The sequence below is a fragment of the Enterococcus sp. DIV1328a genome (assembly GCF_050536905.1).
GTDB classification, from domain to species: domain Bacteria; phylum Bacillota; class Bacilli; order Lactobacillales; family Enterococcaceae; genus Enterococcus; species Enterococcus faecalis.
Window position 1 is genome coordinate 2,382,672 of record NZ_CP172912.1, and the last position, 115,343, is coordinate 2,498,014.

The window sequence follows — 115,343 nt, forward strand, 5'->3', positions numbered from 1 at the left end:
ATGATTGAGTTAGAGCTTACATTTGCACGTTGAAAAAAATCTGCTCTAACTGTTTGTGGAACTTGTCCGCCTTCTTGCCCTTGAACCATCATTGGCATTGCCATGACTGCTAAAATGATTGTTGTTGCTAATCCTTGAATAATCGTTGTTTTCTTCAAAATATTTCCTCTTTTCATTATTATTTTTTTGTATAAAAAATAGCCACAGAATAATTTCTATCGCTTCATCACAGATTCATTCAATTAAATATATTAAGGTGCACGTTCTGTTTTCAACAAAACACCTAGCATTTGAAAAATTTAAAGCATCTCTTTTACTTTACCTTCCACAATTTCTCCTTCAAACCATTCTGCAAAGTCTTGTTTAAATCCATCTACACTATACACTTCTTGTAATCCAACTTCTTCTCCATCCGTTGGATCTAAATAAGTTGGTTTATCCTTTGGTCTAGCGTAAACCCCAATCCATCTTTCAAAATCACCTTCAAATGGACTGTCAACAATATACCCTTTCTTTTCTAACAATACTCGAGCTTGTTGTTTTAATTCTTCACTGTTTTTAGGTTCAAAATATTTATATTTCTCTTTAAAACTAGAAAATTCTGAAAGCTCTTTATCATATATTTTTTTTACACTAAAAAATTCTTCCCAAATTGCTTTCTCTTTAACCGTCATTAATTCTTCATAAGCTACATAAGTATAACTATATCTTGAAATTTCTTTTAAAAGCTCTTCATTAGATTCTAAAAGCTTTTCAAAGACTGTTTTTAAATAAGGAATAATCAATTCTCCTTGTTTATCTAATTGAATTATTTTTTCTTTTGTTTTTTGTATGTCATTTCTAGTTTGTTTCATTTTCCCAGTAATAGTAATTGCTACTTTAGTGTTTTGTTTAATACATTCTCTGCCCATATACATAAACTCCTTTCAACTACAATATTATCTATTAATAAAGAATCAGCATCAGAACGTTTTCTAAATTCTTCATCAACATTATTTAGCTTTTTTCTCTTTCTCATCGAATAGAGTGAAAAAATAAATATCTCAAAATTAAGTACTACTAAAACAAAAGTAATTAGCAATAAATCAATTGTATCCATATATCCCCCCTTAATCTTTAAAATGGATATGCTTCTTCTAAATCAAATTCTTGTTCCATATAAGACCGAACACTATTATTTTGATTAGTATTAAACAATAAATCTTTCGCATCAACACACACCATTTCAATAATTTCCTCGTGTTTCTCCTTTAGTTCTGCTAAATCGATACGTTCCATCAGCTCATTTGTTCCTAACAGATTATCAATCTCTTTAATCATCTTTAATGAAGGGGCTAAATAATTTGATAACCACCGAAGTGTTTTTTCAATAGACGGTTTTTCACCTTGAATAGATAATTTTAAGCCTTCCAATTTATCAACAACATCATACCAAGATTTACAATAGACCTTCATATCATCTTCAATGTCATATACAGTCAAAGATTGATTAATAATTTCTTTCACTAACCAGTCTAACGACTCACCGCTTGATAGAAAATATTCTACAAACAAAAACGCCTTTTCATCTGAAAGGCGAATTTCATATCGATTTTTAATTTCATATTTTTCTCTTGCTTCCTCAACACTTACACTTTCTTTTCTTGCTAACTCGTAATCTTTTTGGTAAAAGTTAAAATATAATGGCGATTGACGACTGCCAAAATAAAGAGACAAACCTTTATTTACCATTTTTTTATTTTCATAAGCAAAGCCCCCACTAAAATCAAAATTCTTAAATGTAGTATCTACAAGCCCTTGCTCCATTTTTTCTTTCAAAACATATAAATCAAAATTTTCTTGTCCTTTCACAATCAATTCATCAAGAGCAATATCAATTCGTGTAATTTTTGTATCTACCAAAATACCTTGACCGAAAATATCGTCATCATAAAGAGAGCGAAAAAATTCTGTCCACGATCTATTGTTATCCTCTTCAAAAATTTCTTCTAGTTGCCGACAACCTTCACCAGACAAGTCCAACATAATTCCCATATTAACGTTTTCTGGATTCCGAAAAATCCGAATAGAGCTATATGAAAATGTTTCTGTATAATGATAAAACCCTCTAGGTTCATAAGTAAACCAGTTCATATCCATGTGCAACAACTTCTCAATAACTGTCCGAACATCTAATGTTTTAAATCGTATTCTTAAAAAGTCAATTTTTGCTTCTACCGAAGCGTGCCCACCATCTAAGTTCAACACATCAATAATCTTTTGTTCTAACTCTTTAGAAATAACACGTTTTCCAGATTCTATTTTTGAAATTAACGAACGCTCAATTCCTAATTTACTTGCCAATTCTTGCTGTTTTAATTTTAGCTCTTTTCTATACCGCTTTAAATCAACACCTCTCACTGCTTTAAACCTACTTCCAAAAAATGTGACAACTTTAGTCGAAAAATGTGACAAAATTATAATCGCTCAATCCCTTGTGGGACATAGCGTTTAAGTAACTTTTTTATATGGTATATTAAATTCTACCCCCATGTTATAAAACGGGGGTAGAAAATTTCGAAGTGGGTCAAGCCCACCTCACGACTAGAAGTATTTGGGATATACGTTGCTACTTTTGTTAACGATAGAATAGGGCCGGGCGCCTTGGGGCGCCACCCCTATTCTATCTACAAAGCACGCAACAATCCCTAGCAACTTCTAGTCTACTCTCCTACCATTCCTTACTTCATTTCTAAAACTTTCAAGCGTTTTTTTATCTCTGCATTATCTGATAGTACGTCCTTTACTAAATCGATTAGCTCTTTCACTGTTGCTTGATTTTCTCGAAACTCTGCTTTTGTTATTGAAATAGTTTCCTTCTTCTTTTTCTCTTCTTCTGACATAAAAACATCCGAAATAGCTATATCCAAAGGAATATTTTTACTTCTTAGATCAATTAATTTAAAAAAGGATTCAACATCATTAGAACTGAAAACTTTAAACGAATAGGTATAACCTTTAGAATTTTTCGCATATTTCCTTTCAAATTTTTTATCTGTTAATCTCTCTATTTTATTCGCCCAGTTTTTTAATGTTTTTAGTGCAATTTTATTTTCAAGTTGTAAAATCACTTCCTCAAACGAAAACATACTTAACACCTACTTACCAAACATTTCTTTCCAAGCAGAATCCATATGCTCCTTAAATATTGTTTCTAAATACTTATCAACTTCTTGTGATGTTGAGAATTTCTTTTCCTCAACTGGTCTATCTTCATCATAAAAAGCTTCTGCATCTAAAATAGAAGTCACTAAAGACTTATAATCAAGCAATCTATTATTATCTAAAACTCCTTCTTTTTCTGCTCTTCGGTCAATTTCTTTAATTATTTTTTGTTCCTTCTCTTTTACATAACTTAGCATTTGTCCTTGCGATTTAAATTTCACTTTCTTTTTCCTCCTTTTTATTCAAAGCAAAGATTACTTCTTCAACAATTTTAGTTCCCTTATTTTCTATAAATTTTTCAAACTCAACAGGATCAGTTAATTTTTTTATTCGCTTTCCATTAGAAAATCGAACTAATTTTGCATAGCTTTCTGATTGTTCATAGAGAATGTCACGAATACGTGTATCTAAATCAGGTTTTTTATATCGTTTCTTGACTTCAACATATACTCGTTCTCTAACGTGTTTTATTATTTCATTAGAATCCAATAAAAAGCTCCTTTCTTATTATCCAAATTTTTCACTTAACTTAGCTAACTTTGCTTGCCCTGCTTCTAACTCTTCATCAATTTCAGCAAGGGCTTCTTTATCCACATGTTTTGATATTTTTTGAGATACTTCTTCTTGAACTTCTTTTGAAATTTCTTCATATCCTAGTTCTTTAGAAATCTTGATAAATTCCTGAATGAAGTCAAAATCTTGTGGTACTTGCGGGCTATAAAATTCTCTTGCTACTGAACCTCCTTGTGCAACATAACCACGACCATAGACTTTTTGACCGTCAACTTTTTCAACATATTTAAAGTTTTTATTTTTATTTTCATCACCAAAAATCATCAAAATACCTGTTTCTGAAAGACGGCCAACTGACATTCGAAACATAAAATTATCACGTAAAGCCGTTTTGATAAATTCACCATCTGGACGTTGCATTGCAACGATAAAGAAAATCCCTGCTTGACGAGCTTTTAAAATAAGTTGGGTTAAATATTCATCTACATCGCCATCAATCGCATAGTCATTCGCTAATTCTGCTTTAAATGCTGCAAATTCATCAATCACAATAAACTTAGGCTTTAAACCATAGTACGCATAATTTTTACCCATTTTGTAATCAGGGCTATTATTCATCATTTCAAAACGTGCATTCATTAATTCAACTGCATTTTTCAAGCAATTAACAATATCTATTTTTCCTGTATGCACTTTTCCTGCAAACATTGGTAACTTACCTAGTGCCATCAAGTCAGAATTTTTTGGATCACAAATTTCCATTTCACCCACACGGCAAAGTGCATAAATTAGAGATAAAATGGTAAAAGTTTTACCTCCGCCAGTTCCACCACCTAATAATAAATGTGGGTCTTTATCAAAGTACCAATACAACCCTTTCATTAATTGAACCTTTCCTTTATCAGCTTGCATATCCTTTATCCAAATACGCTTATTGTAAACATCAGAAGCTAGTTCATAGGTAATAAAGCCTTTTTCATCAATTTTATTTAAATTGTCCGCATGAAACGCTGTTTCCAAAAAGCCACCAATGGTTTCAAATTTTTCCTGAAATTTATTACCTGCTGTTTCAAATGAAACGAAAATACTATTTTTTGCAGACTTATAATAAATTTTTGGGAACTTTATTTTTTCTTTTGTTTTACCATCACTACCTTTAACTCGCTTCTTCGTATAATAGCCATTGTCGATAATCATACGAGCTAACACTTGACGTTGTTCTACTTTAGAAAAATAGCCCGAATTGATAATTGAAGCCTTAACAAGCAATGTAATTAGCACGATTGAGCCTATCGAGACACCTATAATGATTAACGCTGGTACAATATATATTTTCCAATCAGTTGGATTTGAAAGATATAAAGGATACATCCATTTATAGCCCACAAAATAGCCTAAACAAGCAAAAACTGGCATAAAAAATAACACTCTATAGAGTGCCAACAAATTTCTTGAAGAATAACGAATTCTTCTACCTCTATATCTAAATAATTTTTTTACCATTTACCTACCTTCTTTTTTTAACCGTGCTAATTCTTGTCTACAAAATTCTTTATACACTGGAATATATTCTGTAGCCATTCGAAAAATCTGACGTTCATTCATTGTGCTATACGAATGTGCAAACATATTCCTCATATTCCTAAGTCTTTTCCAATCAACTTTACCACTATTTTTCTCTTTAAATTCTTCTGAAAAGCCACTGTTCCCAACAGTATATTCACCAATTTGCATTAAACACATACTGATTGTATTAAAAAACACTCTATCATGATAGAAGGTTTCATAATCCCTTCCAAAACGATTGAGTGTCTGTTCTATATCTTCAATGTAGATCAGCGTTCCTCTTAACAAACGTAAATCCTTTGCTGTACTATCTCTCAAATACCTTTACACCTTCCTTTAAAATGGTAGCTAACAATTCTCTTCTTTCAGGTTTATCTTGTGTATCAACAAGAGTTTCTAGCTCCACTAAATCAATATCATGCGCTACAGCTTCTTTTAATTCTTCAAAGAAATCTCCATATAAATTCCAATAGGCTTCTTCTGATTGTCCTGTAATATCTACAGCAAAATCAATATCACTGGTTTCTTTCGCTTCATTACGTGCATAAGAACCAAAGACATAAACGACTGGTACATTGTGTTTTTCTGCTACAGGTTTCACACGCTCTTTAATTTCATTCATTGTCATCACCATTTTTCTCACCTCTTCTAACGTCTATTCTAAAGCCATTATAAAGCATTCAAATTTCACAATCAATTCACTTTACTTGTGTATTCCTCAAAGAAAACACCCTTATCAAAATCTTCATGCAGTTTATTATTATATGCTTTAACTAATTGTTCTAAAAAATTATCTAACAAGTTTAAAATAGCTTCATCACATTCAAAAAATAAATCATCTAACAATAAAAACTGGATAAGATACTCACTAGTTTCGTTATAAAGTTTTAAATACAATGTACTATAATAACTAAAACTTTGCCACATACGATAGACTCTAATTTTTCTCTCTAAAAACCTCCTATATTTTTCTTGTTTTACACCCATTCTTTCCGCCAAGTCTAACACTACTTCTCCGCCACCCCTTTCAATAATAAATTTCCTTCAAATTACCACTTTCTTTATGAAGAAAAATCACACTACTCTTCAACCGTCTTTCTACTAACCAATTTGTTGGATTCAATCGGCAACTTTTCAACAACTCTTTTTCTTTCCTAACTAGGCGTTTCCCTTGTTTCATTTAACCTCTCCTTTTCTTTATTATTAATGTCTATTAACAAATCTTGTTAACACAAATTAATAGTAAAAAGGGCACTCGTTAGAATGCCCTTTTTAGCTGTTAAACGGTGCTACCGATTCGTCTGAATATGATATTTACTTTCGTTTCAATTCCCACATCCAATTAATTTTTTCAGAAATTTCTGGTTCAGTGGTAAAATATTAACAAAAGGAGGTGTCCTATAATAATGCTAAAAACAATTGAAAAAGCATGTGAAATAGACATGCAATCCGTAACAATTATTCTTACCAACAATCAAAAACTCAAAATTGAAAAATTCCAATCAATTATTGATGATAAAATTTTAGAGTTTATCAGTTCTAATATTCAATACTACATCCCTGAAAAAAGTATTCTCTATTTTACAACGTCTTAAGAGATACCATTGTTCGTTTCATTTCATAATCTATTTTAATTGAAAGATAATCTAGCGTTACTTTTGCTTGTTCAAAGGTAACGTTTTTTTGTGCCAAAACTTCATACAATTCATCACCTATTTTTTTTAATTCTTCTCTTTTGCTCATTTAATCTACCTCAATCTAATATTTATTTTTGCTCATTTGCTTGATTCTTATTTTCTTTTTGTAGTGTAGGTTGAGCTGGTTTAACAGCTCCTACTTTTTTTATACCCACTGCACGGACTTTAAACGCTTGTTCTGTTTGTACATTGTCATTAAAACCTTTGTAAGCATTAAGCCATCCACGAGCTGTTACATTTCCAGTCAACTCGATTTCATCATCATAATTGATATCACTAACGTCATAGCCTGGATCAATCGCAATTTCTACTTGGTCATTTAATTTGCTAGAATAAACCGTTACTCGTTGTTCACGAACATCGTCAGTCACATTTCCTTCACCATCACGTTCATTAATTGCAACTACTTCTAAGAAATTCATCGTACCAAATGTTCCTACTACATCAAAATTTTCAATCGTGTTATTTTCAAATGATAATCCCATTATTTATTACCTCCAACTACTTCTAAACGTTTTGCATAAACTACCATGTCAATTGAGCGACTATTTCCAATGTTATTCCGTTTTACATTGATTCGTGCTACTGGATCAATTAATTTTACTTCTTCACGGCCATTCAACATTTGTGAATTTCGTAAATGAGGAACAAAAATCTCAAAATCACGTTGCTTTTCGCTTGAAGCGGTGAACACACGACCACGAACAGGTGCTCCATTTACATAAATATCACGTTCTGTTTTATAAACAGCTTTAATTTTACTTCCTAAATTTTTATCACTTAATGCAATTTCTTGAATTCTATTTGCCAAAATAATTTCCTTCTTTCACTAATTTTTATACAAAAATAAACAGTCAACCATTGACTGCCTTTCTCTCTTTATGCAATTCTTCTTATTAACTAAAAAACACAACTTGACAAGGTTTATGATAACCTGTCATTTTATATGTTCGTTGTAAAATCTGATTTTTTAATAATCGACTTTCAATTGTTAAGCGTTCCATGTTTGTTAACTTAACCGCACTCTTACCTAACTTCTTACGTTCTAAGTTATAGCTCTTTTCTATATCCGAAATAGAAAAAGTTTTTTTCTGTCGTTTCATACGTTCAACAAACTTCTCAACAAAAAGTAATAGCTCTTCTTTCATTTTTATCCTCCTTATTCACTTAATAACAAATTCTGTTCTTTCATTTAAAATAAAAAAGTACAACTAAAATAATACAGTTGTGCTTACTAAAGTTAAGATTGAATTTTTTTTAGAAAAAATCTTTTTCACGATTAAAAATAAAAACTTAAATTGTATTTCAATTTTAGATTCTTACGTTCATCACAATACATAGAATCATCTTCAATGGCTAGTGACTCTTACATCACATAACGGCACATTAGATAGTATTGTAATATACGGTGTACAGCTCTCCTCCTTTTATTGAGCTTGCATAGATTTTTTTATTCAATCTAGTTCAGCAACTATTTCCAACGTGTCTCACGACATGGTTATTGAAAATAATCTGACAGCTCTGCATTAATCTGTCATCAATATGGCTCTAATTAAAGATACTACTGCCACCTTGCGTCCCATTCAACGGCTGGTATGCACCACCTCAACAAGACTTACAACCTCGAACAAAAATTTCATTCTTGTATTATTTCGTCAAATCGCTTAAAATAAATGTGTCTAGTATTTATATAAGTGTTTGCGAAACAGAAATTCATTTTCTCCTCGTGAACGCTTTTTGTTTATTTAATTATGATTCGTAAAAGAACCAATAGATTCTATTTCGAATCTTTATGAACATAGTGTAATATTCTATAAAAGAAATGTCAAGATTTATTTCAGATTTTTTTAAAGATTTATTTTAAATCCATGTTAAACTGTATTAAATCAATAGATTGAAGGTGACTATTATTAAAACAAATGAACGTTTGAAACAACTACGTGAAAATAAAGAATTAACTCAAAAAGAATTAGCTGATTTACTGCACATGGATAGAAGTGTTTATAATAAAATTGAATCAGGTGCTCGTCCCATTCGTGATAACGAACTAATTCAATTTGCGGATTTCTATAATGTATCAACAGACTACCTTACAAATAGAACTAACAATCCCATTCCCCCTGAAGAAAAAACAAATGTGGGACAAAATATCATCTCACATTTTCGTCTTAATACTTCTGATATGGACATAGAAGATATAGAAGAATTAGAAGAAGAATTAATCGACTTTCAAGATTTTCTTATAAAAAAAGCAAAAGAAAAAAAGGAACGTAACAAAAAAAATTGATTGGACTGTTGTTGGTGGATTTTATTAGTAAAGAACTCTATTTTGAAGCATTTAATTTTTCGAACGAATTAATAAAAGAAGTATCTTACTACTCTTCCAAAAATATTGAACAAGTTAAATGCTTTGATATTGAAAAATATGTAAAAGAAGTTGAAGATGTTGAATTTGTTGAATACACGTTTCAAAAACAACTTAAAAGACGGATGCTTGGTTCAATCTCTAAAGTAGACGATGAAGTCATTATAACAACAAACAAAGAATTAATGTTAGAACGAAAAAATTTCACTAAAATGCATGAGGTTATGCATTACTACATAGATATACCTAAAATTAATAATGCAACTCATACTTTTTCTGATATTCTTTTGAAAAATGGTTACTTGATGGAAGATTTTCCAAAAGAATATCGTGCTAATGTCGGTGCTAGTATGTTAATGGCAAATGATCAAGCATTGTTTTACGCATTAAAAAAATTTTATTCATTCGAAGAAATTGCACAATACTTTTTTATGAGCAAATCTGCATTAAGAAATAGACTCATCGAGCATCTTATGTATGTAAATAATTGTACTTTTGCACACGCTAATACACTTTTTAACAATTATTACTTTCATAAAGAAACTGATATCTACAGATTTATTTTCAATTAGTTTTTATTTTTAATGAATCATAAAAGGAGTGTTATATAATGGATAAAAACGTGGAAAAAAAATGCCCTGTAGAGGCTTTATCTAATATACTTGGAAAAAAGTGGGTTCCCCAAATAATAGAATCCCTAAACGGAGGATCTATGCGCTTTGGAGAAGTTTGCCGATTGCTTCCGAATAGTTCTCCAAAAATGATCAAACAACAACTAAAACTTTTGGAAGACAATGAGATTGTTAAGAATGAAAAAGAAGTTTTCAATAATACTACTTCGTCTACTTATTATTTGTCTGAAAAGGGAAAAGATTTAGCAACTATTGTTTTACAAATGAAACTATGGGGTCAAAGAGAATTAAATTGTACAAATCTAAAAAATTGAAGTTCATTTCTATGGTTATGAAATGAACTTCAATTTTTTATTTTAGTAAATCATTTAAAGATTCCGACATAGTAGGATGGGTATACACTCTATCACGTAATACTTTATAGTCCATATTAAAATCCATTGCCAACGAAATAAGATTTATTAATTCATGAGATTCTGCACCATATAAAGAAGCTCCCAAAATCTTTTCAGTTTCTGCATCTATTATTACTTTAAAAATTCCTACTGTCTGATCAATAATATGGGCTTTAGGTATAGCTTTTACAGGTAAACTAAAAACTTTATAGTTTACTTTGCTTTTTTCTAGCTCTTTTTCTTTTATTCCAACACTTGAAAAAGGTGGTGTTATAAATACACTGTACGGTATATTACCTCTATTCATAGTATTTCTCTTTTTGTCACCATAAAGATAATCCACTATTATTCTATAATCATCTAAAGAAATATAGGTAAATTGTAGGCCCCCTTTTACATCGCCTATTGCCCAAATATTTTCCACAGATGTTTTTAAAAATTCATCTACAACAATAGCCCCATGACTATCCGTTTTTATATTTGTGTTTTCTAATCCTAAGGCATCTGTATTAGGTTTTCTACCTGTAGCTACAAGCAATTTAGACACTTCTACTTTCTTTATTTTACCAGCTTGAGTATATATTACTTCAGTATAATTATCCTTATCTATGATATGGTTTATAGATACGCCTAACTGAATATCAATTCCCTTATCTAAAAAATCTTTATATATTAATGTTGAGATATCTTCATCTTCTCTAGGTAAAAATTCAGAGCTAGCATCTAAAATACTAACTTTGCTTCCATAAGAATTAAACATTGATGCAAATTCTAACCCAATGTAACCAGCACCTATAATAACTATTTTTTCTGGTGCTATTACTTGTTCCATAGCAGTTGTAGAATCTAAAACATTCTTACTTTTATTTAACCCATCTATAGGTAATTTGATAGCTTTTGAGCCCGTATTAATAAAAATACGTTCACCTTTAACTTGTATTTTCGTATTATCTGTCTTAGTGATTTGTATGATTTTATCTGATAAAAATTTAGCTTTTCCATTTAAAATAGTTATATTCTCTTCCTCAAAAAGGTTATTGTAATTTTTTTCTCTCAGCTTACTTGTCAAACTATTTTTTATTGAATGTGCCGTTGACATATCTACATGTTTTTCTCCATTAATTATTAAAGATTTTGATGGTATACATCCTACATTAATGCATGTCCCTCCATACATTAGTTCAGATTCTTCAATCATCAATACCTCTTCACCACGCATAGCAATTTCTTTTGCTAGTGTTTTCCCTCCCTTTCCAAAACCGATAATTATATTTTTATATTTGTTCATAACAATCACTTCCTTTCTAAAATAATTTTATAAGGTTTTATTAAAGCTAGCAATTAGTTACTTTAAAGTAACCATATGGACCTATCTTTTTAACTCCTTTAATCCACATTAATTTCAGTGTCTAGCATTCTATTCATAAACCATTCCACTTGCTGTGGTGCGTCATGATCAAAGAAAGCAGATTCTTTCATGTCTAAATTCGCTATCTTTTCAATGTCTCCTTTTGAAAGCTCAAAATCAAAAATATCAATGTTTTCAGCCATTCGTTCAGGATGGACTGATTTTGCTAAAGCTACAATCCCTCTTTGCATTAGCCAGCGAAGCACAACTTGACCAATTGACTTGCCATATTGCTCACCGATTTCTTCTAATACTGGATTTTTGAATAGTTCATGGCGGCCTTCTGCAAATGGTGCCCAAGCTTCTATTTGTACTTCATATTTTTCGTGCCATTCCTGATCTTCAATTCGCTGATTCCATGGATTCACTTCAATTTGATTAATTTGAGGTTTTACTTCATTCAATCCAACAAACTCAATCATTTTAGCTGACTTGAAATTTGAAATTCCTATTGCACGCAATCTCCCTGCTTTTTGAGTAGCAACCATTGACCGCCATGCACCATAAATATCTCCATATGGTTGATGAATAAGATAAAGATCAAGATAATCCAATACCATTACTTTAAGAGAATGTTCAATCGTTTCCTTAGCTTTGCCCTCTGATGCTTGAAGAATAAACAATTTAGAGGTAATAAAAAGTTCATCTCTAGTGACCAGATCTTCATTGATGGCACGTTTGATTCCCTCACCTGTTTCTTTTTCATTTCCGTAAATAGAAGCTGTATCGATCAAACGGTATCCTGCTTTAATGGCTTGATAGACTGCTTCAGCTGTTTCTTCTAATGGAATTTGATACACACCAAATCCCAATTGAGGCATTTCTACACCATTATTCAAAGTAATTGTTTGCATATTGTTTTCCTCCTCTAATTTCTTTACATGTTCTATCCTAAATCTTAGAGTTAAATACATAAAAAGAAAAAAATTTATTTTTTTCGTTCCCATAGTTTTTCGACTTTATCAGGATCCAATTCACCAGCTTTAAATTTTGCAATATGATCCTCATATGTTTCTATCTTGTACACAAGTAATTCTCTTGTTTGTTGCATTTCCTCTAGCTTTTTATCTAATTCTACTAACTGTTCTTTTAAAATATGCTTCTGCGCATCTTCTACATTTTGTTTATCTCTAAGTTGTGCTAAAGTTGAAAATTCAATCAAAGATTCTATAGATAAGCCTGCATTACGAAGATTTTTTACTAAATAAACCCAATTTAAATCTTTAGTTTTATAGTCTCTATATCCACTACTGTTTCTTGATACAGGAGGTATTATTCCCACTCGTTCATAATATCTTAACGTATCTACTGTTAAATTAAACATTTCTGCTGCCTGTTTTATATTCATTATTGTCTTTACCTCCTTACTCTAAATGTGAAAAATCATGATTAATAATCTCTTCTAAGTAAAACTGATCATTCTCAAAACAAAATTTCATAATACTACAGTTACCAATAGGAGCTTGCGGTGTAATATCACTTAAATGCGCCCACTCTCTTATAAATTGCCTACAAGCTGCTCCATGTGAGACTACTAAAATAGTTTTACCTTGTTCTTTCTGCATAATATTTACTAAGCATTTTGTTACTCTTTTTCTAAACTCTATTTCTTCTTCACCACCATATTGTACAAAAAAATCTCTATAAGGTAATGGTGGATTTAAATATTCATGCTCCGCTTCTAATCTGCCAAAATTCCATTCTTTTAAGCCTTTATGCCTCTCATAGTTTATTTCTGTAATTAATTCTAATGTATCTGAAGCTCGTTCAAGAGTAGAAGTGTGTGCACCATCAAATACAATACCGTTTTTTTCAAAAAATTCTTTAGCTATCTTAGCTTGTTCAATTCCTTGTTTTGTTAAAGGAGAATCGCACCATCCTTGAATTTTTTTTTGTTGATTGAACAATGTTTGACCATGTCTCATTAAATAAAGTGTCTTTTTCATCTATCTAACTCCCTACTATCTATTTTTCATCATTATAAACCTTGAAGTTAACTTCAAGGCAACTGATTATGTTTTAAAATATATATCTATAATTTTTCACACAATATTAGCTAAAATAGAAAGTCTATTAATAAAATTTTATTAGATATTTCCGTTGAAATTATCTATAAATTTAATTTATACTATAGATAAATTAAAAATTCTATTCGGAGAACAAAATTATGAAAAAAAATCCACAATTACCTATTTGTGATGTAGAAACAACAGTTAAACTAGTTAATAGTAAATGGAAGGTCTTGATTATCCGGGATTTAATAACTGGTTCCAAAAGAAATAGTGAGTTAAAAAGATCATTGAGTGGAATTTCACAAAAAGTTTTGACAGCTAGTTTAAAGTCAATGATTAAAGATGGCCTTGTTGAACGTATTGATTTTAAAAAAAATCCACCCCATGTCGAATATAAATTAACTAAACTAGGAAATACATTATTACCTGTAATTGAATCTATGAGAGAGTGGGGAGAATTTTACAAAACACAAGTTAACATATAGTTACATTTTTGTACCTACTTCTCATTCTAAAAAAAATAAGCTATCCTTATATTATAGAAAATTAGGGAGCGTGAAAACATGGATATAGAAATGTTTGATTTTGAGCAAGTAAATGTAAATGCCAAACTTACTACTTTAAAAAAAGATATTGTTTTAAGAGTTGTAAAATCAAATAAAATAATGGAATTTGATGAAAATACCTACGCTAAAGTAACTAATTTTTCTTTTCATAATGGTATAATTGAAGTAAAAATGTTAAGTAGGTTATTGTCGAATGCTCCAAACTTTGCTCGAGGTTTTATCGGTATTGCATTCAGGATAAATGATGATGATTCTAAATTTGAATCTTTTTATATACGCCCTACCAATGGTCATAGCGAAGATCCTATAAGAAAGAATAGAGCAGTACAATATTTTTCATACCCCAACTATACCTTTGAATATTTTAGAAATCTTAATATAGCGGATTATGAAGGTTCAGCTGATATTAAGCTTAACGAATGGATTACTTTAAAAGCCATAATTCAAGAATCTAGAGGTGAATTTTATATAAACAATAATGAAACTCCTTCTTTGGTTGTAGAGAACATGAAACTTGGGGAGGCTGCTTCTGGTAGTATAGGATTGTTCGTTGATATCGGTACAGAAGCGTTTTTTAAAGATTTAAAAATTATAAAATTCGATTAAATAATAACAATTGCATGCAAAAAAAAGTCTGAAAAGCATTAACAATAATGTTCTCAGACTTTTTTTATAAACAGTTCAAAATATTCATTACATTGATTATTAACATTTAAATTACTTTAATGTTCTTACATTTTATGCTCTCTTTCAGGATTTTTTACTAAGTTAGCTCCTAATAATCCAAATAGGGAAGTAATAATTAAGCCAACGACCATTGCAACAAATCCCCAAATAGATGCTTTAGCTGTCGTGTTTGATGCATCCTCTGCCGCTTGTCTTGCTTCATCGATTGATTCTTTCAAATCATCTTTAGCTTTATCTAAATTAGTACGTGCAGTGTCAATTTGTTTTTGCGCTTCATCACTAGCTGTTTTTAATTCATTGTAAATATTATCTGTTGCTTGTTGAGCTTCTTCTTGAGATAAGTCGCTATTTTTCGCTACAGCATTCGCAATCGCGTTTTTATCTACGGAATCGCCAATTTTTTTCGCTTGGTCTTGTAAAGAATCCGCTGTAGAATCAAAAACCTTATCTGCATTTTCAGGATTTTTTATAATTTCTTTACCAGCATCTTTGATTTTATCAGTCGCTTCACTCATTTGATCTTTTAAATAATCTGGTTGAAGTTCTGGAACATCCGTATCTTTTAAATATTTATTTACATTATTTTGTAGTTCTTGTGTATTGACCGTGCCAATTTCATCAGTTACTTTATCAAAACCTTTTGAGATCGCATCGCCAGTAGTAGAAGCAACTGCCCCAACACTATCCCCTACACCAGAAGCAACATTTCCTAAAAGGGAACCGATTGCTGAAAATGTACTAACAGCTGTATAACTCACTAAAAGCATTACTACAATCATACTTGTTGCCCATGTTAAGAAACCGTGCAATAAACCAATTCTTTTAGCCGCTACACCAGATACAAATCCTGCAGCCATCAGAGATAACACAATAGTAATAATCGACCAAATAATGAGTCCAGTCCCAACTCCATCTAAAGGGTTACTTGATGTCGGTTTTAAAGTACCGAACCCAATCGCTGATCCAATAAGTCCAAGAGTCATAAAAATAGATAGAAATGTAATTACTCCAGCAAAAACTGATCCCCAAGAAATGTTTGTCCCCGCTTCATCGTCTGTAAAATAAGTTCTGAATCTTGTATTGCTTTTTTTCATTTTATATATCCTCCTAATTTTTATTTACAATAAAATTTTATAGGATGTTATTTATTTATACAAATATTTTGATTTTCTATAATTATAAAGAGTTATTAAAAACAATCTATAAAGAAATCTTTACAATTATTCAGCAAAAGAGATCAATAAATTAAAAGATGTGTCTCTATTAATATTCTATAAAAATTTTTCTATAGCAACTTTTTAATTTTACTTAAAAATGTTAAACGTATAATGAATTTGAACACTGTATAATAATATTTTGTATATTTTTTATCCTTAATTTAATATTTATTTAGAACTCGTACTAACAATGATATTGCTGGAACTATCATTGCTAATTTAACAATATATAAAAAATTCACTAAACTATTTTCCCAGCTAATTGGAATGACAATACCTAGAATATTCAAAAAAATGATTACTAAAAAATCACCTGCTAACGCAATAAAAATTTCAATCACATCTGATGTTCCTTTATAATCAAAAATTCTTTTCCAATAGTTAAGATATAGTTTAAACATATCATCATCTCCAATTTTAATTCCATAATAATTAGTACAAAAAAAAGTATGAACTTTTATTCCTATTTATTGTGTATATAAATTATGCCTAGAATAATCTCAAGCTTATCTCCTTCACTAAACATACAATTGTGAACTCGCTTTATTAATTATATAGATAGATGTAATTCTCAGATAAATTTATTTATATAAAAATCATTTTATTAAATCATTTTTTGTAAAATTAGAATAGGTACTCAAATACTATGTTAATGCATCTTCTTTAATGAAAGTATTGTAGAAGGTACTATCAATATTATAGGTATAAGGATTTCAATCATAGAACTATCTTGTTTGACCAAAGAAATATTGCATGTAAAAACTTGAGAAAATGAGCCAAAAAAATTGAAGCTAGCGTGTAATAATATAATTGTAAAAATATTGTTTCTCTTAGAATAAATTGTTCCTAAAATCATACCTAAACAAAACGTATAAAAAACTTGAGTTAGCGTTCCTTTAATTAACCATGGTTGATCTATCAAATTTAATAGATGTACTATACCAAAAAAAATAGACGATATTGTTACACTTACTCTAGGAGAATAAATACTAGATAGACGTGTTAAAACAATTCCTCTAAATAGTAATTCTTCAAAAACACCTGTAAAAAAGCATGTTAAAAGAAAAAAGAAAACATTTCTAATTTGAAAACCATCTAATTTATCACTAGAAATAGAACCTAAATTTATTAGAAAAAAAATTACCATTATCAAAATTAAGTAGCGTCCATCCCTAAAAAAAGATTTTAGAGTATTTTTTAAATTTTTATAACCAATTTTTACACTCAAAATACGAATACTAAAAAAAATAATAATTAATGGTAACGTATAAGTTAGTGCACCTTTAATTGTTAGTTCATTATTTTTTCCAAATAAAAAAGCACTTAATTGCAAACTTAATAAATTGATAACTATAACAGTCAATAACTCTATATTTAATTTAATTTTTTTATATTTATACACATAATACACCTTCTTATTAAAGTTTAATTTTCTCCATCTACACTTATACGTAAATTTCTTTATCGAACTTTAAGATATATATAATTGATATCGCTAATTAAGAATCCCAACTATTTACTTTTACCTTCAGATTTTAATATAAGGGAGGGTAATTTATATTGTATTAAATCTCACAAATCTTCTAAAATTCAATCACTAAATAGAGAAATGTAAAACTATGCTAATTTAACACATACATCTTTCAATATACTTCTGTCTAGAAATTAGCTATTTGTCAAACACTATTTTTAACTTATAATTTTATATCGATGCCTAATATATAATAATTAGGAACTTCTTTAATTTAAGAATTATAAAAATGTTATTCTTTTTGTGTAAATGTTATTTTTCCAGCATTATTGTTCTGAGAGCCCCATTTATTTACCATATCTTTTATATAAAAATTTCTCCCTAATATTTATAAAATAAAAATTATTGATTTTTTTAGCTAATGCGTATCTACGTCTATATGAATTTATTCATATTTTAAATTAATCAAACCTCCCTATTTCAAGAAAGGTTTGATTAACTTTGAATATAAATTAATATTTATCTATTCTAACTATTCACTTCTAAAAACAAACTGTTAAACCCATTAAAAATCCTATTAATTTCATGTTTTTGTACAACACTAATATTTTTTTATCAGTAATGAAATTTTTTTTATTGATCCACCATTTCTAACAACTCATTAGCAGCAAGAATCCCCAAATTATTAGCAGCAAGTGGACTATCTCCTGTTAATAGATTACGATCTTTATGAACTTGTCCTGTAATATCTTCATTGAGAACTTTTACTCCATTTTCTTCCAGTGTTTCTTGTAAACGCCATTTCAATAGTCCTGGCATATATCCAATTTCTTGATTAGCACCTTCATCCAAACTATCTGGAAAGACAGTCATTTCGTAACCATCAAAAAGAAAATCTCCGTCATTAAGAGTTGCAGCTAGCAATGCAGCAGGTCCATGACAAAGAGTCACTACTTTCTTATCATTGGTCATAGCCCAATTGAGAATGTCTTTGACTTCTTCACTTTCAGGAAGATTTAGCAACGCTCCATGACCACCAGGGAAGAAAACTGCCACATAAGGAGAATTATCGGCCATTACTTGAGGTAAAATTTCACTTAGCTTCAAAGGGTTCTCAAACTTAGGAAGGTAATCATGGTAAAAGTCCATCACAGCCTCGTCTTCTTCTGGCATAGCCCACATTTCTAACTTGATGGAGTTACCAGAAAGAGTAGCAACATCAATGTCGAACCCCGCTGCAGCCATGTGCATCATAGGTAGCAAAGTCTCTACAGGATGATTACCTGTAGAAAACAATTTCCCGTTTTGCACTTGGACATAGCGCTCATCTGATCCAATCATTAAAATCTTTAATTCTCCTCCAGAATAAGCCTTATTAAACTTATAGCCATCAAAAGGTGTAACTGGACTTGTATAAACACTCAATGAGTACTCTGATGGGAAATAAGCATTATGTTCTGCATAATCACGTACGGGCTTTTTACTTAATTCTGTCATTACTTTTCCTCTTTCCTATAAATAATCTAGCGAAAGTTTTATTTTTGTTAACTTAAAAATTTCTATAAATTTTTAATATACTCAGCATCTTACAAAAACGACTTTCACCATATACTATATTCCCAAAATCTCTTATTCGATTTTAGGTGGAAATATTTTACCATCTATTTTTTATCTATGACAACCATAATGCTCAATATGGTTTTAAAATAGAAAATCTAGAAATCAGCTTAAAATTATTGTAATATTTAAAACTATTTTTATTGTTCAATTCACTATTTTAAAAATTTTATAAAATTCCATAGTTTATTTTTTATAAATATAAACTATTAGCACACTCATATTTAACGAATTCATGGCGTTAAAATCTTTAACTATTTTAACCATCAGGAGAAACAGATATTGAAGTTATGATTTTTTTACTTGATTTATGGTTATTTATTTACTGGGTTGTTGATAATAAATAGAATATATTTATTATTCCTTAAAATAAACTAAAAAAAGTGTACAAAAAACAGTTCTTCTGTACACTTTCAAATACATTCGATAAAAAAATTTCTTTTATTTCTATAATTTGATAAGTAATAGATCTTAATAAATCGCAACCGCAAAGTTTCTTTCATTATATACACTTTCAAATGTATTCTTATCGATCCAATATTTACCAGAAATCGGATCCGATACGTGAAGTTTTTCTTTTTTTGAATCATAACCATCTAAAGTTACTGCATGATTATTATTTACTGCTCTACCAAAATTCCATATTCCCCATCGTGCCGGTTGAAATTTTATCGTTACCCAAGCAACAATTGGATTATTATTTTTCACTTCATTTAGTAATTCATCTAAAGAATGACCTGACATATCTTTTACATCACCATATGCTTGCCCCCATTTTACTAAAGGAATAGGATAGATAGCGGAATAAGTCCATGAGTTTTCAACAAAAGGACTACCTACAAATCCATCATAAGGATTTCCACTAGAAGAGATAGGGATTGTCTTCAAAAACTTGATTAAGTCCCAATCTGGAATTTTCCCTTTATACTGTAATCCTTGTAATAGTGAAGCTCCCTCACACCCACTAGGTGCTCCTAATGCATACTGATCATAATTTTTTACTCCAAGTAAATTATAATCTTCAGAAGCAAAAGCATTGGTACTCAGCATAAAGAATACTCCAACAACAGGCAAAATAAATGTTTTTTTCAGTATATTGACTATATCTTTATTTATACTCATTCACCTCTTTAAAATTTATTAAATGCGTAATCGTGCTGTTATTTTTTAAATTTAAAATGGATTAGACTGTGAAATACCAATTTGCAAGCGATCTAACGGTTCTCCAAAAATTCCTGCATAACTATCTAATCCCGGAATAGAACCATTATCTGCACTTACTTTTAACCATCCTGATCGTTTCGTAGTTTGTGAGCGATAGTATGCTTGTGATAATTTTTCTCCCTTAGAAGTTATATAGTTTAACTGAACACCATCAATTGCTTGTCCTTGAATACCTGCTACACCATTCACTGTATCATTTTTATTTCCTTTATTTACCCAAGCTAACCAGCCACTTTGAGCTGTATGAACACGATACTTCAATTCCCCTTTATCTACCTTAATATAAAGCATATCATGTTGCCGATTAGGATAACCTGCAAAACCATCATTAGTATTGTTAAAGTTTGTTACTTCCCCCAACCAAGATCCCCCAAGGACGTGTAAACCATAATGTACATTTGTTGTGAAATTTGTTGGTCCTGGATTTGGAGGTGTAGGCGTAGACCCTCCTTGAAGTATAGGAATTGGGTTAAACCAAGTGCCATCATCTTTATTCCAAGAAGAATGAGCAGCGCGCCATTCTTTCTTTGTCATTCCTAAATGTAAATGACTAGAAGTAAAGTTCCCTATAAGCTGTCCTTTTTTAACAGTTTGTCCCGTGCTAACTTTAATGTCCCCAACATTTCGGCTAAATTCTTGATAGATCACATTTGTATCTCCTGCTTGTAATACAATAAATGCGCCTAATGAACCTCCACCTACAGGATCCCAACCAGCATATAAAATTTTACCATCATGCACAGCATACACACTACCATTTCCATAGATAGCAGAGCCGAAGTCAAACCCATCATGGAAATAAGTGCCTCCTCGATCAAATGCGGTATTCCCAAATTGTTGTCCTTCTTCATATCTTCCCGCATATGGTTTGCCTAGTGGCCAAGACCAATCATTAGAAGCTGCATTGACAGAATAAGAAGAAAATGCCATAGAAACAACGATAGATAAAACCCCTAGAACAGAAATTAAAGTTTTTTTCACAGAAAACCCTCCTAATTAATATTAGTTACAAAACTAATGTACTGCTAGGTACGATATATTTCAAATAATTATACTAACACGATAACATTTTACAGAGCTCTAGAAGATATATCAAAACCAATATGCTGTTATTTATAAAAAAAGAAAAATATTTAAAATTCAAAAAGCATACATAAAAAGTAAACAGGTCAAAAGTTTTTTTAACTTCCGATCTGTTTACTTTTTTTAACTAAATTAGAAAAATCATGATTTATCGCTTGTAGAAATACAAAACTATTATTTTTATACCCAAACTCTAAAATACAACAATTTGAAAAGTTTATCTTTGAAACTTTTTCATACGCTAGCCATTTTTGTATAAATAGATACATAGCCCCCCCATGACTAACTGCCAAAACGTTCTGGTTATTTTCTTGTTCCATAATTTTAGTAAGTCCTTTGTTTATTCTTTCCTGCACCACTTTTGAAGACTCCCCGCCATAAGGCACAAAAGAATCACCATATGAAGTTTCCCCAATAGGTCTTTTAGGGTTTAAATATTCTCTTTCTCCTTCAAATATACCAAAATTCCATTCTTTTAGTTCCCTTATACGCTTATATTTTTTATTTCCTATAATTATTTCTAGTGTATCTGATGCACGCTCTTGTGTAGAGGAATAATAAGCATCTAATTTAATATTATGATTTTGGAAGTACTCTTTTGCAATTCTTGCTTGTTTTATTCCTACTTCAGTCAAAGGTGAGTCACTTGCTCCTTGAATTTTCCCTAATTTATTAAATAGCGTTTCACCATGTCGCATAAGATAAAGTTTCTTCATATTATCAGTCTCATCTGCTTTTGAATTTGTTGATTTATCAATCATCTACCATTCTCTTCCTTATCTATTGATTTTAGCACACGAGCGGGAACGCCACCTACTACAGTGTAGGGTGGAACATCTTTTGTGACGACCGCACCTGCTGCAACTACTGACCACTCACCAATCGTTACACCTGAAGTAATCGTAGCATTTGAACCAATCCATACGTTATTTTTTAACACAATTGGCGCATAATGATTTTTACGTTTATTCTTTGGAAATAGGTCGTGATTAATTGTAGCAAGTACTACATTATGTCCTATAAATACACCATCACCAATCACAATCCCACCTTGGTCTTGGAAATGTGTCCCTGAGTTTATAAAGACATTTTTGCCAAGTGTAATGTTTTTACCAAAGTCCGTATAAAAAGGTGGAAATATACGAAAAGTTTCATCTACTTTTTTTCCAATCAAGTAACTCATAATTTCTCGTAATTCCTCTTCTGAATGATACTTGGTATTCATTTCTATTCCAATTTTTATCGCTTCTTGATAAAGCTCCTCAGCATACGCATCTCGCTCTAAATCAACAGGAGCATCACTTCTGTACCCATTAATAACATCTTCAATACTTACTTTCATTATTAACACTCCTTTAGACTATCATAAAATTCATTTTTAACAGGCTCTAGCCATTCGTTTGATGTTTCTACCCCAGGCACTTCAATCGCTAAGTGGCTAAACCACCGATCTTTCTTTGCACCGTGCCAATGCTTTACATTGGCAGGTATTGTAATGGTATCCCCTGGCTTCAGGCTTTGTGCTTCTTTTCCTTCTTCTTGATACCAACCTTCACCATCTACGCATATCAAGATTTGGCCTCCTCCTGATTTCGCATGATGAATATGCCAATTATTACGGCAAGCTGGTTCAAACGTGACATTGGCAATAAACACTGTTTCTTTTGGATCAGTCAATGGTTTCAAATAACTTTGACCAATAAAGTATTCTGAATAAGCTGTGTTTAATTCCCCTTGACCAAACAATCCCCCATATTCTTCTTTGTTATGGTCCTCCACATACACTTCTTTCGCCAATCGAAACGCTGCCCAAGCATTCGGCCATCCTGCATAAAATGAAAGATGTGTTAATAATTCAGCCATTTCTGTCTTAGTTACACCATTTTTCCGAGCAGTTTCCAGATGATAGTTCAAAGATGAATCGATAACTCCCTTTGAAATGAGCGCCGTTATTGTCACAATAGAACGCATTTTCAAAGAAAGTTTATCTTCTCTTGCCCATACTTGACCAAACAACACATCATCATTCAGCTCAGCAAATTTGGGTGCAAATTCACCTAAAAAATCTCTTCCAGCAGTTTGTTTCTCAATCATTTACAAATTCCTCCTATCTTACTTCCAAATTTTGATAAAAAAATTCGGTCATTTTATCAAATGGAATGATGTCTATTTTGTCGTAGAGATCAGTGTGTGTTGCTTTAGGAATAATTAGCAACTCCTTGTTATCTCCTTGCAACTTCTTAAAAGCGTCTTCTGCGAAATATCGAGAATGAGCTTTTTCACCATGAATAATTAACACCGCACTAAAAATCTCATCACTATAAGACAGAAATTTAGTATTTAACAATGAAAGAGCAGACGTCATATTCCAACCTTCATTTGAGTTCAACGATCGCTTATGATAGCCGCGGTCTGTTTTGTAATAATCGAAATAATCTTTAATATAATAAGGCGCACTTTCTGACAAACTATCTAGAACACCACCCGAACGAGCATAATCCCCATTTTTGAAATCTTCAATACGTTGTGCATTGAGTTGTTGACGCATTTCATATCGACCATCCACATCAATAGAATCAAAATAACCATTAGCTGTTACACGAGACATATCATACATAGTCGAAACAACGGTTGCTTTTACTCTTGTATCAATTGCAGCTGCATTTAGTGCCATGCCGCCCCAACCGCAAATACCAATAATTCCAATTTTATCCTGAGCAACATTTTTTTGGACCGACAAGAAATCAACAGCCGCTTGGAAATCCTCAGTGTTAATATCGCCAGAAGCAACATTACGTGGGATCCCTCCACTTTCTCCAGTAAATGACGGATCAAAAGCTATCGTCAAAAAGCCCCGTTCTGCCATTGTTTGAGCATAAAGTCCTGATGATTGTTCTTTAACTGCCCCGAACGGACCGCACACAGCAATTGCAGAAAACTCTTCCGCTTGTCTTTTTGGTTCATATAAATCAGCAACTAGAGCTATTCCAAATCGATTAGTAAAAGTCACATTACGATGATTAACCTTATCGCTTTTTTGGAATACCTTATCCCATTTTTGAATCATTGTAGTATCTTCTAGCATCCTTGCTTTCCCTCCTATAGTTGACATTTAATTTTTTTAATAATACAATCTTACTACCTAAACTTAACTTTAGGTCAAGTCTGATTATAAAAATTTTTCAGGAGGAGCTATGACAGCATATTCAATCGGCGAAATATCAAAAATGTTTAACATTCCAGTTTCAACTCTCCGCTATTATGATAAAGAAGGATTATTTCCTGAAATAACGCGTGTTTCCGGTATTCGAAAATTTTCTAATAACGAAATTGAAGCTTTAAGAGTGATTGAGTGTTTGAAGAAATCTGGATTAGAAATTAAAGATATTAAACAATTTATGAAATGGACAAAATTAGGGTCAGAAACTTTCAAAATTCGAAAAGAACTATTTGAACGACAAAAAGTAAGCGTAGAAAAAGAATTGCGACAAATGGAAAAAGTTCTTGATATGATTAAATTTAAATGCTGGTACTACGATGAAGTCCTTAAGCAAGGGAACGAGGTGGCTGTTAAATCAAAAATTCCAAATAACTTACCAAAAGAAATAAAACTTTATTACGAAAACTCTCATTAATTTGAAACGATTGTACATTTAATGAGTTAATCTAAACAAAAAACAAACGTTATTTAAATTAGTAGAGTAGATTTGTCACCAGCACTTTAATTTTCATAGACTACACTATTTAACTAAGTTCAAAAAGCAACAACTGCTAGCAGCAGAGCTAACAATCGTTGCTTTTTGAACTTATTTACTATACAAACAAAAACATTAAAAACCAGTATTATCTATACTTTCCAAAAAAACTACTATACAAAAACATAATTATTTTATATTTACTATAATTTAAACTACAGTCTGTAGCTTATTATAATTCATTCTTTTATCGTACAACATTAAATATTCTAAAATGATGACACTACTTCTTACAGTTATATTTCAAAAACCTTGCTAACTGATTTTAATACTACTTCATCTTCTTCATGAGTAGTTAAAATAATACCCTTATCTTCTGATATCTTAATATCTATAATCTTATATAACATTTTTTTTCTTTTCTTATCTACAAAAGCAAACGGTTCATCTAAAATATACCATTCTCTTTCTAAAGACATCAAAATAAGAGCATAAAGGAACTTTTTTTCCCCTCCTGAAAGCATTCCCCATTGTTTTTTAAGCAACTTATCAATATCTTCACGCTTAAGAATTTTATCGCTTAATTGATAAAAAGATTGAATACTTTTTTTTCCGTCCAAACCATAACTAAATTTCAGAAAGTCCATTCCTGATAAACGATCAGAAAAATATATGTTTTGATTAATATATATGATACTTTCATTTCCTTTAATTACAGTTCTTTTTGCCTTTTTTACTCCTGAAATGTAATCTAATAGTAAGGTTTTTCCGTTACCATTATCACCAGTAAATAAATTATACTCTTTTAAAATATTCATACTTATTTTTTTATCTACATAAGGAATATTTAAATCCTTTATTTCGATCATAGCTTTACCTTCTTTCATTTGAAATCGGTTCAAATTTAACTATAGAATACATACTAATAAAAACTAAAAATATTGAAAAAGTAACATATTTGAAGACATCCATATTTTTATGTTCAATTAAAACATTAGATAAAATTGACAGAGGGTTATATTTATTTAACTCTATATTCGTATTTAACAATATAAATAAACCAAAAATTAGCATTGTAAATATTGAATTTATAGTATTAGCATGCACTTTTTTTATTAGAGTTAAATTGTAACTAAAAAATGCAACTGGTAAACACGCTATAATAGTAATAAAGCTATATAAAAAAAGACGGAGAAACGATAATGGTAGTAAAATAACCACAATTAAATTAAGTAAGTTTACACTGATAAAGCTAAACATAATTTGCGTCAATAGATTGCCTAAAAAAAATGCCCAAGGTGAATTATTTATTGAAAAAATTGTTTTTAAGCTTCCATATTCCTTTAATTGTAATGCGTAAACTCCTACTCCATAAACATAGGAACAAACAACAATATATACCCACCAATATGCCAATTCCCATTCATTTGTTACACTTCTATAATTCATAAAAAAAGTAATTACAGGTAAGGCTATTGACCACAATAAAGGAATTTTATCTTTCAGTAACATTTTAATATTAAACAATGCATATGATTTAACTGAGATAAACATTTTCACTCCTCCTTACGGAAATGGTAACAGTTCTGAAAAATTTTTTCTTTTTAATTTTAATATATTCTCTACATTTAATATTATTTCTTTCGAAAAATTTCTTGGTGCCATGTTGGGGAACCACTTTGGGTCAAATACCTTCACTACTTTCACATTCTTAGCATGATTATTTTCAAACATTGTAATATACGGATACATATTAAGAGAATTACTTATATTTTTGATAGTAAATGTATGACTAACTTTTTCTATTTTCTCTTCATTATTCAGAATAATAAATTCACTACCTTCAAGATATGCATATAAATCTTTAACTTCTTTCGAGCTCAATCTATCAAAATAGTCATGATAAATGTCCTTATTGTCAATTACTAATCCAGAGCCTTGACTAACTTTTCCTTCTTTATATTTTGAATGCGATGTAGCAAAATATTGTAATATTTCTTTTTGTGATTTTATTACTGCTTTTCTTGCTGATTGACTAGTTCCCAAACCCACTGCTTTGTATTTTTCACCATACCCAACGGCAAGTACCACGTAAAGGTTCTTACTTAAAGATATATTATAATATTTGACATTGTCTAAATAATTAGTCAAATATCTGTCTATTTTTTTTATTTCTTCTATCTTATCTATATTTAATTGCTGAGCCTTAGTATGAAACAAGAAGTTAGTAATATAGCTCTGTCTTTCAAAGAATTCTTTATACGCTGTCCATATTAATGGCTTTGATTTTTTATGCGAGGCCATACCAGAAGAATCAACAAAACTATTCTTAAACAAAATCATATCAAGATTAACTTGTTTAATGCTTCCATCAATTAAATTCGTAGCAATAACCGTATGCTCTTTTGGTGAATTTTCGTTGATGAGTGTTTCTCGCTCCAAATACTCTCCTAAAGTTGAAAGAATATGCTGCCTTTTATTCTTTAAATCAACCTCATAGGCTTTGATAGGTCTTTTAGAATATTTTTCTATATATACGTTATAGTGATGTGACATAAATAAATCCTCATTTAAAACAAAATTCACCTTATTTCTTAAAAAACCTTTCAAAAGTATTCTCCTTTCTATCATTGGATAGGACAATCAATAGAATAATCAATTAAATATCTCTTAATAATCTCTTTATCTTTTTGTCTTTCAATGTTTATCTTAATTGGTACAGAATTTAGTAACTGTTTGGATATACATTTTATTGTTTTAACTCCTCTATTTATGTCATCTCCAATTACGGATATCTCAACATGGTTAATCCAATCAGCAGTTTCAATGTATTTCGTAGCTTGTATAGAATCTTTTGTAATAACTTTGTATGTTTCATCCATAAACTTTACTTTTTTTAAAATTTGTTTATGCAATTTATCAGAAAATTTATTTGCTTTTGCTAAGGGATTATTAAAAGTTTGCCACTCTATTCCCTTAGCTTCTTTCAAGGCCAAAATTAGAGATTGTTCCATAGTAATACTACAACATACACCTGAGGTTAGTAATTTCCCTTCTAAAAACCCCATCACGATCACTGTTGAATAATTACTAAGTTCACGAACTACATAAATTTTAAACATATTTGAAATAAAATTATAATCATTAATTAAGTCATGAATTTCTTTATCTTGTTTTAACTTTTCCCCTTTCAAACCATACCAAAAACAAAATACTTCATTTTTCTCAATCAATTCTGTTAGTGCCTTTTGGATTATTACTTCTGAAAGTTTTCCAGATGAAGTTCCTGTCGTATCATTAAATCCAAACTCATGATTTCCATATCCAAATTCTGAATATTTTCTGCTACTTACAATATTTTTTTCTAAATTTACAGAAGAAATAGTTTTATTTGTACTTAATGGTATCCCTAAGAAAAGTCTTTCTAAATATTCATTATAACTTTTAATAAGTGATAACTGTTTATTTTCGTCAACTGAGAAAGCACTACCTGCTGTCGTTCCTTGCTTAATCTTGACACGTGAAAAATTCACATATCCAATATTTATATTTGATAAAAACATATCACTTTTCACACCGTAGGAACTTTTATTCGTGAATATCATTAGTTAACACCTCTAAAATTAAAGCTTCCATTAACAAACATTTTCTCAAGTTTATACCTAATCCATTTGTCAGTTGTTGCTCTGGTACTAGCATTTCGTTTATTATTATGTTTTTTTCTTTACTAATCGCTAATTGACTGCTTTTAGAAACATAACCAATTTCTTTTATACCATTTGTGTACGCCTTTTTTTTATATAAACAAATTGCATCCTCTATGTTTAAAAAAAAAGCTAATACCAGTTTATCATTTACTATTTCTCTAATCTTAGTTACATCAGTTTCATATAGAATCAAAAAATTATTTTTAAAATCAAAAGAATAACAACCAGTATTTACATTCCCTATTTTTTTTGTTATGGCTAGTATTGGCATACTAACTTTATATATAAAGGAAGCATAATTTTTTTGTAAATCACTAACTAACGTTTTTATAAAGACAGGTAACTCATCAAAAGGATATACCGCTAACCTAATATCCGAGTATTTCACATTATAAAGACCTAAAACATCGCTCAATTCATCTAAATTATTCTCTTCTACTTGTTTATTCACTACCCTTTGTTGATATTTTAACGTATCAATTAAATATGCTTCATCTAATAGTACATTCTTATATTCATTCCAATAATAATCACTCATAGCAATCACAATACCCCCAATGATAAGCAATATCTTTTGTAACTAAATGATTATTTAAATCAATAGATAAAACTTCATCTAAGTCACATTTCATTAAATCGCTATCCAAATTCCTCATTATGGTATAAACTATCGTAAAATAATCATCCTTTTGCAACGGGTATTCTATAGCAAAATTTTGTGATTTTGTATAAAGTAAATCTATAATTGTCTGAAAATTAGCTGTATCAGAAGTTATTTCTCCTCTTAATTGGCTTTCTAGTTCAGAAAAAAAACATATTGGACATGGATTGTACCATTCCCTTTTATAGAAATTCGAAAAATAAATATGATGATTATAGCTAAAAATTATTTTAATGACTACATTCTTTTCCTTGGCTATATTTACAATATTTTCATATTCTTTAAAATTGAAAGCCTTTAAAAATACTATAAGCAATTTACCATCCATATTTTTAGATTCTAAGTGGGAAATACTGCTCTGATGACTAATTGTAAATTTTTCGGAAAACACGTAATCGAATAATTCAGAAAATTCAGAATCATCGGTATATACCAAAACCTCATTAACCTTATTATTTTCTATATCTAGCTTTTTAATTAATTTATTTTCTTCTAAAAAGACCAGTACATTATTAATCATGTTGCTCCTAAAATAATTGGATAATAGAGATTCCTCAAAATTTATTACTTCATTTTTTTCTAAATCTTTTAACATTCTAACTAAATTTTTATTAGTAATAATTATCGAAGATAGTTTTGTTTGAAAGAATGTTTCTTTTTCACTAAGATCATGCCATATAAAAGGGTTTACTTTATACATTTTTTCACTCCTTTTTACTTGAGTATGTAAAGAGGTAAGTGCGTCCACTTACCTTATGAAGTTTCTATTCTTCTAATCCTGTGGCACCCCCACAACAACAGCAGCAACAACAACAACAGCCACCGCCACCGCCGCCTCCACCACCGCCTCCACCTTTAGAGACAGTAATGTTCTCAACGACAGAACCATACCCAAACCCATATAATTCAGTCTCTTCATTAATTGCATTTGGGGTTTTTTGCGACACTAAAACTTCTTCAATATTCATTTTAATACACCTCCGTTATAATTTTATCAATATTGATGAAATTATTTTACCACTATCCAATCAATTTTCAAGCAAAAACTCATCTTATTCTAATTAAAAAACGTATTTTTATACTGAAAAATCTAAAAATCTTTGATTAGACAACAAAAACAAAAAAATTAATAACAAAACAACTATCATTAATTTTTCTATTTTTATATCAATGAAAATTCTAACAAAAATAATTTTTAAAATATTTATTTTATCACATTAAAATTATAATATACAATGCATATTCGCATATTTTCGGATTTTACCTCTTTAATAACAATTGTGAATACCTAGTTTTATGAATTGATACTTACTATAAGGAAAGCATATTGTTTAATAACAAAACATATTTAAGTATTTAAAAAGCAACAACCGCTAACACAAGAGCTAACAATCATTGCTTTTTGAACTTATTTACTGTACGAAAAAAGACATTAAAAACCAGTATTCTCAATACATTTCAGCAGAAACTACTACCTGAAATCATAATTTCTGTATATTTCACTCAATTAATTCCTCTCTGTTCCTGTATCTTCACAGGTCAATGTCTTTGCAAATTATACATCAAATAAGGGGCGTTTTTCTAGTGCTTAGTCGAAAAAAATAGTTGATTCATAAGTTCATTGTCTTATGAATCAACTATTTGATAACTTTCTCTCTTGCTTATTGCGCATTCAGGATCCACATGAATCCGACAAAAACAAAGAACAAGCCATACATAATTGGCGAAACTTCTTTCCCGCGTTTTGCCGCAATCATTGTAATTGGATAGAAGATAAAGCCTAAGGCAATCCCATCTGAAATGCTGTATGTCAATGGCATTCCTAACAAGATTAAGAAGGAAGGAATCGCAATTTCCATCTCGTTCCATTTAATTTTGCTTAAGGATTGTGCCATCAAAACACCAACAATAATCAACGCTGGTGCTGTAACTTGCGAAGTGACAACTGCTAACAAAGGAGAAAATAGCAAGCTGAAAATAAATAAAATCCCGGTTGTAATAGCTGTGATTCCTGAACGACCACCCACAGCAATCCCCGCAGATGATTCAACATATGCACCAACTGGCGATGTCCCTAGTAGAGAACCAGCTAACATCGCTGTTGAATCAGCGGCTAAAGCTTTCCCCACACGCGGCATTTTATTGTCCTTCATAAAACCTGCTTGATTGGCTAAGCCCACCAACGTACCAGCCGTATCAAAGAATGTTACTAATAGGAACGTTAAAACCACGACCCACATTTGAATCGTATTGATATCTTTCACATGTCCTAATGCCACTAAAAATGTTGGTTCTAAACTTGGCGCGCTTGAAATAATCTTATCAGGCATTGGAATAACCCCTGTCGCTAAACCAACAATCGTTGAAATCGCCATTCCAATAAAAATACCACCTGGTACTCGACGAACTAACAAAATTGCAGTTACGACTAAGCCGACAATGGTGACCCACGTTGAACCAACATTCAAAGGTCCTAAGCCAACAAGTGTCGCATCATTAGCCACAATTAAGCCACCTTGGCTTAAACCAAGAAAAGCAATAAACAACCCGATTCCACCTGAAATAGCAAATTTCAAGTCTGCAGGAATTGCATCAATAATTAGCTCGCGTAATTTAAAAATTGTAATTAAAATAAATATCAATGAAGCCACAAAAACGCCTGCTAATGTCGTTTGCCAAGGAATCCCCATACCAACAGAGACTGAATAAGCAAAGAATGCATTAATTCCTAAAGCTGGTGCTGTCGCAATCGGATATTTCGCCAACACACCCATTAAAATACAACCTAAGGCACTCGCTAAAGCGGTGGCAGTAAAAACAGCGCCTTCGTCCATGCCAGAAGCACCAAGTACGGTTGGATTAACGAACAAAATATACGCCATTGAGATAAATGTGGTGAAACCAGCTAACATTTCTCGTTTCATATTCGTATTCAATTGTTCAAGTTCAAAATATGAACTTATTTTTTCTTTCATGTTCCGTCCTCCTAAAATCTAAATATTTTACAATGTTCGTAAAATATTCAATTTATTAATGAAACAACGTGTTTAATCATATAATAAACCAACAAATAAGTAAATATCAAATTCTAAATTCTGTAAAAAACGAACAATCACGATTAAAAAAAGTATTCCTTTCTAGGAATACTTTTTAAATTAAATCGTTTGTGTGGTCGGGCGAACAACCATTTCACTGATTGACATACGATCTGGCGTGTCTATGGCAAAGACCACTGCTTGCGCAATGTCTTCCGCCTTTAAGCCCCAACTTAACTGTTCTAGATGTAACGTTTCAGCTACTACTCGATTAGAAATTGTTTGATAAAGTTCTGTTTGTACAGCACCTGGTGAAATAATCGTTGATTTAATGTTATTCTCTCTTTGTTCTTGTCGCAATCCTTCCATAATTGCTCGAACAGCAAACTTTGTTCCACAGTAGACAGCCGAATCTGGATAAACGACATGTCCTGCCACAGAATCAGTAGCAATAATCTGCCCTGATTTTTGTTCAACCATAATTGGAAGAACTGCCGCAATGCCATTTAAAACACCCATAATATTAATATCTAGCATTTGACGCCATTCTCCTTTTGGTGCTTCAATAAGAGGCGCCGTTGGCATAACTCCTGCATTGTTAAAAAGAACATCAATTCGTCCATATTTTTCCATTGTAAGCTTGATTACACGCTGAACTTCCTCTTCTTTCGTTACATCTGCTTGTTGCACGAGAATCGTTGCTTCAGGAAGTTCTTTTTTTATAGCAATTAAACGTTCTTGTCGACGTGCTGCAATGACTAACTTCGCTCCTTTTCTGGCAAGTAAACGGGCTGTTGCCTCACCGATGCCACTGGAAGCGCCCATGATAACAATAACTTTTTCTGATAATGATTTCATTATATTTCCTCCTTATCTTCCTGAATCCAACGAATAATTTTAGCTGGTGTTCCTGCAACAATAGCGTTAGCTGGCACATCTTTAGTTACAGTCGCATTAGCTGCTACGATAGCATTTTCACCAATCGTAATACCTGGTAAAACAGTGACACCCGCGCCTAACCACGCAAATTTTTTAATGGTAATTGGTGCTAGCAATACGCCTCGCCGTTTCATTGGCATTTCCGGATGATTGACACTTAAGAGATTAACGCGCGGACCAATTAAAACATTGTCTTCAATTATAATGCCCCCTAAATCAACAAACATAGCTGCCCGATTAATAAAAATATTTTTACCAAAATGTATATTGCGTCCAAAATCTGTATAAAAAGGCAATAAAATCGTAACGGTTTCGTCAATTTTGTCTTGGATAATCGTGGCAAGAAGATTCCTTACTTCATTATGTGTATAGGCTTGTTGATTTAATTCTATTAAATAGCGACTATTTTCCTCTTGAATCTGATGAATAAGTTGAAATAGTGGTTCATCTTTATCAATGCTACCTGTTGCAATTAGTTCTTGGAGATTTTTTGTAAGCATTCCTAATCGCCTCCTTTTGCTAAATTTATCGTAATACGTGACAACTCCTCTGTCTAATACTTATAATAAATAGATAAGTATGCGTTTTAGTTATAGGAGGGAAAGTAATGGAATTACGAGTGATTCACTATTTCTTAGCAGTGGTCCAAGAAAAAACGATTAGTGGCGCAGCCAAACAATTGCATGTATCACAACCAACATTATCTAAGCAATTAAAAGAATTAGAGGAAGAATTAGGCGTGACATTATTTATACGAGGAAATCGACAAATACAATTAACACCTGAAGGAGAATATTTAGCTAAACAAGGGCAAGATATTTTAAGCTTAGCGAATAAAACAGTCACCAACTTGTCGCAAAATGAATTCATTAATGGCGAAATCACGATTGGTGGCGGCGAAACAAAAGCTATGTCTTTTTTAGCGAATGCACTACAACAAATAACAAGCCATCACTCAGCTGATATTCACCTTCATTTATACAGTGGGAATGCAGATGATGTAATAGAACGGCTAGACAAAGGATTATTAGATTTTGGTTTAATTATTGAGCCTGCACCTAAACAAAAATATAGCTATTTAACATTACCAATTGTAGATACATGGGGCTTAATTACTGTAAAGGACCATCCCTTAGCCACTAAAAATGTTATTACTGCAGCCGATTTAAAAGAAGAACCTTTATTTATTTCTCGACAAGCACAAGTTCCGAGCCAACTCTCTGATTGGCTCGAAGCAAGTCTAGATCAGTTCCGAATCGTTGGGACCTACAACTTACTTTACAACGCTTCACTGATGGTAGAAGCTGGGCTAGGTAGCGCCCTAAGCATTGATGGTATTCTAGAAACAAAGCAAACAAATTTACGTTTTATCCCGCTATATCCTGCTTTAACAGCCAAAATTAGTTTAATTTGGCGCAAAAATACGGTTCTTTCCACAGCTGCTGCATTATTTTTAGAACAAATAAAAAAAAGTATTCAACGCCCTGAATAATAGGTCGTTGAATACTTTTTTAAATCATCACTGTGATCGTAGCTGCTGCCAAAATCAAAACTAAGCCGATAATCGTTACGGTCATTTCCTTGGCTGTTTTCTTTTGACCTAAGAACCAAATACCTGTCAACGTTGCAAGCACAACTGATGTTTGGGATAGAATAAAGCCCGTTGCCAAGCCGTTCATATCTGGCTGCGCTGAAATTAAATAAGTTAACGCTGCAAAGGCGAAGAAAAAGCCTGAAAAAATTTGTTTGTAAGAAACAGCTTCTATAAATGGCGATATTTCCCCACCCTTAATAGTGACAACTGCTGAGTAAATAACTGCGACAATTACCATGCCTATTGCTTGTGGTAAAAAGGCATGCATGCCATCAATTGCCGTCGCTTGGGGTGCTGCAGAGTACGCCCAATAGCCGATTTCACCAACGGCTAATAGAAGAACTGCTTTTTTCATAATCCCAGCACTCTCAGCGGACTCCGTTTCCGACCAGACCGTCATTTTGGCACCAATCATGATTAACACTAAGGCAAATGCGCCTAACAATTTGGCTGTCGCACCTGGCCAGTTTCCTAAGAAAAAGACACCCCAGAGAGAAGCACCTAAAAGTTGGAACGCGGTCGTTACTGGCATAGCACGTGATGACCCAATCATCGTGAAGCATTTAAACGTAATGATTTGCGCACAGGCCCAACCGACACCAGATAAAATTGAAAAGAATAAATCCATGCCCGTTGGAAAAGCTAAACCATTAATCATTGAAAAAATAGCGGCAAAAATTAATGTTCCTAAACTGGTCCCGAGAATTTGATTCACTGGACGACCACCAATTTTGGAAGCGATTGTTGGGAAAAGCCCCCAACCTAGAAGCGGTCCTAAACCGATTAATAATGCAGTCGCATTCATCTCTATTTCCCCTCTCTCGTTTAAAAGACAACGTTACTTTCTAATAAAATATTTGCGTAAGGGGTCATTTCCCCTGTCCGAATAAATGCATGGCAGTTGTTTAATTCTTGTTTCATTTCTGTATGAGGAATAAAACTGATGGGAGTTTCTGGTAAACGAGTTTTAATTGCTGTCAACATATCAGGATTTTCTGTTTTAATTTCTTCTGCTAAATAAATTCGTTGAACTGCCAATTCCTCAAGAACATTGTTTAAAACTTCCATAAAACTAGGGACACCATTGGTAACTGCTAAATCAATTTTTTCTGTAGTTCGAGGCACTGGCATGCCCGCATCACCAATACTTAATTTATCAAAATGACCCATTTGTGCGATAACGCGGGAAATATCTGAATTAATAACTTTTGTTTTTTTCATGTCGCTCGCTCCTTTTTATTTGTCTGCCAATTCGTGTTGATAAGGAATCGAAGGTTGGGCTCCAAAACGTTGAACAGTCAGTGAGGATGCCTTGTTTCCATAACGAATAGCTTCTTCCAAATTGCTAAAGTCTTTCTCTAATATACTACTTAATGCGCCAATAAAAGTATCGCCAGCAGCCGTTGTATCAACCGCTTTCACTTTAAAAGCAGGCACAATACCACTTCGTTCATTGACGTCATAAAAGGCTCCTTTACTACCTACTGTAATAATTACTGCTTCAATCCCTAATTGATGAAGTGCTTCTGCGGCTTTACGCATACTCGCTTCATCTGTGATTTTAATACCTGTTAAAATTTCGGTTTCTGTTTCATTTGGTACAATCATATCTGTCACGTTTAGTAATTCTTCAGGAACTTGTTCTAACGCAGGTGCGGGATTTAAAATCGTTTTGACGCCTGCTTTTTTAGCAATTTTAAACGCTGCAATCGTACTATCAATCGCACTTTCAAATTGGGCAATCACAAAATCACTTTTTTCAATAATTTCTTGATGTTCCTGTACTTGTTTTGGCGTAAAGGCGTTATTGGCTCCTGCGTAAATCATAATGCTATTTTCACCAGCGTTATCTACCATAATAAAGGCTTGGCCAGTAGCTGTTTTCTCTAAAGTGGTGACCCCAGTTAAATTAATTTCATCTTGACTCATTAAATCAGTCATCATAGCTCCAGCGCCATCATTTCCCACAGCACCAATAAAATATGTTTCTGCGCCTGAACGTTTCGCTGCAACTGCTTGGTTTGCTCCTTTACCACCACCCGCTGTAAAATGTTCAATGGCGTGAATTGTTTCGCCTGGTTTTGGCATTTCTTTGACTCTTAATGTTGTGTCTAAATTGATACTTCCGATAATTGTAACCGCGTTCATTTTCATCCACCTCAATAAAATTTATTTTTTCATTCTAATTAAAACGTTTTAGTAAAACGTTTTAATTCCACAACAAAAATATAGCACACCTTGAAAGCTATTTCAAGGGTGCTGTCGAAAATCGTTCAATCAGTTGGACAGGCAAGGTTTGCTCCTCCCAATCTTTTGCAGGCTGATGGATTCTTTCCAATAATAGAGTCGCCGTAGTTTGCCCCAATTGAAAAACAGGTTGAGCAATTGTTGTTAGCGGCGGCGAAACATACTCGCACATATCAACATTGTCATAACCAATAATACTATAATCCTCAGGAATTTTTTTGCCCGCTTCTGCTAATCCTCGATATAAACCAAAAGCAATTTCATCATTGATAGCAAAAATTCCGGTGCTCTCTGTTTTTAAAATTTCGGGGACAGCTTGGTAGCCGCCAGTTTTTGATAATTCTGTTTCGATTAACTGGACCTTTTCCGTATAAACAGAACAAAAACCTTTTAACCGTTGCTGAATATTGACTGGCGCATGTGGTGGCATTACCACGACGACCTGTTTATGTCGTTGCTCTTGTAAATGCTTTGCTGCTAGTTGCCCACCTCTATAATCGTCTGTCAAAACAGCATCGCTAAAGCCTTCTGCTTTTTTTTGGTCAAGTACAATAAACGGAATCTTTTTCGCACGTAGCGTTTCATTAATCGTTTGATTGGAAATTTCAGAACTTGCAATCACAAAACCATCGACACTGCGACGAATCAACTCTGTTAAATATTCATGTTCTCTTGTAACATCTTGGTCCGCATTGCATAACATCAGTATAAAATTTTCTTTGTATAAAACACTTTCAATTCCTCGAATCAATTGCGCAAAAAATGGGTTGGTAATATCAGGTACGATTACGCCAATCGTCTTACTTTTTTTCATCACCATACGCTGCGCAAAATAGTCGGGTTGATAGTTTAATCGCTCTTTTGCAGCTAATACTTTTTCGACCGTTTTCCCACTAAACCGTGCCCCATTCCCGTTTAAAATTTGTGAAACGGTAGTAATAGAGACACCTGAGTCATTGGCAACATCTTTAATTGTAACCTTTTTATTTGTCATCCTACTTCTCTCCTTGCCGTGAACGCGCCCATTCACCGGACCTCTTAATCTCATTTAATTTACTACAATCATTTACTTTACGCAACCACAAATAAATACGTACATTCGTTTAAACCGTCCTTTCATCCCTTCAACAAATTTCGTTGTTCTACTTTTAAAATGTTATACTGTAGAAAAAATGATTTACTTTTTGCTGAATGGAGGGCCTTAATTGAAAAAGAAATCGATTGGTTTGTTGTTAGCTAGCGCATATTTGTTCCACGCACGTTCTCGTCAAAAATCCTTAAAAGCCTGTCTTTTTGAAGATTCTTTACGTCTTTCCCAAATTGCTCGCCTTGAACGAAATCCGAAAGTCACCAAGGCTTTTTATCATTGGCAACGATCATTAAATGAACAAGTAACTTTGCCAAAACATTTACGTCATCTTTTTCCTCTTCAAGAAATGACTCAATTTCCTACGATGTATCGCATGTCAAACTCCGTTATTGCACCTACCAAGAAAGCTGTACTGTACCTGCATGGTGGGGGCTTTACATTGAATCTCGCCTATAGCCAATTAGACTTTAGTTATAAACTAATTGAAGATCTCTCTTTTGCAACAGATTATTTTATCCCTGTATATCCATTAGCACCAAATAAGTCTTTTGCTGATATTTATAATCATTGCTATGCTGCTTACCAAGAAATTTTACAGCATTATGATCCCGAAGATGTTATTTTATTAGGTGATTCTGCTGGTGGCACATTGGTTTTAAACGTATTGCAGAATTTAGCCACCGATTTCCCTGAACGCTTACCCAAAGCTGCTGTTTTAATTTCTCCTTGGTTAGATGGACATTTAGACATTCCTGTTGCCAAAAGTTATCAAAAAAAGGACAAAATGATTGGCATGAACTATTTACAATTAATTGCCCAAGAGATTGATGACACGGCTAATCACTCCACGCTTTCTTTAAATTGCTTGTCCTTTGATTATCAAAAATTTCCGCCACTTTTTTTCGTGGGCGGCACACATGAAGTTTTTTGCCCTTCCTATCACCAATTTTTAAAACAATTAGGGCCACGACCACAAGATACTTGCCGATTGGTGCCTGGCATGCAACACGTTTTCGCAATGAAACAATACTTGCCAGAAGGACGACAAGCGCGGAAACAAATTGCACAATTTATCCAAGAACAATGGTAAAAGGCAAATGGGACAGAAGTCAAAACGACTTCTGTCCCACTTGCCTTTTTAGAACAAAACACTTAGTTTTCTTCGGCGACTTTTTTCTCCCGCATAGTCAAAACAGCGCTAGCCAAAAGGACAACCACTACAAAAGCAATGATTCCTCCTACTAAAAGACTCGGACCTGCCTCACCTAATTTGCCTAAAAATAGGCCTGGGATTAAATAATCCGTATCCGCGAACGTTGAGGATGCTAACTGTAGATCACCCAAGACTGGTAAAATGAATAACGGTAACCAACTAATTAATAAGCCATTAAACGCAGCCCCTAAAATCGCTCCCCGACGTCCCCCTGTGGAATTTCCAAAAACGCCTGCCGCGGCACCACAGAAAAAGTGCCCGACAACGCCTGGTATAATCACGGTGGTATTCAGACCAACCATCGCTAACATTGAAATAGTTCCCACAATAAAGCTCACAAAGAACCCAATCAAGACAGCATTTGGCGCATAAGGAAAGATAATGGGAACATCAAGTGCTGGTTTAGAATTAGGCACTAATTTTTTAGCAATTCCTTGGAAAGCTGGCACAATTTCTCCTAAAACCATCCGCACACCCTGTAAAACCACTACGAAACCAGCCGTAAAGGTTCCTGCTTGAATTAATGAAAAGATGATCGCATTTTCGCCATTGCTTAACTCATGCTCGACATAGCCTGTCCCAGCCAGCAAAGCCAAAATCACATAGACAATCGACATCAAAATCATAATTGAGATGGTTGAGTCTCTTAAAAAACCAAAACTTTTAGGAATTTTAATATCTTCCGTTGACTTTTCTTTATTCCCAAAGACTTTTCCAATAAAGCCACTTGCCGCATAGCCGATATTCCCTGTATGACCCATTGCCACTTTATCATTTCCAGTAATTTGTTTCATAAAGGGCTGACAAAGAGCAGGTGTCACTGTTAATAAAGTTCCTTCAAATAAACCACCTAAAAGAATCATTGGCAAACTAACGCTAAAACCGGCCCCCACTAAAATAACGGCTGTCAAACACGAAACGTACATCATCGCTTGACCTGTCAAAAAGATATATTTAAAACGTGTAAAACGCGCCAACAGAATATTAACAACCATGCCTACCAACATAATCAGAGCAGTTGGTGTCCCATATTGTTGCAAGGCAATCGCTACAACTGCTTCATTACTAGGCACCACGCCTTGTGTATTTAACGCGGTTTGGAACATCTCCGCAAAGGGCGTTAACGAGTTCGCTAATAGCCCTGCGCCACCAATTAAAACTAAGAAGCCGACGAATGTTTTCAACGTTCCTTGAACAACATCAGAAAATTTCTTTTTCTGTAAAACTAATCCCAACAAAGCAATTAATGAAACCAGAATCGCTGGCTGGCTAACAATTGAAACAAATAAATTCAATAAAGTTTCCATGTTTTTCCTCCTTTTTATTGATGTGCAATGCCATTGTCATCTAAAACTTTCAAGACTTTCTCCTTCGTTTCATCGTAATCAATAATCGCATTTAAAGGAATGATTTTTTCATCAGGAATTGACCCTAAAGCATCTTGCAATGTTTTTTCGACAAAGAAGTAATCAGCCATATCGCCACTGGCACTCCCGACATCTGTGTGATCAATTTGAAAATTATCTGTATCAACACCGACTTCCTCTAAAATTTGTTGGATATTCATTTGCACCATAAAACTTGTTCCTAAACCACTTTGACAAACTGTAAAAATCTTCATCTTATTTCTCTCCTTCTTGGATAATTGATAGTATTTCTGGGACGGTTTCAGCCGCCACTAAGCGATGTAATGATTCTTTTTTTGATAGAATTTTTGTCAGACTAGATAAGGCCCGTAAATGTGTTTCGTTATCTGAAGCAGCTAAACAAATAAAAAGGTGAATTTCATGCTTAGGATCTTCTAATAAATCGACACTTTTTTGGATTTTTAGTAATGACATGCCTAACTGATTAACGCCATCTTCTGGTCGCGCATGAGGCAATGCTACGTCTGGACAGATATGGATAAATGGCCCAAACGATTCGACTTTTTGAATCATTGCATCAATGTACTTTTCCGTAATACTGCCATTTTTTAATAACGGCTTGGCAGCTTCTGTGATTCCCGCTCGCCAGTCTGCAACTTCAGGCAGGACTTGGACTGTTTCTGTTGTTAATAATTCCGATAACATTGGACGCAGATCCTCCTCTTTTTCTAAAATTTTGTTCATTTTACGATGTAAAACACGATATAACTGCGCTTCTGTGACTCCTTTTTTTAAGGAAATGTAAGGTTTTAACGCATCTAAAATATCTTTAACATCTGGCATGGAAATACCTGGCAATAGCCAATCTGATTGAACTTGGTGCATCAATTGATTTTTCTCCAAAGAGCTCATAATGGGCTTGGTAAGATAAACCTTTTTGGCTGTTTCAATAGGGACCGTTGAGAAAATGATGTCATAACTTTTTTCAGATACATTCTCTATTTCCCTCACCGCATTCGTTTCTTTAAATTCAATCATTGGAAATAGCCGACGCAATTCCGATTGCAAAATCAACGAAGAACTGATACCACTGGGACAAACAATTAGCGCTTTTAGCTTTTCTTGCCGCTGTTCATTTTTTTGCCCGAAAATTTCTCCACCAAATAATATGGTGAAAAAACCGATTTCCTCTGGCGGGATTGAACGTTTCGTTAATTTTTCTAAAGGAGCTAACGCTTGTTCACAAAGATGATAAAGCGACCGATACGATTGTCGAATATCCTTGATTAAAACATTCGGCAAGTAAAAGCCATAGTTAATCCGAAAATAAGCAGGAACCAGATGATAATACACATTCATGAGCAATTCACGAGGCTGTTCAAATTGAACAACGGCCAACAATTCCATTTTCCGAATAATTTCACCAGAAATATCTAATAAAAACTCTAACTTCGTATCTCGCAATTCTCCTTGCAAGGCTGTCATTAAACAAATCGTGAAAAAAAGACTCTCAGTTTCTGCATTCGCCACTGGCCCAACTAAATCACTTAAAATACGACGACTGACGGGATAAGCGCGTAAGGACTGAATTAACTGGTTCTCAGGCCAGACGACTGTTTCATATTTGCCTAATCTTTTTTGAGAAAAAGCAAGAAAGTAACTAATTTCATCCAATCTGCTGGGTACCAGTTGAAGCTGCGCTTCCTGGACGGCTAATTGAATGCCGTCACGCATTTTTGCGTATTGGCTCATTTGATGCTGACTGAGCCAGCAAAATAAAGCAAAGGTGCCCGACTTTTGTTGTAAGAGGCGGGCAAGCCAATTTTTCCCGAAACGACGAATCCGAAATTCATCTCCTTCTAGGTAAAACCCTCGTTTTCGTTCGTAGGATAAAGCAATATTTTCAGTTGCTAGTTGGTGTCGTACTTTTTTGATGTCAGCTAAAATAGTACCTTTCGAAACATCTAAAAAATTTTGGTAATGATACACCGATAGTTCTTCGATTTCTGAATAAGTGAGCAAAAAAATAAGTGCTTGTCTTTCTGTTTCGCTATAAATCACTTGACGTTGTTGAAAAAGTTGTTTTCCCCATTCATTTGCGGAAAGGTTTGGAATACTGACGGTATTCTGTTGAACTTCTCCGCCTATTGTCGAAAGTTGCGTCACTAATTCTCGTTGCGAAAGATCGGTTATTTGTTGAGCCAAAGAGAGCGCAATTTTTTGCCCTGCATACTCGTCAAGGAGATAACTTATTTTATAATTCACAGCTGTGTCCTCCTCCTGTAATTATCATATAATGATAGCGCTTTATTTTCTATCTAAGTTGGGTACAAATGTCTACTGTACTTTTTTGATAAATTGTACCGTTCTTTATTTTAAAGTTAACAAAAACCCGTTGCAAGTTTCTCAAAAACTTACAACGGGTTGTCTTTATGTTAATTGTGTTTGTAATGCGATATTCAGCAAGATAGCTATTGCTACCCAGCTACCACACATCACCAGAAGCAGCCAACTAAACATTGATTGTTTTACTAAAGACTGCTTAGGCTTTGCTTGATGAACAAAATTCATGCTATTTACTAAGAACAGTAAAAATAAAGCAAAACAAAGGACGGCCAAGCCAGCACAAATCCAAATCCACATCGTAATCTCCATCTATATTCCTCCTTCTACAATTGACTCTGTTTATAAAAACAGCACATTATTTTTCCTTTTTCCTTTTTTTATTCAAATAATAGAAACTTATTAGTACTACGAGTAAACATGCAATACCAAGGCTGTAAAGCCACGTGCTATTTCGTTCACCTGTCCTTGGTAAGGACGTCTGTGCAGCTGTGGGATTCGTCTTAGCAGTGGTTTTTCTGCTCACTTTGTCTTGTTGTTGTGACGTTTTTTTACCTTTATTAGTGACTGGTTGTTCTGTTGACTTAGTGCCACCTTTCGTTTTTAGAGGTGCCTTCCCTCCATAAAACGTCACACCGATATTCGTTTGTCCCGCTTCTTCTGCAAAGCTCTCAGAAGAAGCGGTCAGAATCGCAATGCTGACGGTTAAAAGTATTCCCAATGTCACCAGAAGTGATCCTTTACTTTTCGCTGTCATCATCGCGCACTCCTTGTCTATTTTTCAAGGCTGCCTGTTTTTCTTGTTGTAAATAGGCTTGTTGTTTTAGTATCGCTTTCTGTTGTGTAAAACGCCAAATAGCTAGAATTAGACTCACAATTGTTGCAGCTAACAATCCATAAAAAGCTTGATTCCACCAAGTCGGTAGGACCAATTTCACTACTGCTTCTTTGTTTAATTTCTTGGCTTCTTGACTACTGATGGTAAATTCTTGCTTAAACGGCCACACTTGTTGTTCATCTTCTTTCAAGACCGCTTCTCCTTCAAAAATATAGGTTCCTGGACGTACATCTTCTTTTCCAAAATCTAAGTGGAAGTTCATCGTTGAATTCGGTGCAAAACGAACACTTGGTAAAATCCGTTTGGCATATTCTTTCGTTTCGCCTTTTTTCGTTACTTTTCCTTCTAAACGTACTTCAGGAAAAATAGCGGATGTCGGATTCTGAATAACCGCTTGGACCGATTTATTTCCTAAAGCAATGGTCGGAACTAATTTAACTAATTGAAGAGTCTCTGCTAGATACATCGGTGTATCTTCTGACATTCGTAAAGCAATTGCTACATTAAATCCATATCGACTGGTTAAACCCGTTGATTTTCCTTTTTCTTCCTTTTCATCTTCTGCAAGCGAAGCATAAACACCACCCAAAACTAATCCTTGGAAACCATTCGCTGGAATTTCGACAGTCATTTTGGCTGTTACGGTTTTCTTAGCGGGAACTTTTACATGTTCCTCAGGTAATTTAATTAATGTTGTCAAGGGTACTTTTAAACTTGAATCTGGTTTTTTCTCAAAATCATTGTACACAATTAAACCATTGTCATTCGTCACAGCATTCGCCAAATTTAAATCAATCGTTAATTCTTCATTTGTTTTATTAATTAATGACAGTTCTACTTCTTGTTTCTGTCCTGGTTTCACAATGAGATCGTAGTAGGATTGCGTATTTTTCGCTTGATTCTCTGGAATATTGGGTTTAACTGTAAATTTTGTATTCATGTTGTCATCCGCTTCTTCTGCTTGTACAGCAGAAGGGATGCTTAATGCCATCACACAAATAAAAACTGTGACGATTAGCCAGCGCATTGTCTTCATTATTTGTTCCTCCTATGTATCGAAAAGGAGCCGTGCACCAGTGCGCAGCTCCTTTTCTAGTAATGCAGTATTCTCGTTAGTAACTGTTTATGGCGCAGCCACTAATGTCCAAGTTACGTTACCTGTATACGCACCATTTGTAATTTTTGAACTAGGTGTTGTAATGTTTAATTTTACATTTGATAATTCAGAATCCCATGTACCTTGACCTTTACCAACTGCTGCTGTAGCAATTGATACAGCTGCTCCACCTACTGGAATAGTTGTTCCAGCAAATTCAGGGCTTCCTGGGTCTGCTGCAAAGGCAGCCACATCACGTGAGTATGTTTTTGCTGTTTCATCGTATTTAGCTACCGCACCTGTTTGCGCAAAGGTAATTGAACCTTCTAAAGTAGCAGTACCATTTTTCATTTCAGCAACGCCTGCAGTAACTGACCAACCAGCTTGTGTTCCACGAACATCCCCGACCGCATAACGTTTTGTTTGTGTACCATTTGCATCTAATGAAATCGCTGATAAATCAGAACTAACTTCTGTCGAAGCAAATTTGAACTCTGTTGGAACATATAACAAATCAAAATTTGTATTCGAGCCTGGTTCTGGTTCTTGTGTGCTTCCGTCATCTCCATCACCATTACCACCTGGCAATGAACCACTTGTCATCTCTACGTTTGCTGGTGTTGTACCAGTCGTTGTTGCATGTGCTGCTGCAGGAGCGATGCTTGCCCCTAAAATTGCCGTTCCTGCAAATAAAGTTACCAATGTTTTTTTCTTCATTTTACTCTCTCCTTTATTATCTTGGTTGATTAATGAATAAAAAAGTGAAAAACTTTTCTATCTCAGTAGAACGTAAACTAAGTATAGCGAAAAAAAGACTACTTGTGATTTCAAATTTTAAACACCTCATGCAAAAAAAATGAATTTACTATAACATCACGGTTCCAACGACTTTTCGTGTCTTTGAAAACGTAATTTTCAAAAGAGATATTGTTTTTCCCCATTTATAAAGTGGTAATTTTATAAAAAAACAGCGAGAAAACGTCAAAACATTAGTAACAAACACTAACATTTTGACGTTTTCTCGCATTTATTAAATCAAAATTTCCTCAATATTTTTTAAAAAAAATAGTGAAAACTAAAATTATATCGTTTTCATAGACAAAACGTACATTTTTTCTTACGAAAATTGATAATCACTCGCTGACTATTCTCTAATCAACGCTTGTGTTGTACAGCGGAAGGAACCACCTAACATTCTAGAAACGTGGTAATCAATTGCCTCAACTTTGATACCTTTTGCTTCTATTTGAGGAATTAAGGTTGTAAACGATTGGTCCGTTATATACGTTTCTTCGTTAAGCGGTAGACCATTTGTCACTAAATACGCTGCTTCTTGCAAAGTAACGTGCATTTTTTCCCAGTTTGCTAATTGCGCAGGAAGTCCATCCAAAAAGGCCTCTTCACAAACAATCATCAAGCCTTCTCTCAACAAGCTTAACGCACAATCTAAGTGGAGAATATGCGGATGTAACCGAACCGGCACCACTTCATAACCAAAATGACCAATCATATTGGCTAACCACTGAATTCCTGCTAGGTTACTTGCCAAGCCGGAGTAGCCCACAAAAATTGTTTTTCCTAGAACTAAAACATCGCCGCCTTCAATAAAGGGACCTGCTTCACTTAAAATGCCTTCAGAAGTGTCAGGTTGTGGCGCAGCAAAATAATAGCCTTCTGCTTCTTGTGTCCACTGCTGAATAATCGGACGAATTGGTAAAATTTCTTGTCGACGGTGTTGAAATCTTAAGTTTCCTTCTATTAAGAGATTGCCAATTGTAAAAAAAGGGTCTCGTGAAAAGAAGTTACTATATCCCACGCCTAATTCCTTGCCATGTTCTTTTTCATAAGGTGTCAATAAACGTGGACGAAATACTTCTACGCCATAAGATTCTAATACTCCTTGCATGACTTCTTTTTCTTTTTCCCAACGAACTTGTTGTTCTGGTGCAAAGTCTGCTAAATCACGCCCTTCATTATTCTGTGTTAAACGGGCATTTTCCTCTGTTAAAAAAGTCGTATCCGCTTCATCAAATTTATCTGGTAAACAAAATTGCGATTGTGCTAAAACAACTGAACGCAACGGTGCAAATTCACTTTCAACATGCATTTTTTTCATTATTTGACCTCACTTTTATCTGGTTACCTTCATTATAACAGAGATAAAATTTTTATGCCTTTAATGAAGAAAAAGCAGAACGTATAGAAGTTCTGCTTTTTCTTTATTTTGTTATTTGCCAATACCTTTATCTTTAATCTCAGCTTTTTGCCCGGTGCCATCTACTAAGCCAAAAATAATCTTAGCTTGGTCTGTATTATCAATTTGTCCTGAAAAAGCTTCTGCTTGTGGGCCATAAGCATAGACATTTACATCTTCTCCCGTGTGTCCGCCAGTAGTCCAACCAGTATTCGATCGTTCATCAAAAATCTTTCTTAATGCCTGAGCGATTTTTTCAACATCTTTTGACTCCGCAGCTGTTTTCACTGCTTTCAATTCAGCCTCACTTAATTGAAAATCAATATACTCAGTCACTGTTTTTTCCACATTACCATTTTTAATAATTTCTTCTGCCATGAAATCAGGCGTGCGTTTTGCCGCATGTAAAGGCTCCGTCAACCAGTTGTATTGATCTCCTTTGCCTAAAGACAAGCCACCTGTTGAATGATCTGCAGTTGTAACCACCAATGTTTCACCATCTTTTTTGGCAAAATCGATAGCCTTTTCAAACGCCGCTTCGAAATCTTGCATTTCGCTCATCGCGCCAACAATATCATTGCTATGCCCGGCCCAATCAATTTGACTACCTTCAACCATTAAAAAGAAACCTTTTTCATTTTTATCTAACCGTTGAAGAGCCGCTTCTGTCATATCAGCTAATGAAGGGACTTCTTCCGTTCGGTCAATCATTTTAGGTAGCCCGCCTGGTGCAAACAAGCCTAAAATTTTGTCGTCTTGGTTCTCATTTAACGACTTTTTATCTGTGACATGACCATAACCCGCTTGGGAAAATTCTTTGACTAAATCACGATCTTTCCGCGCAAATAATTCGGAGCCGCCGCCAAGTAACACATCGACTTTGTGTTGTCCGTCGATTTTATCATCAAAATAGTCATCGGCGATTTCTGCCATATTTTTGCGTGAAACATTATGTGCGCCATATGCAGCAGGGGTTGCATGTGTTATTTCAGATGTTGCTACAAGCCCCGTTGATTTCCCCACTTTTTTCGCACGTTCCAGCACTGTTTCTGTTTTGGACTTGTCATTATCGAGCGCTATAGCATTATTATAGGTTTTTACTCCGGCAGCCATCGCTGTCGCTGCGGACGCTGAATCGGTGACATTCTCTTCTTCATCTTCTGGATAAGTGGCTTGTTGCCCAACCAAATAGGTATCAAAAGCTGTTTGGGGAACACGCTTGTCTGAGTGATTGGCTTTGAAATAGCGATAGCCCGTTGTATACGGATTCCCCATGCCATCTCCAATCATAAAAATAACATTTTTTACTGGTGCTTTTTCAGATTCAGTTGCCTTCGCTTCAGCAACCTCTGTTTGTTTTTCGCCGCTTTTCTGTTCAGATAAATTTGTACAACCCGCTAATGTTGTGAATGTTAATAAGGTAACCCCTAGCAAAGCTCTTTTCTTCATTTCCTTGTTTCCTCCTTCATATCTACCCATACATTGACTATAACAAGTCTTAGTTGATTTCTGATAAATAACAAGTAAACAAAGTGTTAAGTTGTTGTATTGCTTCTGTTAAGTTCCTTATTTGTCGCGTCTTGCTGCTCTTTTTTCGGCCTCTTTGCGTAATTGTTTCTGCGCTTTTTTTGAGCCGCGTTCAATATCTTTGAGTTTCTTTCGTTCATGGAAATCTGTAAATAAACTTTCTAAATCATAGTCTTGCGGATATAGATCTTGTGCTTTCGCTTGTAATTTCAACCGTCTTCGTGGTACATTTTCAATTTTATCATTCACAAATACTTGGATTTCTTGTTCACCCTCATCTGTAAAAACCAACCCAATTTGTTGTGTTTCTGTCAATAGGACACGATCACCTTTTTGATAACGGTGTGTTTCTTCTACAAACGTGGCAAAGGTCGTTTCTTTTGCTTTCAGGGGTTTAAATAGACTTCGATTAGTAGGGTATTCTTTCCGCTGAATATAATGAGCCGCCTTTTCAATGAGCTGTGGCTCCATCTTCATTTTACGTGCAATCCAAAGCGCCTGACTATCGCCAACTTCACCAATTTTCAATTGATATTTGGGCGTTAATGTTTCACGATCGAAGGCCATTGCGGCGGGCACAAAATCGTCATGCTCTTGGGCAAAACGTTTAATTTCACCATAATGGGTCGTTGCAACTACCAAGGCTCCCTTTTGATACATCGTTTCCATGATCGCAATCGCTAAGCCAGCTCCTTCGTTCGGCTCGGTGCCACTGCCAATTTCATCTAATAAAACAAGTGTGTGTCGCTTAACGTTACGCAACATTTCCGCAATATTTTTCATGTGCCCAGAAAAAGTGCTTAACGCATTTTCCAGATTTTGCTGATCACCAATATCGACAAAAATTTCATCTAATACTGGAATCTCTGTGCCCGCTTGTGCTGGAATTTGCAACCCAAATTGTGTCATGACAGTCAATAAGCCCACCGTTTTCAAGACAACCGTTTTACCACCAGCATTGGCACCTGTAATGACAAGTCCTCGATACTCTGCTCCTAAAGAAAACGTCAATGGTACTGCGTGTTCTAATAAAAGAGGATGTTTTCCTTGAACAATGCGCAAGCGTTCTTCTTTGTTTACTTTTGGCGTAATCCCACCAATTTCGCGACTATACTTTCCTCGTGCAAAAATAATATCTAAGGTGGTCATTGTATCGACGGCTTGATCGACTAGTCGTTCTTGCTCATTGATTAACCCTGTTAGTTCTGCCAAAATTTGATATTCTTCCGCTGTTTCTTCCGCTTTTAAGAGTGTCAATTGTTCATTTAATTTACTAATTGCTACAGGTTCAATAAAGACCGTTTGTCCTTTATTGGATTGCTCAATGATTGTGCCTGAAACCTTATTTTTATAGCTAGCTTTGATTGGTACCGTGTAATGTTCCCCTTTTTTCACCATCATATTTTCTTGAATATACAGTTGATTATTTTTATTGCGTAAAAATTTGGTGACTTTTGTTTCAATGTCTTGTTGGCATTCATTGATTTGACGCCGAATTTTTCGAAGTTGACGGGAAGCATCGGTGGCAACTTTTTGGTTATGGATTTTCGTATAAATTTGTTCTTCGATTGCTCTGAAATCAGCTAAGTGCTGACTGTAACTAAATAGGCGTGGTGTTTGGTATTGATTTTTTTCAAAAAACTTCTGGATTCGCTGACTACTTCTTAAAAAGTCAGCCACCTCAATCAATTCGTTTGGTGTAAGAATTAAGCCTTTTTTCACTTGTTGAAGCAAGCGGGTAATTTGACTCAAGCCCATGAAAGGGACGTGTTGTCCGCTATCAATAATTAAGCGGGCCTCGGTTGTTTCCGTTAAGCGGGACTGCACTGTTTCTAAACGTGTTGCAGGGACCATTTTTGCCAACCGTTCTTTACTATACTCGCCAATCGCACGTGTTTGAACTTCTTTAAGAATTGTTGTAAATTGTAATTTTTGAATGGTTTCATGATTCATTTTTTTTCTTCCTTTCTATCACGAAAAGAATACCTGGCGCCTTTAAATAAAAACCAGTTTCTATAGAAAAAAGAGGACAGCGTTCTACCGCTGTCCTCTTTATCGTTGGATAAAGGTTACTAAAGAAACCTCTTTTAAGTGAGGTATTTAGTAAATGAGATGACTGACAGGTATCACTTTCTAAGCACACCAAATAAACCTTGCTTGGTTCACTGGTTATTCAACTTATCAATTAGATACCTACGACACTCACCAAAATACCCCACATTCATTTGTTGGTTTTTATTTATTCTCCACTTGAGAGTAGCAAATCTGGCGGAGAAAGTCAACTAAAGATTGGCCCTTTACTTATTCAATGTGTTTTTCATCATGGTTAGTAACGTTTTCACGTCTTCTGTTCTAGTGTCCCCTGTTTCTTGATCGATAATTGAGCTGTAAACATGAGGAATGATTTTTTTAACGCCCGCATCCACCGCAATTTGAACAATTTCTTCAAAGTTTTCTAAATCAATGCCCCCTGTTGGTTCTAAATAAAAGTCATACTTGGCACAAGCTGCTGCTACTGCTTGGTATTCTTCTTTGTGAGCCAAGCCTTTCATCGGGAAATATTTAATGGAACTGCCCCCCATGTCTTTCAACAATTTGATGGCGGTTTCGATAGGTACTTCCGCCGCTGGCGCACCAGAGCTTAACGGACCTGTCGCAATGTTGACATAGCCAACTTTGCCTGTGGGTGAAACCAAGCCATTAATCACTGTTTCGTCTTGACGAAGTAAGGCCCGCGAAGCGCCGACACCTGTGAAGACTTGGTTCACGTGTTGCGGTTGTAAAACTTCTGATAAGCGAGCCACCATTTGACTTTGATTAGGATCGCCAGCCCCTAAGCCAACAGATAAAGCGTTGTTGGTTGCTGCTTGGTATTTTTTCATATCGTCAATGGCTGCTTCATCGGTTTCATAGTTTTTTGAAAGGACGCCTAACACAACATGCCCTTCTGCTGCTTCATAACAGGCTTGGGCATTTTCTACTGAATTGGCTAAGACGTTTAAACAAATGCGTTCTTCTAAATAATTAGGTTTTAATGACATGACTTATTTCTCCTTTGTGTCCATAATTTCTTGTAATCGTTGCACGATTTTGTTCATTTCTTCTTGATTGACAGAACGAATGTCAAACTCAATGATGCCATTGTTGGCTTGATATTCTCGCGTATAAATGGCTGGACTTTTTGCTTTTAATGCTTGGATGACTTCCTTGGCGGTTTTTCTGCCGTTCACTTTGACACTGGCGCGATAAATGTCTCGGCCAGCGCCATCTTGGACGATTTTGGCGGTTAAATCTGACAGGTTGTTGATGGCTTCAACAAACGGTTTTAAGCGTTCTTGCATCGAAACCCCTGATTCACTGCCATGCGCCAAGTATTCTTCCACTGCTTGCGTAAAGCCCAGGATATTGTCTTTGCCAATTTTCATTGCTCGACCAATGCCTTTACCTTGTAGGCGCACCCAGTCAATGTATTCTTTTTTCCCGACCACTAAACCGGCACTTGGCCCTTCAATGGCTTTGGCGCCGCTGTAAATCACCAAATCAGCGCCTGCTTCAGTGTATTTGAAAAGATCTTCTTCTGCTGCCGCGTCAACAATTAGCGGCACCTTGTGGCGTTGCGCCACTTTGGCCGCTTCGGCCACCGTCAGCATACTTTTTTGCACGGTATGATGGCTTTTGATGTATAGAATGGCCGCTGTTTTTTCGGAAATCATCATTTCCACGTGTTCTGGACTGCACATGTTGGCGTAGCCAGCTTCCACCACTTGGCCGCCGCCTTGCGCTACCATGACTTCTACAGGCGTGCCGTAGTCCACGTTGTGCCCTTTAGGTAAAACAATCTCTCGCTGTTCGATTTTTTCTGTATAGGGATGATATGCGTGGTACAAGCTGCCTTTTCCAATCAAGGCAGCCACCGATTGGGCAATCCCCGCCGAAGCCGAGGAAACGATTTGGGCATCTTCTACCTTCAACAAGTTGGCTAAAAAGGCCCCTGTTTGCAGACTAAGTTCACTCATTTCAAAGAAATGTTCGCCGCCGAATCGTTGAGCCGCTAGGACTGCCTCCGAAACTTTGGAGACACCTAGAATGGTCATTTTCCCAGAAGCATTGATGACTTCTTTTAAGTGGAATTTTTCGTAACTATTCATTATTTTCTCCTTTATAACAAACCAAAGAATGAAGTGACCAAACTAACTAAGACTATCGTGCCGATAATGATACCGTAACGTGGGCCTTTTTTTACCATGAAAAAATAAATAGCCATGACTGCTGCTAAAGGAAGTAAGCCTTTCATAATTTGATCTAGGATATCTTGTAAAACAATTGTGGCACCGCCAGTAACTTTAAACGTCATCGGGCTAACAATTTTAACATAACTCGCACTTAAAGCGCCCATCATCATCATTCCTAAAACATTCGCTGAATAAATGACTTGCTTAATTTTGCCGTCTTTTAACAAACTTAAGATTGAATTACGCCCTAATGTATAGGACTTATTCACTAACGTCCAACTGATGTATAACGTAATGGCTGTGTACAGAACCAACGGACCGATACTTCCAATCACGTTACCTCCTTTAGCCATTGGAATAAAAATGGAAATGATTAACGGCATTAATGCTGCCCAAATAATTGAATCGCCAATCCCAGCCAGCGGACCCATCAGCCCAGTTTTAATCGATGTGATCGCCGTATCAGAGATCGCTGCGCCATTGGATTTTTCTTCCTCCATAGCAATTGCAATCCCTTGAATGGAAGCTCCTACTGTTCCTTCAGTATTAAAAAAATTCAAATGACGTTTCAGAGCTTCTCTTTGTTGTTCTTCATCGTCTGCGTAAAGTTTTTTAATTGCAGGAATCATCGATGCACAAAAAACTAAACTTTGAAGACGTTCATAAGAATTTGATAATTCACAGCCTAGTTGATAAATCCAAAAGGCTTTGGATAATTCTTTTTTAGTAATTTTTTTCTGTTCCAATTGTTGTTCATTTGCTTGTGTCATTTGTTCCATTATGCTGCCTCCTCACTCAATGCCTTGTTTCTAACTAAAAAGGCAATACAGATTCCTAAAATAGCGACGGCCATAACTTCTGCGCCAAAATATACTACTGCAACAAAACCGATTAAAAAATAAGGAATCAAATTTTTCTTGCCAATTACCATAATTGTTAAGGCGAATCCTAACGCTGGTAAAATACCACCCATTACTTCAAAGCCGTGCATCAACCATGCTGGGATAACTTCTAAGACTTTATTCACCACAGATTGACCAAAAAAGTTCGCCGCAAAAACCAAAGGAAAGCGAATTAAAAATCCCGCTAAAGCTGGATAAACAAACGCAGCTCGGTAAATCCCCCCATAATTTAACTCTTCTGCATATTTATCAGCCATATGCACCCACGTCGCATTGATGGTCCGCCGTAATTGATCCATAAAGACGCCTAACACACCAAAAGGAACAGCTAGTGCAACAGCCGCCTCGGCATTCATTCCCACACCTAAAGCAATTGGAATCGCAATTGCTGAAGCTAAAGCCGGATCACTAGGCACATTGCCGCCCGGTGTGGAGGTGACTCCTAGATAAACAAGTTGAATCCCCGCACCTACAACCATTGCTTCACTAAGTTTTCCTGTTGCTAAACCAGCCACCAACGCTGCACCTAATGGCTGAGACAGCATGCCTGAAAATGTGTACCCAAAACGCAAACGTGCAAACCAATAATAAAGTCCCATAATAATTGAAACACCTAAAACGCCCATATGATTCTCTCCTTTTTCTCTGATTATAGTGATTGATATTTTTCAATTAATTTTTGAATTGGTAGGGGATTTTCTTCGGGAATCGCTTGGAAGAAAACATGGATGCCCTTCGTTAAAAGTTCAGTCAAAATTGCAACATCTTCTTCAGATAAATTGATATTTTTTAAAACATTTTTCCGATTTGGTCCGCCACCTAAGCCACCAACTTGAATCTCCTCTTTAATAATTTCTTGGTCCACCATCGCTTTTAAGGTCGTTAAATCTGGCACTAAAAATAACACCTTTTTCTCTTCCTTTTCTTGCGATCCCCAATATTCTTTGGCACTTTCAATCCCTTTAATTACTACAGAAACCCCTGGAGGCGCCGCCATTAAATAAATACTTTGTAAAAATTCATCTTGCTCTAGTTCATCACTCACTACCAAAATTTCATTTGCACCTGATTGTTGTAACCATTTAGTCACTACTTGTCCATGGATTAAACGGCTATCGACTCTTGTTAATACGATTTTTGACATTCTGTTCACCTGTACTTTCTTATTTTGGAATTTCTAAAATTTGACAACTGTCTACTGCTGCTTGTTGAATCATCTCTGCATCTTGTAAACGAAACCCAGGACCACTTTGTTTCATGACGGATTCTAATAATAACGATGTGCATAATCCGGACACAATCAAGAGATCATAATCTTTTGATAAACGCAATGCAACATTACTAGGTGTGCCGCCTTTAACATCTGTTAAAATTAGCAACTGGTTGTGCCACGTTAATTGTTCAATTTTTTCTGTGACTCGTTCTAAATAATCCCCCAGTGAATCCTCTGCTTGTAATGCTACTTCATGTACATTTGTGACTTCTCCTACAATCATCTGGACGCTTTTGACTAATTCCAAGCCCCAACCATTGTGTGTTAAAAGTAAAATTGGTTCATTTTCCATAAACAAACTCCTTTGCTAATTAATCATTTTATTAAAAGCAATAAGTGTGCCAACTTTCATTTCCGTTTGAATTAAGCCTTTTCAAAGAGCAATTCATAAATATAACGCACTTCCAAAGGTGGAATCAACAAATTATAGGACACTTCAATCGGTCGAAACGCCATTTTTATGACAGATACTGCTTCTGGCAACTCTCGATATGACACTTCATAAGCTGTCGGGTCATATTCTGGATTCAACAATTGCCGTTCTAACATACAAGCACAATGAATGATAAAACGAAGTAAAACCTTTTCGTCACTTTTTATTTTAGTTTGCAAGCAAATATCTGAATAAATCTTAGCTAATTCGATTGAAATGGTTGTAGGATTCAAAACCGTTAGTAAGTCTGTAATAGCTTCGATTGATAATCCTTGAATATATTTAGCTGAAACTTTTTTTAGTAACTCTTGGTTTTGTTTTTCTTCTAAATGATGGCCTAATAATTCGAAAACTAGCTGAATGCCCCGCTTCGATAGTAAATCTTGTAAAGAAATAAACGGAATATCTGGCACTTCTGTCTTTACGGTGCCAATGATACCAACGATTTTCTCTTCTTTTCGAACAAAAGAATGCAAGCGATCAATGTCTTCCACTTCTCTTTTCTCTAAAGTAATGATGCGTACATTCGTTAGTAATTCATTGGGAAAAGTTTTTAGTAACAACTGTTCAATTTTAATAGCAGTCCCCATACCAGTTAGACAGGAAATAATGAGAACTTTTGCCTCGTTGAAGCGACCTTTACTGCAAATCAAGGCGCGATGATTTTTTTCTTTTAAGACTGGTAATAGATACTCAAACGCCGTCGATTCATAAATGACTTCTCGGGCCACTTCTAGCAATGTTAAGAGATTGATATTGCTAATTAGCAGCACTTCCATTTGAAACGTTTGACTGATAGCATTACCAAAGTAAACCAGGGAACCGATGTCCACCATTAAAATAATTTTTTTATACTGATTTTGCTTTACAATTGTACGGACTTTTTCTAATGTTTCTTCCACTGATTGATTAATCGGCATATCAACTGCACGCATGACAGTTGTTGAAAACAGAAGGTTGGTGTACTCAACCATGCTACTGGCCGTCGCGGCACCATGTGCAACGACGATAACGCCACAGTTTTCTTCAACTGAGTGCGCTCTTTTTTTAGCTGTGACTTTACGAATAAATAGATCAAAAAAGAGGATTTCCGTATCAGCAAAAGAAATCCCAAACAATGTTTGTAGAAAGTCTACCATGGTCTTAGCAGCTTGATACTGGGTTACTTTGCCAGAATAGATATTTTTGGTATCTGAATAAAATGTTTCATTCATTTGTGCAGAATAAAAAACAGCAGAATAAAGGTGGACAATTAAAATATTCTGGAAATCCTCTGTCAATTTTTCTTGGATTAATTGTTCAAAAAAGACAATGGCTTCTTGAATTTTTGGCTGCAATGTTTCGTCAATGGCCTCTATGGCTAGCGGTTCTTGAGCAAAAATATCCATATCATAAAGTTGCTCGACTTTGTTTTGCATGATTGCTAGCGCATCCTCTGTCGAAAGAGTTAATTTTTTCAAATCCGCATATTCTTTCAATAGAAAATTATAAAAACGATCATTTTTCAGACTTTCCGATTTGAGTAACTCTTGACTGCTTAAATAAAAATGGTTGTATTGAATCGTGAGGCCATCGTTAGGTATCCACTCATTAAAAGCCAGCAGACTTTCTACATCAGGTTGCTCTTTGACTGTCCCCTCGTTTGCTTCAATGCAAATAGTTTCCGTTAATTGATCGAACACTTCTAAATAGGCTTGTGCGCTCATAAATTGAATCGCCGCTTTCAATTCGCCAACGTTGGCTTCAAAATGAGTAAACGTTAATTGTTTCAACGCCTCATAACGAATATGGATATTCTTTTGAATCCGTTGACTTTCTTCTAAGAAAAAGGACAAAATCAATTGAATTTTTTCTTTCATAGAGCGCTCGGCTAAAGCTGGAATGGCTAATGTCACAGGGATCCTTCTTAAAAACGTTTTCAAAAAATGTTGATTGACTGCTTCGGTTGTTGCAAAAATAAATTTTATCGATACATTTCTTTGTTTTTCGGCTTCGCCCATCCGTGTAAAATACCCTTTATCCAAAACTGTAAACAATTTTTCTTGGCCTTCGCTCGTTAATCGATGGACTTCATCTAAAAATAAAAAACCGCCATCTGCCAACTCCACTAAGCCTTTTTGGTCATTGACGGCACCAGTAAAACTGCCTTTTTTATAGCCAAACAGATGCGAAGTTAATAATTCTGGATTGTTGAAATATTCTGCACAATTAAAATAAATAAACGGGACTTCTTGGTTCATTTTAACTTGATAAAATTGGTGTAATTGTTCTGCAATTAAGGTTTTCCCCACCCCAGATTCTCCAGTAAGTAAAATATTCAAGCCATTAGGCGGATATAAAATAGCGGCTTTCAACTTCTTGATGGCGTCTGCTAAGCTCCCATCAAAACCAATTACGTTCGCAAATGGATTCATTTTCAGTAGCTGCTTTTTCTTATGTATCTGTTCTGCCTGTTGATAAATGTCCTCTTGCAGCGAAGCGAGGGAATCGTAGCACGTGCTACTTTTAAAAAAAGGAAACTGTTCCTCTAAGTAGTCTTTATCAAAAAATAACACCGGTCTTGATTTAACTTTAACGACTTGGTCTTTTCTCACTAATTCTGAAAGCTCTTCACTAACAGCGGTTCGGGTATAGCCAGAGGCCTGACTTAATTGCGAAGCCGTTGCGGGCAACAAGGTTGCTTTGCTACTTGGATTTTGTACGTGAAACTGTTTTAACGCTTGATGAATATTATCAATTCTCATAGTCTTTTCTCCATTTCTTTTTTGATCCAAAAGTTAATTTATTATACATTAAAACGGAAGCGGTTTCTTATTTACCATAAAAAAATCAAGTCTTTAACCAAAAGATTAAAGACTTGATTTTTATTCTCCGTATTGTACAAGTTGTGTATTTTCACAATGAAAGTCCAAGAAATCTTGGATTTTTTTACCATTGAAGTAGTTATCAATGACTCGCATGACCGCATTGTGGCAAACAAATAGGTAAGTTTCCTCTGAAGCCAAGGCTTCCTCAATCAGGGGATAAATTCGACCCGCGACATCTAGGACTGATTCCCCTTCTGGAAACGGCAAGGAAATCTCAGAACGATTTTCTTGGAAAGCCGTTGTTTCAATCGGTTCACCATCATAAATGCCAAAATTCATCTCAATTAAACGAGGTTCTGTTTCAATCGTCAATTGATTTCGTTCCGCAATTTTACGGGCTGTTTCTTGCGCCCGTTTTAAAGGGGATGCCAGTAAACGGTCGATTTGAATTCCTTGTTTGGCAATTTTTTCAGCTACCAATTCCGCTTGTTGATAGCCTTTTTCGGTCAATTGCGCTTCCGCATGACCACAAATTCTACGGGCCACATTATAATCTGTTTCACCATGTCTCACTACGTACAGCATTTTTCCACCTCAGTTTTTTGTCTTGTGTCTATTTTATCTGAAATTTGGTCACAATAACACCCTATTTAGCGGTAACTTTCTGGTAATTTAAATTTGCCTTCTTGCTCAAACTGTTCACCTACTTGGAACAAGAGATCTTCACGTCCACGAGCAGCCAACAATTGAATACCTAAGGGTAACCCCGTTGCTGTCACATGTGTGGGCAAGCTGATGGCTGGTTGTCCTGTCAAGTTAGCTAGTTGAGTATACGGTGTTAGCTGTAAACTTTTATCAAAATAATCATAGATTAATTCAGCTAGCTCTGCTTCTGTTAATTCTGCTGCTTGCGCCATTCGTTGACGAATGTGCTCACTTTGCAAATCTTCGTTAATTTTTGGTGCTGAAAAAGCCGTTGTTGGGGATAAAAACAGATCAAATTTTTGAAAAAGTTCTTCCATCGTTACTGCTGCTTGATCCCACAACTGTAATGAATGAACATAGGTGGCTGCTGGAATCTTTTGGCCAAATTGATGCATGGTCCATGAAAAAGGTTCGATTTCTTCTTTACGAATTGGGCGCCCGAGCCCCTGTTGAATGCTATTCATCATCGCTGTAGTTTCTGCGCCGTTCATTTGATAATAGGAGCGAATCAGCGCTGCACCATCGACTGGATAAGGAATCTCAATGATTTCATGACCAGCTGCTGCCAGAAAATCAGCCGCTTGTTTCGCCGCTTGTGTTGCTTCTGGCGAAATCAGTGAGCCGATAGGCGAAGCGGTACACAGAGCAATTTTTAGCCGTTGTTTTTTAGGGTGTGTTTGCCATTCTGCCAAGGGCGCTTGGTAGGGGGCGCCACTGTGGCTACCACGTAGGCCATAAAATAACGCTTTGGTGTCTCTCATAGAAATAGTCAACGCAAAGTCAATCGAGGCACCTTGCCAGCCTCGCCAGCCTTCTGGGCCGACAGGCATGGAGCCACGGCTAGGTTTTAAGCCAATTAAGCCACTAAAAGAGGCGGGAATTCGGATGGAGCCACCGCCATCGCTAGCGCCAGCGATAGGAACAATCCCGCTAGCGACAACTGCGGCAGCGCCGCCACTGGAACCGCCTGGCGAATGTTCCAGGTTCCAAGGATTGCGGGCTGGCCCGTAAAGCGCAGGATCCGTAATATTTTTAAAGCCAAACTCTGGAGCGTTGGTTTGTCCTAAAGGCATCAAACCAATCGTTTCTGCTTGTTTGACAAAGTTAGAGGTCGTTGTTGCAGTACTATTTTTAAAAAGTTGCGAGCCGGCCGTTGCCGACCACCCCGCTTTTTCTTGGCCTAACATTTTCAAAGGAAATGGCAAACCAGCAAATAGTGTGTCCTGCTGTTTATTTTTTTGATAAGTTGCTTCTGCTTCTTGGCTGTCAAAGGTTACAAAGCCATTGATCTTTGGATTTAACTTTTGGACTTTTTTCTCAATATCCTTTAAGAGTTCTGTGTGACTTACTTTCTGTTCTTTTAATTGTTGTACCCAATATAGTCCGTCTTTCATACAGACCCACCTCCTATACTATTCCTTATTAGTATAGCATGGTTTTTAGGGGTCATCCTGTGATGGTGATTTTCATTCGTCAAGAGTTTCTTTATTTTAAGTAAATAATTCGCCAATGTAAGGAAGCAACTGCGGATGCAGTTTGTAGCCTTTATACCGTGTATTTTGGATACCTTGTTTTTTAAATCCCCCTACTTGAATTTTTTTATTTAATTTTGTCAGCTGTTTGGTCATTTTTTTTCGATTATTGGCTGTTTCTTCTGTGTCATATATTAATTTACAAAGGCGTTCCATTGGTAAGTGTTCTTTTGGCGTACTATACAAGACAGCCAGTAGTGCACGTTCTGTGGCTGTTAGCTTTATTCCCTCTACATCTAACTTTTCATCTTCTCGTTGGATGGGTTTATTTAATTCTGCCAAAAGGAGATTTTCTCTTAATGTATCCAAAGTCGCATCCAATCGTAACCAATTGAGAATGCCATATTGATAGCTAATGCTCAATTCTTCCGAGGTAGGAATGTCTTCCGAGCGAAGAAACAACGGCGTTTTAACTCTGGCTAATTCCTTTAGATATAAATATTGTTCTTTGCGAGGAATCGTTTCGCTGAGAATGATGGCATCAAATTTTCGATAAAACAAATGACTTTCCTTAATTTCACCAATCAAACACGTCGTACAAAAAACTTGGTGATCTAAATGCTGTAAGCGGTTTTGAAAAGCAGTTTCTGATAAAATATTTTTTGTGATGACCATTATTTTCATTCTTGATTCCTCCTTAATTCTTTTTTAGTTCAAAATTTTCTCAATTTTCGTGTTTTGTTTTGATATATTTAGTATACTGGAAATTTTTCGAATTAAAATTTAGAAATTTACAAGCAAATCAGTCATTAACAGTCATTCCTATAATCCCTGATTTATAAAGGCTTTCTAATAGTCTTATTTAAAAAATATTTGTTATTTAATCCTCAACGTGCTATTTTTTCAATTTTTTTCTTTTTATTTAGCTGACAAACGTCAAAAGGTTGGTAGCTAATATCAACCTTTTGACGTTTGTCAGCTATTTTCTCTTGAAATCTTTGGATTTTTTTCTACTTTCACTAAAAAAAACAGCCAAAAGTGGCTGTTTTTTTGCTGTTTGTATTTATTTCATAATATCGATCAAGTCTTTTTTAGAAGCTGCCGAGGCAGGGAAATAGCTAAATACAACCCCGATAAAGACAGAAATCCCAATGGCTAATGAAACGGTCATTAAATCTGGACGAACAGAAAACGGTAGTGCCATTGATGCTAAGTAGGCAATAATCATTCCTAAAAGATAACCAGTAATTCCGCCGATTAAGGTCAAGGCAATTCCTTCTGTTAAGAATTGCTTTTTAATATCACTGGCTGTCCCGCCCAATGCACGTCGGATACCAATTTCCTTAATCCGTTCTGAAACCGAAATGTACATCATATTCATAACGCCGACCCCAGCAATTACCAGTGAAATGGCCGCAATTGCGGAAATAAACAAGGTTAAATTATTTAATAAAGAGCCCATTTCTTTGATGGTATCTTTAACATTATATTCTTGATACGTCCCGCTGTTTTTCATGGTTCCTTGTTGAGAGAGAGTTTTTATTGTTTCTTTCAATACTTGATCTGGTTGATAGCCAGGTGCTACTGTTAGCTTCAACGTAGATGTATCTTTTAGCTTGCCGAAATAATGTTCATAGGTCTTTTTGGGAAAATAAAGCAATGAGTCATCATTACCTGGACCAATGGCACCGCTGGTATTGGTTGTCACGCCAACAATGGTAAAAAGTTGATCTTTATACGGAAAAGTTCGATTAACTGCTGCAGTTGGGTCTTGGTAGAGTTCTTTGGCAACCAGTTCATCCACCACCACTGTTTTATCCAGTTTTGCATTGTCTCCATCATTCAGTTGGCGTCCCGCCAACAATTCTTTGGTGGTTTTGTTGGCAAGTTCATAGGTTACAGAAAGATTTTTCGGTCCTGCTTGAAAATTCAGTGTACCTTTTTGGGCGCCATCAACTTCTCTTTGATCAAAATCAATTTTTTCTACGCCAGGAACCATGCGCACGACCCCTAAATCATTGTCGGTAAACATCGCTTGGTCACTAAACATATCCGAAGTGTTGTAGGCCGAAAAAGAAATCTTTTTCACATTTTCTTTTTGTTTTTCAGCAGATAATTTATCGACCATGTCTTCTTTAAAGCCGTTACCGATAGCCACGATGGTAATCACCGAAGCGATCCCGATGACAATCCCTAGCATCGTTAACAAGCTGCGTCGCTTATTTTTCAAAATGGAACGGAAGGCGGTTTTCCAAATAATTGAACGTTTCATGTCAGCACCTCCTCTAAAATCTTTCCATCACGAACTTTAATCAAACGATTGCAGTATTCAATTGTTTCTTCATCATGTGTCACTAAAATAATGGTGACACCTTCATTGTTTAATTGCTGAAAGAGCGTTAAAATTTCTTCCGATGTTTTACTATCTAAAGCCCCAGTTGGTTCATCTGCAATAATAAAACTTGGCCGATTGACAATCGCACGCGCAATAGCCACACGTTGTTGTTGTCCGCCCGAAAGCTGTTTTGGATGCTTCTTGCCTTTATCTGGCAAGCCGACTTTTGTCAGAACTTCGTGGACACGATCTTTGGCTTCTTTTGGGGTTAACCCACTATATAAAAGAGGTAATTCAATGTTTTCTTCAACTGTTAGTGTTTCAATTAAACTAAAATTCTGAAAGACAAAGCCGACTGCTTCATTTCTAATTCGGGATAGTTCCTTATCAGAAAAGTCGCCAATTTCACGGTCTTCAAATAAATACGTTCCTTCAAACTTTTTATCAATAAAGCCTAGCAAATTAATCAAAGTCGATTTCCCAGAACCAGAAGGACCCATAATCGCTAAAAATTCTCCAGCGTCTACTTGGAGGTTAATATCATCTAACACATGCAGTGTTTCTTCTTCGGAATAATAATATTTATGAATATGGGCTAGCTTAATCATTGGCAGCTACCTGAACATCTTGATTATCTTTTAATTCTTTATTGGGATTGGCAATCACTTGGTCTTTCCAATTCAAGCCACTTTTGACAACTTTACGACCTAAATTTGTTTCTGTTTCAATCGGTGTTTTTTTCGCTTTGCCCGCTTTGTAAACATAGACAAATTCTTTTTCGCCTTCTTTTTGGATTGCTGCTGTCGGTATAATCATTTGCTTTTGTGGCACAGCGATACTAGTAGACAAGCCTTCTGCCCAAGGAAAATCACCTTCTACTGTAAATTGATAACTCACTACTGGATTACCTTCATTTTTAGCTATTGGGGTTTGCGCAATGGAAACAATTTTGCCTGGCGCTGATTTGCCTGAACCAACGGTCGTCACTGTTACTTCTTCCCCTGTCTGTAATTTATCGTAATCATATTCGGTTACTTTTCCTTGAATATTTTTCTTTTGTGTTGCAATTTTAATGACTGGTTTGTCGGTACTACTCATGGCACTAGCATCGACAGTGACTTGGCCATCAATTGGTGCTGTAACGACTGTGTTAACTTTGCCACGTGTTTGTTCAAGCGTGTTTGCTGCTCCGACGGCATCACTGTTGGCTAATTGAAGGGCTTGGTTAGCTTGGGCGACTTCACTATTCGCAGCACTAACGGCTTCATTCAATTGCTGAATTTCCGCATTTAGTGTTTCTTTCTCTTCAGCCTCTTTTGCGGTGTTTAATTTTTGCTTGGCTGCAGCAACTTTGTTTAACGCTTCATTGTATTTTTGAGTGGCTAAGTTAACGTTCTCTTGTGCTTGTTGAACTTGAAGATTGTTCCGATTAACGGCATTCGCTTGTTCTGTTTCTGTGGCTTGGATGTCTGAGTTATTGTACGTTAACAATGGACTATCTTTCTTGACTTCTTTACCATTTTCAACATTTATTTCGGCAATTTTTCCTAAAGAAGGATCAAAGAAAATATCCCGAGTATCTAGAAAACTCACTTGACCATCTAATTTTAATGAGGCCATTTCTGTAATGGTATACGTTGTGTATTCAGGTTCAACTTCTTTTGAAGAAAAAACTGTTTTTGCTCCGATAAATCCGACGACGACCACTGCGGCACCAATACCGAACCACACTTTTTTATTTCGCTTCTTCTGGCCTGACTTTTTCATTTATTTGTTCCTCCTTGATTTCTGTTGACGAGTTTGTCATTTTATTTAGTATATAATGAATAAAAAAACTGGTCCCTTCATCTTCCTATCATTCCTCTTACAGTTTTGACACATCTTTATCTAACAAAAAAACGTTTATCCTGTGTAAAAGGATAAACGTTTTTTGTTATTTTATTGTTCTAATTGACCCAACCAGCCAGATGTACCACCTAGAACATTGGTTACTTGATACCCTTGTTGACTGAGAAACGCACACGCTTGTGCGGAGCGCGATCCCATTTGACAAATCAGATAATAGGGTTGGTTTTTATCTAATTGCTGATAATTTTCGGTTAAAGTACTTAAAGGTAAGTTGATGGCCTGGGGGACATGCCCCAGTTGGTATTCCATTTCTTCTCGTACATCAATAATCGGTAATTTTTTTCGTTTTGCTTCCTGATAAAATTCAGGCATGCCAATCGTGTTATACATTTTCTAGTTCCTCCGGTTTTACCATTCGATATAACGCAAAAGCACCATCTAAATTTTTGGCTGAGATGCCTGCTTGTTTTAGCATCCGTTCTGCGATATAACTACGCAAACCGCTGTGACAACTAACAATGTACTCCGTTGACTTGTCTAATTCCTCCAAACGTTCTCTTAACTCATTTAAAGGAATAGACACAGCATTTTTAAATTGACCATTGGCTCGTTCGGCGGGATTACGGACATCTAATAAAACAGCCCCCTTAGCTAATTCGTTGGATAACTCATGCCATTGAACGTTTTCACTCAATCCTTCTACAAGGTTCATCGCTGCATAGCCTAACATGTTCACGGGATCTTTCGCTGAACCAAACGGCGGCGCATAGGTAAACTCTAATTCAGGCAAATCAAAAATAGTTAACTGTCCTTTAATAGCGGTCGCAAGAATATCAATCCGCTTATCTACGCCCTTTGCCCCAATTCCTTGTGCGCCATAAATTTCCCCTGTCGTAGGATGGAAAACTAATTTTAACTGAAGATCTGTTGCGCCAGGATAATACCCCGCATGGTCTTTTCCACTGATATGCACAACAGCTGTTGTTAGTCCAGCAGCTTTAGCAGCTCGTTCGCTTAAACCAGTTGAAGCGGCGGTTAAATCAAAGACTCGCACAATGGCGGTCCCAATGCTTCCTTGATTTTTTCTCTCTAACCCAGCAATCACATCCGCTACTTGACGTCCTTGGCGATTGGCAGGAGAAGCTAAAGAAATCAGCGCATCTTCTTGAGTGATTTGTTGTTTCACTACAATAGCATCCCCAACCGCATAAATATCGGGTTGATTCGTTTGATAGTGTTCATCAACAACAATACCGCCACGTAAACCAGTTGCTACACCTGCTTCAACTGCTAAGGTATTTTCTGGTTGGACCCCCACCGACAAAATGGTTAAATCAGAATCTAATGTTTGACCGTCTTCTAAGCGAATCACTTGCCCTTCTTCTTCAAAAGCAACCGCAGATTGTCCCGTAATTACTTGAACATTGTTTTTGCTTAATTCAGCTTTGACAAAAGCGGCCATTTCTTCGTCTAATGGCGGTAAAACATGGGGTGCCTTTTCCACGAGAGTGACTTCTAATCCGCGTTTTTGTAAGTTTTCTGCCATTTCCAAGCCAATGAAGCCTGCGCCAATCACGACGGCTCGTTTTGTTTCTGGTGTCAAGGCTGTCATAATTTGATCTAAATCAGGAACATTTCTTAATGAAAAAACATTTTTGGCTTCTGCCAATCCTGTAATTGGTGGCACAAAAGGTTTCGCCCCTGGTGATAAAATCAATTTGTCATAGTGTTCTGTTAAAATTTCTGTTTCATGTTTCACTGTGATCACTTTTTCTATTGGATCAATAGCCACCACTTCATGGTGAGGACGAACATCTAAATTAAACCGTGACTTTAACGCTTCGGGTGTTTGAACAAGCAGTTGCTCTCTTTCTGCGATTTCGCCAGAAACGTAGTAAGGCAAACCACAGTTTGCAAATGAAACAAAAGGGCCTTTTTCCATGACAACAATTTCAGCATCTTCCATTAAGCGACGTAAACGTGTCGCTGCTGACATGCCACCAGCCACGCCTCCGATAATTACAATTTTCATTTATTTTCCTCCTTTAATTTGACCAGACCATTGGGACATCCCGCCACGAACGTTAATCACGTGATAGTTTTTTCTCGCTAAAATTTTGGCCGCATTTTTACTGCGCATGCCGGACTGGCAAATCACATAGACCTCGTTAGCGGGTTTGTTGTAGGCGGGAATTTTGTTAAGTGGGACATTAATCGCTTGTGGAATATGCCCTGCTCGGTATTCGCTAGGTGTTCGGACATCTAATAACGTTATCTCTTTAGATAAACGTGACTGCAATTCCTTTGTTGAAATACTTGGCGTTTTTTTAAACAATTGAAATAACATCTTTTTCTCCTTCTCTTATATACCTTATGGGGTATATTTAACATGAAAAAGTTAGACTTGTCAACTGAAGAGATTTCTGCCATTTTTAGATTCAAAGAAAAGATAGTTGACAAAAATACCTCGTGTAGGTATATTTTAAACCAATCACTACTCTTAAGGAGGGGCAAAATGACTGAAGAAAAAAAGAAAGTGCTGAATCGTTTACGCCGCACAGAAGGCCAAATTCGCGGGATTCAAAAAATGATTGATGAAGAAAAAGAGTGTATCGATGTTATCACTCAGTTGAGTGCGGTCCGTTCTAGTATTGATCGCGTAATGGGGATGATTGTTGCGGAGAATTTAAAGCATTGCTTTGAAAATCCTGAAAAAGATCCTAAAGAACAAGAAGAGCGATTAGCACAAGCGATTAATATGATTGTCAAAAAGTAAAACAACGCAAACTTATTCAACGAAAGATAAGTTTGCGTTGTTTTTTTATTTATTAGACGAATCTGCCCCGCGTTTTTTTAAATTGACAAGCATAAAAAGAATCGTGCCAATTAGTAAAATCACGACGGCGATATAAAAGCCCATGACTTTCGAACCCGTTGTGTCTGAAATTTTCCCAGTCAAAGCTGGGGCGATCACAGATGACATCATGCCGAAAAAGTTAAACACGCCCAAAGTAGTGCCAATTCCAATTTTTGGTGCATTTTCACCTAGCCAAGAAATAATAATCGGTTCTACAGCTAATTTTCCTAAGAACCCATACATAATTAAAGCAATTAATAACAACGTCGCATTACTTACTTGTACAGTTAACAAGAGCATGGCTGTTGCTAAAAATTCTAAAACAACGATGAATTGAACTTTTTTATGCATGTACTTATCCGCCAACCGACTAAAAAATAACGCTCCTGGAATAGAGGCAAATGCGACCAGCGAAGAGGATAATCCTATCGCCGCTCCTTGGAAACCACGTTCGGTACTTAAAAAATTAGGTAACCAAGTCACAATCATATAATATGCATAACAAGTGCCAAAATATAAAATATACGCAAATAGCATATGTGGCGCAAACAGTTTTTTAAAGGGCACTTTTTCTTTTACCGCTCCGTTATCTTTTTCATCAACAACGGTTGGCTGAATCAAGGCCATGTCTTCTTTATGATTGCGAATAATCACTTGAAAAGCCACTAACATACAAATAATCATAAAGGCGGAAATGTACATCATCACTTGCCAAGGCAATCCTTTTTGGGCAACTAAATAACTAGATAAAATCATCCCTAAACCTGAACCAACGGCTGAACCACTGTTGACAATAGCTGTTGCAAAACTTTTTTTGGCTTGAGGAATGTTTTGCGACGTCAACGAGTAAGCCGAGCCATAGAAAGAACCACATCCTAAGCCTGCCAATAAGCTACCTAAGTAAATTGTTCCAATCGTTTGGGCTTGGGCAATCAGTAATGCTGCCAGCGCAAACAAGATAAAGCCTGGAATTAATACACGTTTTTTCCCAATCTTGTCTACCAAGAAGCCTGCAGGAATCTGCATGACTACGTAACCGAGAAAATAAAAGCTAGAAATGGACCCTAGGGCCGTATCGGAAGCGTTACCATTTAGAGACGCACGAATTTGTGGATAAACGGGAGAAAGCGCGGAACGATAAATCCAGATTGTTACCCAGCCCATACATAGTAAAATAACGATTTTTTTCCAATAAGCCAACGAACTTTTTGTCTTGTCTGTCATTTTCTTTTCCTCCACCAATCATTTTTTTGGTTAACGTTTCACAAGGAACAAAAGCACTACGCTTTTTTACGTAGTGACCTTTGTCCTACCTTCTTTTTTAGTTTAAATACTCAGCCAATGCATGAGTACTACCGCTACCGCCTTCAAATTGATAGCCTTGGTGTTTCAGTACAGTCTCAAAGGCACTTAAGAAATGCAACACATTGTCTTCGCGACTGCTGTAACCCATATTACCGACCCGCCAAATTTTTCCTTTTAAATCACCGAAGGAAGAGGCAATTTCAACTTTAAAATGATCCAGTAATAAGCTCCGCACTTTTTCACCATCAATTCCTTCTGGAATGACCACAGGAATGACTGTTGGTGTTTTTGTGTCTAACTTCCCGAAAATTTCTAAGCCCATTTTTTGCAGACTTTCAACTAAAATACGATCGTTTTTCCGATGACGTGCGTAGACATTTTCCATGCCTTCTTGAAGTAACAAGCGCAGCCCTTCATGTAGCCCATAAATCATTGTAGTCGCTTCTGTATGGTGATTTAAGCGCTCTGGTCCCCAATATTTTTCTAATTGCGATAAATCCAAGTAGTTACTTTGAATGAACCGTTCATTCCGCGCATCCGCGCCAAGCCCTAACTCTTTTTGGTAACGGCCCGCCAGATAATCGGCTACACGTTGGTTGTAGGTAATCAAAGAAAGGCCTGAAGGTACGCTGACACATTTTTGAGTGCCTGCTACCGCAATATCAATCTTCCAATCATCGACCTTTGTTTCGACACCGCCGTAAGTCGCCACCATATCTACTACGAAGAAAATTTCATTTTCCCGACAAAAGGCGCCAATTTGATCCAGTGGTTGCATTTGTGCATTCGCCGTTTCGCCGTGGACCATCGCAACAATTTTTGGTTGATGTTCTTTAATCGCTTCAATCACCGTTGTTTGTTCAAACGGTGCTAGCCAGTCCTTTTCTAAATAAATGACTTCGGCCCGGGCGCGTTCGCAAATTTCACCTAATAAATAAGCAAACCGGCCGTACGCAGGCACAAGCACTTTGTCACCTGGCTCAATCAATGCAAATAACCCCGCTTCTAAGCCTGAACGTGACGTGCCATCAATGGCAAAGGCTTGTTGATTCTTTGTGGCAAAAGGTACTTTAATCATTTCCCGAACTTCGTCCATAATCTGTAGAAATTCTGGATCAAATTGCCCTAAAATTGGTTGACCCATTTGACGAAGTACCGATGGATGGGCTTCGACTGGTCCCGGCGTCATGATTGTTCGCCGTACAAAATTTGGTTGTTGATACATAGTAATCCCTCACTTCATTTTTAATTCTTCTCTTTTATTATCTTTGGAAAAACCCAGAAATTCATTGTTCAATTTGCACTATTTTGACTTTGTTTTTTAGACATATTCAATAACTATCTTTTGTACTCCTTTTTATTCTTCGCTATACTATAAAAAAAGGAGGTTGTTGTGATGAAAATATTAGCTGAGGTCTTGGCTTTACCAAGATTTTCTGACTTACAATTATTATCGTCTCACTCAAACTTAACACAGCCCTTGGAAAGTGTAGAAATCACGGAAACACCTGATGTGGCTGATTTTATCCCTAAAAATGTCATGATTTTAACAACGGCAATGATTTATAAAGATGATCAAGAAAAATTGAAACCTTTTATTGACTCGTTAAAACAAGCAGAATGTACGGCTTTAGGAATCAAAGTTGGGCGGTTCCTTGACGAAATTTCACCAGAAATTGTTGCCTATGCCAGTGCCGTTGATTTGCCCCTGATTAAAATTCCTAGCACACAGCCACTAGGCGGGTTGTTGCATGAAATTGTAGGCTATCTTCGTGATAGCAAAACCGAACAGATGTCTGTAGCATTTGACATCCAAAAGCGTTTTTCAACATTATTAATGCAAGATGTTGATGCTACGCGCTTCATCGCTGAATTTGCGAAAATTTTAAATGCGCCAATTATTTTATTAAGTCCTTGGCAACAGGTGATTGCCCACTCGAATTATTTTTATGGCAATCAAAAATCAGCGGAGTTTTTTATCAAACAATTATCAAAAGACCACTTTCAACAATTGGCACAAGAAAAGAAAATCTTTCGTTTACAGGATGAGCGACAAGAAAACATTCAAGTAGCTGGCTTTCCAATTCGTGTGAACGATTATTTTCCCTATTATTTATTGGTCTTATCTCCTGAACAGATTCCTTATCCTATTTCTGAATTTGCCATTGATCAGGCCATTTTAGTTTTGACTTTTATGTTATTTAAAAACCAGAAAATTGCTGAATCTTTTGAACATCTCAAAACAGACTTTTTGGACCGCTTGCTTGATACACATCAAGAAGCACTGAGTAAACATCAAAATTGGTTGGAACTTTGGAAAAATTATCGTTTAATCAACAGTGATTATTATCAATTAGCGATTGTCTACGGCGTGACTAAACCAGAAAATGAAACCCATATTCGTTATCAGCAAGCGGAAGGGCAACTAATTTTCCAATGGCTCAAAGAACAATTGCCGGAAATCCTGCCAGATGTCGCCTTGTTTAAATTAAAAAATCAAAATAAAAGTATCTTGATTTTTCAATCTAAGAAAAATGACCATTTGATGATTTTGCAAAACCTCGCTGAACGTTTGCAACAGGCTTTGCCTATTACCATTCGCTTTGCTTTAGGCAATGCTTATGAAAACCTAGAAGATTTGCCTAATTCTTATATTGAAGCTTCCTCGACATTAGAGGCTTCTTTACACGCTCAAAAACCAGCAACTGTGCAATTGTTCCATCCCAAAGGCCTAGCTGGACTTTTTGAAAAGATTGGCACTGAAGATGTTGAATACTTTTGCCAGCAACAATTGAAAGAGTTGGCCTATCCGACGGAACCGACGTTACAAGAATTACGAAAAACCTTGAAAGTTTTTTTAGATTTCAATTGCGAAATTACTAAAACGGCCAACGCTCTTTACCTTCACAGAAACACCATTAAATATCGCATGAATCAATGTGAAAAATTATTAGACACCTCTATTCAAGAGCCTGAGACGAGTTTACTCTTACGGGTAGCGCTAGAGCTTTCAGAAAAATAATTAACAGGAAAATAGCCGAATAAAAGTAACGTCTACCAAGAAAAAGGACTCTACCGTTCACCACTGCGTGTTCAAATCCTATTGTTCCGAGGTCATTACTTTACATTCGGCTTTTCGTTATAATTCTGGTTCACGATTGGCATCTTTGGAATAAACGTACATTAGCGGTTCTTTACGGCCAACCGCATAGGCTGCTTGTGGCACATAGGCACTCATGAAAATATAGTCCCCTTTTTCCACTGGATACCATTCATTGTCCAAATTGTACATCCCTTGGCCACTAATTAAATACGCACCATGCTCTTGGACATGCGTTTCAATATAGGCATGACTAGCGCCTGGTTCAAAAGATAAGATATGCATATTCATATCAAAGTCAAACTCTTTCGGCAATAAACTCCAAAGTAAAACGTCTGTCATTCCTTCATATTCTTCGGGTTGTTGGTCATGAATTGACCCAACCACTTTATAAGGTTGATGGCCCGCCAACGGCTGATAGCGTTTTTTATATAAGAAAACTTCTGTGTCCGCTTCCTGTGCGTTCGCTAAATACATTTTCATTTCAGGCGTAAAGTAGGCGTAGCCCCCGGCTTCAAGCTCATGGGTTTCTTGACCATCTGAAACGCGCAAACGACCGTCAATGACATAAACCAACGTTTGAATCCCGTCGCCACCAAAACCAGTTGTTTGTTGACCATTTTTATGAAACGTAGCAATGTAATCCACAAATGTCGCACCTAATTTAGGTGATCCCAAAATGGAAATATCGACATTTTCAAAACCAGGTACTGCATTTTGCACCAAACCATCATGGGGAATAATGGCGTAATTGTCTTTTTTTATCACAGCTCTTGATGTTAACAATTCTTTTTGGTAACCAACTCGATTATTTTTATAACCCATCACAATTCTTCCTTTTCTATCTTATTTATACGCTAATTCATATAAGGTATCTGCTAAAAGCTTGACGCCTTCAACCAAATCTGGAAATGCCGTTGCTTCTGCTGGATTATGACTAATCCCACCAATACTTGGCACAAATATCATCGCTGTCGGGTAATGGGGCGCAATAATTTGCGAATCATGCCCAGCACCACTATGCATCATACGATACTGATACTTGCCTTCTTTGGCTTTTTGTTCAATAACTTCTACAATTGCTTGATTCATCGGTACAGGGGCTTCATCCATCCAGCGGTCAATTGCAATCGTCAAGCCTAATTCTTGAGCAATTGTCTTCATCCGTTCTTCTAATTCACCTGTAAAATGTCGTAAAAAAGCAGCGTCGGTATGACGGCAGTCAATTGTAAATTCCACTTCTCCAGGCACCACGTTGACTGTATTGGGTTTCGGAATGACTTTGCCGAATGTTAAAACTAACGGATCCCCAATTTCGTTCGCACGATCAATGGCTTCTGCACAAATTTTAGCAAAGCCATATACCGCATCATGACGGTAACTCATTGGCGTAGTGCCTGCATGATTGGCTTGCCCTTTTAAGGTAACCGTGTAGCGACGTTGCCCTACAATACTATGAACAACACCGACTTGGAGCTTTTCGTTCTCTAAAATATTGCCTTGTTCAATATGAATTTCGACAAATGCTTCAATGTCCTCACGTCTTGTTTGCTCCTGCCGAAAATCAAAGCCTTGGCGATGCATCTCATCAACAAACTTTTTGCCTTCGTTGTCAGAGATGTCGACTACTTCTTCACGTTTGGCTTCACCAACGACATTTTTGCTTCCCCAGAAAACCGTTGGAAAACGACTCCCTTCTTCTTCAGCCATGGAAAGCACTTCTAGAGAACGCCGTGGTTTCCCATATTTGTCTAATAAATATTGAACAGCCGTCATGGAAGCAATAACACCATATTGACCATCTAAGGTCCCACCATTAACTACTGTGTCGATATGTGACCCAGTTAAAATCGTTTCCTGAGGAAATTCCGTTCCTGCCACTCGACAAAACAGATTCCCGACTTCGTCAAATTGCGTTTCCAGTCCAAACGCCTCAGTTTGGCTTTGCACATACTTTTGTGCTGCCAACCACGAATCTGTATAAAGTAAGCGTGTCATCCCTCCTGCAGGATCACTCCCAATTGCTGACAACTCTTCGATTCTTTGTTTTAAAACTTTTTCCAAGTCCATCACAAAACCTCCTGACTGATTACACTCTGATTGTAAACGTTTCCCTAGCTATCTTCATTGTACTTATCAAACAAAATTAAGCCTTTTTTTGTGCAAAACAGCCAACGAACATCCTCTAAATCGTGGACAGAGGCGCTAATTCAATCACGCTTCTGTCCCTTTCCATTTCTAAAATAGGTGTTTAATTTTTGATAAATACGCCGTTAAATGCCTCAGTTACTCCAGTTTCTTGTGCGTAAATTGTTTCGCCTCTTAAAATTGTTTGAATCACTTGGGCCCCAATTTCACGACCAATGTAAGGACTAATTTTATTTCGGTATTCTAAATCTTCTGCTTTTAAGATATACGGCGCATTAGGTTTAATTAGTACAAAATCGGCATCCTTACCAATGCTGATGCGGCCTTTTTGCGCTAAGTGATAACGGTCAGCTGGGTTTGCTGCAATCATATCCGCGAATTGTTTCAAGGATAAACCACGTTTTTGGACGGCTTCATCGAATAACACATCGACGTTATTTTGAACACCAGAAATGCCGCCCCAAGCTTCAAAAGCATTGGTTGTATCTTTTAAGTCTGGCGTACAAGGAGAATGGTCAGAGGTTACAAACGCGATGCCGCCTGTTTGCACGTGGTTCCATAAGGCGGCTTGTTGGTCCGCGTCACGAATCGGCGGCGAACATTTGACAACTGGACCAATGGCATCAAGTTCATCCGTGGTAAAATATAAATAATGCGTACATGTTTCACAAGTCACATCTACCCCTTCTGCTTGGGCTTTCAAAACTTCTTCCACGCCTTCTTGACAAGCCACATGACAAATATGAATCCGACAACCTGTTTCTTTGGCAAATAAAATGGCTTTTTGAATCGCTTCAACTTCGGTAAACACAGGACGTGTAGCTACATATGCCGCTAAAGTCGTTTCACCATTTTGATAAGCTAACGCGCCTAATTTATCCGTAATTGGTGCATTTTCTGCATGGATTGCTAGCACTTTGCCAGTCTTGGCGACTTGTTTCATTCCTTCATATAGTGAATAATCGTCGACATTTTGAAAGTCTCCTTCAATTGAACGATCGCCACACGTTCCTAAAAAGCATTTATAGCCGGAAACGCCTCCTTCATCAAGTTCCTGAATCCCACCAGCCAAATTGGTCGGGACCACGCCGCCAAATGACCCTACATCTACTTTTAGTTTATTTTCTCCTGCCTTGTATTTGATCTCAAGAGAGGTCTTATCCACAGTTGCTGGAATCTGATTTAAAGGCATTTCCATAAAGGTCGTCACGCCCCCTTTGGCACAAGCGGCCGTTCCTGTGACATACCCTTCCCATTCATCGCGGTAACCACCACCAGGATCGGTAATATGAACATGAGCATCCACCATCCCAGGACTAACGACTAAACCCGTCGCATCAATCACACGTTCTCCTGACAAGTCTTGCCCAATCGCTACGATTTTTCCTTCTTGAACGGCGACATCCGTAATGACTTCTCCAGTTTCTAAAATAACTAACCCGTTTTTAATCACTAACTCTGCTTGCATTTATTTTCCCTCCTGATAAGCTGTTTCTTTCACTTTTTTTGAATCCCAAGTCCATTTTTTTAACACTAAGTACAGCACAAAACCTGTGGCAAAGCCCACAAACCACGAAATATCAGCAATGATTTTAACCTGTGGAATAAATTGACCACTTAAGGAAAGAACCAACGCCAGAATAGTAGCGACATACGCCGGCTTGTTTAATCCGTAAAAAGGATTGGCTTCCTCTTTTTTGCGTTTATCTACATATAAAGCATTTAAATCTATTTGTTGCTTTTGAACAAAATAATAATTCGCAATCATCACGCCAGCGACTGGTCCTAAAACAGCCCCAATTGCGTTCAGAAAAATAAAAATACTATCGGCGTTTTCCATCAGTTTCCAAGGCATAATGAGAAAGCTAATAACACTGGCAATCATGACGCCTTTTTTATACGTCATTTTTTTAGGAAACAGCGCCGCCAATTGATAACCTGCCGGAATGATGTTCCCTGTTGCATTCGTTGAAATAGTCGTTAATAAGAAAACCGACATGGCTAAGACCACCACTGCCACATTATCTAAACGATCAATAATGTTTAAAATATTCCATTCTTGAATCCCAAAATACAGCGAACCACCTAACAGAATAACCACACTGGAAAAAGCGAAAATCCCATAACCAACAACTAAACCTGCTGTTTGCCCCACAACCTGAGCACGTGTCGAGCGCGCATTCTTAGTAAAATCCGCCACACTCGCACCAGGTGCTGACCAAACGGCCACAACCGAGTTAAAAATAATCAGATACGCCACAAGTGGATTGACTGAACGAATCGCACCAGAAACTTGATAAGACAAAATTGGTGTTAAACCGCCCCCAGCTCGAATGGCCCAAATCGTTAATCCAATAATAACGACATAAATCAACGGACTTAAAATGGCGGTAAAACGGTTCAAAATTTTGCTACCACCGAAACCTATTGCCACATTTAAGAGCCAGAAAAGAGTAAACGCCATTAATTCAGGTAGCCTGAGACCAAAAAACTGGAATGATCCACCAATTTCTAAAAAGTTCGGCCAAAATTTCCCGAGAATAATTAATAAAGCCAGCGATCCTGTAAATGTTTGCAGACCAAACCAAGCAATTGCGGCCACACAACCTCTTAAGAACCCTGGCAGTTTTGCCCCGAGACTGCCGTAAGTAGACTGTAAGTGCATCGCAAAAGGAATGCCATATTTAGAGCCAGCCACGCCATTCAAATTCATGAAGGCTGCTACAATGAATGAGCTTAGCACAACTGCCAGCATAACTTGCAGCGGCGATAAACCTAAGAAAATAAAGCCGCCCACTGCTGCATAATTCGGGATATTATGAATCGAACCCATCCATAATGTAAAAAAATTGCGCGCGCCCATTGTCCGTTGTTTCGGGCTACTTGGCAACAAATCCTCATTGTAGCCACGTGCTTTCAGCGCTGTTTCTTCTTGAGCTGTTACTTGAGACACATTTTTCTCCACGACAAACTCTCCTTTTTATTAAAATTTTTTTCTATTAAAACACCCTGCCTTCTCTTTTTTGTCACTTTTGCACAAACATGCGTACTACTCTCATCACACGAATTGTAAGCGCTTTTTATAACAATAATCATTAGTTACCCCAACTAAATAACAAACGATTCTTTGTTCACTTTGAACGAAAAAATAGCAACCTTTTTTATATCGCCCTCTCACTCTAGAAAATAAGAAACAAATCTTTTTATTCACATATTATGTACAACTTCTCTTTTCAAATGCTAAAATACGTTTATTATTAAAAATGACATAAATAAATTATACAGTTAAATGAAATCCAACACAACATTTTTTAATCAAACACACAAAAAACAGATAAACTGAAGTGGATTTTCAGGAAGAGACCCATCCTGAAAAAAGACACTGACAAAAGAGTTTTCTCACAAGATCGACAACTTTTCACAGATTCAAAATCTTCTTTTTCAATTTTTACGTTTTAAAAAATAACATTTTGAAAATAAAAAATTGCTTAATTTTAATCAAAAAAATAAACAAAGATTTCTGATAAAATCAGAAATCTTTGTTTCTAGGTTTCCTTGCTATAATTCCTTTAACAAAATAAAATCCGTCTGTTCATCGTCTCCCATAAAAAACGAATGTTGACTGTAATAGCGGTAGCCAATCGTTTTATAAAATGCCCGCGCCGCATCATTGTGTTCCCAGACACCTAGCCACAGTGCGTTTTTACCAAATTCACGAGCTTTATCTTCCGCCAGTTCTAACAATTGTGTTCCCAGCTTCTTTCCTTTAAACGCAGGCAAAATATACAATCGCTCAACCTCGAGCTTTTCTGGCCCCATCGGTTCCGTTTGTGCCTTCTCACGATTTAATTTCATGTAGCCAGCTAATTGATTATCGACAAAGATAAAATAAAAGTCAGAGTGGGGATTAGCCAATTCCTTTTGTAATTTTTCTAAATTGTAGGCTTCTACTAAATAGGCTTGCATATTTTCTGGGGTATTATATGGTCCGAAAGTATCTGTATAAGTTTCAATGCTGATTTCTTGTAACGCTGGTGCATCTTCTATTGTTAATTTTTTTATTTCTCCCATCAATCAGTCGTCCTTTCCTTAATAATTTCGAGTGTTCCCTTTTTTGACAAATTCCCAATCTTCGCTGACATTTTTACGCATCCGGACTAAGTACTCTGCCAATTGTGAAATTTCCACTTCTGACAAGCCTTGCAAAGCAACTTGATTCGAGTGTTGATTTTCGCGCACAATGATTGGATAAACGTTTTTCCCTTTTTCTGTGGCATAAATCCGCTTAATTTTTTTGTTGATTGCATCTTCTTGACGATAAATAAAGCCTTGTTCTTCCAAACGCTTAATCGCCCGCGCCGCTGTGGTTCGATCAACTTTAATCAGTTCGGCGATCTTTTCTTGGATAATTCCAGGATTTTCACAGACCCTGACCAAATAAAGATATTGTCCTCGTGTTAAAGATAATTCCTTAAATTCAATATTACTGATTGAATCTAAGGCCCGCGCAATCATGCCAATTTCTCTTAAAATATCTGTCACTAGGACACTTCCTTTCGCTAATATTTTATGATTGTCATTACTTTAACTTATTTTTGTTGCAAATGCAACAAAAATAAGTATAAAAACTACAGATTTAAACAATTTGAGCATTCGTGAAAATAAAATAATTATTTCTTTTGTTATATTAACAAGTAAGATAAAATTAGTTATAGCGTCTATAGGAGGAATAGTATGAAAAAATTATTTTGTGTTATTTTAGTTATTTTTTTAACAGGTTGTAGTTCTCAAAAAGCGAATGAACCTAAAAAACAAGAAAATTCTACCAATCATACAACATCAATAAAAAGCAGTACTAATCATTACAGTTCTAGCACAGAAACAAGCTCTAATAATAAACTAAAAGAAACTTCAGAAAGTGCCAGCACCACTCAAGCTTCGGCAAAGTCTAAAAATGAAGTATCCACAAATGTCGAAGAAGCAAATTCTTTAGAAGCAACACCTTATGCTGTCGATCTTAGTAGTTTAAACAATCCACTAGTATTTAATTTTAAAGGAATGAATGTGCCAACTTCAATTACGTTAGAAAACTTAAATTCAACACCAACTGCTACCTTCCGAACTAAATTGTTTGGGGCTGAAAATGGTCAAGTGAAAGAAGCCATTAATAAATATGAGCTATCTATAAATACAATTCCTACAAAAGAGATTAGAATATTCTCGGCGGGCGATAACAGTATTCGCACCGTTAAAGTAAATACAGAGTTAATTTTAGGAACTAATATTTCTTCAAACGATGAACAAAATAGATCGGGTACTTTATACTTATTCAACAATAAAAATGGTTCGATATCTTTAATCACTCCTAACTACGCAGGCAATGTTACGGATGATCAAAAAGACGTTATGCTAGAAGTAATTCAATAAATAACCTAAAAAAATAATAAAGAGAAAACTTCATACTGAGAAGTTTTCTCTTTATTATTTTTTAGGAACTCCTCTAGAAACTCGTTTTAGTCCCCACTTATTTTTCTTATTTCTTCACCCATTAAGCACGCAATAGAAAATAGAACATTTCATTTGAAAATGAATTATTGTTCTGCAACATGCACCGTTTGTAAAAATTCTGCGACTGAGAAATGGTATTCTTTCTCTTGATTTCCTTGAATGGTTCGAATCATTTTTTCAACTTCTGGTTGCAGAGCGGCAAATTGAACTTGTTGTCCACGACCTTCTGCTGCAAGACAAAATTCTTCTAAAATATCTAACGCCGTACTATCAATGCTAGGAACTCCTCGCATTGAAAATACTACACCACTTTTTGTTTCCAATTGCAGTAACGTTTGTTTCAATCGTTCAGAAGACATGAAAAATAACGGGCCACTCAAATAAACTACCACCCAATTTTCCGTACAATCGGTCGGTACTAGCCCCATTCTTGACCAATCAACTTCCTCGACATTAATCGTAATCACGGCACTTTTCGCAATGAAAAACAGGCAACCCGCTAAGACCCCTAAAACAATCGCTAAACTCAAGTCAAAAATAACGGTCGCTACCATCGTTAAGAAGAACAAACATAAAGCTGTGTGGAAACGTTTCTGGAAGAATTCTTTAATCACCGACCATTCATTCATTCGCCACGCTGTCACCACTAAAACACCAGCTAACGCAGGCATGGGAATTTTAGACATGACTGGCGATAAAAGCAACATCGATAACAATAAAAAGACTGCATGAAAAATACCCGCTAAACGTGTTTGCGCACCAGATTTAATCACTACGCTCGTGCGGGCAATCGCTGCTGTCGCAGGAACGCCACCGAAAAATGGCAAAATTAAGTTACCAATTCCTTGTGCCACTAGTTCCTGATTACTGTCTAATGGTTTCCCTGTCATGCGACCAGCCGAAGCGCCACAAAGCAAACTTTCAATCATACCTAACATAGCAATGCTAATTGAAGGCACCAAAATATCCTGAAACGCACTTAATTGAAGCGAACCAAGTTCCAAGCGTGTATCACTAAAAATACTTGTCGGAATTTTCCCTACAGTGGCCACTGGCAGTTGAAAAACCACTGTTGCTAAAGTAGCTAAAATAATCATCACCAATGAAGCTGGTATCATCGCATTCCACTTTTTCGGAAAGAACACTAATCCAAGCACCACTAAAATCGACATAACCGTCGTTGGTATACTTAAATCAAAGCCCAATGAACGATAACTGCTGATTTTCTCAATTAAATTGTGGCCTTCTGAACGAACCCCAAAGAAATTATCAAGCTGCCCCAACGCAATAATAATAGCAATTCCTGAAGTAAACCCGGTAATGACCGGTGACGGAATAAAAGAAGTCAAGCTCCCTAAACGCAAAATCCCTGCCAAAAGCAAGAAAATCCCCGCCAAAAAGGTGGCCAACAAAATCCCTTGCATGCCATGCACTGCCGCAATTGACATTAAAATAGCTGCCATCGCACCTGTTGGTCCTGAAATTTGATAAAATCCACCCGAAAGGCTCCCAATCACAATTCCAGCGATAATCGCCGTGATCATGCCAGCTGCTGCAGTGGCGCCGCTAGAGACCCCAAACGCTAACGCTAATGGCAACGCGACGGCTGCGACAGTCAAACCTGCCAAGAAATCTTTTTTCAATTTTTTTTGATTATACCCTTTAAATTCATCCCTTATCATTTGTGTGTACTTTTTAAACATTCGCATCCTCTTTTCATGAAATTTCCATTCTAAAGATATCATATTTTCGGAAAGATAATAAGGTGTTTTGTGAAGGAAATCGCTAAAAAATTTTTTTCACCTCATTTAGACAAAATTGTCTAATATTTTAGGAATTTAGCCACCGCTGTTTCCTAGAGTATGATATGCTTAACTAGTAAACAGGCTTCACAAACTTACATTAATTGGGGGAAACTATTATGTGTACAGGCATCAAGATTATTTCCAAAACAAATGATATTTTTTATGGACGTACGATGGATTTTACGTTTGACTTTTTTGGCAACGAAGATCCAATTGCACCAAAAATCCCTACTCTAATTGCTCAATTTCCAAAAGGTACAGTTCTAAACAGCCAACTAAATCCTTGGACGGCAAAATATGCCTTTATGGGACTAGCAATGTCAGGCACAGATCAACCAGCGAACGATGGTAAAACCGTCAGCCTTGCTATCACAGATGGTATCAACGAAGCCGGCTTATCTGGTGATATTCAATATTTAATGGAATCTTCAACAGCACCTGCTGAAAGTTTAGCAGATCGTGGTTTAACACCTCATATTGCAGAAGAAGTACTTGCTTATATTTTGAGTAATTTTGAAAGCGTTGACGAAGTAAAAGTAGCTTTTGAAAAAATCGGCCTGTTAGATCAAAAATTCCAACTTGATTCATTGGGGGAAGTTCATTTTACCTTACACTGGACCATTAATGATAAAAATAATAATAGTATCGTTTTGCAACCAACAGATAACGGAGCGTTCGTCATTTATGATTCGATTGGCGTAGTCACAAACAGCCCAGAATACAATTATCATTTAACCAATGCACGAAACTATATCGGGATGCGCAACTATGCTATTAAGGAACCTTACACTTTAAAATCAGGCGCAACACTTGACCCAATTGAAGGTGGGACTTCTTACGGACTATTAGGAATCCCAGGAGACTTCACTTCGCCGTCACGCTTCATTCGTGCGTTATACTATTCTGACAATCTCCAAGAATTTGATAGCTCTGAAGGGATTATGCAACTCTATCGCGCCTTCCAAACAGTGATGATTCCTCGGGGGATTGGCCATTTAGGTCAAAGTAATTCTCTGTCTGATTTCACACATTATTGGTCAGGATATGATGTGACTAATCTAACCATGTATGTCCAACCAGAAAGTACTACCTCATTTACAAAATACACTTTGGATCCAGCTTTAACAGAAGTTACTACTTTTGCTGTTTCTAACGAGCTACTACTAACAGATTTAAATCAATAAAAACACAAACAACGTCTCTGACCAGGTAATTGGTCAGAGACGTTGTTTCGTTCATGCGTTTAGTTGTTCAGTTATTTTATCATACCACTCCGGAAAATAGAGCTTACAACTCTGCACCATTGGACTCAATGATCTTTTGATACCAATAAAAAGAGGCTTTCTTTTTTCGAGCCAGCGTCCCCTGACCTTCATCATCTAAATCTACATAAATCAAACCATACCTTTTACCAATTTCTCCAGTTGAAGCACTAATTGAGTCGATGGCACTCCAGACGGTAAAACCAATTACTGGCACACCATCTAAGACAATCGCTTGTTTCACTGCCAGCAAATGTTGTTGTAAATAATCAATGCGATAATCATCATAAATTTCACCATTTTCTGAACAATGATCAACTGCTCCTAAGCCATTTTCAACAATCATAATTTCTTTCTCATATCGTTGATACAAACGATTTAAACTAATCCGCAGTCCCAGTGGATCCACTTGCCAGCCCCATTCAGATTGCTCTAAAAATGGATTTTTCCCTCCTGTTGCCATATTTCCTGCTGCTGTTTCTGGTGCAGTAGTCCAACTCATATAATAACTTATACTAACAAAGTCCACCACACCTTCTCGTAAGTCTTGTTCATCTTCTTCTGTAATAACTAGTTGGACACCCAGTTGCTCCAACATTTTTTTAGCCCACGGAGAATAATATCCTCGAATCTGAATATCACCAAAATAATAGGTTTCCTCATCATCCATCATTGCTTGAAAAACAGATTCAGGGTGACAATTGTGCGGATAAGTCGGGCCATACATAAGCATTGTTGCAAAACGATAGTTACTTGAATATTTCCGACCTAATTGAACCGCTTTTGCACTTGCTACTAACTGATGATGCGCCATTTGGAAAATTTCTTGATAATTTTCCGTATGAATCCCAGTAGAAAAATAAGGCATATACGTAATAACATTAATCTCATTAAACGGAATCCAATAGCGGACACGATCACTGAATCGTTGAAATAGCGCTTCACAAAAGCGTAAATAGAACGTAATGACTTGGCGATTTTTCCACGAACCATATTTTGTCACTAAATTTTCTGGTAAATCAAAATGTGAAATCGTTATAATTGGTTCGATTCGATGACGCTCTAGCTCGTCCAAAATTTTTTCATAAAATAATAAACCTGCTTCATTAGGCCGTTCCTCTTCTCCAGTTGGAAAAATGCGTGACCATTGGATTGAAAATCGAAGACTTTTAAATCCCATATCAGCGAACAGTTGGATATCTTTTTGATAACTTTCATAAAAGCCAATCGCTCGATGAGAAGGATAGTATTGATTTACATCCACTTGTTGAGTTATTTGACGTTTCTCCCCTTTTTTACAACGCAAAGCTAAATCTAAATTACTCAAGCCTTTTCCGTCACGGTTATAGGCACCTTCTACTTGAGTAGCAGAAATTGCACCACCCCACAAAAAATCATTTGGCATACTGCTCAATTGTTTTTTTTCGCTGCTACTCATTTTCTTGTTCTCCTGTCGCTAAGGTCTGCTCTTCTTTCACTGCTCGTTCATCAGCCATACGGAAAAACGGATAATATAACAACGTCAGAGCAATTACCACAGCAATCATTGCCAACCCAAAGCGAATGCCGCCATAGAAAGTTTCTGCAACAACTGGTGGTGTCACCCAAGGTAATTCAACCGTTGGATTATAGTAATTTAAGAAACCAACTTTATAGAATAAATGTAACACCAAACCACCGACAGCTGTTGAACTTACCAACGGAATAAAGAAAATAGGGTTCAGCATAATCGGAACACCGAAAATCAATGGCTCATTAATATTGAAAATACTTGGTACAACACCTAATTTACCAAGGGATTTGTATCGTTCTGATTTTGCTCTTAACATACAAAAGGCTAAACCAATCGTATTCCCAGTTCCGCCAACCATAATAATACTAGAGAAAAACATAATTTCTGGATAAGGCAACGCTTGACCAGCAATAAATGCATTAATATTAGCTAGAAAGACTGGCGCCATCACAGCAAAGAAAATATTAATAATTGGACTTGGATGAATACCAAAAAACCATAATAGATTTGCTAGTGTAAAGACTACAATAACCGTCATTGGTGATTGACCTAATGATGCAATTGGTTTACTCACTAACTCGGTTAAAAAGCTCATCGCATCCCCCGAACCAGTATATGTGAAAATAGCTTTGACTAATAAAGCTACCACAAAAATTATCATGGCTACAAAGGTTGGACTTAACGAATCTGTCACCATCGTAGGAACGGAATCAGGTAATTTAATTCGTAAAAATTCTTTTTTCATTAAATAACTATATAACATAGTTACACCTAAACCGACTAGAATAGCTACAAAAATCCCGTCAGTCCCAATTGATGCTGTTTTAATGACAATTGTTTCTTCTCCACCTAATTTAACGGCAAACTGTGGTACCAAGATCAAGAAAAATGCCAAAGATAATATAACACTAGTGATGGGATTTTGTTTTTCCATCTTCGCAGTTTCATACGCAATGGTACAAACAATGTAAACAGCGTACAAGCCACTGGTCATAGCAATGACTTCTTGAATGATTGGAGCTAACCCAATGGATGTTAAAAATTCTTGCCAAATTGGAATAGGAAAATTCCCCACAATTGCGATAAAAGCAACCCCTAAAGAAACGGGTAAAACAGCCATCATCCCATTAGTTAGTGCTTGAATGACCTTACTTTTTTGCATTCTTTCAGCGATTGGACCAATAAACTTTTCTAAAAAACGTTGAAACTTATCAAACATACAATTCTCTCCTCTTTCTAATTTACGTTGAGTATACACCTTAAAGTTACTTCAAGGTAAAGCGGTTTTATAAACTAATTTTGTGTTATACTAAAATTGAGGTGAATGCTGATGAACCAAGACCATCTTTACTCGCTAGAAACGATTGCTTCCTTGTTGAAAATTCCTAAGTCCACATTGCGCTATTGGGAAAAAGAACGGTTGATTCATTCTGTTCGAGGCGATACAAATGATTATCGACAATACACAACAGAACAGCTGATTGCTATCTGTGAAATCAAGTTTTATCGCGACTTAAATTTTTCCATTAAAGAAATTAAAAACTTATATACCAACCCATTATCAGATACCCAGAAATTACTAGAAAATGCACGTCAAGATTTAGAAGAACGCATTACACAGTTAAAACAAATTCACAGAAACTTAATCACTTATCAACAAAAATATGAAGAAGTCAGCCAACTACAAGAGGAAGTCTTGAAAGAAGAAATACCGCCGTTTAAAACTCTTTACTATTTCCACCCTGCTAAAGCAGAAAATCTTTTGCTTTACTTAAATGATCCAAGTATTTTAGGCTTTGTTTTATCACCAGATGAACAAACTATTGAACATTTTTCAACGACTAATAAAGACAGCGCCGCTTTCCCTTTAGTCTTACACTGGGAATTCGATGCTTCTAAAAGCTACTATAGTCAACTGATTCGTATAGAAGAAAGTAGCAATCAGTTGCAGCCACAACAAATTCAGAAAAATCTAATTTACTTAAAAGAACAAGGCTATCAAGTCCATCAACTATTGGGCCGCTATCTGCTTTCAAAAAAACATCAAGATTACTATCAACTATGGTTTGAGTGTTCTAATTAGAAAAACGTCAAATCGGCTTAATCCCCTAAGTCGATTTGACGTTTTTCTAGTTACTCTTAATAATTTTATTTTTCAATAGCCATTGTAAAAATAACACAAGGACTACAACTGGCCAAAGCGTGATTGGGAAAAAGAGCCCCACAAAAATGCCTGGTACAAGAATCGTCCCTAAAATCTGGGTTGTTAAACTCGTAGCAAAAATTGCGACAACAAAAAGCGAGTCAATTGTTGGGAAAAATTGCGCGACCGCAAACCCGATTAAAATAGCTGAAAAAACGACGGGAAAAATATCGCCACCTATCCAACCTGTCTGTAAACAAACTTGTAAAAATACTAGTTTCATTATCGCAGCGATTACCAAGATATACCAGGCTTGTTGACTACCAAAACTAGGAACTAAATGCATAAAAGATTGTCCTGAAAATAGTAATCTTGGCATTAAAATAACAAAGAGAAAAATACAAGCTGCACCAAAGCTTACCAGTATGCTTTGCTTTTCTTCAAAAGGTTGGCATAGTTTAGCCAGAGCAGCTTGCAACCATTGATAGGCGTTACCAATCACAAAAGCAGTTAATAAAGCGGGTAAAATCAGCCATAACGAAGCCATTTCAATTTTTCCAGTTCCTAACTTCGTAATAAACGATGGGTGTCCCACCAATTTCATTAAAAAGGTAAACACCACCAACCCGTTCACAATAAATAACCCGTTCATCACTTGTTTCAGTTTCTTTTTATCCGCAGGAGCGAGCATCGTATCGTAGCGCTGAACAAACTGTTGCGGATGCAGCAAGCGCTGAATTTTTGTCCAAAATACTTGCTGTTCTTGCTCGTCATAATGAAAATAAAGGTACCTTAACTTATCAGATTGCCAGACTGACAACGAAATAATTGCTCCCAACAATGCGGCTTCAGGACCGACACCAGCCCCGAAAATTAAAATTACCAAGGCGGCCAATAAATTTCTAAACACTCCTGAATAATCGACCGATTGTTTCGCCTTCAATTCTGTCAGCGCCTCATGCGCCGTTTGTGGTACTTGCCCGAAGCGTTTCTTCAGATAACTCAATACCAACGCTCCTAGCACACACAAGACAAAATAATAGAGGATTGGCCACTTCATTTGCGCTGGCAATACCTCCCAGAGCAGAGTCGTTAGCTCTCCTTCAATGATTAAAAACGCTCCTGAAATTCCCGCGATGATACTACTTAAAAATAACCCACTGACGATAATTGTCCACATTTTTCTGTTACGCATACTTCCTCCAAATGATAGTTGTTTCTTTTATAGTAGCAGATAGTTAGTGGTTTGTGTTTGAAGATTTTGGGAAGGATTTATTTTTTTGAAAAAATTGAGGTTATGAAAAGATTCCATTTTTTATTAATTAAATTATCCTTCTTGTATAATTGTTTCTTTTATATATTCTATTAAATTAAAAACCACCACTTATATTGCTTCTTAAGTTCCCACAAACAACGCCACTTCCAGCGCCAACAAGTCCACTTCCTTATCAAAATCCAACAGCACTAGCTGTTCAATTTTCTCCAATCGTTGTAACAAAGTATTACGATGAATAAAGAGCTTTTTGGCTGTTTGAGACAAGTTTCGTTTTGATTGAAAATAGACATTCAGTGTATGGACAAAGTCGGTATGTTGCTGTTGATCACTTTTCTGCAATGGTTGAAGATATTTGTTTCTGAGGGTTGCTTGTCCTTCTTCTAAAAAATAACGTTGTAGTGTCTGTCTAAAATGAAAATTCGCGTAGGAAGCAATCCTCATTTCAGGTTTTTCCGCAATGAATTGACGTTGAAAGGCTAAAACGTCAATCGCTTGTTGATACGATTCATGAATCTGGGTCAGACCTTGAATCTTAGGTCCTATTGTTAGGAAAAGTTCCACATCTTCTTGTACTTTCATTAACTGATTTATACTACTTTGTGCTAGGCGTTGCATCATTTTCAGATAATCGCCTTCTTTTTCAGGTGGATCTTCAACTAATAAGACAAAGGAACTGTCAATTTCAATACAAACAATTTTTTGTTTGTCCCCTAAGATAACTTGGTTTAGCTGGTTGCCTAAAATAGACATTCTTTCTTGCCTTTGGCGTTCATTTAAGGTTAATGAAATTAGCAAAATCGCATAGGGCTTATCTATTGTCAAGCGATAATACTGTTGAAATTGTTGGAAAACAGCTTGATCCCTCTTTTCATGCGCAATCAGCTTAAAAAATAATTCGTTTCGTTGTTGGTATTCTTCAAATTTCCGTGAGTATTCCAATTGCAATTGTAAAAGTAAGTAATGAGCTGTGATTTTAAAATGAGCCACGTCGACTGGTCGTAATGGGGCCAAGGTGTTCCAGACGAGTAAATAATATAAAATAACATTTTTCTTTTTAATTGGATAAATTTCAATTGGCACCACTTGGTTCTGGAGTTTCAACTGTAAATGAATCGGTTCTTGATAAAAGCGTAATGATGGATGACTTTGTTCCAATAATTGTTTTTGGAACTCTGAGGTTTCTTGTCTATCTTCTAAAATGCTAGAAATACGAATTGGATTTTTAGGCAAGTCAAAAAAATTAACTCCTTCAAAATGGTCATTCAATAACAAGACAGGATTTTGAATGGTTTCTGCTAGATCCTGCAGCAAATGAAAACTGCTACTTCCCGTTTCTAAGATTTGATAAATTTTATTATGCAATGCGGTTTCTTGCGCATTCATGTCAAATTGTTCTAACGTGACACGACTTTTCAACACGTCAGCAATTTGCGAAAAGGTGTAGTTGTAAGGAATTGCTAAAATAGGTACATTCATTTCATTTGCTAGTTTGATTAGGTCTGGTGGAACTTCTTCAAAATAACGTTGGGTTTTAAATCCTAAGGCAGCACAATGGTGTTTGGCTAGTTCTTTCAAAAAATTTTTCTGTAATTTCCGATCATCTTTAAATATGTACCCTGTCGTTAACAGCAGCTCACCTGCTGTTAGCCAATCTAAAATATCAGGATTTTCTAAAATATTGACTTTTAAAATCGGTTGGTCCTGATTTTTATGTCCTGCCACTAAGGTAATGCCAGGTAATTCTTCTAACGTTAATAAATCACTCACTTTTAACATCATTTATCCTCCCAATGTACAAATTGTCCATTCAAACTTGTAAATCAATGTCATTTTTAGCAATTGTTTAGCGTGCTGGATTCTTTTATTATGAAGTTGTGAAAGCGCTATTAAAAAGGAGGTCGTTGGAATGACAAAAATTTTAGCTTATGACCAAACGATTTTATCGAAACTCCCTCATCAAACATTGACTAGTTTGCAATGTTTTACGCACGCTATTAATTATGGTCATGTAGACACCCAAGAAATTCTCTTGACCATTTCAACGCATCCCGAACATATAGCACCTAACACGATTATACTCGATGAAAAAAAACTTAGCCATTTCGCTGATTTACCTGTCCAAATTGAGCCCCTGTTTATCCGGTTAGGCCGACGACAATTAACCCTAGCCGACGCCCAAATTTGGCAACCAACGCCACTTTATTTAACACCCAGTAAAACAAGAATAGCTATTTTTTTAACGTATATTCAGCAAACTCGTTTCAATCCTTGGCAAGCGCTTTTTCCTGCTTCGTCGTCAACCTTTCTTTTTGATTCTTATAGTCGGACCCAGATTCAAAAAGAAATGATTCATTTTCAACAGGCTTGGGAGCAAAAATCTTTTAAAATAGCTCTTGATTGTTTAACGAAGATTTTGGGATTGGGGATTGGTTTAACCCCCACTGGCGATGATTTTATCACAGGATTACTTGCTAGTTTTTCTGCTTTACAGCAGCTTCCCTCGAATTTCCAACAGCTGGCTGTGCTAGCCAAGGAACGAACGAATGCGGTCAGTTATGCGGAAATCCATGAAGCAGTGAACGAACGGTTTTCTCAGCTAGTTCAGCGTGTTTTTTTATCAATTGAAAGTGGAAATACAAACGAAATGGCTCAAGCGGTTTCAGCTTTAGAGGAGGTGGGCTCAACTTCAGGAAGCGACATGCTTTGCGGCATTATTTTTGGTTTAAAACTATTTTGTGAGGAGAATAATCATGACAATTCAAACAGTAATTAAAGAGAACGCCTATTTTGATTCAGTTACTTTAATGACCATTTCAACACGAGCCAATGAACTGGCTGGAGTTAAAACCGCAATGATTGGGATGGGAACCGACATGAATCTTGAAGTGATTCGGAATGTTGGTTTATATACACCCGCCTTGGATCATGTTACAACGGGCGATTTATTAATTGTTTTAGATCTTGATGACCAAGCGAACTCAGAAGAAATTTTACAGCAAGTCGACGAGTTATTTACGAAGAAAAAGAAAACCGCTTCTTCTGAAGTAACCTATAAGACGTTAGATTCAGCCCTTTATGAAGAGCCTGATGCCAACTTAGTTGTAATTTCTGTCAATGGAAAATTTGCTGCACGAGAAGCGCATAAAGCTTTAGATCAGCAAAAACACGTCATGCTCTTTAGTGATAACGTGACGGTTGACGAGGAATTAGCGTTAAAACAAAAAGCACACGAAAAAGAACTGTTTGTGATGGGCCCTGATTGTGGAACAGCGATTATTAATGGCGTCGGGTTATGTTTTGCTAACGAGGTACGTTCAGGAGATATTGGAATTGTCGGCGCTTCTGGTACAGGCAGCCAAGAAGTTAGTGTCCAAATCCATAAATATGGTTATGGGATTTCACAATTAATTGGTACTGGCGGCCGTGATTTGTCTGCTGAAATTGGTGGGCTGATGATGCTTGACGGTCTGGATGCTTTAATGGTTGACGAACAAACTAAGGCAATTTTGCTTATTTCTAAACCGCCTGCTCCAGAAGTAACAGAGAAAATTTTAAAAAAATTAGCTGTTTCAACTAAACCAGTTGTTATTTATTTTATCGGCAGTGAACAAACGGAACGAAAAATAGACAACGTCACTTTTGCTACTTCTTCTCTGGATGCAGTTCAAAAAGTGATTCAATTTAGTCAAACACAGGAAGCGGAAACCAGCCTCTATCAAAATCCGACAGGCGCAACGTTAACAGCCATCCAACAGCAACAAGCCCCTTCTCAAAAATTTGTTCGTGGGTTGTTCTGTGGTGGCACTCTTTGTGATGAACTTTTATATGCTTTAACAGAAGTCTCTGATGATGTTTATAGTAATATTCATAAAATTCCTGAACGACAATTAGCAAATCCTGACCACAGCCAAGCACATACATTGATTGATTTCGGTGATGATCGTTTCACAGAAGGCCGCCCACATCCAATGATCGATCCGACTTCTCGGATTACTCGCATTCTTCAAGAAGCCAAAGATCCTGAAGTGGCGGTTTTAGCGTTAGATTTTGAATTAGGTTATGGTTCTCACGAAAATCCCGTTGGTGTGTTAGCGGAGGCGTTAAAGGAAGCCAAAGCAATAGCAAAAGCAGATGGTCGTGAGTTAACCATTATTGGCTATGTTTTAGGGACCGAAGAAGATCCACAAGATATTCATGAACAGCGGAAAATTTTAGAAGATTTAGAGGTTCTCGTTGTCGACAGCAGTCATCAACTTTGCGAAGCCACCAAAACTTTTGTAAAAGGAGCGAACGAACATGAGCAGAAATGATCTTTTTAAACAGCCTTTAGATACGATCAATGTAGGCATTGACTTTATTCATGAAGATATGAAAAAACAAGGGATTCCTTCACATCAAGTAAATTGGGCACCGCCAGCCAATGGTGACCCAGAGCTATTGAAATTATTGGATCAATTAAAAAATCCAACGCTTTATGAAAAAATCCAACAAGCCAACGAAGAAGCGGTTACCCGCATTATTCAATCAAAACCTATTTTAGTAGGATTTGATAAAGCAATTAATATCATGCCCAATATGACTGAAACGACCATTTTACATGCTGGGCCACCCATTACTTATGAAAATATGTGCGGACCGATGAAAGGTGCCGTTCAAGGAGCGCTTGTTTTTGAAGGATTAGCAAAAGATCTAGCTGATGCCGATCGGGTTGCTCGTTCTGGCGCGATTACGTTTTCTCCTTGTCATGAACATGATGCCGTTGGTTCCATGGCTGGCGTGACTTCTCCGAATATGTACGTTCATATTATCAAAAATGAAACGTACGGCAACACAGCTTTTACTAATTTAAGTGAACAATTGGCGAAAGTTTTACGATTTGGTGCAAATGATCAATCCGTCGTGGATCGCCTGATTTGGATGCGCGATGTTTTAGGTCCATTACTTCATGATGCCATGACTTTTTGTCCAGAAGGCATTGATTTACGCTTAATGCTTTCGCAAGCCTTGCATATGGGCGATGAGTGTCATAATCGCAATGTAGCTGGAAGTACGTTGTTAGTCCAAGCATTAACACCTTACATGGTTCAAACTGATTTTTCTCGTGAACAATTAAAAGAAGTATTTGAATTTCTTGGCAGTTCTGACTATTTTTCTGGTCCAACTTGGATGGGCGCCGCTAAATGTGCGTTAGATGCTGGGCATAATGTGGAGAATAGTACAATTGTCACCACCATGTGTCGCAATGGGGTCGAATTTGGAATTCGTGTCAGTGGGATTGGTGGAAATCACTGGTTTACGGGGCCTGCCCAACGGGTGATTGGTCCGATGTTTGCTGGTTACACACAAGAAGATGCTGGTTTGGATATGGGCGATAGTGCTATTACAGAAACGTATGGTGTTGGCGGATTTGCCATGGCAGCTGCACCAGCAATTGTCCCATTAGTTGGCGGAACAGTGGCAGAAGCATTGAATTATTCAAAAGAAATGCTGGAAATTACTACGAAAGAAAATCCCAATGTCACGATTCCTGTTTTAGATTTTATGGGGATTCCTTCAGGCATCGATGTCTTAAAAGTCTTAGAAACAGGGATGCTGCCTGTCATTAATACTGCTATTGCTCATAAAGAACCGGGGATTGGTATGATTGGCGCTGGATTGACTAATCCGCCAGCGAATGTCTTTAACGAGGCACTAAAGGCTTTAGTAGTTACAATAAACTAATTTCAAAAACTTAGTAAAATGTCATTTTTTTGGAGCGATCATATGAAAAATAAATCGATCAATTACGAAGCCGTTTTAGCTCTTGTTGTAAAATTTTTTTTGGGAATGTTCCTGTATTGGATCATGAATGGCTTTCGGCATGTGTCTAACTTTTTCCCTTACAATGACGTAGTTACCAAAGTGAATCAGCAGGGATTTTACAAATTTATCTATTTTGTTATGAACTTCACGGAAGGGGAATTTTACGGTGGACTTTTTACAACGCTTTTCTTACTAATCGGCGGTCTGATTGCTTGGCAACTTTATCGAAAAAATTCAAAATGGCAGGGATTTGCAATTGCTGGTGGCTCTGGTGCTTGGCCTTGGGTACTTGCTTCTCAGCTACTTTCCCTCTTTTTAACTATTTATGTTTTTGATTTTACACGCTTTTTTACAAAAGAAGTGTTGTGGTTACCAACATTTATTGTGGTGGTCGGCACGCCGCCAGCTTTAACGCTCGTTTATGGTCCTGGCTGGAAAAAATTAGGAACGATTTCTCTGTTGAGTGCGCTTTTCACCTTTCCGTTTGCCAATTGGCTGAATGCGCAATTGATGCCCCTTTTAAATGTACCTGGGACAGTTTCCAACGTTACCACAATGGCTTTTGTTGGCTGGATTGTTTCAGCCATCTGTCATCAACTTCCTTGGATGGTTCCTTCTGTTGCACCAATCGCTCAGAAGCGGCAAAAACAACCTAAAATTGAAAATACGCAAACCTTTCAATGGTCAATACGACGCACTTTTGCTGACTTCTCCGAAGCTTGGTTTTATGGAAATGAGTTAGTTGGAGGTTTGGTAATTCTAGGCGTTTTAACAGATTGGTTTGTCAATATTAATCATATTACAAATGGTTCTGGCTTGGTTCCTGACATTTTAATGGGACAAATGATTGCTTCGGCTGTGGGTGTTTTTCTTTATCGAAAACATTTCGCTGAAGAAGGTTGGTATCCAACATTTATGCCACTGGTCAGTATTGTTCCTGGTGTGATTTTAATGATGGGTGGTGGCTTTTGGCTTTCCCTGACCATCGCCGTTTTAGCAGGAATCAGTGCGGCCCCTGTCGGTAGCTATATTGCTAAACGATTACCTCCGTTTGTTCCTGGTGCTGTCGGCTTTGTATCAGGAATGGCTGTTGTAACCATTTTATTGTCAGCCGTTTTGCATACATTTGATATTTTTGTATAGTGAATAAAAAGAAGCGAATGACGATTCGCTTCTTTTTTTAATTGACCAATCCCCTTTTTATCCGTATTCTTAAGCAAAAGGAGGTTTTGCCATGTACTCCATGTTAAAACGTGTGATAACGGAAAAAGATTTGCTTCGGCAAATTCGTTTGTTGGAACAGTTGTTAAATGTTCCTCAGCTGACAGCCAAGCGTTTAGCCACGCAAATCCAGACGACAGAGCGAACCGTTTTTTCGGATTTACAATATATTCGCAGTCAATTACCAGCCGACTGGTCCATTGAAACCGATAGCAGTGGTATTCGGTTACGTAATCAGGGGAATGCGCAAACCAATGAGCTTTGGTCATTATTTTTACCTCAATCCATTAGTATTCAACTATTAAAAGAGCTACTATTTACGAAAGAGTTAGTGACAACTTCTTTTTTGAGCACTAGTGGTGTTTCTTATGAAACTTTGAAGCGACATATCAAAAAAATGAATCTGGCCTTACGTGATTTTCATTTAACGATTCAGCTAACCACGACGACCATTCAGCTAATCGGGGCAGAAAGCAATATTCGGATTTTTTATCACCGTTTATTGGTGCCTTTTACTCATAATAATTATTTTTTTGACGATTATTCTATTCATGAGGAGCATTATTTTCAATTTTTGAAACAAGTTTACAGTAGTGAGTTGACGGTGGAAACGGAAGAAATTTTTGGCGCTTGTTGGTTTTTTATTAACACGATTCGCAACAAAGCCAATTGCCGAGTGAGTCAATTTTCTTTTGATTCAAAAGATGTCTTGTTTCAACTTTATCAACCGTCCTTGGCAAAACTTTATGCTTCTGAAGGCATCTATTTGCAAGGAGAAGAAAGTTTTTTCGCCTTCTTTTGTTTCTTAGAAAGCTGGAATTACGATAATGTCTATGGCGAAACGTTGGCTTCTGCGCTCCACACTCATTACAGTCAGCTGCGAAAATCGTTACAGCAGTTTGTCACTAATTTGTCCACTGAAGAAGCCCGGCCTGATTTAATCCAAACAAATTTATTGGATAATCTGTTATTGTTATTCATTAAATATACCGAGTCCCCAACACTTTCTGAGCAATTTCAATTGGAATATCAAGAATTAATGACCGAACAAGCCGCAGAGGACCTTGCGTTATCAAAGAGCAACCAAGAACTTTTGGAGATTTTATCTCGCTACACCACGATTGAAGAACCGACTTATTTTCTTAGTTTGGCTTCTTTGTTAGAAAAACAAGCCAGTTATTCCATTCAGGCGCAAACAATGACTGCCTATTTCCTCTTTCAAGGGGAACCTGCTTGGAAAGCTTTTTTGCAACAAGAATTAGCTGCTTATTTAGGTACTCGTGTGAAATTACAAGCTATTGAATATGTGGAACTAAGCCAGTTGACGTTAAATGAAGCCGACATAATTATTTCCAATTTTCCCTTGGATCATCTTGATCTTCCTGTCTTTTATCTCTCTTTAATTCCAACAAAAAATGAACTCCGCCGACTAGCAGAGCTCACTCTTCATTCTTATTTTTAAAGGAACTAGCGAGGACATTCGCTAGTTTTTTGGCTTTCTTTCGTCATGAATCGTTTGGTTATATATTTTTCCCCTTCAACAAGGAAAAACAGACTCACAACATGGACGAAAATCATTGCTAATTGAAGGCCATTTAAAGAAGTTGTGCCAATTAATTGCTGCGCTACTGGCCAGTAAACTACTAGCGCTTGTAGTAAAAAGAGGATTCCTAATGAAGCAAACAACACTTTATTTTGGAAAAATCCTGTGCTTAACGACGGATCAACCAACTTACGACAGTTGATCATATACGCTGCTTGCGCTAAGACGATACTTTGTAAGAGGAACGTTTGCTGTAAGGCTTGGCCCTCAAATTGTAACGCCATGAGGTAACCTGGTACCATAATGAGTACCGACACATAGATGATTCTAAAAATACTGTACTTTGTTAAAATGCCTTCGTTGACATCTCTTGGTGGTCGTTTCATGGTATCAGCACTCGCTTTTTCAAAACCTAATGCATAAGACAAAGTAATCGTAGTTACCATGTTTACCCATAATATCTGGACAGGTGTCAACGGTAGAGGATGATTCATTAAAAGCGCCCAGACAACAATTAAACCTTGTGCTAAAGAGGTTGGCAAGAAGAAGGTAATCGTCTTTTTCAAGTTATCAAAAATGCGGCGTCCTTCTTTCACAGCTTTAGCAATCGTATGGAAATTATCATCTGCCAAAACCATATCTGCGGCTTGTTTGGTTACTTCACTTCCTTTAATTCCCATGGCAATTCCGACATCGGCTTTCTTTAGTGCTGGCGCATCGTTCACGCCATCGCCGGTCATCCCGACAATTTCACCATTGTTTTGTAAAGCCGTGACAATTCGTAATTTATGTTCTGGCGTCGTTCGTGCAAATACATCGACTTTTTGAACGTGCTGGGCTAATTCTTCATCTGACATAGCATCAATTTCTAATCCTTCAAGGACTTTTTTCGTATGCTTTAAACCAACCTGCTCGCCAATGGCTTGCGCTGTATCTTTATGGTCTCCGGTAATCATTTTGACGGAAATACCTGCTTCTTGAGATTCTTTGACGGCTTGAATGGCACTTTCTTTTGGCGGATCGATGATGCCTGCCAGTCCAGCAAACGTCAATCCTGACAATGTTTCATGTGTCAGTTCCTGTTGTGACGTAACTGTCTTATAAGCGAAACCTAATACCCGTTGTCCTTTTTGCGCTAATTGCGCAGCTTGTGCTTGCCAAGCACCTTTTTGATTATCAGATAACGTAGAAAGTTGTAACAATACTTCTGGCGCACCTTTGACATAAATAATTGAACCTTCTGCTTGCGGATGGCGAGTGGCCATGTATTTATAACTTGAACTAAACGGAATTTTCTTTTCTACAGGGCGTAAAGACAGTTGATCCTGATCAACATATTGTAGTAAAGCTAACTCGGTAGGATTCCCCTGCAAGTCGGCGATTTTTTGTTGGTCTTGTAATTTCAATTCTTGACAGTTGGCCATAATCTCTTTGATAATGGTCATTTCTTCAGTCACTACATCCATTACCGTCATTTCATTTTTAGTTAGCGTTCCTGTTTTGTCTGAACAGATAACTGTCATTGAACCTAATGTTTCAACGGAAGGCATGCCTTTAATAATCGCATTTTCTCTAGCCATCTCATGAACACCCATCGATAAAATCATCGTTAACACAGCAGGTAAGCCTTCTGGAATCATTGCTACAATTAATGCAATCATCGCAGAAAATAAGAGGCTCCATTCCATGCCATGACGAAAAGTGGTAAAGAAAATCAGAAACACGATCAAGACCATAATCCCTTGGAAAATTTGCTTGTTTAATTGGTGCATTTTCCGTACGAGCGGCGTTGTTTTTTGATCTACTGACTGCAACGCGTGATTAATTTTTCCAACTTCAGTGGAATCTCCTGTTTCTACTACAACGCCTAAGGCTGAGCCCGCTTGGACAAGAGTTCCTGAAAAAGCCAAATTCTTTTGATCGCCTGTTGGCAATTCCTCATTCAAGGAACCGGTAATTTTCTCCACGGCTTCTGATTCGCCTGTCAAAATTGATTCTTCAATCATCAGATTATGAACATCAAATAAGCGCAAATCTGCTGGAACTACATCGCCAGCTTGTAACGTGACTACATCTCCCAGAACCAATGTTTCAGAAGAAACGGTTGTTTTTTGTCCATCAATTAGAACGACTGCCTCTTGGCCCATCATCTGTTTCAGGCCGTCTAATGATTCTTCTGCTTTACGCTCTTGCCAATAACCGACAAAGCCATTGACAAGCACCACTAGAAAAATGATACTTCCTTCGACCACTTCGCCTGTGGCAAATTTTAGAATTGCGGCAGCGAGTAAGACTACCATTAGTAAATCTGTAAAATGTTTGGCTAGCTTTTGCCACGTTTTCAGTTGTTGTTTTTCTTCAATTTTATTTGGACCATTCGTTTGTAAACGTTGCTGACGTTCTTCGCTAGAAAGACCCGTTTGCTTCGTCTTAGTCTGCTCGATTACTTTTGTTGAGGAAAGTTGATACCATTTCATTTCGTGTACCTCCTATTTACTTGATACCTTTATTATAGAGAGGATTTTCTTCATAAAATGGTCGATAATTTCAGTGGCCCCTGAAAAAAATGGGGCCGAGATTATTAAAGAAAGGAACAACCCGCATTTTAGCGGGTTGTTCCTTTCTTTTAAATATTTTCTTGTTCGACCACCAATTGACTTTTGCCAATTAACGCTTTGACATCAATGATTTCACCATTTTTACGTCGGTCTGCTAACTCAACTGAGGTGGTAAACAACAAGTCACTAGAAGAGTTCAACGCTGTTTCAATGGAATCTTGGACTACGCCGACGATAAAGCCAACGCCGACGACTTGCATGGCAATGTCATTGGAAATGCCAAACAAACTACATGCAAGCGGAATTAACAACAAGGAACCACCAGCAATTCCTGAAGCCCCACAAGCAGAAACAGCGGCGATGATACTCAACAATAAGGCTAAATAGATTGGTACGGACATCCCTAATGTGTGGACTGCCGCCAATGTCATAATGGTAATCGTAATGGCTGCGCCGCCCATATTAATCGTTGCGCCCAGCGGAATAGAGACCGCATAAGATTCTTCATTTAAATCCATTGCTTTCGCCAATTCCATATTAATGGGAATATTGGCCGCAGAACTGCGTGTAAAGAATGCGGGAATCGCACTTTCCTTTAATACAAAAAAGACTAACGGATACGGATTTTGCCGAATATTCCAAAAAACAATCGCTGGATAAACGACTAAAGCAACCACGGCCATCGTACCAATTAACAATAATAGTAACTGACCATACTTGGCTAACCCTGCAATGCCTGTTGTTGCCACCGAATGAAACACCAAACCTAGAATTCCAATTGGCGCAATGCCGATAATCATTTGAACGACCGTGGTAATCCCTGTTGAAAGATTGGCAATCACATCCTTGGTAGCGACCGAACTTTGACGTAGCCCAATACCGATTAATGAGGACCAAAATAAAACAGATAAATAATTGCCTTCAATCATCGCTTGAATCGGATTTTGGACAACGCTTGTTAACACATTGCTTAAAACATCACTAAGTTGCGTTGGGGCTGCTTGCGCTTCCTGCGCCGCCTCCAAGACAATCTTAACGGGAAACAGATAGCTTGCCGTCACGGCAACAACAGCTGCCAAAAATGTCGCTAACAGATACACAACTAAAATTGATCCAACATATGTTTTCGCCCCAGCCTTTTGTTGGGCTAGCGACGCAATAATTAAGACAAAAACTAAAATCGGCGCAATTGCTTTTAAGGCGCCCACAAACAATTCACCAAGAACGCTGATGAAGGTCCATTCAGGCACCAAGAAACCCAAGGTGGTTCCAATCACAATCCCTATCATGATTTTTTGAATTAACGATAATTTCCGAATCGCTTTGACCATTCACTTCACGCTCCTTTAAAATAAAATACAGTTTGGGACATACTACCATAATTATTAAGATAAAAAAAGAGTGTTTCTCAAAAAACTTTCATTTTTCGAGAAACACTTGGTCAACTCATCAATTTCGTCTATTTTTCTGAAGACTTTTCCGCTGAATGTTCTTTGTTTTTATGGTGATGGTGGTGATGACTTTGTTTAGAATACAAGTAGGATTTTGCTACGACCGAAATAAACATAGCCATAATCCCCAAGCCTACTGTAGCATAAACCATGGTGAAAATTTTTCCCAAGTCAGTAACTGGATGCACATCTCCATAACCAATCGTGGTTAACGTCATGAAACTTAAATATAACGAATCTAATGGCGACAATTTTTCCACTGTTGAATAAAAAATGGTCCCACTCAACAACGTGGTTGCCAATAAAAAGAACAAGGCACGAGTGTCTTCTTTTTTTAAGATACCTAAAAAAGATGAAAATAATTTTTTGACAGAAATAAGTAAAGATAGCAAAAAAATGACCTCTTTCTATTGTTAATCTCTTCTTAACGTTAGCACTTTTTAGATGAAGTTCAACTTTTTAATTGGTGTGGTTAAAGAAAATTTATTTTTTTGTTATTTATAATACACTTCATCTAAAAATAACCCTTGTGCAGGAGCCGTTTCACCTGCGCCTTCTCGGACTTTTGTTGCGAATAATTCGTCAATTATCGCTAATTCTTTGGTGCCTGCACCAATTTCTAAAAGTGTCCCAACGAGGATGCGGACCATTTTATGCAAGAAACCATTGCCCACAAAAGTGAACTGTAACATTTCGCCGCTTCTTTCAATCGTAATCTTTTCAATCGTTCGAGTAGTTGATTTTTTGGTTTTTTTCAATGCTGAAAAGCCAATAAAATCATGGGTCCCTATTAATTTTTGGCAAGCTTGTTCCATTTTTTCTTGATCCAACGCTTTGGGAAAGTGAAAACTATGATACCGTTCAAAGGCATTAGGAATTGGGCTATTCCAAACATAGTAGCTGTATTGTTTGCCTGTGGCGTTATACCGTGCATGAAAACGTTCAGGCATTTCTGTAACTTCTTTAACAACAATATCGCCAGGTAAATATCGATTTAAAAAGGATAACATTTCGGTTGTTGTTAGTGAACTAGTCGTTTTAAAATTCGCTACTTGACCACGTGCATGTGTGCCGGCATCCGTTCTGCCTGAGCCAATAATTTCAATCGGTTCACCTGTCATTTGTGTTAAAATACTTTCAATTTTCCCTTGAATCGTTTTCTCTGAATTGCCTAGTCGTTGCCAACCTGAGTATCTTTTACCATCGTATTCAATGGTTAATTTTATGTTGCGCATGGGCGAAGCTCCTTCGTATTCTTTTTCTCTCTTATCATAGCAGAAATAAGTGGATTTTTCTTCTTTTCCAAGAGAGCCTGGGACAAAAATCACTTTGGATTTTTGTTCCAGGCTTAAAAATTGATAAACGGCGGGAACAAAAGCAACTCCTTCGGAAATAAGCCGAAATTCTCCAAAAATTAAAGAACAATTTTCGGAAATTCCTTCTTATTTCTCGGAGTTAAACACTTCTGTCCCGACCTCTTAGTTTAATCCTGCAATTTTCAATTCTTCAACATTCGCTGCTTTAGCATTTTCAGTCACTACGGCTTTAAATGTCACTTGGTCGCCCTCTTTTAAGAATAGCGCCAGCGGACTGTTATTAGTCGTTACGCTAAAAATGGTTTTTTCATCTTCTAGTAAAAATGAAACTACCGTTTGCGCTTCCCCAGCTACTACTGAGACACGAGCTACTTTACCTTGCATCGTTTTCAAGTTGGCTTTGTCTGTATTTTCATTGTTGCTTCCTTTGGTTACTAATTCAATTCGATAAGCGTCTAATGCGCCTTGTGCCGTGTCTGCATCAATCACAATATCATTATCTACGGCGTTTATATAGACATATTTTTTGAAAATCCCTTTACTGTCCATTAACGAAACAATCCACGTTGGCACACCATCAATATTATAAAGGACTGGCATACTAGCTTTCCATTTCTTTTCTGGATAAATTTTTGAGGCGATAGAAATGGCGCCATCACTATCCATAATGCCGACTTTAGTATCACGATAATACGTAACTTGGCCTGTTCGGGCATTGATTAAGGAATAACCTAAAGCGGAATCTTGGTCTTTTTCACTACTTGTAAAGTCCGTAAAATAAAGCAACTGGTTCCCTTCCTTGTTCATCATCGGCGTAATTTGTCCTGATGCATAAATACCATTTTCAGTTGGAATTTTAACATCTTTTTTGGCACCAAACATTGTCTGGTTCCACCAGCCTTGACTGTAACGACCAAAGAATTCATTTAAGCTATTCGCCGCTGAACTAGTAATCGGCGCATCAACGAAACTTGGGGCTTTTTGACTGTCATAAACGTTAACTTCTCCTGTTGTAGCATTTAATACCGCCGTTTTAAATTCATTATAGTGCATGCGACCAGAAACCCCATACTCTTTGTAAAGCGTTTGAATATAGTAAGGATTCCCTTGGTCATCCAGCTCTAAATTGATTGTGCCAGTTGCTGCATAACCTGGATAAGCGGAATAAATTTTTCGTGCGGCATCTTTGCCAAAGTAAGCTGAAGGAGTATAAACAATTGGTTTTTCTACAAATTCTGGCTGTGCGTTGATATCTGTCGCACTAATGATGAAATAGCCAGGTACTTCCCCCAGTTTTAGCCATTTAAAGAAGCCATTAAATTCGACTGTTGCTACATAAACATACTCGCCATTGACAACTTGTGCCGTTATACCATCCAAAGTAAACATATTGGAATTGGGAATGACAGAAAATTTCTGTAACATTTTTCGTTTCGCCGTTTGTGGTGCAATCGCAATGGGTGTTTCTTTCGCCGAAGTTAAAACTTCAGCTTTTTCTTCCGTTTTTAAAGGAATTGTTTGATAAATTTCATCAATAGAAGAGATTCTGGTAATACTACTGACAATAGTCAACAAAATCATTGCCAAAACGGCAACACCCAAAATTTTGCCAGACCAGTCTTTGTTAGCCGTTTTGTTGGTATTCTTCCCTACTTCTTTGCGGCCCTTTTGGATACTAGGAACTTCGACTTTACTAGCTAAGCGTGTACTTAATAACACCCCACTAGCAATCACTGCGCCAATCAAATTAATCCATAACACGGTTGAAAGATTTTTACTTGGCAAAGTCACAAATAAAAAGATACCTAACAAGAGCAGTTCAATCACCATTAATAGAATAGTCCCTTTACTCTTTTTCCCTTTATTCGCTACAATTTTGGCGCCATTCGCAACTAAGATCCCGATACCAAAAAATAACGTTAACCCAATAAAATTAAAAAACATTCACTTGCCCTCCTCATGGATAAGTAAAAAAAGTGCTCCCACGCATTGTAGAAGCACTTCCTGTGATCCATTCTATTATAACGTTTTCTATTTTTACTGACAATATCGTTGAAGCAAAATCAGTCGGAAGGCTTAGAGTTCTGAAGAACGTTTATTTCTCTGGCTGAATATAAGGAACGATAGGTGCGGTCACGCCAATTGAAGCACCACGAACAAAAGGTTCATTTTGTAAGGCTTTGAAATTTTTAGTTTGTCCGGTGAGCATGACTCCCCAAACAGGTAATTTTTCGACTTTTTTATTTTTATTTTGTTGGATAAACTTTTGGCCTTCTTGGTTGTCAGCAAACATGGGGGATTTTTCTAAGGTTTCAAAAAAGTGTTGCTTGTCGTTTTCAGGATCAAATATTTCGTTTTGATCGTCCATGCTTAATTGAAAACCATAAGGCAGCGTACCAGAAGGACCCTCTTTTTCATTAACCGTTTCGGAGTAAACATAGAGCCAAACTAAGTTGACATTGCTCGGTAACATTTTGCGGACTTCTTCATATGGATAAGGTTTATCAAAAGAAATCGCCACTTCCGCTACTTGGTTTTCCATTTTATCTAATTCACTTAATTCATTTTTAACATCATCATAGTAATTGGTAATCGCTGGGTTATAAAAAGTTGCCACTTTCTGTTTCGTTTGTCGGTTGTATTCATAGGAATTCTTAGAAGAATAATAGCTACCAAGATAGGCTTCATTCCGGTCAATCGAATTTTTGAAAAAGCTATATCTGCTACGTAAATTACTCCACTCCACCGTGTAACCATCAATATTTTTTGAACGATTAGTTACAACTTCGCCCCCAAAAGGCGAACTATTAGCAATTACTTGGGAGTCTAATTGAGTGTTTGGTGAAGCAATCATTTCTTGATCATTAATTACTTCTAGTAGGGTATGATAGTTTTTCGTCGAAAGTTTATCCATTCCCACAAAAAAACCGACAAACAATACAGCAAAACTAACAACGGTTATGGCACCAATCACGATAAATTGTTTTCTTTTCGCTTTACGAATACTTTTTTTTAAATCCACTTCTATTCCTCCAGTTCTTTTTTTAATTTTTGACGTGTGCGATACAATTTTTTGCGAACATTTTCAACAGATAATTCTAAAATCAACGCAATCTCGGCATACGATAATTGATAATAATATTTCAAAAGCAATAGTTCTTGTTCCTCATCTTTTAAGGAATCGATCAATAATAATAGCTCTTGCCCTTCCATTTTTTCTATTGATTGCACAGGATGGCTGTTTGCCACAAAAGTGCGTTCTCGTTTCTTTTTTCGATACATCGTAATGTAGTAATTAAATGTTACTCGGAAAAACCACGGGCGTAGATTTTCTGATGTAATTTCAGGTAATATTGAAAAAATCGTTGTATACGTTTGCGACACTGCATCTTGTGCATCTTCAAGACTTGCTCCTCGGTGAATCAAGACTTGGATGACTTCTTGCCCCAAAGAAAATAGTACTTCGTCAAAATTTGCCTCCTTTTTCATCTGATTTCTCCTTTCACTTATACAACGTTTCAACTAGGGAAAAAGTGGACAGTCCTTCGTTCATTATTTTTATGTATTTTTTCTCTCAATAAAAAATACTCCTGCTTAGGCAGAAGCATTTTTTGTTTTTTCTTATTTATCATTTTCCAATGACTAATCTTCGTGTATAAACGGCTTGCCCAGAATGCATCACTGCATCATCAATCACTGAAACTAAACGCACTTGTCTAGTCACCGGCGGGGTCCAATTTTTATCAATCACGTCTGACAATTGTTCTTCTTTGATTTGGTCTAAATAGCTTTTGGTAAGTGCCACACTGGCAGCCAAATAGTCACTAAGCAATTGCTTTTCTGCCACCACGACTTTCGCCGCTTCTTCTGGTGTGTGATGCCAGTCTTCTGTTTCATCTGGCAAATCCAAGGCAAATTTTTCTGTCCAGTGTTGGCTAAGCCATAACGGTTCACTATGATTAAGTGCGGAAATTTGTAGGTCTAATTCTCTGGCTGTGTGCCACATCAGCCAAGTAACAGACTTGATTAATGGTGCGGGCATCGTGTTTGCTTCGGCAACGGTCATTTGCGCAAGTGTTTCTTCAAAACGTTCATGCGCTCGGTCAAGAGTTTCACTAGAAAGTTGAGTGACTTTCATAAAAATACCTCCTTTGTGTTGGTGCCTGTTCTTTCGTTTCTATTTTCTATTATACTGCAAAAGAATCCGTTGTAGCTCTTTTTTGGCTGCGGTATCTGCGGAAAGGGTAAATGTTTGAATAGGCCTTCCATTTTCTTGCCGATTGCCTTTATCATCCATCTCATAAAAACCATCTGTAAAAGAACCACTACTGTTATATTCATAAATTTCACCATCATCACCAAGTAAATATTTTATAATTGGTTTTCCTAAATCAGCAACTTCATTATAGCCTGCTGCTAAAGCCGAAGTCATTACTTTATCAGACCGGCCCAAGGTGCCATCTTTCGAAGTATAAAATGTTACCCCACCCAAGGCTTGAATAGAGTAGCTATTTTGTCTAGATGAATCTTGCCGCTGAACTAAAATAGCTTGCCGATCTGGTGTTAATGCATACCAATCACCTTTACCACTCGCTCCATGATCAAAAAATCTAGTGGTAACAGCCATTCCACCAATTTCTGCTCGTTTACTAGCCCAGAGCAGAAATTCATTAGTTATTGCTCGCTTCTCTGACTCCGTATAATTCATTTCGTTTAATCTTGTTGAACTATTTTGCTGTGAACTCATTGTTTGAGGTATGGTTTTCAAACTCTCTTTACTAATTTTTGTTGTTTGGGTTGTTTTGCTGGAACTTTTTGTTTGTTTTTCAGAATTTTTCCCACCAGTAACAATAAGAAAAATAAGTAAGCCAATAATGACTAGTAACAGTATAATCACAACAAAGAAGTATTTATTTTTTTGGTGACGATGATTAAACATACGCTTTAACTCCTTTTCTAAATCAGTGCTCTATTACTTTATAACAATCTGATCCGCCACTCGATTCATACTACTTAAATCACCCACATCAAAAAAATTTTTCCAAATTTTATTCATATTAGCTTGTCCCAAGTTTATCGCTGTTGGTTGAGCGGATGAATTATCCAGTTTCGTTTTAACAACATAATAGTAAATCATTTCCCCATCACGTCCGAACGCATAGATTTGCGAAGGAACACCGCCAACACCTTGTATATTTTTTCCAGTTGCAAAAAACATTTGATCATTTTCACTAGTGTTATCACTTAACTTACTACTTACTTTGGTTAACGTTATGGTATTCATATTGGACAAAGCAATCTCTTGAACTGATTGATTCGAATTTTCTTGAGCTGGATAGCCATTAAACCGCCATCCTGAAGGCGCACCCAAAATAACTAGCGCCGCACGTTGGCTAGTGGAGAGTTTTTTTACTGCTTCTGCAGCCACATTTTCTTCATCTGAAATAGTAGTAACTGCTGAACTACTTTCACTTTCTTGCACCACTGAGGTACTTGAATAACTGCTAACGGTCTTTGTAGAGGAAGATGGTGTTGCATCTACTTCTTCTACCGTTTTTCTTTTTAAATTTGTTTGCCCATTCACTAAGATGAATACTAATAATCCAATAATAACAATTAATAATCCAATCACTATTCCTAAATACTTGTTATTATGATGTCGATCACTTCTCATTAAAAATACTCTCCTATCATATAGAAAGGTAATATTTCCTTTCACTTATTCTACTAATGATTATTTTAACACAATCATTAAACAAAAAATGAAAAACGTCTGTTTCTTTCCTTTCTTTCTTCAAAAATAACACCCCCCCTAAGTAAAAAAGAATTGACAATTCTCTTAGTTTCCCTTAGTATGTGGAAAAGTACCTTTAAGATAGTCCGAGAGGCTAACAAGGCAAAGTTCTGTAAAATTCTGTATTTTTGTATAGTGAATGATACGAGATGTCTTGCCCTTTTTTTGTGTGCAAGGCTTTTTTTGCGCGGTGCTTAATCAATTTATTTGGGAGGCAACAAAGTGGAAAAGAAAAAACGTGAAGTGAAAGGTATCTCATTTACCAAAAAAATGGTGATTTCATTGGTGGGAGGATTAATCGTTGGGCTCGGCTTTTTATTTTTAAGAGAGCACCTTATTCGCAGCAATCAAGGCGCTGTGTGGCAGACAATCAATCAGATTCTTTTCCAAGATATTTCAGATCCTGAAAAAGGACAATCTGCGATTGGGCTTTTCTATATTATTGGTCAACTATTTATCAACGGCCTACAATTAGTGATTGTGCCGATGGTCTTTACTTCAATTACTTTAGCCATTTGTCATATTACCGATACGCAAAAATTAGGACGAATTTCCTATAAAACGATTTTTGGCTTTTTATCGATGTCACTGATTGCTCTATTAACGGCTGGAATTGTGGGCTATAGCGTATATTTAACTGGCGCTTTTAATGTGTCGTTATCTGAAACGCTAGCTCCTGTCGAAGTAAGTACGAGCGGCAACCCATTAATGGTGATTGTCAATGCTGTCACGAAAAATATCGGTTCTGCATTTAGCGACAATGGTGCGATTTTAGCCGTTGTTGTGTTGGCAGTGATTACTGGTTTATGTATTAATGCATTAGGGGATAAAATTCGTGTTTTCAAAAAATTAATTGAAGAAGTCAATGCGATGGTCACGTTATTTTTAACCTTTGTAATTACTAAATTTGCTCCTATCGCCGTCTTTATGTTGTTAGTTCGGACGTTTGCTTCTTACGGGATTGATTATTTAAAACCAGCGTTAGTCTACGTTGTAACAACGACAGCGACGCTCTTAGCCTTTTTGATGATCGGTTACCCATTATTTATCTTATTTGCGACAAAATTAAATCCTGTTCCTTTTATTAAAAAGATTATGAAAGTTGTGGTTTTTGGATTTTCTACTTCTTCTTCAGCAGCCACTTTACCGTTAAATACAAAAACAACGGTTGAAGAGTTAGGTGTCGACAGCGATGTTGCCGCCTTTGTCTTGCCGTTAGGAATGACTATTAATATGAACGGCACAGCGATTATGCAAGTAATTGCGGCTATTTTTGTAGCGGGCGTAGCTGGTTATGAAGTGACACCAGCTAATATTGCCTTGATTGCCATTTTAGCTTTAATGTCATCCATTGGTACACCGGCGGCACCTGGCGCTGGCGGAATTATCCTTTTCACTATTTTAACTGGTTTAAACTATAACAATGAGATTGCGATTGCGACGTATTCATTAATTTTAGCCATTAATCGTCCAATCGAAATGCTCGTTACTAGCCTAAACGTGGTGGGTGATAGCGCCACTGCGATTTATGTTGCACATTCGGAAGATTTGTTGGATGAAGCCACTTATCTGACTGATGTCGCTGACTTGCAAAATGCGGAAGCGGAGTAATTAATGAAAAAGCAGACTTCTTGTATGGAAGTCTGCTTTTTTATTATGTTTTTAGTGAATCCGTAATTTTTTACTTCTTCGATTTACTTTTACGAAAAACTAAAAGACACCCACTGGCGATAACTAGAAGACCAATAATCACAAGCGCGATCGATTTCTTTTCTCCTGTGCTCGGTAAAAATTGGCTAGCTTTTCTGAAACCACCTTGGCTTGATGGCTTAACTTGTTTCGTACCAGTTTGATCAACTCCCGCACTAGTATTTAAGTGTCCATTATTCCCCCCATTTTTTTGTTCCGTTTTATTTTCCCCACTATTTTTCAATGTTAATTGCTTCACTGCCGAACGTAGTTTTGCTTCTGCTTGATCTACTTCTGCTTGCGTTGCTGTTGTTTGATCTGCCACAGTTTGTGCTTGTTTCAACGCTTCACTGTAGACTTTCCAACTGCTTGCGGTGTAGTCTTTTTCTTGGTGTTTCTCGTTTTCTTTGATGATTTTCAACAAGTTGGTTTTATCTACTTCTTTGGTTGGTACTTTTGCCAATTGCTTCACTGCCGAACGTAGCTCTGCTTCTGCTTGGTCTACTTCTGCTTGCGTTGCTGTTGTTTGATCTGCCACAGTTTGTGCTTGTTTCAACGCTTCACTGTAGACTTTCCAACTGCTTGCGGTGTAGTCTTTTTCTTGGTGTTTCTCGTTTTCTTTGATGATTTTCAACAAGTTGGTTTTATCTACTTCTTTAGTTGGCACTTTTGCCAATTGCTTCACCGCCGAACGTAGCTCTGCTTCTGCTTGGTCTACTTCTGCTTGTGTTGCTGTTGCTTGATCTGCCACAGTTTGCGCTTGTTTCAATGCTTCGCTGTAGACTTTCCAACTGCTTGCGGTGTAGTCTTTTTCTTGGTGTTTCTCGTTTTCTTTGATGATTTTCAACAAGTTGGTTTTATCTACTTCTTTAGTTGGCACTTTTACCAATTGCTTCACTGCCGAACGTAGTTTTGCTTCTGCTTGGTCTACTTCTGCTTGCGTTGCTGTTGTTTGATCTGCCACAGTTTGTGCTTGTTTCAATGCTTCGCTGTAGACTTTCCAGCTGCTTGCGGTGTAGTCTTTTTCTTGGTGTTCTTTTTGTTCCTGAATTAATTTTTCTAACGCTTCTTTCGTTACTTCAGGAGTTGTTTTAACTGTGATTGAACGCGAGCTGCCATTTAACCCCGCACTATTTAAAGTGATAATATTTTGGTCAACAGAAATTTCTGGGTCCGCTGCGACTACTTCAAGAATGCCCTTATCAAATTCAATAGAAACGGATGCATTATTTTGTAAAGGATTCGCAAGAGTTAAGCGATAAACACCGTTATCAATTTTTTCTGAAATAACCGACATTGGATCATACGCATACAGTCCTGCAATTTCTTGATCATTATTCCATGTATTCATCATGACATAATTACCTGCTTCAATGGCTTGTAAGTTTGCTGTATTTTCTAGAACAGTATAGCCTTTGTTTTTAGAAAGAGCTGCGATTTCTTCATTCGTTTTCCCAACCACTGTTAAATATTCGTAAGTACCATTTTCAACAGTCTTGCCATAATTTTTACTAATTTTAGCAAATGTATTTGTATAGGTTTTATCATTAACAAAGTATTCGTTAATATCTCCGTAGCGACCAGAGCGTTCTTCTATTTGAACATCAAGCGTATTCATTGAATTAGGAAAAACATAGCCAATGTTATTCAATGGATTCGCTGCGCTTAAACTAATCCAAGAATTATCTTTATCTGAACCTTGGTCAAGCTTCACTTCCTGTGGATGAATCATCCGATTATCGAGGATTGTTTCAATCGAAGCATCTGTCGTACCAGTAATGCCACTTCCCAAATTGATGATTTGACCATCTAATAAGAACCAAGATTTTTTAGCAACTAAGTTCATTCCTTCATTATTTTTATCTAAAAACATTCCTATAGAGGCAACCTGTCCATTATTTGAGCCACCTACCCATGACTGGGGACTGCGTTTCCCTGTATAAGCTCCATTTGCCAATTCTCTTGTGTCAACTGTCGTTCCTGGTAATCGATATGGATCGATCGTTGCCCAATATCCTTCATCAAACTGAGCAAAGTCTTGATTGTATAAATAAAGCATGCCGTCTGCTGTATGCCAGCCTTTTTTATTTTCCGTATTCCCAAATTCATAGTTTCCGACACGTTGTGAATACATACTGATCCCCACCGCATATTCGTTATTTTTCTGTAGGACTCGATCCATCGAACCATATACATTTAAAGATTGCATTGGTGTCGCTTGGGCAGGTGAGGCACTATTCACCACATTTTTCAAGTCAATTAACGCTTCAAAATCTCTTGGTTTTTTAAAGAAATGATAGTATGACCCACTTTGTTGAAGCCACGTTTGGACAGATGTATAAATGTCATTTCTTAAATTTTCTGGTGCAAATTTTGCAATTAAGGTTAAATTAGCTATTGTTTCTTTACCCGATTCAAACTCTGTAGTAAAAGGATTCGTTTCTGGCGCTCTGGAAATACTTCTACCAGAAACCATCGATGGCATTTTTCCATTTACCATCAATTGTAAGTAACCTTTATCAACAACATTAAATAAATTACTAATGTTAGGGTCATTCATCTCCCAGTCGGAACCTTGTAAAATAGTCTGAATTCGTCCAAACCCTTTTAGCAACTCATTCCCGTAACTGCCGTTGTACGGAAAATAACCATGTTGAATCAAGGAACCATCAGGATATAAGCCATCACCAGAGGAAACACTTTTTAAAACGGACGGAACAGCTTCTTGTACTTGTACTAGGCGTTGATTATCTTCTAACAAAAGTCCAGTACCTAAAACGGTGATTGAAATATCTGTTAAGTTAGCCCCTGTTGCACGATAAATTGGCCATTGTATGTTTGGATCTTTTGCATACAGCATCAGCGGAGCAGTAAATTTATTTAATTTTTCTGCATCTGTATTCAATAGGTCATCATGTAATAAAATCAATGTATCTGTTAGCGGCTGCGCGGAACCAATTTGCCAATCCCACCAGTTACCTGTGTAATACGTTCCATTGTATTTTTTTGTATCAATCATAAATTCAATGCCTTTAACAATCGCATCATAAACTTCTGGTTTTTCAAAAAGCTCACTTGATGGTTCATAGTAGCCTAACGCTAATTTTTTAATATTGGTAAATTGAGTCGTGTAATCAGCAGACACTGTATCCGATGGTTTTCGTTCCCACAGATACCCACGATCTGCTGCTTGATTAAGCGTTTGCCACAATGCTAAACTCTCCGTAGCAATCTGGGCACGATACTGTTGCACATCTGTATCGTTATCATACTGCGTAGTACCCAACAATCGCATTTTCCATTTTGCTCGCATTTCCGCATATTGTTTATTTTCTGCTACAACAGTCACAGGAATTGTATCACTAATTTCTGTTCCTTTAATTTTGACTGTTACTTTCGCTTCACCACTCTTAACTGCTGTTAAATTACCCGTTTGGTCAACCGTCACAACAGTAGGATCACTACTTGACCACTCAATCTGATCCTCTGTGATATCTACTCCAGCTGGTGACACTTCAAAGGCTAGCTGTTGCTTTCTTTTTTCACTAATAGTCAGGTTCTCTGTTAAAAGTTTAATCGCTTCTGGCAGTCGTTTTTTTTCATATGCTTCAAACGAAATAATACTTGAACTGTAAAATTGCTTATTTGTGTGTTGCCACATTTTCATCTGCTGATATTTTACAAAACGTGCTTGTACATTATTGCCATCAATATATTTTTTAGTAGGTTGGCCACCTTTCCCATTCTCTTCTTTAAAGATAGATTGATAGCTTTCACCATCTGTTGAAACTAAGATTTCATACACAGGACTTTCTGCATGCAACTGTAAAACGAGTTCGCCAATGTTTTTTACTTCACCCAAATCAACAATTAACCATTGTTCATCTTGCTTATCAGCGGACCAGCGTGTTGTTTCATCGCCATCGACAGCTTTTTCGCCAACAAATTGAGGGTATTTCCAATTCTCTCCAATTTTTCCTCCTTCCACACCAGAATATGTCACTTCTTTTTGTAAAAATAAATCAGTTATTTCTTCTGCAGATGCACTCATCGCAGTTAGCGAGAAGCCTGTAAGCATGAAAGCAACAACGACTATTATTTTTTTAATCATATTTTTCCCCATATCTTTCTATTTTTAAGCAACCAATCCGACTTTTCCAAACACTTTTTTCTGATAATTTAATCAACTTCCTCCTCTACTAAGTATTCTATATAAAAATTAGGCATGAAAAGACAACCTAAAGTAATTACTTCAGACAGACTTTTCATGCCTAGTTTTCCCTAGTCACATGAAATATTATACATGTTTACGCTTTCACTTTAAGGTAATTTTTGGTTACTGTCAATAGCGTTTTCTTCATTAAAGAGCTTATTCAACTTTTCACGTTAAAAATATTGATTTTTATGATAATCCCTTAATTTTTTCTCATTTTAAAATAATAATTATGGGTGCTGAACCTATTTCTGAGGCACAACAATCGGACAATTTTAAAAAAAACGAGAGGAATGACCATTGTTTTTTGCCATTCCTCTCATTTTTATTTATTGTTTGAACGGTAACGTTTCTCTCAATCCAGTTTGATTGAATTTTTTTATTTTCTATCAAACAAACAGACTAAAGATATTTTACTTCATATATTTTTCAAGCAATGACTTGATTCATAGAACTTACTGAGCAACCAGCCTACTTCCTATTTATGATACGGTTCCCCTTTCATAATCCGAAAACCGCGATAAATTTGTTCCACTAATACCAAACGCATTAACTGATGTGGATAAGTTAAGCGGCCAAAAGAAATTTGTTGGTTACTTCGCTGAAGGACTGAATCACTGAGACCTAAGGAGCCACCAATGACAAAGGTTAGATTACTTTTGCCACTAATCCCTAATTGTTCAATTTCTTTTGAAAATTCTTCACTAGATAATTGTTTGCCATTAATGGCTAAAACAAAGACGTATTCGTTGTCATTAATTTTCCCCAAAATACGTTGGCCTTCTTTTTCTTTGACTTGAAGCATTTCAGCGTCACTGAGTTTTTCTGGGGCTTTTTCATCTGGTACTTCAATGATTTCCATCTTGGCATAGCTATTTAAACGTTTCAGATATTCATTAATGCCTTGAATCAGGTATTTTTCTTTCAGTTTTCCGACTGTTACTAGTTTAATTTTCACCTATTCCACTACTTTCTCGTTTTCTCTTCTTTCTTATTTTAGCACGAAGTTTGGCTACTTTCCACAACGTTTCCACATACTTATACACATATACACAGAGTTATCCACAGAACAAACTAAAAAATTACTTTATTTAACAGCTTTTTCAATACAAACACATATTCGCCACTGATTTGTCCACATTATCCACATTCTGTGGATAACTTTCTTAAAAACTATACACAGAGTTATTCCCGATTTGTTCACATTTTTCTGTGTATAACTTTTTCATTCGTATTTTTTCTGTAATTTTTCCCTAAGTTGTTCATAAAAAATTCAAAGCTATTCGATAGACTAAAGGAGTAGGAAACAGATATACTTAATATAGAAAATTCAGATGCACTTATTGGGAGGTTATTTTATGCAACGAAAAGATGTTACACCTAATTCAGATAAAAAAAGTTTATTGCAAAAATTTGGGATTGGTTTAGCTGGCGGCTTACTTGGTGGCGCCCTTATTCTAGGAGGCGCTTATTCTGGGATTATTCCCACACCCAACGGCGGAAATAATGCGGCGACGACGACATCCACTAATCACGGCGACACAAAAGTCAGCAATGTAAGTTACAATGTGTCTAGCGATGTCACAAAAGCCGTGAAAAAAGTTCAAAATTCTGTGGTTTCTGTCATTA

General features: G+C 36.3%; 115 protein-coding genes (2 of these 115 cut by a window edge). 20 read left to right on the top strand and 95 right to left on the bottom strand.

Annotation, left to right across the window (positions count from 1 at the left end):
• From IGL93_RS11430 to IGL93_RS11505, 16 genes are all read right to left on the bottom strand, one after another.
• Nucleotides 1–176: the start of an isopeptide-forming domain-containing fimbrial protein gene (locus IGL93_RS11430; RefSeq protein WP_025189428.1), read on the bottom strand. It extends 1,822 nt beyond the left edge of the window; only the first 176 of its 1,998 coding nucleotides appear in the window; it begins with the start codon at nt 174–176; the stop codon falls past the left edge of the window.
• A 123-nt stretch (nt 177–299) separates the two neighbouring features.
• On the bottom strand, nt 300–911 hold the full coding sequence (locus tag IGL93_RS11435; RefSeq protein ID WP_002394260.1) for a hypothetical protein: 612 nt from the start codon (nt 909–911) through the stop codon (nt 300–302).
• On the bottom strand, nt 875–1,099 hold the full coding sequence (locus tag IGL93_RS11440; RefSeq protein ID WP_002394261.1) for a hypothetical protein: 225 nt from the start codon (nt 1,097–1,099) through the stop codon (nt 875–877). The genes IGL93_RS11435 and IGL93_RS11440 overlap by 37 nt, the downstream gene beginning before the upstream one ends.
• Before the next feature lie 17 nt (nt 1,100–1,116).
• Nucleotides 1,117–2,400: a replication initiation factor domain-containing protein gene (locus IGL93_RS11445; RefSeq protein WP_002399520.1), complete on the bottom strand. Its 1,284-nt coding sequence runs from the start codon at nt 2,398–2,400 to the stop codon at nt 1,117–1,119.
• A gap of 320 nt (nt 2,401–2,720) precedes the next feature.
• The gene (locus IGL93_RS11450; RefSeq protein ID WP_002410060.1) at nt 2,721–3,128 is read right to left on the bottom strand and encodes a hypothetical protein; all 408 of its coding nucleotides are present in this window, start codon (nt 3,126–3,128) and stop codon (nt 2,721–2,723) included.
• A gap of 9 nt (nt 3,129–3,137) precedes the next feature.
• Nucleotides 3,138–3,425 carry a hypothetical protein gene (locus IGL93_RS11455; protein WP_002394263.1) on the bottom strand — a complete coding sequence of 96 codons (288 nt, stop codon included), beginning with the start codon at nt 3,423–3,425 and terminating at the stop codon, nt 3,138–3,140.
• A complete protein-coding gene (locus tag IGL93_RS11460) occupies nt 3,415–3,693 on the bottom strand; it encodes a hypothetical protein (protein WP_002371427.1) in 279 nt (92 codons plus the stop codon). The genes IGL93_RS11455 and IGL93_RS11460 overlap by 11 nt, the downstream gene beginning before the upstream one ends.
• 18 nt (nt 3,694–3,711) lie before the next feature.
• The gene (locus IGL93_RS11465; RefSeq protein ID WP_025193938.1) at nt 3,712–5,220 is read right to left on the bottom strand and encodes a cell division protein FtsK; all 1,509 of its coding nucleotides are present in this window, start codon (nt 5,218–5,220) and stop codon (nt 3,712–3,714) included.
• The gene (locus IGL93_RS11470) at nt 5,221–5,601 is read right to left on the bottom strand and encodes a HepT-like ribonuclease domain-containing protein (RefSeq protein WP_010819235.1); all 381 of its coding nucleotides are present in this window, start codon (nt 5,599–5,601) and stop codon (nt 5,221–5,223) included.
• Entirely contained in the window at nt 5,591–5,917 is a 327-nt protein-coding gene (locus IGL93_RS11475; protein WP_002394268.1) for a nucleotidyltransferase family protein, read from the bottom strand. The genes IGL93_RS11470 and IGL93_RS11475 overlap by 11 nt, the downstream gene beginning before the upstream one ends.
• Before the next feature lie 59 nt (nt 5,918–5,976).
• Complete coding sequence (locus IGL93_RS11480; protein WP_002394269.1) at nt 5,977–6,270, bottom strand: hypothetical protein; 294 nt, start codon at nt 6,268–6,270, stop codon at nt 5,977–5,979.
• Nucleotides 6,271–6,310: 40 nt separating this feature from the next.
• Nucleotides 6,311–6,463 (bottom strand): DUF6906 family protein, encoded by a 153-nt coding sequence (locus IGL93_RS11485; RefSeq protein WP_002371433.1) that lies wholly within the window; start codon nt 6,461–6,463, stop codon nt 6,311–6,313.
• 401 nt (nt 6,464–6,864) lie between these two features.
• Nucleotides 6,865–7,026, bottom strand: a complete 162-nt coding sequence (locus tag IGL93_RS11490; RefSeq protein WP_002394272.1) for a hypothetical protein — start codon at nt 7,024–7,026, stop codon at nt 6,865–6,867.
• Nucleotides 7,027–7,048: 22 nt separating this feature from the next.
• Nucleotides 7,049–7,465 (bottom strand): DUF961 family protein, encoded by a 417-nt coding sequence (locus IGL93_RS11495; RefSeq protein ID WP_002380876.1) that lies wholly within the window; start codon nt 7,463–7,465, stop codon nt 7,049–7,051.
• Nucleotides 7,465–7,791 (bottom strand): hypothetical protein, encoded by a 327-nt coding sequence (locus tag IGL93_RS11500; RefSeq protein ID WP_002365226.1) that lies wholly within the window; start codon nt 7,789–7,791, stop codon nt 7,465–7,467. Before IGL93_RS11500 ends, IGL93_RS11495 begins: the two co-directional genes overlap by 1 nt.
• Before the next feature lie 85 nt (nt 7,792–7,876).
• Nucleotides 7,877–8,128, bottom strand: coding sequence for a hypothetical protein (locus IGL93_RS11505; RefSeq protein ID WP_002365227.1), 252 nt, complete (start codon nt 8,126–8,128; stop codon nt 7,877–7,879).
• 752 nt (nt 8,129–8,880) lie between these two features.
• Between IGL93_RS11505 and IGL93_RS11510 the strand changes: the two genes are divergently transcribed.
• Genes IGL93_RS11510 through IGL93_RS11520 form a run of 3 tightly spaced genes read left to right on the top strand, consistent with a single transcriptional unit; the run spans nt 8,881 to nt 10,291 of the window.
• Entirely contained in the window at nt 8,881–9,267 is a 387-nt protein-coding gene (locus IGL93_RS11510; RefSeq protein WP_002371437.1) for a helix-turn-helix domain-containing protein, read from the top strand.
• The gene (locus IGL93_RS11515) at nt 9,264–9,917 is read left to right on the top strand and encodes an ImmA/IrrE family metallo-endopeptidase (RefSeq protein ID WP_002365229.1); all 654 of its coding nucleotides are present in this window, start codon (nt 9,264–9,266) and stop codon (nt 9,915–9,917) included. The genes IGL93_RS11510 and IGL93_RS11515 overlap by 4 nt, the downstream gene beginning before the upstream one ends.
• Before the next feature lie 38 nt (nt 9,918–9,955).
• A complete protein-coding gene (locus IGL93_RS11520; RefSeq protein WP_284954714.1) occupies nt 9,956–10,291 on the top strand; it encodes a winged helix-turn-helix transcriptional regulator in 336 nt (111 codons plus the stop codon).
• A gap of 37 nt (nt 10,292–10,328) precedes the next feature.
• Here IGL93_RS11520 and IGL93_RS11525 read toward each other — a convergent pair whose 3' ends face one another.
• The 4 genes from IGL93_RS11525 to IGL93_RS11540 all read right to left on the bottom strand — a co-directional run bounded on the left by IGL93_RS11525 (nt 10,329) and on the right by IGL93_RS11540 (nt 13,726).
• On the bottom strand, nt 10,329–11,660 hold the full coding sequence (locus IGL93_RS11525; RefSeq protein WP_002365232.1) for an FAD-dependent oxidoreductase: 1,332 nt from the start codon (nt 11,658–11,660) through the stop codon (nt 10,329–10,331).
• 98 nt (nt 11,661–11,758) lie between these two features.
• Nucleotides 11,759–12,694, bottom strand: coding sequence for an aldo/keto reductase (locus IGL93_RS11530; protein WP_284954720.1), 936 nt, complete (start codon nt 12,692–12,694; stop codon nt 11,759–11,761).
• 14 nt (nt 12,695–12,708) lie between these two features.
• Nucleotides 12,709–13,128: a MerR family transcriptional regulator gene (locus IGL93_RS11535; RefSeq protein ID WP_002365234.1), complete on the bottom strand. Its 420-nt coding sequence runs from the start codon at nt 13,126–13,128 to the stop codon at nt 12,709–12,711.
• Between the two features lie 16 nt (nt 13,129–13,144).
• On the bottom strand, nt 13,145–13,726 hold the full coding sequence (locus IGL93_RS11540) for a histidine phosphatase family protein (protein WP_002380883.1): 582 nt from the start codon (nt 13,724–13,726) through the stop codon (nt 13,145–13,147).
• Between the two features lie 221 nt (nt 13,727–13,947).
• On the opposite strand from IGL93_RS11540, the gene IGL93_RS11545 reads away from it, so the two are divergent.
• Both IGL93_RS11545 and IGL93_RS11550 read left to right on the top strand, forming a co-directional pair.
• On the top strand, nt 13,948–14,277 hold the full coding sequence (locus IGL93_RS11545; protein ID WP_284954713.1) for a winged helix-turn-helix transcriptional regulator: 330 nt from the start codon (nt 13,948–13,950) through the stop codon (nt 14,275–14,277).
• Nucleotides 14,278–14,355: 78 nt separating this feature from the next.
• Nucleotides 14,356–14,964 (top strand): hypothetical protein, encoded by a 609-nt coding sequence (locus IGL93_RS11550; protein ID WP_002371732.1) that lies wholly within the window; start codon nt 14,356–14,358, stop codon nt 14,962–14,964.
• Nucleotides 14,965–15,089: 125 nt separating this feature from the next.
• On the opposite strand, the gene IGL93_RS11555 is transcribed toward IGL93_RS11550, so the two are convergent.
• The 10 genes from IGL93_RS11555 to IGL93_RS11600 form a co-directional block, all read right to left on the bottom strand.
• Nucleotides 15,090–16,139, bottom strand: coding sequence for a hypothetical protein (locus IGL93_RS11555; protein WP_002394282.1), 1,050 nt, complete (start codon nt 16,137–16,139; stop codon nt 15,090–15,092).
• A 284-nt stretch (nt 16,140–16,423) separates the two neighbouring features.
• Nucleotides 16,424–16,663, bottom strand: a complete 240-nt coding sequence (locus tag IGL93_RS11560) for a hypothetical protein (protein ID WP_002394283.1) — start codon at nt 16,661–16,663, stop codon at nt 16,424–16,426.
• A gap of 248 nt (nt 16,664–16,911) precedes the next feature.
• The gene (locus tag IGL93_RS11565; RefSeq protein ID WP_002394284.1) at nt 16,912–17,664 is read right to left on the bottom strand and encodes a CPBP family intramembrane glutamic endopeptidase; all 753 of its coding nucleotides are present in this window, start codon (nt 17,662–17,664) and stop codon (nt 16,912–16,914) included.
• Nucleotides 17,665–18,366: 702 nt separating this feature from the next.
• On the bottom strand, nt 18,367–19,230 hold the full coding sequence (hchA, locus tag IGL93_RS11570) for a glyoxalase III HchA (protein ID WP_002365242.1): 864 nt from the start codon (nt 19,228–19,230) through the stop codon (nt 18,367–18,369).
• Nucleotides 19,231–19,821: 591 nt separating this feature from the next.
• Nucleotides 19,822–20,472: a C39 family peptidase gene (locus IGL93_RS11575; RefSeq protein ID WP_002410051.1), complete on the bottom strand. Its 651-nt coding sequence runs from the start codon at nt 20,470–20,472 to the stop codon at nt 19,822–19,824.
• A gap of 51 nt (nt 20,473–20,523) precedes the next feature.
• On the bottom strand, nt 20,524–21,555 hold the full coding sequence (locus IGL93_RS11580) for a M23 family metallopeptidase (protein WP_002410050.1): 1,032 nt from the start codon (nt 21,553–21,555) through the stop codon (nt 20,524–20,526).
• A 200-nt stretch (nt 21,556–21,755) separates the two neighbouring features.
• The gene (locus tag IGL93_RS11585) at nt 21,756–22,418 is read right to left on the bottom strand and encodes a histidine phosphatase family protein (RefSeq protein WP_284954711.1); all 663 of its coding nucleotides are present in this window, start codon (nt 22,416–22,418) and stop codon (nt 21,756–21,758) included.
• On the bottom strand, nt 22,415–22,999 hold the full coding sequence (locus IGL93_RS11590) for an acyltransferase (RefSeq protein WP_002365246.1): 585 nt from the start codon (nt 22,997–22,999) through the stop codon (nt 22,415–22,417). The genes IGL93_RS11585 and IGL93_RS11590 overlap by 4 nt, the downstream gene beginning before the upstream one ends.
• Before the next feature lie 2 nt (nt 23,000–23,001).
• The gene (locus IGL93_RS11595) at nt 23,002–23,751 is read right to left on the bottom strand and encodes a carboxymuconolactone decarboxylase family protein (RefSeq protein ID WP_284954710.1); all 750 of its coding nucleotides are present in this window, start codon (nt 23,749–23,751) and stop codon (nt 23,002–23,004) included.
• 13 nt (nt 23,752–23,764) lie between these two features.
• Nucleotides 23,765–24,769 (bottom strand): alpha/beta hydrolase, encoded by a 1,005-nt coding sequence (locus IGL93_RS11600; protein WP_425150788.1) that lies wholly within the window; start codon nt 24,767–24,769, stop codon nt 23,765–23,767.
• A gap of 82 nt (nt 24,770–24,851) precedes the next feature.
• Between IGL93_RS11600 and IGL93_RS11605 the strand changes: the two genes are divergently transcribed.
• Nucleotides 24,852–25,292, top strand: coding sequence for a MerR family transcriptional regulator (locus tag IGL93_RS11605; protein WP_002394295.1), 441 nt, complete (start codon nt 24,852–24,854; stop codon nt 25,290–25,292).
• 356 nt (nt 25,293–25,648) lie between these two features.
• On the opposite strand, the gene IGL93_RS11610 is transcribed toward IGL93_RS11605, so the two are convergent.
• From IGL93_RS11610 to IGL93_RS11655, 10 genes are all read right to left on the bottom strand, one after another.
• Nucleotides 25,649–26,239: an ATP-binding cassette domain-containing protein gene (locus IGL93_RS11610; RefSeq protein ID WP_002394296.1), complete on the bottom strand. Its 591-nt coding sequence runs from the start codon at nt 26,237–26,239 to the stop codon at nt 25,649–25,651.
• Entirely contained in the window at nt 26,226–26,906 is a 681-nt protein-coding gene (locus tag IGL93_RS11615) for a hypothetical protein (RefSeq protein WP_002365261.1), read from the bottom strand. The genes IGL93_RS11610 and IGL93_RS11615 overlap by 14 nt, the downstream gene beginning before the upstream one ends.
• Before the next feature lie 12 nt (nt 26,907–26,918).
• Nucleotides 26,919–27,962, bottom strand: a complete 1,044-nt coding sequence (locus IGL93_RS11620) for a YcaO-like family protein (protein WP_010711509.1) — start codon at nt 27,960–27,962, stop codon at nt 26,919–26,921.
• 17 nt (nt 27,963–27,979) lie between these two features.
• Nucleotides 27,980–28,957, bottom strand: a complete 978-nt coding sequence (locus IGL93_RS11625) for a hypothetical protein (RefSeq protein ID WP_002399541.1) — start codon at nt 28,955–28,957, stop codon at nt 27,980–27,982.
• Nucleotides 28,941–29,597, bottom strand: a complete 657-nt coding sequence (locus tag IGL93_RS11630; protein ID WP_002401933.1) for a hypothetical protein — start codon at nt 29,595–29,597, stop codon at nt 28,941–28,943. The genes IGL93_RS11625 and IGL93_RS11630 overlap by 17 nt, the downstream gene beginning before the upstream one ends.
• Complete coding sequence (locus tag IGL93_RS11635; RefSeq protein ID WP_002365265.1) at nt 29,590–30,420, bottom strand: McbB family protein; 831 nt, start codon at nt 30,418–30,420, stop codon at nt 29,590–29,592. Before IGL93_RS11635 ends, IGL93_RS11630 begins: the two co-directional genes overlap by 8 nt.
• Before the next feature lie 64 nt (nt 30,421–30,484).
• Nucleotides 30,485–30,688: a hypothetical protein gene (locus IGL93_RS11640; protein ID WP_284954708.1), complete on the bottom strand. Its 204-nt coding sequence runs from the start codon at nt 30,686–30,688 to the stop codon at nt 30,485–30,487.
• A gap of 693 nt (nt 30,689–31,381) precedes the next feature.
• Nucleotides 31,382–32,695 carry an NCS2 family permease gene (locus IGL93_RS11645; protein ID WP_002355107.1) on the bottom strand — a complete coding sequence of 438 codons (1,314 nt, stop codon included), beginning with the start codon at nt 32,693–32,695 and terminating at the stop codon, nt 31,382–31,384.
• Nucleotides 32,696–32,875: 180 nt separating this feature from the next.
• Nucleotides 32,876–33,613, bottom strand: coding sequence for an SDR family oxidoreductase (locus IGL93_RS11650; protein ID WP_002359155.1), 738 nt, complete (start codon nt 33,611–33,613; stop codon nt 32,876–32,878).
• Nucleotides 33,613–34,194 (bottom strand): DapH/DapD/GlmU-related protein, encoded by a 582-nt coding sequence (locus IGL93_RS11655; protein ID WP_002375707.1) that lies wholly within the window; start codon nt 34,192–34,194, stop codon nt 33,613–33,615. The genes IGL93_RS11650 and IGL93_RS11655 overlap by 1 nt, the downstream gene beginning before the upstream one ends.
• A 107-nt stretch (nt 34,195–34,301) precedes the next feature.
• On the opposite strand from IGL93_RS11655, the gene IGL93_RS11660 reads away from it, so the two are divergent.
• The gene (locus IGL93_RS11660) at nt 34,302–35,186 is read left to right on the top strand and encodes a LysR family transcriptional regulator (protein WP_010776129.1); all 885 of its coding nucleotides are present in this window, start codon (nt 34,302–34,304) and stop codon (nt 35,184–35,186) included.
• Between the two features lie 19 nt (nt 35,187–35,205).
• Here the strand turns inward: IGL93_RS11660 and rbsU are convergent, their stop codons facing one another.
• From rbsU to rbsR, 4 genes are all read right to left on the bottom strand, one after another.
• Nucleotides 35,206–36,093, bottom strand: coding sequence for a ribose/proton symporter RbsU (rbsU, locus tag IGL93_RS11665; RefSeq protein ID WP_002414144.1), 888 nt, complete (start codon nt 36,091–36,093; stop codon nt 35,206–35,208).
• 20 nt (nt 36,094–36,113) lie between these two features.
• On the bottom strand, nt 36,114–36,509 hold the full coding sequence (gene rbsD, locus IGL93_RS11670) for a D-ribose pyranase (protein WP_002355102.1): 396 nt from the start codon (nt 36,507–36,509) through the stop codon (nt 36,114–36,116).
• Between the two features lie 15 nt (nt 36,510–36,524).
• Nucleotides 36,525–37,442 (bottom strand): ribokinase, encoded by a 918-nt coding sequence (rbsK, locus tag IGL93_RS11675; protein WP_016616800.1) that lies wholly within the window; start codon nt 37,440–37,442, stop codon nt 36,525–36,527.
• Nucleotides 37,443–37,533: 91 nt separating this feature from the next.
• Nucleotides 37,534–38,529, bottom strand: a complete 996-nt coding sequence (gene rbsR, locus IGL93_RS11680) for a ribose utilization transcriptional repressor RbsR (protein WP_002370032.1) — start codon at nt 38,527–38,529, stop codon at nt 37,534–37,536.
• A 211-nt stretch (nt 38,530–38,740) separates the two neighbouring features.
• Here rbsR and IGL93_RS11685 point away from each other — a divergent pair, with 211 nt between their 5' ends.
• Nucleotides 38,741–39,715, top strand: a complete 975-nt coding sequence (locus tag IGL93_RS11685; protein WP_002365272.1) for an alpha/beta hydrolase — start codon at nt 38,741–38,743, stop codon at nt 39,713–39,715.
• 62 nt (nt 39,716–39,777) lie between these two features.
• Here the strand turns inward: IGL93_RS11685 and IGL93_RS11690 are convergent, their stop codons facing one another.
• From IGL93_RS11690 to IGL93_RS11815, 26 genes are all read right to left on the bottom strand, one after another.
• A complete protein-coding gene (locus tag IGL93_RS11690; protein ID WP_002355097.1) occupies nt 39,778–41,145 on the bottom strand; it encodes a PTS ascorbate transporter subunit IIC in 1,368 nt (455 codons plus the stop codon).
• Between the two features lie 14 nt (nt 41,146–41,159).
• Nucleotides 41,160–41,459 carry a PTS sugar transporter subunit IIB gene (locus IGL93_RS11695; RefSeq protein WP_002355095.1) on the bottom strand — a complete coding sequence of 100 codons (300 nt, stop codon included), beginning with the start codon at nt 41,457–41,459 and terminating at the stop codon, nt 41,160–41,162.
• A 1-nt stretch (nt 41,460) separates the two neighbouring features.
• Entirely contained in the window at nt 41,461–43,470 is a 2,010-nt protein-coding gene (locus tag IGL93_RS11700; RefSeq protein WP_010776130.1) for a BglG family transcription antiterminator, read from the bottom strand.
• A gap of 165 nt (nt 43,471–43,635) precedes the next feature.
• Nucleotides 43,636–43,860, bottom strand: a complete 225-nt coding sequence (locus IGL93_RS11705) for a hypothetical protein (protein ID WP_010713777.1) — start codon at nt 43,858–43,860, stop codon at nt 43,636–43,638.
• Between the two features lie 46 nt (nt 43,861–43,906).
• Nucleotides 43,907–44,308 (bottom strand): LPXTG cell wall anchor domain-containing protein, encoded by a 402-nt coding sequence (locus IGL93_RS11710; protein ID WP_016616802.1) that lies wholly within the window; start codon nt 44,306–44,308, stop codon nt 43,907–43,909.
• Nucleotides 44,289–45,422 carry a DUF916 and DUF3324 domain-containing protein gene (locus IGL93_RS11715; protein WP_010707083.1) on the bottom strand — a complete coding sequence of 378 codons (1,134 nt, stop codon included), beginning with the start codon at nt 45,420–45,422 and terminating at the stop codon, nt 44,289–44,291. The genes IGL93_RS11710 and IGL93_RS11715 overlap by 20 nt, the downstream gene beginning before the upstream one ends.
• An 87-nt stretch (nt 45,423–45,509) precedes the next feature.
• Complete coding sequence (locus IGL93_RS11720; protein ID WP_010713776.1) at nt 45,510–46,199, bottom strand: WxL domain-containing protein; 690 nt, start codon at nt 46,197–46,199, stop codon at nt 45,510–45,512.
• 427 nt (nt 46,200–46,626) lie between these two features.
• A complete protein-coding gene (locus tag IGL93_RS11725; protein WP_010776131.1) occupies nt 46,627–47,598 on the bottom strand; it encodes a dimethylarginine dimethylaminohydrolase family protein in 972 nt (323 codons plus the stop codon).
• 111 nt (nt 47,599–47,709) lie between these two features.
• Complete coding sequence (locus IGL93_RS11730) at nt 47,710–49,155, bottom strand: alkaline phosphatase (protein ID WP_016616805.1); 1,446 nt, start codon at nt 49,153–49,155, stop codon at nt 47,710–47,712.
• Nucleotides 49,156–49,242: 87 nt separating this feature from the next.
• Nucleotides 49,243–51,156: an endonuclease MutS2 gene (locus IGL93_RS11735; RefSeq protein ID WP_010776133.1), complete on the bottom strand. Its 1,914-nt coding sequence runs from the start codon at nt 51,154–51,156 to the stop codon at nt 49,243–49,245.
• 344 nt (nt 51,157–51,500) lie between these two features.
• Nucleotides 51,501–52,244, bottom strand: a complete 744-nt coding sequence (dagF, locus tag IGL93_RS11740; RefSeq protein ID WP_002361094.1) for a 2-dehydro-3-deoxy-phosphogluconate aldolase — start codon at nt 52,242–52,244, stop codon at nt 51,501–51,503.
• A 3-nt stretch (nt 52,245–52,247) separates the two neighbouring features.
• Nucleotides 52,248–53,351, bottom strand: a complete 1,104-nt coding sequence (locus IGL93_RS11745) for a DgaE family pyridoxal phosphate-dependent ammonia lyase (protein ID WP_010776134.1) — start codon at nt 53,349–53,351, stop codon at nt 52,248–52,250.
• A gap of 11 nt (nt 53,352–53,362) precedes the next feature.
• Nucleotides 53,363–54,214, bottom strand: a complete 852-nt coding sequence (locus IGL93_RS11750) for a PTS system mannose/fructose/sorbose family transporter subunit IID (protein ID WP_010713771.1) — start codon at nt 54,212–54,214, stop codon at nt 53,363–53,365.
• On the bottom strand, nt 54,214–54,963 hold the full coding sequence (locus IGL93_RS11755) for a PTS mannose/fructose/sorbose/N-acetylgalactosamine transporter subunit IIC (protein WP_002355079.1): 750 nt from the start codon (nt 54,961–54,963) through the stop codon (nt 54,214–54,216). Before IGL93_RS11755 ends, IGL93_RS11750 begins: the two co-directional genes overlap by 1 nt.
• A 23-nt stretch (nt 54,964–54,986) precedes the next feature.
• On the bottom strand, nt 54,987–55,481 hold the full coding sequence (locus tag IGL93_RS11760) for a PTS system mannose/fructose/N-acetylgalactosamine-transporter subunit IIB (protein ID WP_010776135.1): 495 nt from the start codon (nt 55,479–55,481) through the stop codon (nt 54,987–54,989).
• Nucleotides 55,482–55,500: 19 nt separating this feature from the next.
• The gene (locus IGL93_RS11765; RefSeq protein ID WP_002367343.1) at nt 55,501–55,902 is read right to left on the bottom strand and encodes a PTS sugar transporter subunit IIA; all 402 of its coding nucleotides are present in this window, start codon (nt 55,900–55,902) and stop codon (nt 55,501–55,503) included.
• Nucleotides 55,903–55,973: 71 nt separating this feature from the next.
• Nucleotides 55,974–58,787 (bottom strand): sigma 54-interacting transcriptional regulator, encoded by a 2,814-nt coding sequence (locus IGL93_RS11770; protein ID WP_010776136.1) that lies wholly within the window; start codon nt 58,785–58,787, stop codon nt 55,974–55,976.
• Nucleotides 58,788–58,907: 120 nt separating this feature from the next.
• Complete coding sequence (locus tag IGL93_RS11775; protein ID WP_002359138.1) at nt 58,908–59,435, bottom strand: histidine phosphatase family protein; 528 nt, start codon at nt 59,433–59,435, stop codon at nt 58,908–58,910.
• A 65-nt stretch (nt 59,436–59,500) separates the two neighbouring features.
• Entirely contained in the window at nt 59,501–60,949 is a 1,449-nt protein-coding gene (locus tag IGL93_RS11780; RefSeq protein ID WP_010776137.1) for an amidase, read from the bottom strand.
• Between the two features lie 96 nt (nt 60,950–61,045).
• Entirely contained in the window at nt 61,046–61,711 is a 666-nt protein-coding gene (locus IGL93_RS11785; RefSeq protein ID WP_010713768.1) for a helix-turn-helix domain-containing protein, read from the bottom strand.
• A gap of 379 nt (nt 61,712–62,090) precedes the next feature.
• Nucleotides 62,091–63,299, bottom strand: coding sequence for an ABC transporter permease (locus tag IGL93_RS11790; protein ID WP_002367350.1), 1,209 nt, complete (start codon nt 63,297–63,299; stop codon nt 62,091–62,093).
• The gene (locus tag IGL93_RS11795; RefSeq protein ID WP_002365285.1) at nt 63,296–63,970 is read right to left on the bottom strand and encodes an ABC transporter ATP-binding protein; all 675 of its coding nucleotides are present in this window, start codon (nt 63,968–63,970) and stop codon (nt 63,296–63,298) included. The genes IGL93_RS11790 and IGL93_RS11795 overlap by 4 nt, the downstream gene beginning before the upstream one ends.
• Nucleotides 63,963–65,129: an efflux RND transporter periplasmic adaptor subunit gene (locus IGL93_RS11800; RefSeq protein WP_002361088.1), complete on the bottom strand. Its 1,167-nt coding sequence runs from the start codon at nt 65,127–65,129 to the stop codon at nt 63,963–63,965. Before IGL93_RS11800 ends, IGL93_RS11795 begins: the two co-directional genes overlap by 8 nt.
• A gap of 171 nt (nt 65,130–65,300) precedes the next feature.
• The gene (locus tag IGL93_RS11805; RefSeq protein WP_002355066.1) at nt 65,301–65,600 is read right to left on the bottom strand and encodes a rhodanese-like domain-containing protein; all 300 of its coding nucleotides are present in this window, start codon (nt 65,598–65,600) and stop codon (nt 65,301–65,303) included.
• Complete coding sequence (locus IGL93_RS11810; protein ID WP_010776139.1) at nt 65,593–67,242, bottom strand: FAD-dependent oxidoreductase; 1,650 nt, start codon at nt 67,240–67,242, stop codon at nt 65,593–65,595. Before IGL93_RS11810 ends, IGL93_RS11805 begins: the two co-directional genes overlap by 8 nt.
• Entirely contained in the window at nt 67,243–67,557 is a 315-nt protein-coding gene (locus IGL93_RS11815; RefSeq protein WP_010776140.1) for a rhodanese-like domain-containing protein, read from the bottom strand.
• A 168-nt stretch (nt 67,558–67,725) separates the two neighbouring features.
• Between IGL93_RS11815 and IGL93_RS11820 the strand changes: the two genes are divergently transcribed.
• A complete protein-coding gene (locus IGL93_RS11820; RefSeq protein ID WP_002355063.1) occupies nt 67,726–67,986 on the top strand; it encodes a metal-sensitive transcriptional regulator in 261 nt (86 codons plus the stop codon).
• 45 nt (nt 67,987–68,031) lie between these two features.
• On the opposite strand, the gene IGL93_RS11825 is transcribed toward IGL93_RS11820, so the two are convergent.
• Both IGL93_RS11825 and IGL93_RS11830 read right to left on the bottom strand, forming a co-directional pair.
• Nucleotides 68,032–69,291 (bottom strand): MFS transporter, encoded by a 1,260-nt coding sequence (locus IGL93_RS11825; protein ID WP_002368361.1) that lies wholly within the window; start codon nt 69,289–69,291, stop codon nt 68,032–68,034.
• Between the two features lie 97 nt (nt 69,292–69,388).
• Nucleotides 69,389–70,597: a pyridoxal-phosphate-dependent aminotransferase family protein gene (locus IGL93_RS11830; protein ID WP_002355061.1), complete on the bottom strand. Its 1,209-nt coding sequence runs from the start codon at nt 70,595–70,597 to the stop codon at nt 69,389–69,391.
• A gap of 171 nt (nt 70,598–70,768) precedes the next feature.
• On the opposite strand from IGL93_RS11830, the gene IGL93_RS11835 reads away from it, so the two are divergent.
• A complete protein-coding gene (locus tag IGL93_RS11835; protein ID WP_002393997.1) occupies nt 70,769–72,394 on the top strand; it encodes a PucR family transcriptional regulator in 1,626 nt (541 codons plus the stop codon).
• A 117-nt stretch (nt 72,395–72,511) separates the two neighbouring features.
• Here IGL93_RS11835 and allE read toward each other — a convergent pair whose 3' ends face one another.
• The 6 genes from allE to sylA form a co-directional block, all read right to left on the bottom strand.
• On the bottom strand, nt 72,512–73,297 hold the full coding sequence (allE, locus tag IGL93_RS11840; protein ID WP_010713760.1) for a (S)-ureidoglycine aminohydrolase: 786 nt from the start codon (nt 73,295–73,297) through the stop codon (nt 72,512–72,514).
• Between the two features lie 21 nt (nt 73,298–73,318).
• Entirely contained in the window at nt 73,319–74,542 is a 1,224-nt protein-coding gene (gene allC / locus IGL93_RS11845) for an allantoate deiminase (protein ID WP_010707067.1), read from the bottom strand.
• A 181-nt stretch (nt 74,543–74,723) separates the two neighbouring features.
• The gene (allB, locus tag IGL93_RS11850) at nt 74,724–76,088 is read right to left on the bottom strand and encodes an allantoinase AllB (RefSeq protein WP_010776143.1); all 1,365 of its coding nucleotides are present in this window, start codon (nt 76,086–76,088) and stop codon (nt 74,724–74,726) included.
• Nucleotides 76,089–77,585 carry an allantoin permease gene (allW, locus tag IGL93_RS11855; RefSeq protein ID WP_010713759.1) on the bottom strand — a complete coding sequence of 499 codons (1,497 nt, stop codon included), beginning with the start codon at nt 77,583–77,585 and terminating at the stop codon, nt 76,089–76,091.
• 593 nt (nt 77,586–78,178) lie between these two features.
• The gene (locus tag IGL93_RS11860) at nt 78,179–78,691 is read right to left on the bottom strand and encodes a GNAT family N-acetyltransferase (RefSeq protein ID WP_010713758.1); all 513 of its coding nucleotides are present in this window, start codon (nt 78,689–78,691) and stop codon (nt 78,179–78,181) included.
• 18 nt (nt 78,692–78,709) lie between these two features.
• Nucleotides 78,710–79,162 carry a transcriptional regulator SylA gene (sylA, locus tag IGL93_RS11865; protein WP_010776144.1) on the bottom strand — a complete coding sequence of 151 codons (453 nt, stop codon included), beginning with the start codon at nt 79,160–79,162 and terminating at the stop codon, nt 78,710–78,712.
• Between the two features lie 192 nt (nt 79,163–79,354).
• Here sylA and IGL93_RS11870 point away from each other — a divergent pair, with 192 nt between their 5' ends.
• Entirely contained in the window at nt 79,355–80,047 is a 693-nt protein-coding gene (locus tag IGL93_RS11870; RefSeq protein ID WP_010713757.1) for a hypothetical protein, read from the top strand.
• A gap of 164 nt (nt 80,048–80,211) precedes the next feature.
• Here IGL93_RS11870 and IGL93_RS11875 read toward each other — a convergent pair whose 3' ends face one another.
• The gene (locus IGL93_RS11875) at nt 80,212–81,873 is read right to left on the bottom strand and encodes a SulP family inorganic anion transporter (protein WP_002396652.1); all 1,662 of its coding nucleotides are present in this window, start codon (nt 81,871–81,873) and stop codon (nt 80,212–80,214) included.
• A gap of 176 nt (nt 81,874–82,049) precedes the next feature.
• Here IGL93_RS11875 and IGL93_RS11880 point away from each other — a divergent pair, with 176 nt between their 5' ends.
• Nucleotides 82,050–83,117, top strand: coding sequence for a choloylglycine hydrolase family protein (locus tag IGL93_RS11880; protein ID WP_002367364.1), 1,068 nt, complete (start codon nt 82,050–82,052; stop codon nt 83,115–83,117).
• Nucleotides 83,118–83,220: 103 nt separating this feature from the next.
• Here IGL93_RS11880 and IGL93_RS11885 read toward each other — a convergent pair whose 3' ends face one another.
• Both IGL93_RS11885 and IGL93_RS11890 read right to left on the bottom strand, forming a co-directional pair.
• Complete coding sequence (locus IGL93_RS11885) at nt 83,221–84,633, bottom strand: glycoside hydrolase family 1 protein (RefSeq protein ID WP_010713756.1); 1,413 nt, start codon at nt 84,631–84,633, stop codon at nt 83,221–83,223.
• Nucleotides 84,626–85,927, bottom strand: a complete 1,302-nt coding sequence (locus IGL93_RS11890; protein WP_002397595.1) for a PTS sugar transporter subunit IIC — start codon at nt 85,925–85,927, stop codon at nt 84,626–84,628. The genes IGL93_RS11885 and IGL93_RS11890 overlap by 8 nt, the downstream gene beginning before the upstream one ends.
• 111 nt (nt 85,928–86,038) lie before the next feature.
• On the opposite strand from IGL93_RS11890, the gene IGL93_RS11895 reads away from it, so the two are divergent.
• Nucleotides 86,039–86,791, top strand: a complete 753-nt coding sequence (locus tag IGL93_RS11895; protein ID WP_002372894.1) for a MerR family transcriptional regulator — start codon at nt 86,039–86,041, stop codon at nt 86,789–86,791.
• A gap of 46 nt (nt 86,792–86,837) precedes the next feature.
• Here the strand turns inward: IGL93_RS11895 and IGL93_RS11900 are convergent, their stop codons facing one another.
• Complete coding sequence (locus IGL93_RS11900) at nt 86,838–88,046, bottom strand: chloride channel protein (RefSeq protein ID WP_010776146.1); 1,209 nt, start codon at nt 88,044–88,046, stop codon at nt 86,838–86,840.
• A gap of 201 nt (nt 88,047–88,247) precedes the next feature.
• Nucleotides 88,248–89,906 carry a PucR family transcriptional regulator gene (locus IGL93_RS11905; protein WP_025192716.1) on the bottom strand — a complete coding sequence of 553 codons (1,659 nt, stop codon included), beginning with the start codon at nt 89,904–89,906 and terminating at the stop codon, nt 88,248–88,250.
• Nucleotides 89,907–90,033: 127 nt separating this feature from the next.
• On the opposite strand from IGL93_RS11905, the gene IGL93_RS11910 reads away from it, so the two are divergent.
• The 5 genes from IGL93_RS11910 to IGL93_RS11930 all read left to right on the top strand — a co-directional run bounded on the left by IGL93_RS11910 (nt 90,034) and on the right by IGL93_RS11930 (nt 96,612).
• Nucleotides 90,034–90,900 carry a DUF2877 domain-containing protein gene (locus tag IGL93_RS11910; protein ID WP_010776148.1) on the top strand — a complete coding sequence of 289 codons (867 nt, stop codon included), beginning with the start codon at nt 90,034–90,036 and terminating at the stop codon, nt 90,898–90,900.
• Entirely contained in the window at nt 90,878–92,437 is a 1,560-nt protein-coding gene (fdrA, locus tag IGL93_RS11915; protein ID WP_010776149.1) for an acyl-CoA synthetase FdrA, read from the top strand. Before IGL93_RS11910 ends, fdrA begins: the two co-directional genes overlap by 23 nt.
• Nucleotides 92,424–93,848 carry a DUF1116 domain-containing protein gene (locus tag IGL93_RS11920; RefSeq protein ID WP_010776150.1) on the top strand — a complete coding sequence of 475 codons (1,425 nt, stop codon included), beginning with the start codon at nt 92,424–92,426 and terminating at the stop codon, nt 93,846–93,848. The genes fdrA and IGL93_RS11920 overlap by 14 nt, the downstream gene beginning before the upstream one ends.
• A gap of 42 nt (nt 93,849–93,890) precedes the next feature.
• Nucleotides 93,891–95,072 (top strand): hypothetical protein, encoded by a 1,182-nt coding sequence (locus IGL93_RS11925; RefSeq protein WP_010776151.1) that lies wholly within the window; start codon nt 93,891–93,893, stop codon nt 95,070–95,072.
• 100 nt (nt 95,073–95,172) lie between these two features.
• On the top strand, nt 95,173–96,612 hold the full coding sequence (locus IGL93_RS11930) for a helix-turn-helix domain-containing protein (protein WP_016616581.1): 1,440 nt from the start codon (nt 95,173–95,175) through the stop codon (nt 96,610–96,612).
• Between the two features lie 5 nt (nt 96,613–96,617).
• Here IGL93_RS11930 and IGL93_RS11935 read toward each other — a convergent pair whose 3' ends face one another.
• From IGL93_RS11935 to IGL93_RS11980, 10 genes are all read right to left on the bottom strand, one after another.
• Nucleotides 96,618–99,170, bottom strand: a complete 2,553-nt coding sequence (locus IGL93_RS11935; protein ID WP_010776153.1) for a cation-transporting P-type ATPase — start codon at nt 99,168–99,170, stop codon at nt 96,618–96,620.
• Between the two features lie 149 nt (nt 99,171–99,319).
• The gene (gene sstT / locus IGL93_RS11940; protein WP_002355037.1) at nt 99,320–100,582 is read right to left on the bottom strand and encodes a serine/threonine transporter SstT; all 1,263 of its coding nucleotides are present in this window, start codon (nt 100,580–100,582) and stop codon (nt 99,320–99,322) included.
• A 128-nt stretch (nt 100,583–100,710) separates the two neighbouring features.
• Nucleotides 100,711–101,094: a potassium channel family protein gene (locus IGL93_RS11945; protein WP_002355036.1), complete on the bottom strand. Its 384-nt coding sequence runs from the start codon at nt 101,092–101,094 to the stop codon at nt 100,711–100,713.
• A gap of 102 nt (nt 101,095–101,196) precedes the next feature.
• Nucleotides 101,197–101,937, bottom strand: coding sequence for a tRNA pseudouridine(38-40) synthase TruA (truA, locus tag IGL93_RS11950; RefSeq protein WP_002409191.1), 741 nt, complete (start codon nt 101,935–101,937; stop codon nt 101,197–101,199).
• Nucleotides 101,938–102,180: 243 nt separating this feature from the next.
• Entirely contained in the window at nt 102,181–103,962 is a 1,782-nt protein-coding gene (locus tag IGL93_RS11955; RefSeq protein ID WP_010776156.1) for a hypothetical protein, read from the bottom strand.
• Between the two features lie 151 nt (nt 103,963–104,113).
• Nucleotides 104,114–105,040: an anti-sigma factor gene (locus tag IGL93_RS11960; protein ID WP_010776157.1), complete on the bottom strand. Its 927-nt coding sequence runs from the start codon at nt 105,038–105,040 to the stop codon at nt 104,114–104,116.
• A gap of 2 nt (nt 105,041–105,042) precedes the next feature.
• The gene (locus IGL93_RS11965) at nt 105,043–105,507 is read right to left on the bottom strand and encodes an RNA polymerase sigma factor (protein WP_025187365.1); all 465 of its coding nucleotides are present in this window, start codon (nt 105,505–105,507) and stop codon (nt 105,043–105,045) included.
• Nucleotides 105,508–105,646: 139 nt separating this feature from the next.
• Nucleotides 105,647–106,156, bottom strand: a complete 510-nt coding sequence (gene gst / locus IGL93_RS11970) for a DinB family glutathione transferase (protein WP_002370068.1) — start codon at nt 106,154–106,156, stop codon at nt 105,647–105,649.
• 39 nt (nt 106,157–106,195) lie between these two features.
• Complete coding sequence (locus IGL93_RS11975) at nt 106,196–106,957, bottom strand: hypothetical protein (RefSeq protein ID WP_010713746.1); 762 nt, start codon at nt 106,955–106,957, stop codon at nt 106,196–106,198.
• Between the two features lie 33 nt (nt 106,958–106,990).
• Nucleotides 106,991–107,692: a hypothetical protein gene (locus IGL93_RS11980; protein WP_010776159.1), complete on the bottom strand. Its 702-nt coding sequence runs from the start codon at nt 107,690–107,692 to the stop codon at nt 106,991–106,993.
• A 327-nt stretch (nt 107,693–108,019) separates the two neighbouring features.
• Between IGL93_RS11980 and IGL93_RS11985 the strand changes: the two genes are divergently transcribed.
• Entirely contained in the window at nt 108,020–109,423 is a 1,404-nt protein-coding gene (locus IGL93_RS11985) for a dicarboxylate/amino acid:cation symporter (protein WP_002387350.1), read from the top strand.
• Nucleotides 109,424–109,493: 70 nt separating this feature from the next.
• Here the strand turns inward: IGL93_RS11985 and IGL93_RS11990 are convergent, their stop codons facing one another.
• Both IGL93_RS11990 and rlmH read right to left on the bottom strand, forming a co-directional pair.
• A complete protein-coding gene (locus IGL93_RS11990) occupies nt 109,494–113,612 on the bottom strand; it encodes an EF3023 family LPXTG-anchored polysaccharide lyase (protein WP_104662209.1) in 4,119 nt (1,372 codons plus the stop codon).
• Between the two features lie 580 nt (nt 113,613–114,192).
• Nucleotides 114,193–114,672 carry a 23S rRNA (pseudouridine(1915)-N(3))-methyltransferase RlmH gene (rlmH, locus tag IGL93_RS11995; RefSeq protein WP_002355021.1) on the bottom strand — a complete coding sequence of 160 codons (480 nt, stop codon included), beginning with the start codon at nt 114,670–114,672 and terminating at the stop codon, nt 114,193–114,195.
• 400 nt (nt 114,673–115,072) lie between these two features.
• Here rlmH and IGL93_RS12000 point away from each other — a divergent pair, with 400 nt between their 5' ends.
• Nucleotides 115,073–115,343, top strand: partial view of a S1C family serine protease gene (locus IGL93_RS12000; RefSeq protein ID WP_002368406.1) — the start only. It continues 1,028 nt past the right edge of the window; the window shows 271 of its 1,299 coding nt (coding positions 1–271); it begins with the start codon at nt 115,073–115,075; its stop codon lies off the right edge, out of view.

Excerpts from the sequence above, each read along its gene's own strand:
- IGL93_RS11435 (WP_002394260.1), bottom strand. The coding sequence starts at position 911 with ATGGGCAGAGAATGTATTAAACAAAACACTAAAGTAGCAATTACTATT.
- IGL93_RS11440 (WP_002394261.1), bottom strand. The coding sequence starts at position 1,099 with ATGGATACAATTGATTTATTGCTAATTACTTTTGTTTTAGTAGTACTT.
- IGL93_RS11450 (WP_002410060.1), bottom strand. The coding sequence starts at position 3,128 with ATGTTTTCGTTTGAGGAAGTGATTTTACAACTTGAAAATAAAATTGCA.
- IGL93_RS11465 (WP_025193938.1), bottom strand. The coding sequence starts at position 5,220 with ATGGTAAAAAAATTATTTAGATATAGAGGTAGAAGAATTCGTTATTCT.
- IGL93_RS11475 (WP_002394268.1), bottom strand. The coding sequence starts at position 5,917 with ATGGTGATGACAATGAATGAAATTAAAGAGCGTGTGAAACCTGTAGCA.
- IGL93_RS11480 (WP_002394269.1), bottom strand. The coding sequence starts at position 6,270 with ATGGGTGTAAAACAAGAAAAATATAGGAGGTTTTTAGAGAGAAAAATT.
- IGL93_RS11485 (WP_002371433.1), bottom strand. The coding sequence starts at position 6,463 with ATGAAACAAGGGAAACGCCTAGTTAGGAAAGAAAAAGAGTTGTTGAAA.
- IGL93_RS11490 (WP_002394272.1), bottom strand. The coding sequence starts at position 7,026 with ATGAGCAAAAGAGAAGAATTAAAAAAAATAGGTGATGAATTGTATGAA.
- IGL93_RS11495 (WP_002380876.1), bottom strand. The coding sequence starts at position 7,465 with ATGGGATTATCATTTGAAAATAACACGATTGAAAATTTTGATGTAGTA.
- IGL93_RS11505 (WP_002365227.1), bottom strand. The coding sequence starts at position 8,128 with ATGAAAGAAGAGCTATTACTTTTTGTTGAGAAGTTTGTTGAACGTATG.
- IGL93_RS11520 (WP_284954714.1), top strand. The coding sequence starts at position 9,956 with ATGGATAAAAACGTGGAAAAAAAATGCCCTGTAGAGGCTTTATCTAAT.
- IGL93_RS11525 (WP_002365232.1), bottom strand. The coding sequence starts at position 11,660 with ATGAACAAATATAAAAATATAATTATCGGTTTTGGAAAGGGAGGGAAA.
- IGL93_RS11530 (WP_284954720.1), bottom strand. The coding sequence starts at position 12,694 with ATGTATTTAACTCTAAGATTTAGGATAGAACATGTAAAGAAATTAGAG.
- IGL93_RS11535 (WP_002365234.1), bottom strand. The coding sequence starts at position 13,128 with ATGAATATAAAACAGGCAGCAGAAATGTTTAATTTAACAGTAGATACG.
- IGL93_RS11540 (WP_002380883.1), bottom strand. The coding sequence starts at position 13,726 with ATGAAAAAGACACTTTATTTAATGAGACATGGTCAAACATTGTTCAAT.
- IGL93_RS11545 (WP_284954713.1), top strand. The coding sequence starts at position 13,948 with ATGAAAAAAAATCCACAATTACCTATTTGTGATGTAGAAACAACAGTT.
- IGL93_RS11550 (WP_002371732.1), top strand. The coding sequence starts at position 14,356 with ATGGATATAGAAATGTTTGATTTTGAGCAAGTAAATGTAAATGCCAAA.
- IGL93_RS11555 (WP_002394282.1), bottom strand. The coding sequence starts at position 16,139 with ATGAAAAAAAGCAATACAAGATTCAGAACTTATTTTACAGACGATGAA.
- IGL93_RS11560 (WP_002394283.1), bottom strand. The coding sequence starts at position 16,663 with ATGTTTAAACTATATCTTAACTATTGGAAAAGAATTTTTGATTATAAA.
- hchA (WP_002365242.1), bottom strand. The coding sequence starts at position 19,230 with ATGACAGAATTAAGTAAAAAGCCCGTACGTGATTATGCAGAACATAAT.
- IGL93_RS11575 (WP_002410051.1), bottom strand. The coding sequence starts at position 20,472 with ATGAGTATAAATAAAGATATAGTCAATATACTGAAAAAAACATTTATT.
- IGL93_RS11585 (WP_284954711.1), bottom strand. The coding sequence starts at position 22,418 with ATGATTGATAAATCAACAAATTCAAAAGCAGATGAGACTGATAATATG.
- IGL93_RS11590 (WP_002365246.1), bottom strand. The coding sequence starts at position 22,999 with ATGAAAGTAAGTATTGAAGATGTTATTAATGGGTACAGAAGTGATGCT.
- IGL93_RS11595 (WP_284954710.1), bottom strand. The coding sequence starts at position 23,751 with ATGATTGAGAAACAAACTGCTGGAAGAGATTTTTTAGGTGAATTTGCA.
- IGL93_RS11600 (WP_425150788.1), bottom strand. The coding sequence starts at position 24,769 with ATGTCAACTATAGGAGGGAAAGCAAGGATGCTAGAAGATACTACAATG.
- IGL93_RS11605 (WP_002394295.1), top strand. The coding sequence starts at position 24,852 with ATGACAGCATATTCAATCGGCGAAATATCAAAAATGTTTAACATTCCA.
- IGL93_RS11610 (WP_002394296.1), bottom strand. The coding sequence starts at position 26,239 with ATGAAAGAAGGTAAAGCTATGATCGAAATAAAGGATTTAAATATTCCT.
- IGL93_RS11615 (WP_002365261.1), bottom strand. The coding sequence starts at position 26,906 with ATGTTTATCTCAGTTAAATCATATGCATTGTTTAATATTAAAATGTTA.
- IGL93_RS11625 (WP_002399541.1), bottom strand. The coding sequence starts at position 28,957 with ATGATATTCACGAATAAAAGTTCCTACGGTGTGAAAAGTGATATGTTT.
- IGL93_RS11630 (WP_002401933.1), bottom strand. The coding sequence starts at position 29,597 with ATGAGTGATTATTATTGGAATGAATATAAGAATGTACTATTAGATGAA.
- IGL93_RS11635 (WP_002365265.1), bottom strand. The coding sequence starts at position 30,420 with ATGTATAAAGTAAACCCTTTTATATGGCATGATCTTAGTGAAAAAGAA.
- IGL93_RS11640 (WP_284954708.1), bottom strand. The coding sequence starts at position 30,688 with ATGAATATTGAAGAAGTTTTAGTGTCGCAAAAAACCCCAAATGCAATT.
- IGL93_RS11645 (WP_002355107.1), bottom strand. The coding sequence starts at position 32,695 with ATGAAAGAAAAAATAAGTTCATATTTTGAACTTGAACAATTGAATACG.
- IGL93_RS11650 (WP_002359155.1), bottom strand. The coding sequence starts at position 33,613 with ATGAAATCATTATCAGAAAAAGTTATTGTTATCATGGGCGCTTCCAGT.
- IGL93_RS11655 (WP_002375707.1), bottom strand. The coding sequence starts at position 34,194 with ATGCTTACAAAAAATCTCCAAGAACTAATTGCAACAGGTAGCATTGAT.
- IGL93_RS11660 (WP_010776129.1), top strand. The coding sequence starts at position 34,302 with ATGGAATTACGAGTGATTCACTATTTCTTAGCAGTGGTCCAAGAAAAA.
- rbsU (WP_002414144.1), bottom strand. The coding sequence starts at position 36,093 with ATGAATGCGACTGCATTATTAATCGGTTTAGGACCGCTTCTAGGTTGG.
- rbsD (WP_002355102.1), bottom strand. The coding sequence starts at position 36,509 with ATGAAAAAAACAAAAGTTATTAATTCAGATATTTCCCGCGTTATCGCA.
- rbsK (WP_016616800.1), bottom strand. The coding sequence starts at position 37,442 with ATGAAAATGAACGCGGTTACAATTATCGGAAGTATCAATTTAGACACA.
- rbsR (WP_002370032.1), bottom strand. The coding sequence starts at position 38,529 with ATGACAAATAAAAAGGTTACAATTAAAGATGTTGCCAATGACTCAGGT.
- IGL93_RS11690 (WP_002355097.1), bottom strand. The coding sequence starts at position 41,145 with ATGGAAACTTTATTGAATTTATTTGTTTCAATTGTTAGCCAGCCAGCG.
- IGL93_RS11695 (WP_002355095.1), bottom strand. The coding sequence starts at position 41,459 with ATGAAGATTTTTACAGTTTGTCAAAGTGGTTTAGGAACAAGTTTTATG.
- IGL93_RS11705 (WP_010713777.1), bottom strand. The coding sequence starts at position 43,860 with ATGGAGATTACGATGTGGATTTGGATTTGTGCTGGCTTGGCCGTCCTT.
- IGL93_RS11710 (WP_016616802.1), bottom strand. The coding sequence starts at position 44,308 with ATGATGACAGCGAAAAGTAAAGGATCACTTCTGGTGACATTGGGAATA.
- IGL93_RS11715 (WP_010707083.1), bottom strand. The coding sequence starts at position 45,422 with ATGAAGACAATGCGCTGGCTAATCGTCACAGTTTTTATTTGTGTGATG.
- IGL93_RS11720 (WP_010713776.1), bottom strand. The coding sequence starts at position 46,199 with ATGAAGAAAAAAACATTGGTAACTTTATTTGCAGGAACGGCAATTTTA.
- IGL93_RS11725 (WP_010776131.1), bottom strand. The coding sequence starts at position 47,598 with ATGAAAAAAATGCATGTTGAAAGTGAATTTGCACCGTTGCGTTCAGTT.
- IGL93_RS11730 (WP_016616805.1), bottom strand. The coding sequence starts at position 49,155 with ATGGGTAGATATGAAGGAGGAAACAAGGAAATGAAGAAAAGAGCTTTG.
- IGL93_RS11735 (WP_010776133.1), bottom strand. The coding sequence starts at position 51,156 with ATGAATCATGAAACCATTCAAAAATTACAATTTACAACAATTCTTAAA.
- dagF (WP_002361094.1), bottom strand. The coding sequence starts at position 52,244 with ATGTCATTAAAACCTAATTATTTAGAAGAACGCATTTGTTTAAACGTC.
- IGL93_RS11745 (WP_010776134.1), bottom strand. The coding sequence starts at position 53,351 with ATGAATAGTTACGAAAAATTCCACTTAAAAGAAGTCATCAATGCTTCT.
- IGL93_RS11750 (WP_010713771.1), bottom strand. The coding sequence starts at position 54,214 with ATGGAACAAATGACACAAGCAAATGAACAACAATTGGAACAGAAAAAA.
- IGL93_RS11755 (WP_002355079.1), bottom strand. The coding sequence starts at position 54,963 with ATGGGCGTTTTAGGTGTTTCAATTATTATGGGACTTTATTATTGGTTT.
- IGL93_RS11760 (WP_010776135.1), bottom strand. The coding sequence starts at position 55,481 with ATGTCAAAAATCGTATTAACAAGAGTCGATAGCCGTTTAATCCATGGA.
- IGL93_RS11765 (WP_002367343.1), bottom strand. The coding sequence starts at position 55,902 with ATGGAAAATGAACCAATTTTACTTTTAACACACAATGGTTGGGGCTTG.
- IGL93_RS11770 (WP_010776136.1), bottom strand. The coding sequence starts at position 58,787 with ATGAGAATTGATAATATTCATCAAGCGTTAAAACAGTTTCACGTACAA.
- IGL93_RS11775 (WP_002359138.1), bottom strand. The coding sequence starts at position 59,435 with ATGCTGTACGTAGTGAGACATGGTGAAACAGATTATAATGTGGCCCGT.
- IGL93_RS11780 (WP_010776137.1), bottom strand. The coding sequence starts at position 60,949 with ATGAAAGACGGACTATATTGGGTACAACAATTAAAAGAACAGAAAGTA.
- IGL93_RS11785 (WP_010713768.1), bottom strand. The coding sequence starts at position 61,711 with ATGAAAATAATGGTCATCACAAAAAATATTTTATCAGAAACTGCTTTT.
- IGL93_RS11790 (WP_002367350.1), bottom strand. The coding sequence starts at position 63,299 with ATGAAACGTTCAATTATTTGGAAAACCGCCTTCCGTTCCATTTTGAAA.
- IGL93_RS11795 (WP_002365285.1), bottom strand. The coding sequence starts at position 63,970 with ATGATTAAGCTAGCCCATATTCATAAATATTATTATTCCGAAGAAGAA.
- IGL93_RS11800 (WP_002361088.1), bottom strand. The coding sequence starts at position 65,129 with ATGAAAAAGTCAGGCCAGAAGAAGCGAAATAAAAAAGTGTGGTTCGGT.
- IGL93_RS11805 (WP_002355066.1), bottom strand. The coding sequence starts at position 65,600 with ATGTATAACACGATTGGCATGCCTGAATTTTATCAGGAAGCAAAACGA.
- IGL93_RS11810 (WP_010776139.1), bottom strand. The coding sequence starts at position 67,242 with ATGAAAATTGTAATTATCGGAGGCGTGGCTGGTGGCATGTCAGCAGCG.
- IGL93_RS11815 (WP_010776140.1), bottom strand. The coding sequence starts at position 67,557 with ATGTTATTTCAATTGTTTAAAAAAACGCCAAGTATTTCAACAAAGGAA.
- IGL93_RS11820 (WP_002355063.1), top strand. The coding sequence starts at position 67,726 with ATGACTGAAGAAAAAAAGAAAGTGCTGAATCGTTTACGCCGCACAGAA.
- IGL93_RS11825 (WP_002368361.1), bottom strand. The coding sequence starts at position 69,291 with ATGACAGACAAGACAAAAAGTTCGTTGGCTTATTGGAAAAAAATCGTT.
- IGL93_RS11830 (WP_002355061.1), bottom strand. The coding sequence starts at position 70,597 with ATGTATCAACAACCAAATTTTGTACGGCGAACAATCATGACGCCGGGA.
- IGL93_RS11835 (WP_002393997.1), top strand. The coding sequence starts at position 70,769 with ATGAAAATATTAGCTGAGGTCTTGGCTTTACCAAGATTTTCTGACTTA.
- allE (WP_010713760.1), bottom strand. The coding sequence starts at position 73,297 with ATGGGTTATAAAAATAATCGAGTTGGTTACCAAAAAGAATTGTTAACA.
- allC (WP_010707067.1), bottom strand. The coding sequence starts at position 74,542 with ATGGACTTGGAAAAAGTTTTAAAACAAAGAATCGAAGAGTTGTCAGCA.
- allB (WP_010776143.1), bottom strand. The coding sequence starts at position 76,088 with ATGCAAGCAGAGTTAGTGATTAAAAACGGGTTAGTTATTTTAGAAACT.
- IGL93_RS11860 (WP_010713758.1), bottom strand. The coding sequence starts at position 78,691 with ATGGGAGAAATAAAAAAATTAACAATAGAAGATGCACCAGCGTTACAA.
- IGL93_RS11870 (WP_010713757.1), top strand. The coding sequence starts at position 79,355 with ATGAAAAAATTATTTTGTGTTATTTTAGTTATTTTTTTAACAGGTTGT.
- IGL93_RS11875 (WP_002396652.1), bottom strand. The coding sequence starts at position 81,873 with ATGATATCTTTAGAATGGAAATTTCATGAAAAGAGGATGCGAATGTTT.
- IGL93_RS11880 (WP_002367364.1), top strand. The coding sequence starts at position 82,050 with ATGTGTACAGGCATCAAGATTATTTCCAAAACAAATGATATTTTTTAT.
- IGL93_RS11885 (WP_010713756.1), bottom strand. The coding sequence starts at position 84,633 with ATGAGTAGCAGCGAAAAAAAACAATTGAGCAGTATGCCAAATGATTTT.
- IGL93_RS11890 (WP_002397595.1), bottom strand. The coding sequence starts at position 85,927 with ATGTTTGATAAGTTTCAACGTTTTTTAGAAAAGTTTATTGGTCCAATC.
- IGL93_RS11895 (WP_002372894.1), top strand. The coding sequence starts at position 86,039 with ATGAACCAAGACCATCTTTACTCGCTAGAAACGATTGCTTCCTTGTTG.
- IGL93_RS11900 (WP_010776146.1), bottom strand. The coding sequence starts at position 88,046 with ATGCGTAACAGAAAAATGTGGACAATTATCGTCAGTGGGTTATTTTTA.
- IGL93_RS11905 (WP_025192716.1), bottom strand. The coding sequence starts at position 89,906 with ATGATGTTAAAAGTGAGTGATTTATTAACGTTAGAAGAATTACCTGGC.
- IGL93_RS11910 (WP_010776148.1), top strand. The coding sequence starts at position 90,034 with ATGACAAAAATTTTAGCTTATGACCAAACGATTTTATCGAAACTCCCT.
- fdrA (WP_010776149.1), top strand. The coding sequence starts at position 90,878 with ATGACAATTCAAACAGTAATTAAAGAGAACGCCTATTTTGATTCAGTT.
- IGL93_RS11920 (WP_010776150.1), top strand. The coding sequence starts at position 92,424 with ATGAGCAGAAATGATCTTTTTAAACAGCCTTTAGATACGATCAATGTA.
- IGL93_RS11925 (WP_010776151.1), top strand. The coding sequence starts at position 93,891 with ATGAAAAATAAATCGATCAATTACGAAGCCGTTTTAGCTCTTGTTGTA.
- IGL93_RS11930 (WP_016616581.1), top strand. The coding sequence starts at position 95,173 with ATGTTAAAACGTGTGATAACGGAAAAAGATTTGCTTCGGCAAATTCGT.
- IGL93_RS11935 (WP_010776153.1), bottom strand. The coding sequence starts at position 99,170 with ATGAAATGGTATCAACTTTCCTCAACAAAAGTAATCGAGCAGACTAAG.
- sstT (WP_002355037.1), bottom strand. The coding sequence starts at position 100,582 with ATGGTCAAAGCGATTCGGAAATTATCGTTAATTCAAAAAATCATGATA.
- truA (WP_002409191.1), bottom strand. The coding sequence starts at position 101,937 with ATGCGCAACATAAAATTAACCATTGAATACGATGGTAAAAGATACTCA.
- IGL93_RS11955 (WP_010776156.1), bottom strand. The coding sequence starts at position 103,962 with ATGTTTTTTAATTTTATTGGGTTAACGTTATTTTTTGGTATCGGGATC.
- IGL93_RS11965 (WP_025187365.1), bottom strand. The coding sequence starts at position 105,507 with ATGAAAAAGGAGGCAAATTTTGACGAAGTACTATTTTCTTTGGGGCAA.
- gst (WP_002370068.1), bottom strand. The coding sequence starts at position 106,156 with ATGAAAGTCACTCAACTTTCTAGTGAAACTCTTGACCGAGCGCATGAA.
- IGL93_RS11975 (WP_010713746.1), bottom strand. The coding sequence starts at position 106,957 with ATGTTTAATCATCGTCACCAAAAAAATAAATACTTCTTTGTTGTGATT.
- IGL93_RS11980 (WP_010776159.1), bottom strand. The coding sequence starts at position 107,692 with ATGAGAAGTGATCGACATCATAATAACAAGTATTTAGGAATAGTGATT.
- IGL93_RS11990 (WP_104662209.1), bottom strand. The coding sequence starts at position 113,612 with ATGATTAAAAAAATAATAGTCGTTGTTGCTTTCATGCTTACAGGCTTC.